This window comes from Tritonibacter sp. SIMBA_163, assembly GCF_046535935.1.
In the GTDB taxonomy this organism is placed as follows: Bacteria; Pseudomonadota; Alphaproteobacteria; order Rhodobacterales; family Rhodobacteraceae; genus Epibacterium; species Epibacterium scottomollicae.
This window is the reverse complement of the sequence record NZ_JAWJBP010000008.1, coordinates 1-107,718: the sequence shown is the minus strand read 5'-3', so window position 1 is coordinate 107,718 and position 107,718 is coordinate 1. Positions and strand designations below refer to the sequence as shown.

Sequence of the window (107,718 nt, the reverse complement as noted above, 5' to 3'; positions counted from 1 at the left end):
GGGCCTACCATGGGACTGCTGGTTGACGGCAAATGGCAAGACGTCTGGTATGACACAAAATCGCATGGGGGCGCTTTCAAACGTTCCGAATCCCAGTTCCGCAACTGGCTGACCGCCGACGGCGGCCCGGGCCCCGATGGCCAGACAGGGTTCAAGGCAGAAAGCGGTCGCTATCACCTCTATGTGTCCTACGCCTGCCCTTGGGCGCATCGCACCCTGATCTTTCGCAAACTGAAAGGGCTGGAGGACCACATCAGCATTTCAGTCGTGCATCCGGACATGTTGGACAAGGGCTGGGAGTTCAAGACAGGCATGGAGGGCGCCACCGGCGATGATCTGTTCGGCTTCGACTACATGCACCAGGTCTATACCAAGGCAGACCCCGCCTACTCTGGCCGCGTCACGGTGCCGGTGCTCTGGGACAAGCAGAACAACACAATCGTGTCGAACGAGAGCGCAGAGATCATCCGCATGCTCAACTCCGCCTTCGACGAGATCACGGGAAATACGCTTGACCTCTGGCCCGAGGCGCTGCGCGAGCCGATCGAGGCGGTGAACGCCCGAGTTTATGACACGGTGAACAATGGTGTGTACAAATCCGGTTTTGCCACGTCTCAAGAAGCCTACGACGCCGCCGTGGTGCCTCTGTTCGACAGTCTCGACTGGCTGGAGGACATCCTGAGCCAGCATCGCTACCTGATGGGCGACAAGCTGACCGAGGCCGACTGGCGCCTGTTCACCACGCTGGTGCGCTTTGACCCGGTCTACCATCTGCATTTCAAATGCAACCGGCGTCGGATCATCGACTACCCTAACCTCTGGGCCTACACCCGCGAGCTGTATCAGATGCCGGGCGTGGCAGAGACGGTGGTGATGCCGCATATCGTGCGCCACTATCACTACAGCCATGACACCATCAATCCGAACCGCATCCTGCCGATCAACCCGGTACTGGACTGGGATGCACCGCACGGGCGCGGATAGGCGCGCAACCGGACCGGAGTGGCCCAGGACGCGGCGGGGTTCCGCCGCGCTTGCTTTATGGGAAGGGCGGGGGCATATCGTCCAAAGACCCTATGCACAAAGGCCGATCCGCCATGGTAGATAGTATCTCAAGCGTCCCTCAAGGCGCACCGGCGACCGCCCTGCCGACCGCCCTGCCCCCGGCGCGCGATCATGGCGGCAACCTCGCCGCAGCCCTCGCGCGCTTTGGCGGCGCGCGTGAGGACTGGATCGACCTGTCGACCGGAATAAACCCGGCCCCCTACCCGCTGCCGCCCATGCTGGCAGAGGACTGGACCGCCCTGCCCGACAGCGACGCGCAACAAGCGCTGATCGACGCAGCCCGCAGTTTCTGGCAGGTGCCGGAGGGCGCGGATATCCTTGCCGCCCCCGGCGCGTCGGCCTTGATCGCCCGCCTCCCTGTGCTGCGTCCTTCCCGCACCGTGCAGATCACCACCCCGACCTATAACGAACACGCGGCCGCCTTCGACCAATGTGGCTGGCAGGTCCTCGACGCGGGTCCGGCAGAGGGGCAGGTTGTGGTGCATCCCAACAATCCCGATGGACGTCTCTGGCTGGCGGAGGAGTTGACAGCGCCCTTCTGCGTGATCGATGAGAGCTTTTGCGATATCTGCCCCGATCAGAGCCTGATCGCGCGCGCCGCCACACCCGGCACGGTGATCCTGAAAAGCTTTGGCAAGTTCTGGGGGCTGGCCGGGCTGCGGCTGGGGTTCGCCATAGGCGATCCGGAACTGATCGCAGGGCTGCGCGCCGTCATGGGGCCATGGGCGGTCTCTGGCCCGGCACTGCGGACCGGGACACAGGCATTGAACAACCCCGACTGGGCGGCCACCACCCGGCTGGAGCTGGCCGATGCCGCCTCGCGCCTTGACCAGCTGATGCAACAGGCCGGGGCGCAGACCGTCGGCGGCACCGATCTGTTCCGGCTCTATGACGTGGAGGACGCGGCTGCCTGGCAGGAGCGCCTTGGCCGTGCCCATATCTGGAGCCGCATCTTCCCCTATTCCACCCGCTTCCTGCGCCTCGGTCTGCCGCCCGCCGACCGCTGGGGCCAACTGGAGACCGCGCTGACATGAGCACCGCCGCGCTGCTGATCCCCGCCCTGATCCTCGATGCCGCTTTGGGAGAACCGAAATGGCTCTGGTCACGGCTGCCGCATCCGGCGGTGCTGATGGGACGGCTGGTACAGGCGCTGGACGACGGATTGAATGAGGGCGACGGCAAACGTGGCAGGGGCGTGGTGGCGGTTGCCGTGCTGGTGCTGACCGGGCTGGTCCTCGGCTGGACGCTGTCTTGGCTCGGCAGCGTGGTCAGTGTGCTGATCGCCGCCATCCTGATCGCGCAACGCTCGCTGATCGACCACGTCAGCGCCGTGGCCACCGGGTTGCGTCAGGGCCTGCCCGAGGGGCGCGCAGCGGTGGCGATGATCGTCAGCCGCGACACCGACAGCATGACCGGCCCGCAGGTGGCGCGCTCCGCCATCGAGAGCGGGGCGGAGAATTTCTCTGACGGGGTGATCGCGCCGGTGTTCTGGTTCCTTGTCGCCGGACTGCCGGGGCTGCTGATCTACAAGCTGATAAACACCGCCGACAGCATGATCGGCTATCGCACCGAAGCCTACGAGGAATTCGGCTGGGCCGCGGCGCGGTTTGATGATGTGCTGAACATCATCCCCGCCCGGTTGAGTGCGCTCCTGCTGGCCGTGGTCACCCGGCGCACCGGCGACTGGGGCGAAATCAGCACCGATGCGCGCAAACACCGCTCCCCCAACGCGGGCTGGCCAGAGGCCGCCATGGCGCGCGCGCTTGGCGTGGCGCTGGCGGGTCCGCGCTCCTACGATGGAGAGATGCGCGACTTTGCTTGGGTGAATGACAGCGGTTCAAAGAGCGCCGATGCCCATGCCATCACGCGTTGCTGTCAAATTCTGTGGAAATCATGGGGTCTGACACTGGTTCTGGTGGTTGCATTGGGTCTGCTCTTCTAGATATCGTTAGCGCGAACCCATCCGACCAAAGGACATATGGCCATGCGCGTGCTGCCCAGCCCCAAAGCGGTCCTGCACCGCACCGCCCTGATCGCCCTGTTAGCCACCCCGACCCTGGCCTCTGCGCAATGTGGCGGAGGTTTCCAGAACTTCGTACGTGGGCTGAAGGACGAGGCCGTTTCCGCGGGCTACTCGATCAAAACGGTGAACGGCTTCTTCAGCGGTGTCGCTAAAGACTCCAAAGTGCTGCGCGCCGACCGCTCGCAAGGCGTGTTCCAGAAACCCTTCATCGAGTTTTCGCGACGGCTCATCTCGCAGAGCCGATTGGATCGGGGCAGCCGCAAGGGCGAGGAATTCGACAAGATTTTTGAGCGGATCGAGACCACCTATGGCATCAACCGCGGCGTACTGCTGGCCTTCTGGGCGTTTGAGACCGACTACGGCGCGGTCCAGGGTGATTTCAACACCCGCAACGCGCTGGTGACGCTGGCCCATGACTGCCGCCGCCCGGAGTTGTTCCGGCCGCAGATCTTCTCGGCTCTGGAACTCTATCGCAAGGGGGATTTCGACCCGGCCCGCACCACCGGCGCCTGGGCCGGCGAAATCGGCATGGTGCAGATGTTGCCCGGCGATATCCTCGAACACGGGGTGGATGCGGATGGCGATGGCCATGTGACGCTGAAAACCTCTGCCGCCGATGCGCTGATGTCAGCGGCGCGGATGCTGTCGCACCTCGGCTGGCGTGCAAACGAGCCCTGGCTGCAGGAAGTCACCATTCCGGCGGGCATGGATGTCTCTGCCTCCGGCCCGGCCTACAAGAAATCCGTGGCAGAGTGGGAGGCCATGGGGGTCACGCCACGGACCTTTGACTTCGCCATGAAGGACGTCGAGGCCTCGTTGATCCTGCCGCAGGGACACAAGGGACCTGCCTTCCTCGCCTACCCCAATTTCGACATTTATTTCGAATGGAACCAGAGCTTTACCTATGTACTGACCGCCGCCTATTTCGCAACCCGGCTTCAGGGCGCGGAGGTCTACAACGCGGGCAACCCGGACACCGGGTTGAGCGACGGGCAGATGAAGGAACTGCAGCGGCGGCTGCAAGACCGAGGGCACGATGTCGGCAGCGTAGATGGTATCCTTGGTGCAAATACACGCCTGGCCGTCCAGCAAGAGCAGATGCGCCTCGGCCTGCCTGCCGATGCCTGGCCAACGCCAGATCTGCTCAACGCGCTCTGAGGGCGCTCAGGGCCGCATCGGGAAACGCGCGCCCTCTTCGGTAATCAGCAGGGTGCGATTGCCATCGCGCACATATAGGTCGCAGCGTTTGTTGCCATTGGTGAAGGTCACGCAGACGCTGCCGTCCTCGGCGACCCTGTAGCTGCCCCAGGCGGTGCCGCCGCCATTTTGTGCCGAGTAGGTATAGGCGTATGCTCCATTGGCCCAGAACCGGCTTTCGCCGTCATCGTAGTAGCGGAACACCTGCCCCGGCAGCGCCGCAAGGTCGTCGGCGTCAAAGGGCTGATCTCCGGGGCGCAACGCCCATTCGGCAGCAGAGAGCGGCGTGGCAAGGCAAAGCAGCAAGGGGATGAGACAGCGCATAACGCTACCCTAGCGGCGCTTTTGATGACAGCGCAGTCACGACTGCGTGTCAGCGCCGCTCACAGTCAGGCGACCAGAGCTTCGGCCTTTTTCAGATCGACGGAGACCAGCTGGCTAACGCCCTTCTCCTGCATGGTGACGCCGAACAAACGATCCATCCGCGCCATGGTCACCGCGTGGTGGGTGATGATCAGGAACCGCGTGTCGGTCTGCCGGCACATCTCGTCCAGCAGGTCGCAGAAGCGGGTGACATTGGCGTCATCCAGCGGCGCGTCGACCTCGTCCAGAACGCAAATCGGCGCCGGATTGGACAGGAATACCGCAAAGATCAGCGCCATCGCCGTCAGCGTCTGCTCACCGCCGGACAGGAGCGACAGGGTCGACAGCTTCTTGCCCGGTGGCTGGCACATGATCTCCAGCCCCGCATCCAGCGGGTCGTCGCTTTCGACCATCAGCAGGTTGGCCTCGCCGCCGCCAAAGAGATGGGTGAACAACATCGCAAAGGAGCTGTTCACCTGCTCGAAGGCGGTCAGCAGCCGTTCCCGCCCCTCGCGGTTGAGGCTGGCGATGCCCGCGCGCAGGGTCTTTACCGCCTCTTCGAGATCCAGCTTTTCAGCCACCAGCGTGTCATGCTCTTCCTGCACTTCGCGGGCGTCTTCCTCGGCGCGCAGGTTGACCGCCCCCAGCGCGTCACGCTGGCGTTTGTGGCGGGCGACCTCCACCTCCAGTTCCTCGGCGTTGGGCATATCCTCGGGCGCCACCTCAAGCTGCTGCAGCAGGTCGCCGGGCTCCATCTGCATCACCTCGTCGATGCGCTCGGCGGCGGCCTCGACAGTCTCACGGGCGGCCTCGGTGCGGGCCTCGGAGCGGGCGCGGGCCTCGCGGGCCTCGGAGGCCAGCCGTTCACATTCACGTTCATTGTGCACCGCCTCGCGCAGCACGCCTTCGGCGGCGACCAGCGCATCGGTGGCCTCCGCCTTGCGGGTCTCGGCCTCGGTGATCTGTTCGTTCAGTTCCTCGCGGGTCTCGGCAATCTCGCCGGGCACCGCCATCGCGTCCTCCAGCTCTTCCTGACTGGCCTCGCGGCGCTCTTCCAGTTCAGCGATCCGCTTGCCGGCCGACTCCAGACGATGGCGCCAGCCAGAGATTTCCTTGGTCACGGTCTGGGCCCGTTTGGTGCGGGCCTCGCCCTCGCGGCGCAGCTCGTCCAGCGCGGAGCGATGGGTCAGCATGGTGATCCGCGCGGCCTCGACCCCGTGCTTGATCTCCTCGACCTTGGCGCGGGCTTCGCCCAGATCCCCCAGCGCGCTTTGCCCGGTTTCCGCCTCTTTCAGCTGCAGCGAGGCGGTCAGCGCATCCTCGTCATGGCGCGCAACGGCGATGCCGAAGTTTTCCAGCTTGCCTTCAGCGAGGTTGCGCTCCGCCTCGGCGCGGCTCAGGGCACGGGCGGCATCGGCGACACGCTGGTCGGCGGCGCGGCGAGCCTGACGGGCGGCCTGATCGGCGCGGGTGACCTCTTCCAGCTTGCGCACCAGCGCCTCATGCGCCGCCTGCGCGCCCTCGGTCCGGGCGGTGGCATGGGCCAGATCCTGTTTCAGCGCTTCCAGCCGGTTCATCTGTTCCAGCCGCATGGCGGCGGCAGAGGGCGCATCCTCGGCCCAGGCGCGAAACCCGTCCCAGCGCCACAGGTCGCCCTCCAATGTCACCAGCCGCTGCCCCGGTTGCAACTGCGGCTGCAGGCGCAGGGCCTCGTCCGGGTCCACCACGCCGATTTGCGCGATTCGGCGCCAGAGCGCATCGGGGCCGTCGACATATTTGCCCAGCGGTTCAACCCCGTCGGGCAGCGGGGCATCACGGTCATAGGACGGCAGGGTGAGCCAGCCGGTGGGCCCGTCGCCATCCGCAAGCGGCGCGCGCAGATCATCGGAGAGCGCCGCGCCCAAGGCCTTCTCGTAGCCCGGGGTCACCCGCAGGTCATCCATCACCTGCCCGCCCTCGGCGGTGTCTCGTTCGACCAGCTTGGCCAGCGCCGTCACCTCGGCCCGCAGCGCGCCAAGCTCGCCCTCGGCCTCGGAGCGTTTGGCGCGTGCCTCGGTCTCATGCGCCTGGGTTTCGGTGCGCAGCTCATCCGCCTCGGCCAGGGCCTCCTCGGCCATTTCAGCCCCCTCGCGGGCCTCTTCCTCGGCCTCGACTGCGGCTTCATAGGTTTCTTCCGACGTCCCCAGCGCCTCGCGGGCCTCTTCCATGGCAGCGCGGGACTTGGCGCCCTCGCCCTCGGCCCGGTCCAGCGCCCGGCGGCAATCCTCAACCAGCCGTTGGGCAGACTGGTGACGGGCAGCAAGACGGGCGACATCCTCAGTCACCTGCGACAGGTGTTCCTCGCCGGTGTGCAAGATCGACGCCGATTCCTCGGCCACTTCCGCCGCTTCAGACATCCGGTCGTCCTGGCCTTCGCCGGCCTTGGCCAGCTCGCGCTTTTCCCATTCAAGCCGCTCAATGGTCTCGCCCGCGTCCTTGTTCAGGCCGGACTCGCGTTCGATGTCATTGCCCAGCTGCTGGATGCGGCTGTTCAGACGTTCGATGTTCTGACGCGCCTGCGCCTCCTGATCCGAGAGCGCATCACGCTGCACCACCAGCCGCTGCAACACGGCCGCGGCGATCGCGTCTTCCTCGCGCAGGGGCGGCAGGCCTTCTTCGGCCTCGGCCCGTTTCTCGCTCGCCACGCGGGCCAGTGCCTCTGCCTTGGCGGCCTGGGTCACGCGGGTGCGCAGTTCCTCCTCGGCGGCAAGGCGGGCGTCATCCGCTTCGCGCCAGCGCCGGTAGAGCAGCATGCCCTCGGCCAGCCGCAGCTTCTCGCCAATCTCGCGGTAGCGCTGCGCCTGTTTCGCCTGCCGCCCCAGCTGCCCCAACTGGCTGGCGAGCTGTTCGATCACGTCATCGACGCGCAACAGGTTCTGTTCGGTGTTCTTCAGCTTCAGCTCCGCCTCGTGGCGCCGTTGATAGAGGCCGGAGATCCCCGCCGCCTCTTCCAGCACCCGGCGGCGGGCCTTGGGCTTAGCATTGATCAGTTCGGAGATCTGCCCCTGCCGCACCAGCGCCGGTGAATGCGCGCCGGTCGAGGCATCGGCAAAGAGCATCTGCACGTCCTTGGCGCGCACATCGCGGGTGTTGGCCTTGTAGGCGGATCCCACGTCGCGGGTGATCCGACGCACGATGTCAAGCTGATCGGCCTCGTTGAACCCCGACGGCGCCAGCCGCTCGGAGTTGTCGATCTGCAGGCTGACCTCGGCAAAGTTGCGGGCGGAGCGGCTGGCGGTGCCGGCGAAGATCACATCTTCCATGCCGCCGCCGCGCATCGCCTTGGCCCGGGTCTCGCCCATCACCCAGCGCAGCGCCTCCAGCAGGTTCGACTTGCCACAGCCGTTTGGCCCCACAACACCGGTCAGACCATCAGCGATGATCAGGTCGGTGGGGTCAACAAAGCTCTTGAAGCCAGTCAGCCTGAGTTTGGAAAAGCGCAAGATCGCCCTTTCTGGTGATTCCGTTGCCGGAAATCACATCAGTCTTGCGGGCCAAGTGTCAACGGCGCATGACGCAAAATCGGCACTTTCGGCCTCGCAACCCCACCATATCTTGTGGATAACCGCCATTTACAGCGCGGAGTTGAGCACCCGCCCCAGACGCGCCATGCCCTCGGCGATCACAGTTTCATTGCTGTTGGAGAAGCTCAGCCGCAGCGTGTTGGCGCCGGCGCCGTCGGCATAGAAGGCCTGACCGGGGACAAAGGCCAGCTGCTCCTGCCCCAAAGCGCGCTCCAGAAGCGTGGCGCTGCTGATCCCCTCGGGCAGGGTCAGCCAGATGAACATGCCGCCCTCGGGCCGAGCCCAGGTGACACCTTCAGGCATATGAGCCTCCAGCGCGGCGAGCATGGCGTCGCGGCGGCGCATGTAGACCGCGCGCAGGGACGCAACGTGGTCGTCGAAAAGCCGCGCGGCCACCTGATGGGTGGCGATCTGGTTGATGGTGGCGGAATGCAGGTCGGCGGCCTGCTTCATCAGCACCAGCTGCTGGATCACCGGCGTCGCCGCCACCACCCAGCCGACGCGCAGCCCCGGAGACAGGGTCTTGGAGAAGGTACCGCAGTAGATCGTGCGGCAGGCGTCGAGATCGCCGCCCTTCTGCTCCTGCTCCAGCGCCAGCATCGGCGGCACCGCCTCGCCATCAAAGCGCAGGGCCTGATAGGCGCCATCCTCGATCACGGCGGCGCCCAGTGCCTCCGCCATCTGCAAGGCTGCCAACCGATCCGCCCGGGTCATGGTGACGCCGGTGGGATTGGCGAAATCGGGGCTCATATAGGCGAACTTGACCCGCCCCCCGGCGGGCTCTGCTGCGGCGGCGTAGGCTTCGGGCGGCTGGTTATCGCCCGGGCGCAGGCAGTCATAGCGCGGCTCATAGGCGTTGAAGGCCGCCAGCGCGCCAAGGTATGTCGGCCAGCCCACCAGCGCAGTGTCGTCGGCGTCGAGGAACAGCTTGCCCAGATAGTCCAGCGCCTGCTGTGAGCCGGAGGTGATCAGCACGTTCTCTGGCGCGCAGGTCACTCCCATCTCTGCCATATGCGCCGCGATCCACTGGCGCAGCGGCAGGTAACCTTCGGAGATCGAGTATTGAAGCGCCTGCGCCTGATGCTCGGGAGTGAGGGCGGATTGGAAGGCCTCGGCAAAGGCCTCAGCGGGAAAAAGTGCCGGATCGGGGATGCCACCGGCAAAGGACAACATCCCCGGCTGATCCAGCAGCTTCAACAGCTCGCGAATTTCCGAAGCCTTCATGCGGCCAATACGTTTCGCAAATTGCGTTGGGAGGGTCATTTGAGTCACTTTCCTTCTCGATCATGCCCGCAATCGATAGAAAGACGAAAACCAAGTCAATAGTGCTGACCTATTATTTCACCCATCGTGATCTTGCAGCTCGGGGCGGTTGGTGGTCATATGATTTGACCAATCGACATTTTCCGAGGCCACTCATGCCGTTCCAGAAAGTTCAGCCGGAAAAGCTCTCTGCCGCCGTGGTGCGCCAGATCGAGAAGCTGATCTTGCGGGGCATCCTGCGACCGGGAGAGCGGCTCCCGCCCGAACGAGAGCTGGCTGAACGGCTCGGTGTCTCGCGTCCCTCGTTGCGCGACGCGCTGGCAGAGCTGCAGGACCGGGGTTTGCTGGCCAGCCGGGCCGGGTCCGGGGTGTTCGTGGCCGATGTTCTGGGCTCGGCCTTCTCGCCGGCGCTCATCCAGCTCTTTGCCAGCGACGATGAGGCGGTGTTCGACTATCTCTCCTTCCGGCGCGATCTGGAGGGCATGGCCGCCGAACGGGCCGCCAAATTCGGCTCTGATGCCGACCTTGCCGTGATTCAGGAAATTTTCGACAGGATGGAGCAGGCCGGGGATCCCAGCATCTCGGAGGCGGCGGCAGAGCTGGACGCGCAGTTCCATTCGGCGATTCTGGAGGCCAGCCACAACGTGGTCCTCTTGCACATGATGCGGTCGATGTTCGACATGCTGCGCAAGGGGGTGTTCTACAACCGGCGCATCATGTTTGGCGCACACACCACCTACGAGGCGCTGCTGGAGCAACACCGCGCCATCAACACCGCGTTGCAGTCGCGCAATGCTGCTGACGCACGGGCGGCGGTGGAGGCACATCTGGACTATGTGAAACAGGCTCTGGACGAACAGATCCGGGCTGAGCGCAACGCCGAAATCGCGGCCCAGCGGCTGGAGCATGAACGCAACCGCTGAAGCGGCACGTCACATGGCGGTGCTGTTGATGAAATCGCGGGTGCCTTGATTGAGCGCGGCGGTAAAGATCATCTCCGCACTGTCGATTTCAACCAGCCGCCCCTCGTCGAGATAGGCCACCCGATCCGCAACATGCGCGGTCTCGGTGAGGGATGCGGTGACCAGAACCACGGTGTGATCCTGCTTCAGATCCGCGATCAGACGGTTCAGCAGAGCCAGCTCCATCCGGTCGATCGAACCAGTGGGCCGGTCCAGCAGCAATACCTTCGGTCGGATAGCGAGGCTGCGGGCAATGCACAGCAACCGCTGGCGTTGAATGGGCAATTTGGTGGCGGGCATCTTGTGCAGCACATCCTTGACGTCGTCCCACAACAGGCAGCGGCGCAGCACGGTTTCCACCACTTCGGCGACCTGCGAAGGCGTGCTGGCGATCCGGTTCAGACGCACGCCATAGGCGATGTTGTCCCAGATCGACATTGGGAAGGGGTTGGCCTGCTGCGAAATGAACGCCAGCTGCCGACGCAGCGTCGGCAGATCGCAAGCGTTATGATAGATATCAGCACCATCCAGCAGAATGTGGCCAGTGTTCCCAAGGCCGCGATGCTCATCCAGCAGACGACACATGGCGCGCAACAGGGCTGTCTTTCCGGCACCCGCCCGACCAATCAGACCCAAGACCTCGCCCTGGTGGAGATCAAAACTAAGATCCCGCAACAAAAGCTGACCGTTGATTGAGGCTGAAAATCCCTGCAGCGACATCAGCGCCGGTCCGGGATCACCTGCAGGACCCTCTCCCGCGGTCTGATGCACATCGTGCTGAGGCTTTGGAAGCGAGTCGAACATTTGTGCCCTGAATGCAGCATGACTTGAAAAACCATGTGGCACGGCGGGACGTCAGAGTCATGTCGCAAAGCCGTCGATCATAAAAACTTCACAAAACCCGTAAATTCGCGAATGCAAAAAGCCCCGGCGTTTCCACCGGGGCTCTTATCGGATCCAACACAAAACCTGCTTAGTGCAGCTTTGCGTTCACGTCCTGAATGGCTGCGTCGATCAGCTTGTTGGCTTCCGCCGCCGTCATCTGCTTTGCGATCACCTGATCGGCAACCTCGACAGCAATGGTGATGGCGCGATCACGCACTTCCTTCACCGCGGAGGCCTGGGCAGACACGATCTGCTCTTCGGCAGCGGCCATGCGGTTCGCGATGGAAGCGGCAAGATCCGCTTTCGCCTGCTCGGCCGCTGCTGCGGCTTCGTCACGGGCGTTGGACACGATGCGGTCAGCCTGAGCCTGAACATCCTGCTGCTTGCGTTCGTAGGACGCCAGAAGGGTCTGGGCCTCTTCACGCAGGGCGCGGGCTTCTTCCAGTTCCGACTTGATGCTGTCCGCACGTCCGTCGAGCTGCTTGCCAATCAAGGACGGCACATTGGCAGCGAGCAGAATGCCAATGAACAGCAGGAAGGCGAGTACGACAACAAAATCGGTGTTGCCGAGGTTCCAGCCACCACCCGCCGCAAACGCGGGGGACGCGGACGCGAGGGTCAGAGCGAGTGCGAGAGTTGCGCGCATGATCTTAGCCCTCCGTCCGTTTGGCGACTGCAGCCGCGATTGTGTCGGTATCGTCCTTGCCACCCAGTGCTGCAACCAGCGCAGAGGCGGTGTCGGACGCAACGATCTTGACGTTATCCAACGCAGTTGCGCGGATCTCGGCAATGGCCTTCTCGGATTCTTCTGCCTTGGCAGCAATTTCCGCGTCGGCCTTGGCGATCGCCTCGTCGACTCCGACCTGAATTTCCGCACGAGTTTCAGCGACGATGCGCTGTGCCTCGGAGCGGGCGTCAGCCAGAGCCTTGTTATAAGCGTTTTCGGCCTCAACTGCCTTGGCTTTGAGATCTTCAGCCGCGGCGAGGTCGTTGGTGATGGTGCCCTGACGTTCGTTCAGGATGCCTGCAATGCGAGGCAGCGCGACGCGCGACAGGATCAGATAGATCACGACAAGCGTGACCAGAAGCCAGAAGATCTGGTTTCCGTAGGTCGAGAAGTCCAGCTGCGGCATGCCGGAAGACCCGTGCGCCGCGTCGGCAGCTCCATGACCTGCGTCATGCGTAGTAGTTGCCATGTCGTCCTCCTATGGAACTTGCCGTTACACCGGGCGGGGCGCGGTTGGCACTCCGCCCGGCCGTAAGGAAAAAGTGTTCCGGAGTCTTAGACGGCGAACATCAGCAGCAGAGCGACCAGGAACGAGAAGATGCCCAGAGCTTCTGCAAATGCGATGCCGATGAAGAGAGTAGCAGTCTGCGAAGCAGCTGCGGAGGGGTTGCGCAGTGCGCCTGCCAGGAAGTTGGCTGCAACGTTGCCAACACCCAGAGCTGCAATGCCAGTACCCATGCCAGCCAGGCCAGCGCCGATGTATGCGAGATCGCCTTCCATGATAGTATCTCCTTACGATTGGAAGTTGCGGTAGTAGTTCAGACCAGCACGCGACCCCTTAGTGGGACGGGTGCAGCGCGTCTTTCAGATAGACACAGGTCAGAATGGTGAACACGTAGGCCTGGATGAAGGCCACGAGAACCTCGAGTGCGTAGAACGCGGTGATGGCAAAGATCGGCAGGAAGGAGGCCGCGCCCAACGCGCCGGCAAATCCTGCGAACACCTTCAGAACCGCGTGTCCCGCCATCACGTTGCCTGCAAGACGAATGCAGAGGCTGACGGGGCGCACGAAGTAGGAAATCACTTCGATCAGGGCGAGGACCGGACGCAGCGCCAGCGGAGCGGAGCTGACCCAGAACAGGCCGAGAAACTTGACACCATGCAGCACAAAGCCGGTGATGGTGATCGCTACGAAGACCACAACCGCCAGCAGGCCGGTGACGGCGAAATGCGACGTTGTGGTAAAGGACATCGGGATCAGGCCAAGGAAGTTGGCGGTCACGATGAACATGAACAATGTGATGATGTAGGGGAAGAACTTCACCGCGTCCTTGCCGGCGACATCTTCGACCATTTTGTAGATGAAGCCGTAAGCCAGTTCAGCAACCGATTGAGCGCGCGACGGCACGATGCCACGGTTGGCAGAGCCGAACACCAGCAGTGCGAAGACTGCAACCACGGCGAAGAACATCCACAGGGTCACGTTGGTCGGCGTGTACCACGCGATGTGGTCGCCGCCAAACAGCGGCGTCACGGTGAACTGATCCATCGGGTGGATGGCCAGGCCCGCGGTTTCAGGTGCAAACAACACACCCGATACGAGCACCAGAGCCAAAGCTACGTAAAAGAACAGTTTGCCCATCGTTCCGCTTCTCCTGTCGCCGGACTGGCGCCCGACATTCATACGTCTTTATCAGCGTCGGCGTGTTTCTCCGCCTCGGCCATTTGCTTGTCCTGGATCTCGCGTGCGCTGCGGAGCATTACCTTCACCCCGGCGGCCAGACCCAACATTATAAACAGCACCATGAAGAGGGGCATGGTTCCAAACAGAACGTCCAACCCGTATCCGATGCCGAGGCCGATCACGAGACCGGCCACCAATTCCGTCACCATCCGCCAGGCCTGATTGGCCATGGAATAGTGTTCATCCGCACGGGGCTCTGGCTCTTCATGCGCCTGTTTGGCAGCGGCCAGTTTTGCCTCCAGCTGCGCCATGCGCTGCTTTTGGTCATCGTCAATCAACAGACGGTTCCTCACGCGAAATCTGATGTGTTGCTAAGCGGTCCCCCGCTCAGAGTCAATTGCACAATGCGCGTCACATTCTCCATATATTTCCATTAATAATCAGACACTTATACAAATCTCACCAAGACCCGCATCGCCTCAGAGACAGTCATTTGGCGTCAAATGGCGCAGAACGCCATATTCAACCAAACGGTTGATCTTGGGGTCAGGCGGGCAACGGACGGCGCCGGAACAATCGCCCGTCGATCAAAAGCAGCCCGAAGAGGATCGCCGCCAGCCCCATCAGATGGCTGAGCGCCAGCGGCTCTCCCAACACCAGGACCCCCAGCGTCAACGCGGAGGTCGGAGCGATCAACGTCGGCAGCGTGATGTTGGTCGGCCCCACGCGTGGCAGCACCCAGTACATCGCGATAAAGGCCGCAGAGGTAAGCGCAAATCCGATGATGGCCAGCGCGCCCCATGCCTGAGCGCTGAGCGCACCTGGCAGGCCTTCGCTCCAGATCGCAAGCGGCAGAATGAAGACTGTCGCCCCGGACAGGGCCCAGGCAACCAACACCACTGCTTCCATGTCGCGAAACTGGCGGGCGACATTGACAGAAAAGGCATAGCACAGCGGTGCACCCAGCGTCACCAGAACCGCCCAGATGGCCGATGGCTCACCGCTTTGCAGGATGGGGAGCGACAGGATCACGATCCCGGCAAGCCCCGCCCCAACGCCGAGGCTCTTGCGCCAGCTGGCGCGCTCGCCGCCCGGCCAGAAATGGGTCACCACCACCGCCAGCGCCGGCGTGCTCGCATTGACGATACCGGCAACGCCGCTGGCGATATGCTGCTGTCCGATGGCATAGAACGAGAACGGGATCGCATAGCTCAGCGCGCCAAACCCCGCGAGCGCCAGCGCCCGCGACATCGGGATGCGCCAGCGGCGGCCGCGCGCCAGAAGGAAGACCCAGCACCCCAGCGCCCCGAGGCCAACCCGCCCGGTCGAGATCCACAGCGGATCCAATTCGCGCAGAAGCACGGCGTTGAACATGAAGGACATGCCCCAGCCGATGCCGAGAATGACAATAATCGCCCAATCGCGCAGCGCCATGGTGGTCTCCCTATGTTTCTGTGCGAGAGTTCTGCGCGCACGCTTCGGGATTGTCGACCCGCATCCTGCACTTTAGGAGGTATCTGCATGAGCGACACCCTTGATACAGTCTTTGCGGCCCTCGCGGATCCGACCCGACGGGCGATCCTGTCGATGCTGCTGGAGGACGACATGGCCGTCACCGATGTAGCGGAACCGTTCGAGATGTCGCTGGCAGCGATTTCCAAGCATCTCACCATCCTCACCCGCGCCGGTCTGATCGCGCAGGAGAAACGCGGGCGGGTGAAATGGTGTAAGCTGCAGCCCGACGCCCTGCGCAACGCCTCCGTATGGATGCAGGGGTTTGGTCAGTTCGAGCCGGTGAACCTTGATGCCTTTGAGCGGTTTCTGGAGAGCGAGCTGGCACCGCCGCAGTCCGACGAGGCCTGACCTCTGCTGGACCTGCGAGCAGATACGGCGCCGCAATGACGCCTAGTGACGCCCCTCATCCTTGAGCAACAGCCAGAGCGCCACGATGGTCAGCGCGATGCCCACGAGGATGAACCCCGAGGGCCAGCCCTTGCCCAGCGCCATTTCCCACAGGATCACCCATGTGGGCACCAGATAGGTATAGGCCATGACCTTGGCCGAGGGCAGCCGCAGAGTGGAGAACTGCAGCAGCACAAACGTCAACGCCGAGGCGCAGAACGACAGGTAGAAGAGACCGATCCAGACGATGGGTTTCAGCCCAGCCCAATCCGTGGCCCGCAGGTCGCGCCAGCCAAAGATGATCAGCACCAGTGCGCCTGCCACCAGCATGCCAAAAGTGAAGACCAGCGCCGGCTCACCCCGGTTCAGCTTGCGTACCAGCGGCGTATAAAGCGCATGCGCCATGCAGCCCCAGAAATAGACCATCTCTCCCTGGCCGATCTCAAACGCCATGAGGGCCGACAGATCCGCGCGAAAGATCACCCAGAGCGCCCCTGCCCCACCAATGGCCAATGCCAGGGCCATCCGTGGCGTCGTGACCTGCCGCAGCAACAGCCAGCCAAAGACGCCGCTCATCGCGGGTGTGAGGGTGAAAACCGCCGCCGCGCTGACCGGTGCTGCGGTCTTCAGCCCGTAGAACATCAGCACGAAGTAGATCGCGAACACCCCACCCAGCAGCAAATAGCGCCAGGGCGCCTCAAAATGCGCACGTCGCAACCCCGGCCCCAACGCTGCAGCCGCACCGATCAGCGCGCCTGCCAGTACAAACCGAACTGCGTTGATTGCTGCCGGGGTGATTTCATTCGCCACCATTGACCCCAGCGAGAAGGACCCCGCCACCAGCGCCGAAAAGGCAAGCATCGCCAGATGGCCCTTGTGCCCGTCGCTCAACGTCGGGCGTTCGGGCAGCGAGTTGCTGTTCGTGCTCATTACTGCGGCCAGCCCTTGGCGTGTTCCTTCAAGAAGCGCACGAAGCTCTGCACCTTGTTGGTGCGGTGCAGATCCACATGGGTCACCAGCCAGATCTTGCCCGACCAGTCATCGCGCGGATCCATCATCATCACCAGGTCGGGGCTGTTGGCCGCTTCCCACAGCGAGATGAACCCGATGCCCGCCCCGGCGCGGATCGCCTTATGCCCCGCCACAGCGTCGGAGCAGCGGAACACGATGTTCTCGGCCGGAATGGTGGCGCGCAGCCAGCGCTCAAACGGCGCGCGGGTGTTTTCATTGTCACTGGCGACAAAGCGGTGGTTCACCATGTCATCCTGCCCCTGCAACATGCCGTGGCGCTCCACGTAGTCGCGTGAGGCATAGAGCGCGAGGCGCTGACCGACAAAGGGCTGCACCACATTGTCTGGCTGCTCCGGCGCGGCACCAGCGCGCAGGGCCACATGGGCCTCGCCATACTCCAGACGGAACAGGCGGTCGCCGGTCAGGTAGCGGATCACCAGATCCGGATGCATCTGCTGGAATTCCGTCAGCGCCGGGGCCAGCATCGGCGCCATCGACGACAGGGAGGTCACCACCAACTCGCCCGAAACCTCGTCACCCTGCCCTTTCAGGCGTCCGACCAACTGGCTGAACTGGTCATCGGTGGTCTGCGCCACCCGCAACAGATCCAACCCCGCTTCGGTCGGCGTGTAACCACGCGCGTGGCGCTGAAACAGCTTCACCCCCAGCCGCGCCTCGATCGCATCGATATGACGGATCACCGTCGCATGATGCACCCCCAGAACCTCGGCCGCGCCACTCACGGTTCCCAGCCGCGCAACCTGATAGGCGGTGCGCACTTCATCCCAATTTTCCAACCTGCTCCCCAGTTCAGAAACATGCCTCTGACAGCCTGCGCAAATGCGCACAGATCATGTTGAATATCTCAAATTGTGTTCGCATTTGTAAATACCCATTCTCCGGTTCAGTAGATTGACATCGCCCCCTACGAGGACTCAAAGACAATGACTCAGACCGTTCTTCATATCGACAGTTCCGCCCGCCTTTCCGGCTCCGTTTCCCGCGACCTGACAGCTCAGGTCGTCGAGCGTCTCGGCGCAAAAGAGGTGATCCGTCGCGACCTGGCCACGCCCCTGCCGCTGCTGGATGAGGCCTGGATCGGTGCCAACTTCACACCCGCAGACCAGCGATCCGACGATCAGAAGGCGACGCTGGCGCTGTCTGACGCGTTGGTCGCCGAACTGGAGCGCGTTGACACCCTGGTGATTGGCGCGCCGGTCTACAATTTCACCGTGCCCACCACGCTAAAGGCCTGGATTGATCTGGTCGCACGTGTGGGCAAGACCTTCCAATACACCGAGGCCGGCCCCGAAGGACTGCTGAAAGGCAAGCGCGCCATCGTCGTGATCGCTTCCGGTGGCACTGAGGCAGGGTCGGACATCGACTACGCGAGCCGCTACCTGCAGCACATGTTGGGGTTCATCGGCATCACCGACATCGAACTCGTGGCGGCCGACCAGCAGGCGCTGGACGCAGAAGGCTCCGTTCAAAAGGCAAAGGACGCCATCGCTCAACTGGCGGCCTGACGTTTGACCTGATTGGTGTCCTGATACCGCTCCGGTCCATTCGGGACGGGCGGGGGCTCTCCCGCCCGGTCATCGGTCAGCCACAAGCTGCCCAAGACCCGTTGGGCCCGGCAGGCCGCGCCAAAGGCGCGGCCTGCCCCCGGCGATCCGCAAAGCGGAGCGCAATCCCTCGACCTGGTTTCAGCTGTATCGCTTGCCACAAGGCTGGGGTGCCACACCGCCAGACCGGGTCCCGATACCTGTCAGATCCAGTTTAGATCCAGTCCGGAGTGACGTTGATCTTTTCGAAAAAGGTCATCATGTCCGCGCGCGGCATCGCCACGGTGCGATCATTGACCAGCGGATGCATATAGATCACCTCCGCATCCCGTGCCTGTGCATCCATGAAAAAGCGCACCTCCTGCTCCGCCCCATTGATCATCGCCAGCGGACTGACGGCGCCGGGACGGATGCCGAGAAACTGCATCAGCCGATCGGCCGAGCCAAAAGACAACCCGCCCACACCAAGCTCAGCGCCAAGCGCCTTGAGGTCGATCTCGCGGTCCTGCTGCAACGATATCAGATAGTTCCGCTTCTTGCGATCACGCAGATAAAGGTTCTTCAGGCGCAGCGCATTCTCCCCCGGCACCATGAGGTCATCCTCAACCGCCTTCGATTCCTCGACGGTGCGCAGCGGCACATGCTCATGCAGGACATAGGAGATCCCCCAGCTGTCCAGTTGCGCCAGCAACATGTCTGAGGAGAGCGGCAAGCTGTCCTGATAAAGGGATGACGCGTCCATGATATAGCCCCACTTGAACCGGAATTGAATCGGCCGCAGTCTGCAGATCGAACCTGCGCCTTTCAACGCAGTTTTGCGCATCCGTCTCGGGCAACTGCGCCATTAATCGACGCACCGCAGCGCACTTGCGTCAAATCCGCAACGTCCGGTCACCTCTCTCCTACGGCATCCTTGCCTGCCTCCTCCACTCTTGTCTGCTTTGCCTTGACTCTCCTGCGCCCCAGCGGTAGGCCCTGCTTCAACCCCGGGAGCACTGTGTCTTCCGGTCCTCGGCGCGTGTCGAGGATCGCCCTCCACCAGCGCGTTGCGCCCGTGGGGGCAAATCTGTTTTGGTTTGCTCGCATTGTGCTGACACGGCGCGGGCAAACTGTTTGAATTGGCCCCGCACCGCAGCCGAAGGTGGGGACGATTGTGTAAAGGTCCACCGCTCCTTACATCAGGGGCACATCTCGTAACCGGCAATGGAGGCCGAAGGCATGTTTGAAAATCTATCCGAACGCCTATCTGGCGTCTTTGACCGGCTGACCAAACAGGGTGCGCTGTCCGAAGACGACGTCAAGACCGCCCTGCGCGAAGTGCGCGTGGCGCTGCTGGAGGCGGATGTCTCGCTGCCCGTGGCCCGCGACTTCGTCAAGAAGGTACAGGATCAGGCCACCGGTCAGGCAGTCACCAAATCCGTCACCCCCGGCCAGCAGGTGGTCAAGATCGTGCATGACGCGCTGGTCGACACCCTGCGCGGCGAAGACGATCCCGGCGCGTTGAAGATCGACAGCCCGCCTGCGCCGATCCTGATGGTTGGTCTGCAAGGCTCCGGTAAGACCACCACCACCGGTAAACTCGCCAAGCGCCTCAAGGAAAAAGAGGGCAAGAAAGTCCTACTTGCCTCGCTCGACGTTTATCGCCCGGCGGCGATGGATCAGCTGGCGGTGCTCGGCACCCAGATCGGCGTCGACACCCTGCCGATCGTCAAAGGCCAGACCCCTGTAGACATCGCGCGCCGTGCCAAACAGCAGGCCGCGCTGGGTGGTTACGACGTCTATATGCTCGATACCGCAGGCCGTCTGCAGATCGACGAAGTCCTGATGAAAGAGGTCGAGGACGTCCGCGATGTGGTCAACCCGCGCGAGACCCTGCTGGTTGTCGATGGCCTGACCGGTCAGGTCGCCGTTGAGGTGGCCGAGGAATTCGACAGCAAGATCGGCATCTCCGGCGTGGTGCTGACCCGGATGGATGGCGACGGTCGCGGCGGTGCGGCGCTCTCGATGCGCGCAGTGACTGGCAAGCCGATCCGCTTCGTCGGTCTTGGCGAGAAGATGGACGCCATCGAGACCTTCGAGCCGGACCGGATCGCGGGCCGTATCCTCGGCATGGGCGACATCGTCGCGCTGGTCGAGAAGGCGCAGGAGACCATCGAGGCCGAACAGGCCGAGCGCATGATGAAGCGCATGATGAAAGGTCAGTTCAACATGAACGACCTGCGCATGCAACTGGAACAGATGCAGCAGATGGGCGGCATGCAGGGCATGATGCAGATGATGCCCGGCATGAACAAGATGGCCAAACAGGTCGAGGATTCGGGCTTTGACGACAAGGCCATCACGCGCCAGATCGCGATGATCCAGTCGATGACCAAGAAAGAGCGCGCCAACCCCGCGCTGCTGCAGGCCAGCCGCAAGAAACGCATCGCGGCGGGCTCCGGCATGGCGGTTTCCGATCTCAACAAGCTTCTGAAAATGCACCGCCAGATGGGCGACATGATGAAGAAGATGGGTAAGATGGGCAAAGGCAAGATGCTGAAAGAGGCCATGAAGGGCATGCTCGGCAAGGGCGGCGGCATGCCGGATATGCAAGGCGGTATGCCCGGTGGCATGGATCCCAGCCAGATGGACCCCAAGGCACTGGAAGCAGCAGCCAAAGCGATGGGCGGCAAGGGCGGATTGCCCGGCGGCCTCGGTGGGCTTGGTGGTGGCATGGGCCTGCCCGGCGGCCTGTCCGGTTTTGGCAAGAAGAAGTAGGCAAGACAGATGACCGCCGCCCCCATCATAGAAACCGACCGCCTGATCCTGCGCCCGCATGAGGCTGGGGATCTGGATAAATTCTGGAGCTTTTTCCAGAGTGACCGGTCGAAGTATATGGACGCGCCGGACAGCCGCTCGCAGCTCTGGACAGGACTGATGGCCGAGGTCGGCTCCTGGGAGGTCTACGGCTGGGGTGGCCTTGCGATCGAAACCAAGGACGGCGAGCTGGCCGGTCAGATCTGCATCAGCCAACCACCGCATTTCCCGGAACTGGAACTGGGCTGGATCGCATTCGAAGGGTTCGAGGGCGCGGGCTTTGCCTTCGAGGCCGCCTCCGCCATGCGGGATTTTGCGTTTGAGATCCTCGAAGTGCCGACGCTGGTGAGCTACATCGACCAGAAGAACCGCCGGTCCATCGCGCTGGCGGACCGCATGGGCGCGGTGCTTGACCCCGATGCGCAGAGCTATGATCCGGCGGATCTGGTCTATCGCCACACGCCGGACAGCTCCGGCCCCGGACTGGAGGCCTACGCATGAACGCCGCATCCATTCCGGTGATCGAAACCAAACGCCTGGTCCTGCGCGGCCCGGAGGCGGAGGACTATCCGAACTTCAAGGCGACATTCACGTCGTATCGCGCACGTTTCATGGGCGGGCCGCTCAACACCTACGAGGCCTGGATGCTCTATGCCGCCGAGATCGGTCACTGGCAGATCCGCGGCTTTGGCATGTGGATGATCCACGACAAGGACACGGACGAGACCTATGGCATGGCCGGAGGCTGGCAACCCGCGGGTTGGCCCGAACCCGAGATCGCCTGGATCATCTGGCCGGAAAAGGCTGGCAAGGGCTATGCGCTGGAAGCGACCCATGCAGCGCGGCAGTATCTCTATACCCAAGGCGGCTGGGACGGCGCGGTCAGCTATATCGACCCCAAGAACCTCGATTCGATCCGCCTTGCGGAGCGGCTCGGGGCCCAAAAGGATCACGACGCGCAGACCATCGACGGCAATGATGCAGTCTACCGTCACCCCTCGCCCGCGGCGCTGTGCGACAGCCAGCTGACGCATGGTATCGAGATGGAAATCGGCCATTACGCCGACCCGCTGTTCACACCAAAAGGATGGGCCATTGACTGACACAACGACCGATCCCATTGCCCGTGCAGCCGCCCTCCTGAAAGGGCACCGCGAGAGCATCGACCGCCTTGACGCGATCCTTGTCTACACCCTGGGAGAGCGGTTCAAGCACACCCAGGCGGTGGGCCAGCTCAAGGCGACACACGACCTTCCCCCGTCCGATCCCACGCGTGAAGCCACGCAGATCGCTCGGCTCGAAGAATTGGCGAAAGAGGCCGATCTGGACCCTGAATTTGCCAAGGCGTTCTTGAACTTCATCATCGATGAGGTCATCCGCCACCACAAGAAGCACAAGGAATAAGCGGGGGTCGACCTGATCTCAGGACACCTCGTTCAACGCCATCAAAGGAGAATGACACCATGGCTATGAAAATTCGTCTCGCCCGCGGCGGTTCTAAAAAGCGCCCCTTCTATCGCATCGTGGCCTCCGACAGCCGCATGCCGCGCGACGGCCGCTTCATCGAGAAGCTGGGCACCTACAACCCGCTGCTGCCGAAAGACAGCGAAGAGCGCGTGAAAATGGACATCGAAAAAATCCAGGCATGGCTCGACAAGGGCGCACAGCCCACCGACCGTGTGGCCCGCATGCTGGAAGCTGCCGGCGTTCGCGACAAAGCAACCCGCAACAACCCCAACAAGGGCACCCCGGGCAAGAAAGCCCAGGATCGCGCTGAAGAGAAAGCCGCCAAAGCTGCTGAAGCGGCCGAAGCTCCCGCAGACGCGGAATAATCACATGACGGGTTCGGCGCAGGATGCGATGGGATGTTTCCCGCAGGCGTTCCGCGCCGAGCTCGATCTGTTGATGAAGCTGCGCCGCGACGTGCGGCGCTTTCGCACCGATCCGGTGGATGAGGCAGTGCTGACGCGCTGCCTCTCTGCCGTTTCACTGGCGCCCTCTGTCGGCCTCAGTGAACCCTGGCGCATTATCCGCGTCGAGAGCGAGGCCGCCCGCGCGGCAGCTCTGAAGAATTTCGAAGCTGCCAATGCAGAGGCCTTGGCGGATTATAGCGATGATCGTGCCGCCAGCTATGCGCGCCTGAAGCTTTCGGGCATGCGCGAGGCGCCGGTGCAGATCGCCTTTTACTGTGATGACGAAACCGACAAGGGCCACGGGCTTGGTGCCCGCACCATGCCGGAAATGCGCCGCTACTCTGTGGTGACCGCGATCACCCTGTTCTGGCTTGCCCTGCGCGCCGAAGGGCTGGGTCTGGGCTGGGTGTCGGTGCTCGACCCAGAACAGATGACCCGCGACCTGACTGTGCCTGCAGGATGGCGCCTGATCGGCTATTTCTGCATCGGCCATCCGGAACATCTGTCGGACACGCCGGAACTGGAGCAGGAAGGCTGGGAACAGCGTTTTGCCGCGCTGCCGGTCGAGATGCGGTAGCCACCCATGGGGCTGATCCGCATGCTGATCTTCACCCTTGTCGCCTTTGGCGCCGGGGTCCTTTATGAACGTAGCGGCGCCCGCGAGCGCTGCGCCGCCACGGGCGGCGACTGGACACGAACTGAAACGGGGACCGGCATGATCTGCCGGATGTGACATGACAGACGCAAATGACGATCTGATCTGTGTGGGCGCGCTTTCCGGCTCCTTCGGGGTGCGCGGCGAAGTGCGACTGAAGAGCTTTTGCGCCGACCCCGCAGAAATCGAGGACTACTCCCCCCTGCTCAGCGGGGATGGCAAGACAAGCTATGCGCTGGCCATCGCCCGCACGGTAAAGAACGGTTTTGCCGTGCGCATCGTGGGCGTCGACACCAAGGAAGAGGCAGACGCACTCAAAGGCGTTCAACTTTTTGCGCCGCGCGACCGCCTGCCCTCTCTGCCCGATGATGAATTCTACCACGCCGACCTCATGGGTCTGGAGGTCTATGACACCGGTGGAACCCTGTTGGGGCGCGTGAAATCCGTTCAGAACCACGGCGCGGCCGACCTGCTGGAAATTCAGGCGCCGGGGCAATCGGCAACGGTGCTGCTGCCCTTTACCATGGCAGCGGTGCCCACGGTCGACCTCGACAAGGGACGCATTATCGCCGACCCGCCAGAGGGTCTGTTCTGAGGTCAGTCACACTGTTCGCGCAGCAGCTGAAACATCATCACCAGACGCGACAGCCGATGCTGTTGTGACGAGGTGCGCTGCTCCCGCGCGTCTGGCATCTGAACCCAGTCATTCAAGAGCTGTAGCCCAAGGAAGACGGTCAGCACCGGATCATCTTCCCAAGGGTGCTCATATCCGGTCGCCAGCGCCTGCCAGTCCGCCCGCGCCAGTCCGGCATGCCCCGCGCCCTCTTCCGCTACGCCAAAGGAATACGCCAGACGTGTCATGTAGCGTGCAATGTCCAACGCAACCGGCCCCGCGCCGCGCGGCGTCGGGTCGACGGCAAACAGCGCCTCTGCCCCGAATATGAAGTTGCGTGAATGGGCATCTCCATGGCGCAGCGCCTGTTGCGTGGGCGTCCCCTCGGCCCCCCGCACGGCCTTATGCATGAAGGCGCAAAGCCCGAGAAACCTCTTGGGATAGGCCACGGGGCGAACACCCTCGCGCACGTCACGGGCAAACTTTCGCACCCGGTGCAACACATCACCTCCCTCAAACGCGGTCACTCCGACGCTGCTGGCCCGATGCAGCTGACCAAGCCAGGCTGCGCAGCTCTCGATCACCTCCGCACGCTGATCCAGCCCGATTTCGGCCGCCTCCAACCGCGCATGCGCAGTGAGGCCGGGCACATGCGCCAGCACGACCAGCCTGTCCTCAGGCCGTGCCAGGATCACAGGCACCATACGAAACGCCCCGTCATCACCCAGCGCCCGGCCCAGCGTGCCGTAGCTTTCGAGCAAGCTGTCGAAACGGCGCGCGGACAGGCCCGGCTCCTGCTTCACCACCAGCTTCGCGTCATCGTCATGCTCCAGCAGAAGCACCTGACGATCCTCGCGCTCCGTCTTGACCGATTTGATCTGCCGCCACTGCACACGCGCGGGCGCCAGCCCCAGATCGTGCGCCAGCGCATCGAGGCTCAGGCCCTGCAACAGGACGGGCGAGGTTTGGGGCATTCGGCCTCCGACGTCTGGGTTTCAGGCCATAGTAGGCGTAAAAACACTATTGCAAACCCTTCTGATCGGCGGCATGCACGCCTGCATGACCCAAACGCCGTCCAAATCCCACGGGCGCCTCTCTATTGGCGCCACCCTGAAGCCGCGTGAGCTGATGAGCGACACGCCGGACCTGGCAGGTGTGTGGAAAGCAAAGATCCTGACATTGTTCCCCGAGGCCTTTCCGGGCGTATTGGGAGAGAGCCTGACCGGCAAGGCCCTGCAACAGGGCCTATGGCAGCTGGAGACTGTGGATCTGCGTCCCTTCGGTATCGGCAAGCACAAGAACGTCGATGATACGCCAGCAGGCGGCGGCGCTGGAATGGTCTTGCGTGCTGACGTTCTGGGAGAGGCCATAGACCATGCCATGGCCGGCACCACTGCGCCCAAGGGTGGCAACTGGCCGCTGATCTATCTCTCGCCACGCGGGCGTCGCATGGATCAGAAGATGATGCAGACCTTCGCTCGCTGCGATGGCCTGACGCTGCTGTGTGGTCGCTTCGAAGGTGTGGATGAACGGGTGCTGGAACACTACGGCATCATGGAGGTCTCACTGGGGGACTTCGTGATGACCGGAGGCGAATTGGCCGCGCAGGCGCTGATTGATGCGACCGTGCGGTTGATCCCGGGCGTTTTGGGCAATCACGCCTCAACGGAGGAGGAGAGCTTCTCTTCCGGTCTGCTGGAGCATCCGCAATACACCCGCCCGGCCGAGTGGAGGGGAAATCAGATCCCGGAGGTTCTGATGTCGGGCCACCATGGCAAGATCGCCGACTGGCGCCAGCAGATGAGCGAGACGATTACCCAAGAGCGCCGCCCCGACCTCTGGGCGGCACATCAAGCGCGCGCGTCTGACGACTGAGGAAACGCTCAGCAGTCGAGATTGATCTGCCAGCGCCTGAAGTTCTCCATACCTTCTTGTGTTCCACGCAGATTGGTTCCCGGCGTGTAACCATCCAGGAGGTCGAGAAACCCGCCTTGGAACAGCGCCTGACACCCGGTTTGCGCAGTCGAGATCCGCTCCAGATCCGACGCCGTATAGGAAAATCCGCCCGCAGCAGGTGCAATTAGGGCAATCTCGCGCGTGGTATCCGCACTAAAAGCATAAGCCTTGCCGCTGTCTGTTACCGTCTGGCGCTGCGACCAGAGCGCATCATTCTGTGCGCGCTTTGCTGCCATCTCGCTTGAATTCGGCCCTGTGACATCGCAACCGGCCGCAACCAGTGTCGCGAAAATCAATGCAGAACAATATCTTATATTCATCAAACCGCCTCCAGAAGGGTGCTCTTATAGTGGCGTCCCCCCGCCCCGCCGTCAATCGAAGTTCGGCACCCTCACCGTGCCGTCTGGCGGCTGTTTGCCCAGTGTAAATACTGCCCGTTCCATGCTGGGCGACGGGTTGGATCAGCACCACTCGGACCGTTGCCGGTTTTCCCACGACATGCTTTAGTCGATCAGTAAGTGTACGGAACAACAAGGAGACACTGCTGATGGCTGGAAAATTCGAACTCTACACCGACAATGCCGGGGAGTACCGGTTCCGCCTCAAGGCTGGCAATGGCGAGAACATTCTGGCCAGCGAGGGCTACAAACAAAAGTCCAGTGCAGAGAACGGTATTGAGTCCGTCAAAAAGAACGCCGGAGACGACGCGCGCTATGAGCGGAAAGAGACCGCGGCGGGGAAACATATGTTCAACCTCAAGGCCACGAACGGTCAGGTGATCGGCACCTCGCAAAGCTACGCCAGCGCGTCTGGACGCGACAATGGCATCGCTTCGGTGCAATCCAATGCACCGGACGCCAGGGTCGAAGACCTGAGCTGATACCGCCAGACGCCGCATCGCCCATCCGCGCGCGGCGTCGCCCTACCCTATCGGGCTATCTGTGCTTTGAACCGCCCCGTTGCTGCGCCCGGACCGCCACGCGGAGCAACTGTTGAAAACGGTCACAGTCCAGATGGTTTGGCGCCGGGCATTCCGCCACATGCAGCATCATCTGCGCCAGAGCTTCCATCTGGCGGGCTTGTCGTCGCATCGCGTCGGCACGGGCCTGCAAATCGTCACGTGGCAGATCCGGTTTTCCGCCGGAGCCGAACATTGCCGCGATCTCGTCCAGCGTGAAGCCACCCTGTTTGCCCAGCGCAACAAGCGAGAGCTGCTGCAGGACCTCATGCCCATACTGTCGCCGCAATCCGTGACGTGACAGCGACTGGATCAGACCCTTCTCCTCGTAATAACGCAGCGCCGACGGTTTCACCCCGCTGCGCTCAGAGACTTCGCCGATATCGAGCAGCTTCATTCTTGACCTCAAGTTGACTTGAATTCGCATTCTGTGCCTCGAATCGAATATTGGCAAGGGAAACAACATGTCATCGTCCTCTTCATTTTCGCCATTCAGGGACCAGCGAGCGGTGGCGCTCCTGCTCGCGGCAACCCTGACCACCATGGCGAACGCCGCCATCAGCCCTGCCCTGCCGGGACTGGAGGCCCGTTTTGCCGATCACCCGCAGGCCGCATTGCTGACCCGGTTTCTGGTTCCTGCACCATCCGTGGCGGTGGTGCTGATCGCGGGCTGGTCCGGCGTGCTCGCCGACCGTGTCGGCAAGCGCATTCTGTTGCTGGGCGGTGTGATCCTGTTTGCGATCGCCGGGAGCCTGGGCATGGTGCTCGACAGTCTGGAAGCCATTCTGGCCAGTCGTCTTGCACTCGGCGTCGCCGTGGCGCTGATCATGACCGCACAAACCGCACTGATCGGAGACTATTTCCAGGATGAGGCCCGCAGTCGTCTCCTTGGCCTGCAGATTTCGGCGCGCAACATCGGGGGGCTGGTGTCCATCACCCTGGCCGGTTTTCTGGCGCTCCTGTCGCCGATGCATGTCTTTGCCATTCACGGGCTGGCGCTCCTGATCCTGCCCATCCTGTGGACCGCCATCCGAGAGCCCAAGCCCGCAGAAAAGCCAACCGCTATACCCGGGGCAACTGTCGACACAGCCCCCTCGCCAGACCGCCTTGGTCTGGGTCTGTGGTCCATGGCAGCGCTGCAAATGCTGACCGTCATTTGTTTCTTCACGATGCCCACCCAAGTGCCATTTTTCGTTGCCAGCCACGGCGTCACAAATACAGCAGTCATAGGAGGCGTCATGGGCGCGCTCACCCTCGCAGGCGCGCTGGCGGCGACACGCTATGCCACGCTCAAGCCGAGGTACGGGCACACCGGCCTGTTCACCATCGGCTTTGGATTGATGGGCAGCGGCATGCTCACACTTGCGCTGGCCCCGAACCTCGGCGTGATCTTCGTTGGCGCGACGCTGGTGGGTCTGGGCTTTGCCACGGTCTCCCCCAACTTCAACGAGATCGCTCTGAAATCCGCCCCCGCCAACCGACGCGGACGCGCAGCCGGGGTCATGACCACATCCGTCTTTCTCGGTCAGATCGTGTCGCCCTTGCTGACTCTGCCTCTGGTGCAGGCGACGGGCTATCGCGGCACCTTCATCACATTGGCAACCGTACTGCTGATCTGTGCCGCTGTCGCCTTGGTTCGGCACAGTCTGCGTAAGCCGATAGCAAACCGGATCTAAAGGCCCGAAGGCCGCGTATCAGGCTTGCAAACAGGGGAGATCTGGCCTAAGAACCGCGCGTCCGGGGCTCTGTTTGAGTCGTCCGGACCCGCTTTGTATTGCCTGTGCCAGTCTTCTTCGGCGGTATCGCAAATCAGCAGCGGCGACGACAAGCAACGAGACCGTATCTCTGGCGGGCGTATGGGGCACTCCCTGCGGACCCGGTGAAGACCAGCAGCTCTGGGGATCATACGAACTTCGTGGATATAACCACGAGCAGCAAAGGAGACGATCATGGATCTGATCGCACAACTCGAAGCGGAGCAAGTTGCTGCGCTGGGGAAAACCATCCCCGACTTCAAGGCCGGTGACACCATCCGCGTCGGCTATAAGGTGACTGAAGGCACGCGCACCCGTGTGCAGGCCTACGAAGGCGTTTGCATCAGCCGCAAGAACGGCGACGGCATTGCCGGGTCTTTCACCGTTCGTAAGATTTCCTTCGGCGAAGGTGTGGAACGTGTATTCCCGCTGTTCTCCACCAACATCGAGTACATCGAAGTCGTGCGCCGCGGTCGCGTGCGTCGCGCCAAGCTGTACTATCTGCGTTCGCGTCGCGGCAAATCTGCCCGTATCGCTGAAGACGCAAACTACAAAGCGAAAGCGTAAGGAGCGGTATCATGAAAAAAGACACCCATCCCGAATACCACACGATCAACGTCAAGTTGACCGACGGTACCGTCATCCAGATGCGCTCCACCTGGGGCAACGAAGGCGACCAGCTGGCGCTGGACATCGACCCCTCCGTGCACCCCGCATGGACCGGCGGCACGTCCCGCCTGATGGACACCGGTGGCCGCGTATCCAAGTTCAAAAAGAAATACGAAGGTCTCGGCTTCTGAGCCATTCCCTCCACGGACTTATCCACATGGATATTCCAGAAAACGCCGTCCTTCGGGGCGGCGTTTTACGTTTGGGACCGTTCGCATTGTCTGCATTTTCCACGAAGCGTCACATTGCGACAATAGGCTCTAAATAGGGTGTTTTGGCCGCTTTCCATTGATTCTCTTGGACTCTATAGTCACCTCAAAGACAAAAGGTGCCGCGCAAAAGCGGCGCAGCTTTGAAGGGATCCGGTAGATGGCGCATATCATTGTCGTCGGAAACGAAAAGGGCGGCGCGGGGAAATCCACCGTCTCCATGCATGTGGCGACCACGCTTGGCCGCATGGGGTACAAGGTGGCGGGCCTGGACCTCGACCTGCGACAGAGGTCGTTGGGTCGGTACCTCGAAAACCGCCTCGCGTTTATCGCGGCCACCGATCTCAATCTGCCAATGGTGGCGCTGCACGAGCTGCCAGAGATCAACCCCGACACGGTGCAACCGGGCGAGAACATCTACGACCTGCGGCTCTCGGAGGCGATCTCCGAGCTGGAGCCCGAGTATGACTTCATCCTGATCGACTGCCCCGGCTCGCACACCCGTTTGAGCCAAGTGGCCCACTCCCTCGCCGACACCCTGATCACCCCCCTGAACGACAGTTTTGTGGACTTCGATCTGCTCGCCCACACGGATGAGCATGGCGAGAAGATCAAAGGCCCGTCGGTCTATTCCGAGATGGTCTGGAACGCCCGACAGCTGCGCGCTCAGGCCGGGCTGCCGCCGATCGACTGGATCGTGATCCGCAACCGTGTCGGCACCCAGCGCATGGTCAACAAGGAAAAGATGGAACGCGCGATCAAGATGCTGTCCAAGCGGATCGGCTTTCGTGTTGCACCGGGCTTCTCCGAGCGGGTGATCTTCCGCGAGTTGTTTCCGCGCGGCCTGACCCTGCTGGATCTGAAGGATGTGGGCGTTAAGCAGCTCAACATTTCAAACATCGCCGCACGGCAGGAGCTGCGCGACATGATGAAGGCGCTGGAGCTGCCAGACGTCGACATCGACATCTAACAGCACGGGGCGGGGAGACCCGCCACGCTCTCAGCGCGACGACCGCTCCACACAAATGAATGCACCGGGCAAACCGCTCGGCGCAGGCGGCCCCAGCTAAGCTTTGCGCCCCTCCGGGGGTTCGATGTCGGTCGCGATCACCGCACCTGCATCCGGGTCGTAGAGAGTGAACAGCTCGATCGGGCTTGCCACCCCGCGCAACATGTAACGTCCCACCGACACCAGACAGTCCCCCTCGGCTCCGGCGGCTTTGCGCACGTCCTCGGACAGGATGATAGACCGCTCCACCGTGCGATGCATGTCGGCAATCCGCGCAGTCAGGTTCACCGCCGGCCCAATCACCGTGAAATCCAGACGATTGGGCGCGCCGATATTGCCGTAGAGGATCTCGCCCGCATGCAGCGCCATGGTATACCCCGCCAACGGCAGGCCCTGCGCGGCGCGCACGGCATTGACCCGCTCCATCCGCGGCCCCAGCTCTCGTATGGCCCGCATCGCTGCCTGCGCATCCTCGCCCAGCGAGCCGACATTGAACATCGCCATGACGCCATCGCCCATGAACTTGAGAATATTGCCGCCATGGGCCTGGATGACCTGCACCACATGTCCGAAATAATCGTTCAGGAGGTCGACCAGATCCTCGCCGGGCAAACGTTCGGACAGTTCGGTAAACCCACGCAGATCAAATAGATAGATGACCGCATCGATCCGCTCGGAAGAGCCGCGTGCGATCTCTCCCGAGAGCACCCGGGCCCCGGCGTCGCGCCCCAGATAGACCTGCAGGAGCGACCGGCCCATCTCTCGGTTGCTGGCGGCAGACAAAACCAGCGCGAGCGTTTCAAACACCTCTCGGATCAGCGCGTGATAGGCCTTCGCTGCCGCAGGCTCTCCGTCAAAGCTCCATGAACCGACGACCCCTTCGGCCTTTTGGCTGGTGGCATCATAGTCCGCATGGGTGACTTCACCGACGGGCTGCCAATGGGCGAAGTAGCTCGTCGCCCCCATGGCGCGCAACCGCTCAAAGATGGGAAAACGCGCCGCATCCGGCCCGGTCAGATCGGCATATATTTCGTCTTCTCCCCCCTCGATCAACGCGAAGAACGGGCTCTGCAACCATTCGACAGGTGCCTCGGTGTGGTCGGTGCGGGCGAAATACTCGGCGTTCATTCCATCCGCGCGGGTCCAGGTGAACCCGATGCCGCCGAATTCCGGGTGCAACGCGCGCTGCGCCAACTGCATCCGAAGCAAAGGCACCCCGTGATTGACCAATTGCTCGCAAAAACTCCGCAGCATCTCTTCGCGACTGCGGGCCTTCAGCCCCTGCCGTGTGAGCCAGGTCTTCAGTTCTTCAATCGCCGCCCGAATTTCCGCGCCCTCCTCATGCCTGACCGCACGCCCTCAATCTGGATCGACCGAGACCTCCATGCTGGCCAACTGTCGCAACATACGGCGCAATAGTGCAACGTCACCAGCGGAAAACTCCTGCGTGAGGCGTCGGTCATAGATCTTGGCCTGTTCGCGCAGATCCTCGTAGACACTGCGTCCGGCAGGTGTCAGCTCCAAATGCTCCGAGCGACGGTCGGCTTCATCGCGATTGCGAATGACCCAGCGCCGCGCCGAAAGCTTCGCCACAGCGCGGCTGATCTTCGTTTTGTGGATCTTGGCGCGGGTGCTGATGTCGCGCGCCGTCATGCGATGATACATCCCAAGGTGAAACAGCACCCGCCATTCCGTCCGGAGCATCCCGTAGCGCCCCTTGTAAAGCGTCTGAAACGCCAGAGAGGAGTCCTCCGCCGCCCGGTTCAGCAGATAGGGCAAGAAATCCTGCACTACAAAATCATCATTTTCGTCCATTCGTGCACTCCGCATCCCTTGTTAGTTACAAAACCAACTATTACCGAGAAAGAAATGCAAGAGGAGGTTGGCCGCAATGACCCGTCACGCACTGCCGGACCAGATGATTCAGGCCCCGTCGAACCAGGGCACCACAGAGGGCTACATGCCCGGATTTGGCAATGATTTTGAAACAGAGGCCCTGCCCGGCGCGCTGCCGCAAGGGATGAACAGCCCGCAGAAATGCGAATATGGTCTTTATGGCGAGCAGCTCTCCGGCACCGCCTTTACCGCCGAGCGCCCGGAGCGCACCTGGTGCTACCGCATTCGTCCCAGCGTCAAGCATTCGCACCGCTACAGCAAGATCGACCTGCCCTACTGGAAGAGCGCGCCGCATATTCCCGAGGATGTGATCTCGCTTGGTCAATACCGCTGGGATCCGGTGCCGCATACGGACGAGGGGCTGACCTGGCTCACCGGCATGCGCAGCATGACCACGGCGGGGGATGTGAACACTCAGGTCGGCATGGCCACCCATGTCTATCTGGTCACCGAATCGATGCAGGACGCCTATTTCTTCTCCGCCGATTCCGAGCTGCTGGTGGTGCCACAAGAGGGCCGGCTGCGCTTTGCCACCGAACTCGGTATCATCGATGTGGAGCCCAAGGAGATCGCCATCATCCCGCGCGGTCTGGTCTATCGGGTCGAGGTGCTGGAGGGGCCGGCGCGCGGGTTCGTCTGCGAAAACTACGGCCAAAAGTTCGACCTGCCGGGCCGTGGCCCGATCGGTGCCAACTGCATGGCCAACCCGCGCGACTTCAAGGCGCCGGTGGCGGCCTATGAGGACCGTGAGGTGCCCTCGACCCTGACTGTGAAATGGTGCGGCCAGTTCCATGAGACCCAGATCGACCAGAGCCCGCTGGATGTGGTGGCCTGGCACGGCAACTATGCGCCTTACAAATACGATCTGCGCACCTACTGCCCGGTCGGCGCCATCCTGTTCGACCATCCGGACCCGTCGATCTTTACCGTGCTGACCGCGCCGTCGGGCCAGCCGGGCACCGCGAATATCGACTTTGTGCTGTTCCGCGAACGCTGGATGGTGGCCGAGAACACCTTCCGCCCGCCGTGGTATCACAAGAACATCATGTCGGAGCTGATGGGCAATATCTACGGCCAGTATGATGCCAAACCACAGGGGTTTGTGCCGGGTGGTGTGAGCCTCCACAACATGATGCTGCCGCATGGGCCGGACAAAGATGCGTTTGAAGGCGCGTCGAATTCCAACCTCGGACCGGAGAAGTTGGAAAACACCATGTCCTTCATGTTCGAGACCCGCTTCCCGCAGCATCTGACGGAGTTTGCCGCCAAGGAAGCACCGTTGCAGGATGAATACATCGACTGCTGGACCTCGCTGGAGAAGAAATTCGACGGCACCCCGGGCAAGAAGTGACGGGGCGCTGCCCCCTCTGCGGCCCTGACGGGCCGCATTCACCCCCGAGATATTTGTGAAAAGATGAAGCAGGGCCGACAGAGCCCTCACCGCCACAAGGAACGCGCATGCCTTTGAAAAAATCCTGGGTCACCTCGGCCAATTCCGCCGATCACCCCTTCCCGCTCAACAACCTGCCTTACGGCGTGTTTTCCACCGCAGGCACCGATCCGCGCTGCGGTGTGGCCATCGGCGACATGATCCTTGATTTGCAAGCGGCCGAGGCTGCAGGGCTGGTGGATCTGGGTGACGAACCGATGTTCGAGATGCCGTTCTGGAACGAGATCATGGAAGAAGGGCCGGCACTCTGGACCGCCCTGCGCAATCGCCTGATCGCTTTGCTGCAGGATGGTGCCGAAGAGCAGAAGAAGGTGGAGCCCTGCCTTGTTCCCATGGCTGATGCAGAGCTGCACATGCCGGTGATCGTGTCGGAGTACACCGATTTCTATGCTGGCCGTCACCACGCCACCAATGTGGGCACCATGTTCCGCGGCGCCGAGAATGCGTTGCCGCCGAACTGGCTGCATATCCCGATCGGTTATAACGGTCGCGCCTCGTCGGTCGTGGTCTCCGGCACCGATGTGCGCCGCCCCTGGGGGCAGCTGAAGGGGCCGAATGATGCAGCCCCTCGCTGGGCACCCTGTGCGCGCTTCGACATCGAACTGGAGATGGGCGCGCTTGTCGGCACCCCCTCCGAGGGTCCGATCACGGTACAGGAAGCCGATGACAACATCTTTGGCTATGTGCTGCTGAACGATTGGTCGGCCCGCGACATCCAGGCTTGGGAATACCAGCCGCTGGGCCCGTTCCAAGCCAAGGCGACCGCCACCTCCATCAGCCCCTGGATCGTCACCAAGGCGGCGCTCGAACCGTTCCGCTGCGACACGCCTGCCCGCGAGGTAGAGCTTCTGGACCATCTGAAAGATTGCGGCCCGATGCTGTATGACATCGACCTGGAGGTCACCCTGCGCCCCGAAGGCGGCGAGGACGCCACCATCGCGCGCACCAACTACAAGGAAATGTACTATTCCGCCGCGCAGCAACTGGCGCATCACACCACCTCCGGCTGCCCGATGACCCCGGGCGACCTCCTCGGCTCCGGCACTATTTCAGGCCCTGAAAAGGACCAACGCGGCTCGCTCTTGGAGCTCAGCTGGGGCGGCAAGGAGCCGTTGACCCTGCCCACGGGCGAGAGCCGCAGCTTCATCGAGGATGGCGATACGCTGACCCTGATGGGCGCGGCGAAGGGCGATGGTTATACCATCGGTTTCGGCGACTGCACCGGCACTGTATTGCCCGCGCTCAGCGATCCTTACGCACGCTAGGATCTTCATCTTTTCTCAAATACCTCCGCCGGAGGCACCCCAACCTGACCTTCGGCGGAACAGACAAAAAGGACACGACCCTATGGCCAAAGCCTTCGCATCCCAGGGCGACATGAGCGAAAAGAACATCTCCTTCACCGAGGTGGGCGAAGGCCTTTATGCCTTCACCGCCGAAGGAGACCCGAACTCCGGCGTCATCATTGGCGACGACAGCGTCATGATCGTCGAGGCGCAGGCGACCCCGCGCCTTGCCAACAAGGTCATCGACTGCGTGCGCTCGGTCACAGACAAGCCGATCTCTCATGTGGTGCTGACCCACTATCACGCAGTGCGCGTACTGGGGGCCTCGGCCTTTGGCGCCGAGAACATCATCATGTCCGACACCGCCCGCGCCATGGTGGTGGAACGCGGACAGGAAGACTGGGACAGCGAATTCCAGCGCTTCCCGCGCCTGTTTGAGGGCCATGAGAGCATTCCAGGCCTCACTTGGCCCACCACCACTTTCTCCGACAGCATGACGGTCTACCTCGGCAATCGCCGCGTCGACATCAAGCATCTGGGTCGCGCCCATACCGCCGGTGATGCGGTGATCCATGTGCCGGATCAAAACGTCATGTTCACCGGCGACATCGTCGAATACCACTCCGCCTGCTATTGCGGTGACGGGCATTTTGGCGATTGGGGCAACACGCTCGACAACATCAAATCCTATGATGTGGACGCCATCGCCCCCGGTCGCGGCGACGCCCTCGTGGGCAAGGAGATGGTCAACGCTGCCATCGAGAACACCCGCGACTTTGTCGACAGCACCTATCGCCCGGCGGCAAAGGTCGCAGCCCGTGGCGGGTCGCTGAAAGAGGCCTGGGACGCGGTGCGTGAGGCCTGTGATCCGAAGTTCAAGGACTACGCGATTTACGAACATTGCCTGCCCTTCAACGTCGCCCGCGCCTATGACGAGGCCCGCGGCATCGACACCCCCCGCATCTGGACCGCACAGCGCGATCTGGAGATGTGGGAAGCCCTGCAGGCCTGAATTCGGCTCTAAACCACCCTTTAGAGCCTATCTTATATGCAACGACGGTTGTCCGTCCTTGCCACCGACCCCGCAACGCGGGGTCGGACCAGAAGCTGTTTGCCGGAGGGAGGAAACCGGATGAACAAGATTTTTGAGGTGCCGCTGTACCCCTATGCACGCCATGCGGATCAGGCGGCGACCCCGCCCGCACGCCACAGGGTCGTCGTGGTCGGCGCAGGGCCGGTCGGCCTCGCCGCGGCCATCGACCTTGCGCAGTCCGGCGTGCCGGTTCTGGTCTTGGATGACAACGACAAGGTCAGCTCCGGCTCCCGCGCCATCTGCTTTGCCAAACGCACATTGGAGATCGCGGATCGGCTTGGCGTCGGGCACGCCATGGCCGACAAGGGTGTCGAATGGAACATGGGCAAAGTCTTCTTCGGGGATCGCAAGGTCTATGACTTCAACCTGCTGCCCGAGGACGGTCACCAGTTCCCCGCCTTCGTGAACCTGCAGCAATACTATATCGAGGACTACCTCGTGGACCGTGTGCGCAGCCTGCAGGCCGCCGGCGCGCCCATCGAGATCCGCGGCAAGAACAGGGTCGCGGGTGTGACGGATCACGGCAGCCACGCCACGCTCACCATCGACACCCCGGATGGAGGCTACACGCTTGAGGCCGAATGGCTGATCGCCTGCGACGGCGCCGGCTCGCCGATCCGCGCACAAATGGGGCTCGATTTTGTCGGCCGGGTGTTTGAGGACAATTTCCTGATCGCCGACGTCACCATGGAGGCTGATTTTCCGACCGAACGCTGGTTCTGGTTCGACCCGCCCTTCAACAAGGGGCAATCGGCACTTCTGCACAAACAGCCCGACGGGGTCTGGCGCATCGACCTGCAGCTCGGCTGGGACATCGACAAGGCGGAGGAGAAGAAGCCCGAGAATGTCATCCCCCGGCTCGAAGCGATGCTGGGCGAGGATGTGCAGTTCGAACTGGAGTGGGTCTCCATCTACACATTCCAATGCCGCCGCATGGAGAGGTTCCGTCACGGCCGGGTGATCTTTGCCGGCGACAGCGCCCATCAGGTCTCACCCTTTGGCGCACGCGGGGCGAACTCCGGCCTGCAGGACACCGACAATCTGATGTGGAAATTGAAACTGGTGCTGGAGGGGCTGGCGGACAACAGCCTGCTGGACAGTTACGACGCGGAACGGATTGCGGCGGCAGAAGAAAACATCCTGAACTCCTCGCGCTCCACCGATTTCATCACGCCGAAATCGGAGATGTCGCGCATCTTCCGCGACGCGGTGCTGGACCTGTCGGAGCATCACGGGTTCGCGCGCCCGCTGGTGAATTCCGGGCGCCTGTCGCTGCCCTCGATCTATGATGGCTCGCCGCTCAACTCCGACGATCATCTGCCCGGCGGGCCAGCCCGCACACGCCCCGGCGCGCCCTGCCCGGATGCCCCGATCAAGGACGGCTTCCTGCTGCCGCAGCTTGGCAACACCTTCACCCTGCTGGCGATCAACGCAGAGGCGCCAGAGACGCTGGAAGAGGCGGGCGTGACGATCTCCAGGCTCTCGATCTCAACCGATGATGCAACAACCACCGCGCTGCGTGATCGCTATCTGGGCACGGGCGCCTCTGCCATCTACCTGATCCGGCCCGACCAACACGTGGCAACCCGCATGCCCGCGTTTGACGATGCCAAGATCCGCGCCGCCATGCGCCGCACCATCGGCAAGGAGTAACCCGATGCCCGAGACACTGACGCTGACCGCAAACCTTGCGACCCCGGATGACACTTACGCAATGCTGCTGACGGCGCATGAGGGGCTGAGCAAGGCTCAAAGCGACGCCCTCAATGCGCGCCTGATCCTGATCCTGGCCAACCACATAGGGGAGGCGGAGATCCTGAAACAGGCTCTAACACAGGCCAAAGCGGGTCTGATCGATGGCTGACACCGTGCTCTGGGACTATTGGCGCTCCTCCGCGAGCTACCGGTTGCGTATCGCGCTCAACCTCGCAGGCATCTCCTATGAGAGCCGCTCCGTCGACCTGGTGGCGGGTGACCATCGCACGGCAGATCATCTGGCGCGCAACCCGCAGGGGCTGGTGCCGGTGCTCGATATCGACGGGCAGCGGTTCACCCAGTCGCTGGCCTGCCTCACCTATCTGGACGCCACGCGGGGGCTTGGGTTGAGGCCGCAGGATCCCGTCGCCCGCGCTCATGTGGAGGCCCTGGCGCAGAGCATTGCGGTGGATCTGCATCCGGTCTGCAACCTCTCGGTCGCCCGCTTCGGCGTCTCGCAAAGTGGCGGCGCCCTCGACATGGCGGGCTGGATGCATCACTTCATCGGCCCCGGGCTGCAGGCCTTCGCAGCACTGCTGGAACGATGGGAGGATGCGCCGTTCTGCACAGGAGCGTCACCAAGCCTTGCCGATATCTGCCTGATGCCGCAGCTCTACAATGCGCGCCGCTGGGAGGTGGATCTCGCGCCCTTCTCGCGTCTGTTGCGTATTGAGCAGAGCTGCGCCGCACACCCGGCCTTTGACGCAGCGCACCCAGATCGGCACAGGCCGGGCTGACATTTAACTGCACATCACGTTTGAGGAGTTTCGCTTCGGGCTTTGCCCGAAGCGATCGGCGCCGCGCGCGCCCCTGCGGAGCGCGCGCGGCGCCGGGCCCAACTGTTTCGACAAGCCAACAGGCGCTGAGAAACAGGCGGGAGCCCCCCCAATTGTCCTGTTCGAAGCCTTTGAGCAGGTATTCTCGCAGAGCAGGCCCAATCGCCCCTAGCCGCGCGCTTTGACCTTTGGCGCAGATTTCTGCTGAAGATCATCGTCACGTTCAGTCCAGCTGACGCGAAAATCGACCTTGCATTGGCCGTCGTTGCGCTCGGCCCGGATGCGCAGGGTCAGCAGCCCTTCGGGGTTCAGCACGATTTCACCCTCGTCATCGCTCAGGCTCAGCTCGCCCTTGGCCAGCCCTTTGCCGATGGCATCCACCAACCCCTTGATCGTCTTGCGATCCTGCAGGGAGTCGTGGCGAAATCGCGCGTCGTCGCCTGTCTTGTCGTCCTTGGCCATCACTGCCCGTCCTGATCTCAGCTGCGTGAGTGCGGCTCTAACGCGGCAGGAATTGCCGCTCCGGCGCAAAATGCTTGGCGCGCGGGTAATCTGTGCTCAAACCGATGACATCCCCGCTGGGAAAGATCAAGGTGGCCCCCGCCCCGATGCCGGAGAGCCCTTCCAACCGACGCGACGCCCGGTCCAGCGTCACATCCCCTTCAAGGTGCAGCAGCCCCTGTTTAGCAAGTAGCCGCTGGCCGCTTTGATTGTTCACATGCCCCTGCACCACCATATGGATGCCAAGCCCATGCAGCACGGCGACGCCCTGCTGTGTCAGTGCCGCATCAGAGGCGCGATATTTTGTCCGCACCAGATTGGCCAATGGTCCGAAATAGAAAGCAAAGGGGTGCGCGCCCTGCTCCGCCCTGTAGCGGGCGTTGATGCCAGCAGCGCCTGCCTCGGACAGCAACTCGCACATGCTGTCGTCGATCCCGGCGTGCACAAACAGCAGCGAACCCAGCTGGCAGACCACATCCATCGACTCGTAAAACCAGGCGTAGTCGCCCCCGGACGTGAAAAACACCTCGCGGCATTTGAGCGCTGCGGCCAGCACCATCCGCGAGGTCAGCCCCGCCCGGGCAACCTCCGCATCAAACTGTGCGGCCTTCTTTGCCAGCTTCTCCACTTCGGACGCAACGGCGGCTGCATTCAAATGACGCGCGGCGGCAACCGAGAACCGTTCGGCCCAGTCGCGACCGGGGTGCAGGCGCGCGCGGCAGCTGGCCTCATCCGGCAGGGCGGCCAGATCCGCATCGCACACGTAGCGGTCATGAACCTCGCGCAGCAGCGGGATGATCTTGCGCCCCATGCGCACCAGAAGATGTTCGGTCAGCGCCGTGGGTGTCTCGTGCAGGGCGGCGACAGCCAGCCGCAGGCGCAGGTCGTGGTTGCCCGCCAGGATGCGCAGATCCGGCCCCTTGGCCATCAGCGTGCCCAGCGCATCCAGCATGTCCAGATCGCTCGGCCCCTTGTCGAGACAATCACCGCCGATCAGGATGGTGGCACTCTGGCCAAATTCGGTCAGGCTGAACCCGCCCGGCTCCGCCCGTCCACGCCGGATCAGACCGGCGGCCACAAGCGAGCGCAGGAACCCCTCGGCATCGGCATGGGTGTCGGAAAGAAACACCACCGGCTTGGCAGGCCAGCGCCAGCCACCATGGGCCTCAGCGCGTTCCAGACAGGCCTGCAGGTGATTGGCGCTTTCGGGACGGGCACAGCCGGAATGCGCCGCGGTCACGCACCAGCGTTCCAGCTCCTTCGGCAGGTCGGACAATTCGCCAACGGGGTCATGAATGGGCGGCAAAAGCGGGGAACGGGCGGTGTGGCAGCTCTGCAAGGCGTCTGTCCCTAGTCCAGATGGGTCTCCTGTCTCTGCCGCTGCTTCCAGGCACCGCCAAAGTGCGACCATCTACCACCCCCCATGTAACAGAGCAGTAACGGCTGCGCGTGATGCATCGAGAGTTGCGGAATATCGCCCAAGGCCAGCAGACCGAGGTGATGTGCTGCATGGCGAAAGGACGCCCCATGCCCAACACAGAGCGTCAGGCTCTCCGCCGCGGCGGCCTCGGCCACATCGGTCAGATGGCTGGTCACACGCGCGCCCGCCTCCAGCAGCGACTCGGCGTCCTGAAATGGCAAACGGTAGTGGCTGTCGGACTTCCATCCCACCGGGGGGGTATCATAGCGGGGGTCCAGCTGCAGCAGGGTCTCGATCTCTGTCGTGGTCAAATTTGCCACCGCACCGACGCTGCGCTCTGCCAAACGGGGGGTCTCGGCGATGTCTGACACGGCGTGCCCCGCCTGGCGCAAGACGCCAGCAATCCCCTCCGCCGTCTGCCACGCGCGGAGCTGATGCGAGGCATGGATCACCGGCGAAAGGCTCCAGCTCTCCCGTATCAGAGCCGCGTTCAGCGCTTCGCCGCAGGCCTTCGCCTGCGCCAACCCGTCTTCGGTCAGGGGAAACGGCTGCAACGCGGAGGGCGCACCGGGTTTCTGGTGATAGGCCCCGTGGCGGATCAATGCGATGTAGCGTGCGCCGTCAGGCATCAAACAGCTCGCGCCCAAGATAGGCGATGGCATCGAAATCCAGCCGTCCTGTCACCTCCTGCACCCGCACATTGCGCAATGCCGCAAGATAGCCCTCGGGATCGGGGGCTGCCGTGTCACGCAGGAAGCTGCCATCGGGGAACTGGTAGAACGGGCCCGCACTCTTCATGATCGCGGCCAGCAAGTCCGGGCGCACCGCAAGATCGATCTCCTCGATCATGGTCACCTGTTCCTCGTCACGCTGCCAGTTCAACACCCAGAAATCCGTCAGCGGCGCGGCATATGTGATACGCCCCGCGCCATATATGTCGGAAATGAACAGGTCGTATTTTTCCTCCAGCTGCCACAGGTCATCCGCTGGCATGGCCCGAAGCTCCGCCTTGCGCTGCGCGCTGAGCATGTCGTGCAGACGATCATTGCCAAGAATGGTGCCCGGGTTGATGCGCGGATGTTTCGGAATACCGAGCCCCTGCGCCCCCAGGCCGTCGGCCTGCACCAAAAGCCGGTCATTGGTCATGAACGACATGCCGGGGATATCCATCATGCGCAGGATCGAGGTGGATTTGCCGCCGCCCGACAGACCGGCAATGGCCAATGTGCGCCCGCCCTTGCTGACGGCGGCAGCGTGGCAAATCTCCCAACCGGCACGCTGACGGTTGTTCAGCACCTGCGTATTGACGAAATTCACCACTTGATTGGCATTTTCCGTTACCGGGCCAAAGGCCACCAGAAGGTCAGTGGACTGCAGGAAGGTCACGCCGGTGCGGCGCTTGTGGATCAGCCGCCCGTCGGTCAGATCATGGATCGCATCCTTGCGCCCGGTCTTGCCCGGCTCGCGCGCCCAATCCTGCCAGGCCGGGGCGGGATCAAGGGTCTGCCCTTCGACCACATGCACGGTGATGTCCGGGTTGGCGACCACATCCGTGGCTTCCTTGAAGTAGTCGGCCAACACGTCGCGCAGCGGGCCTTCGCAGAGAATGCAGACCGAGACCGGCCCGACGCGCAACCTCAGCGGCTCTGCGGCCTGCGCGCCGCGGAGCTCCAGTTGCGCCACGATATCGGAGACCGTTGTCAGGCTCATGCAGATACTCCCGCCACCACGTGATCGGCCACCCGCGCCGCCGCATCAATGCCGCAGCCTTCCTTGACGCCGCGATAGCCGCCAAAAGCGGAGACTTCGAAGACGATTGGGCCGCTGTCGGTCAGGGCCACATCCACGGTGGTGAAGGTCAGGCCAAAGGGCGCCTGCGCCCGTCGACCAAGCTCGATCAGCGCGGCATCAGGCTCAAACGCCTCATATTTGCCGCCCGACAGGATGGTGGTGTTCCAGCTGGCCTCGTCCTGTTTCACCCGCGCATAGGTGCAGACATAGTCGCCGCCCAGAAAAACCATGCCAAGATCCTGGCCCGACAGCTCACGTTTGGCCTGAACATACATCACCGGGTTGTCCGCCTTGAAGGCCGCGATCTGCCCTGCCGCATCCGCATCGCTGGAGGAAATCAGGCACATGCCGCGCGCCTTGGTGGAGAACAGCGGCTTGAACACCGCACTGCCATAGGCCTGAACCGCCTGCAGCGCAGCCGTTTCATCTTCGGTGATGGTGGTCGGCGGCATCGGGATCCCGGCGTTGGCCAGCGTCACCGTGCAGGCCAACCGGTCCATCAGCCGCAGGATCGCCTCGGGACGGCTGTAGATTTTCACGCCCTTGGCCTCGGCCACGCGCAGCATCTCCAGCCGGTCCAGCGCGTGGTAGCTATAGACCTCCGAGATCTTCTTGATCACCAGCCCGTCAAGCTGGCACAGATCCTGCCCGCGATAGACCAGCGCGCCGGTGCCGAGATCCAGCGAGACTTCGGCCATGTCGATCACCAGGCGAAACCCGGTCCGCGCCTCCAGGGCGTCGGCGATGGCCTCCGTCGACCATTTTCCCGGGATGCCAATCACCCCGATTTTCAGTTCAGTCACCAAACAGCTCCTTGATCGGCAATTTCAGTCGGGCTTCGCGCCCCTCGGGCACGGCGAGGGCCAAGTCCAGCAGATAACGTGCACGCAGGAACATGCGCCGGGCGTGCTCCTTGTCGAACACAAACCGGGTGGACGAGGCAAAGCTGCGCGCCAGCCCCAGCGCCAACCGGTATTCAAACGTGGTGTCCTTGCGCGCCCGGGCGAATCTGGCCGCCATCCGATGCAGCCCTAGCGCGGTGTCGCCAATGCGGGCCCGCACCGGGCCGTCCTGCACCTGCAGACGGTAGTTCGATACCATGAAGACAGAGACATCCTGCACGTAGTCCATGTAGCGCGAGCGATGCAGATCAATAAACCGGATCTTTCGCTCTGCAGGATCATAGATCACATTGTCGAGGTTGAAATCCCCGTGGATATAGACCGAAAAAGGTGCCGCGACCTGCGTTTCGCGCTTCTCCGCCGCCTTCAGCAATTCCGCAAAGGCAGGCTGTTTCACCCCCTGAATGCGGGCCGCGCCGGTGTCAAACTCCGGGTGGACACGGTAGACGTCCTTCATCCGGGCCGAGAGCTGCTTCATCGCCTGCATCTCTGCCGGATCATCGGACTGGGTCCGGGTCCAGATATCGGTGAGTGTCTTGTGCAGCGCGCTCTGCGCCGCCGCCAGAGTTGCGTCGCCTTCGTTCAACAGAGCATGTTCAAACGTGTAGCCCGACAGATGCTCGATCAACAACGCCGCCGACTGGCCGCGTTTTTCATAGGACAGGATGCGCGGCGCAAGGCCGGGATAGATCGCGTGCCAGCTTTTGACCCCGGCGCGCTCTTCCTTGACCTTGCTTTTTTCGCCGTCCTTGAAGACCGCGTCGATCAGATCGCCCGCCTTGTCGCGAGTGCTGACCGAGGAGATGGCGCTGCCGGACCGGGTTTCGGCCAGCGGCTTCAACGTCAGGTCGTCATCAGCCACCTTGCTGCCGGACAACACGCTCCGCAGGGTGAAATAGCGTTCGAACTGCACATTCTGCCCGATCGAGATCGACAGCAGCGCCTCCGAGATGCCCTGCAGGCTCTCGCCCATACGGCGCACCTCGTTAAGCACCAAGAGCGCATTGGCCAGATCCTCGGTATGGCGGGTGTCGCGCATGTCGCGGGTATAAGTGCGAAACATCCGGTCGTAGAAGTCATCGACCTCGGCCTTGTTCTGACCAATCGCAATAGCGCTCTTGCCGTCATTGGCCTCCAGCGCCGGCAAGACCTCGTGCAACGCACAGGCCACCTGTCTCAGCACCTTGCGATAGGCCTCGGGGCGCAGGAGCTTCACGCGCTGCACGTCCTCGGCATGCAACAGCGCCATACGGGACAGGCGCGACAGCTGGTCAAGGTTGCGGGCAATGGTGTCGACATTCTGCAGCAGCAAGCGCCTGGACTGCGAAGACTTGCCACGGGTCGTGGCGCTACGACAGGCGGCTTGCACCCGCGACCACAGGTTATGGGCATAGCCCGCCCGCAGCACCACCTTCTGCGCGCCATCGGCCGAAGGCTCCTTGAAGTAAGCCAGCAGGTTGGACATCTGGCCGTCCAGCTCCGCCAGCAGAAACGCCAGGTTTTCCTGTGCTGCCTCAGGCAGTTTCATCTTGCACGACCCCTTGGTACGTCTCTGCGGTCTTGTCCGTTAGCAGCGCACCATAGGGCGGGTCAAACAGCGCGGCTTCGACAACTGGGTCGGCCCACCGCACCGCGATCTGCTTTGAATCCGGATGCTGACCCATCTGGGGGACATATGTGTCATCCACATGACAGACGAACAGATGTTCCACCTGATGGCGCAGCCCCTCGGGGCGTTTCCTGTAGGTTTCCAGCACTTGCAGCAGCGGCCCCACCCGCACCTTGGCGCCGACTTCTTCCAGCGCTTCGCGCCGGGTCGCCTCGGTCAGGGTCTCGCCAGGCTCCATCCGGCCACCGGGCAGGCCGAGGTAGATGCGCCCGTCGGCGGCCTGTTTCACCTGCACCAGAACGCGCCCCTCACGCCAGATCACTGCCCTTGCGGCGATGCGGATAACCTCGAGGAACTCTGGTTGGCGAGTGGGCATGGCAAGCCTGTGGTGTTTTGGCAAAAGGAATGGCATGGTCGCCGCGAGCTGCACGAACGGGTGACCATGTCCGATATCTCGATTCTACGCCACGCCTCGGTTCCCGACAACCTGCGCATCGCGCGCTCCCTTGCCGCCCCCAACCTCGGGCCGCGTCTGCTGTTCTTTTCCGGCGGCAGTGCGCTCAACGAAATTTCCCGCAAGCTTAAGCTCTACACGCATAATTCGGCGCATCTGATCACGCCGTTCGACAGTGGTGGCTCCTCTCAGGTGCTGCGCGAGGCCTTTGGCATGCCCGCCGTCGGCGATCTGCGCAGCCGGCTGATGGCGCTGGCGGATGAGACCGAACTGGGCCAGCCCGACATCTACCGGCTGTTTTCGCACCGGTTGCCCAAGGACGTAAGCGACAAGGAGTTGGCGCGCGAGGTGGCCAGCCTGTTCGATGGCGCGCACCCGCTGCTGAAGGCGCTGTCGAAACCGATGCGACAGCTGATCGTCGGCTATCTGCGCCATTTTGAGGACGCCGCGCCCAAAGGACTGGATTACCGCAATGCCAGCATCGGCAACCTGATCCTGGCGGGGGGCTACCTCGACAATGACCGGGTGTTGGAGCCGGTGCTGTTCCTGATGTCGAAGATGGTCGATGTGCGCGGCATCGTGCGCCCGATTGCCGATGTGAACCTGCAGATCGGCGCCGAGCTTGAGGACGGGCGGCGCGTCATCGGTCAGCGCCAGATGACCGGTAAGGAAAGCGCGCCACTGGGCACCCGGATCACGCGCCTGTTTCTCTCCGATGGGTCTAGCGAACTGCCCGCCGAAACGGCGCGCCTGCCGAAGCGGAACCAGAAGCTGATCGCCGCCAGTGACCTGATCTGCTACCCGCCCGGCAGTCTCTATTCCAGCGTGATCTCAAACCTGCTGCCGGCTGGTGTCGGTCGCGCCATTGCAGCGCGCAATGTGCCTAAGGCTTACATCCCCAGCCTTGGCGATGACCCGGAGTGTCACGGCATGCGCCTGTCGGACCAGATCTCCGCGCTGCTGGCTGCCATGCGCCGGGACGTCGGGGACGATATCCCTACCGCAGCCTTGCTCAGCCATGTCATCTGCGATGCAAAGACCCCTGCCAAAGAATGCGACCGCGTCGTCGCAGATCACGATGTCGCTTGCCACAGACTGCCACTGTCGCGCGGGGACCGCCCCGACCGCTATGACCCGGAAGCGGTTTGCAGCCTGCTGATCTCACTCGCGTGAACCCGCCCCTCCTTCGGGCTATCGACAAATCGTCCTAAACTGAACCGAAGCTCCGCAATTTCGACACAGGACCATCGCGCGGTCTGACGCGCCGCCGGATATCTCCCTCCACAACAGAGTGATGCTTCAGGAGGTTCAGATTGATGGCATACCCAATGGCAATGTCCACCGGCGCAAAGACCAAGGCCCCTTCGCGCGCAAGCTCGGCCGGCATATTCGCAAGCGTATGCGTCGCGGTCACGGCGCTGATCGTGGCGACCTCGCCTGTGCATGCGTCAGACAGACCGATGTCTCACGCCATCACCTCAGCCCCGGCGCAGCCTTTGCTACAGCGATTGCGTGACCTCAGTGCCCCAAACGGCAATGACATGCGCGCGACGCAGGCTGCAGGCTTGCCTGTCTCTCATCCGATACAGACTTCCGCATCGACGGCGGGGTGATGGGGCGGTCGCATCTGCCTCACATCCCGCCTCACGTGTCACCACATACGCCGGACGGCGGCCCTTGGGCAGACGAGCCCTGACCTGGCGCGGGATGTTGCGCGCGCCCCCTATTCTCGTGGGATCACGCAGTCAGAGCCAACGCAGCAGGGCTGCATAGACTGAGCCTCTGCGAAGGGCGCTTAGTTGCCGAAGATATCCCGCAGCACGCCATTCAACGTGCGTTCGATCTCACGTCCCAGACCGCCGCCATTGTTGCGACGCTGTTGCTGGGGCTGCGGCTCGGGCACGGCGATAGGCTCCGGCGCTTTCATCGGCAGCGGCTGCGGTTCAAGCCCTTCATGCACGCGGACCATGGTCTCGCGCCAGATATCCGCAGGAAGACCCCCACCGGTCACGCCGGTCAGGGGCGTATTGTCATCATAGCCCATCCAGACCCCGGCCACGTAATCCGCCGTGAAACCGACAAACCAGGCATCCTTTGCCGCTGAGGTGGTGCCGGATTTACCAGCCGCCTGCCAGCCCGGTATCTGCGCCCGGCGCCCGGTGCCTTCTGCGATGACCTTCTCCATCATCCAGATCAACTCCTGCGCGGCGGCGGGGCGTATCACCCGTTCGCCCATGCCGCCAGAGGCGCCCATCAGCGGTTCGGAATCGCCCACCAACGTCAGCGCATCCACGCCGTAGGGCGTCACGGAAGAGCCGCCGTTCAGGATCCCCGCGTAAGCGCCAGTCATCTCCAGCAGCGTGCTCTCTGACGCACCAAGCGCCAGAGACGGGCCATCGGCCAGGTCGCTCTCGATGCCGAACTCGCCCGCCACATGACGTACATTGTCCCGGCCCACGGCTTCGGACACTTTTACCGCCGGGACGTTCAGGGAATCACGCAACGCCCGGGTCAAAGTGATCTCGCCATAATGCTTGCGGGTGTAGTTCTGCGGGCACCACGGACCGGAGCCGGGGATATCAAGGCAATACTCCGCATCCAGCACCCGGTCATAGGGCGAATATCCAAGCTCCAAAGCCGCCGCATAGACAAACGGCTTGAAGGCGGACCCGGTCTGCCGCTTGGCCTGTGTCGCCCGGTTGAACACGCCCGATGCCCGCACCTTACGCCCGCCGACCATGGCGCGCACGGCGCCATCTGCGCTCATTACCACCACGGCAGCTTGCGCCTTGGACCCTTCGCGGACCTTGTTCTCAAACACATAGTTCACGGCATCTTCCGCCGCCTGCTGCAGACGCTGGTCGAGCGTGGTGCGGATCACCACATCCTCGGTGGTCTGATCGCCAAGGAAGCCTGGCACCGTGTCCATGATCCAATCGGCGAAATAGCCCCCCGCGCGGGCTGCTGCCGCTTCGCTCAGCTCCGCCGGGTTGGCCGCGGCCCGCTGACGTTCCTGTTCGGTCAGATATCCCTGTTCTTCCATCAACCGCAGGACCGTCGCGGCGCGATTGCGCGAGCGTTCGATATTGCTGGTGGGCGCCAGCGTCGAAGGGGCCGTCAGAAGTCCTGCCAGCATCGCCGCTTCGGGCGGGTTGACCTGATTGGCCGACTTGCCAAAGAACCGCTGCGCTGCGGCTTCGGCACCATAGGCACCGCCACCCATATAGGCACGGTTCATATAGATGGAGAGGATCTCGTTCTTGGAGTATTTCGCCTCCATCGCCATTGAGAAGATCGCTTCCTTGGCCTTGCGCCACAGCGACGACTGACGGCAGTCGGACTCATAGGCCGCTTCGCTCTCCCACATGGTCGGATCAAATTGCACGCCCAGACACATCAGCTTGGCGGTCTGCTGGGTAATGGTAGAGCCCCCGTGCCCCGACAGCGGCCCACGTCCCTCGCTCAAATTGATGCGCACCGCGCCGGCGATACCGCGCGGCGAGACGCCGAAGTGGCGATAGAAGCGTTTGTCCTCGGTGGCGACAATGGCGTTCTTCAAATGCGGCGACACCGTATCCGCGGTCACCACACCGCCAAACTGATCCCCGCGCCAGGCAAAGGTCTTGCCCGCGCGATCCAGCAATGTGACTGAGCCCTGGTTCCGACCATCCAGCAGCGCCTGATACTCCGGCAGCTTGGAATAATGATAGGCCACCGCCCCGGCAAGAAAGAGCCCGACCAGAACCCCCATGCGCCAGCTCACGGCCCAGACGGCCCGGAGCACGATTTGGAACGGCATTAACAACCACCCCAACACGCCGCGCTTGCGCGGGGCACGTGCCTTGCGACGCCCAAACAGGCTCCAGCCCTTCTTGGCGCGTGTCGCGGGTTTGCGACGCGGCGCCTTGGCCGGTTTGCGTTTGGGTCCGCCCGCTTGACGCTTCTCCGCGACCAGCGGACCACGTCCTCGCCCAGATGTACCGCGCCCGGAATTGCGCCCCTGCGTCATGCTGAAAATCCTGTTCTGACTGCTCGTATTTTGGGTCTCGTGGGGCTTACGCCCAGCCTCTTTGGCACAGAATAGCGGCTCCTTCTCAGAATGTAGAGAGGCGGTTTTTCGCCAAATGCCATCCAAATTACGCCCAATAAACGAGCAAAGCCCCTTTTTTAAGCGAAATTATTCAGCCGACGCCCGGAAAGCAGGCGCATCAGCCCCCCTAAAACGTTCCCCCGACTCGAGCGGGGCGATCTTCTGCAACTGCAAACAGCGGGCGCAGGGCCCGGGAAAGGGTGTCGAGATGAAATTGATCATTGCTGCCATCAAACCCTTCAAACTGGAGGAGGTCCGCGAGGCGCTGACCACCCTCGGTGTCTCAGGTTTGATGGTAACCGAAATCAAGGGCTTTGGCGCGCAGGCGGGTCACACGGAGATCTACCGCGGCGCTGAGTACGAAGTGAACTTCGTACCGAAAGTGAAGCTGGAAATCGTGGTGCCGTCTGATCTGGCAGATCAGGTGGTTGAGACCATCACCCAGACCGCCCGTACCGGCAAGATCGGCGATGGCAAGATTTTCGTGCTGGACGTGGCCCAGGCCGTGCGCGTGCGCACCGGCGAAACCAATCAGGAAGCGCTCTAACGCGCCCTTCGCAAAGGAAAGCCAAAGACAATGAAGAAACTGACAGTGACACTTGCCGCCACCACGGCGCTGGCGGCCCTGCCGGGTCTGGCCTTCGCCCAGGAGACAGCGGCCGAGACACCGGACATCACCCCCTACATCTTTACGACACTCCTGTTCCTGATCGGCGGGTTCCTGGTGTTCTGGATGGCCGCCGGCTTTGCCATGCTCGAAGCAGGCCTGGTGCGCTCCAAGAACGTGACCATGCAGCTGACCAAGAACGTGGCCTTGTTCTCCATCGCCGCGATCATGTACTGGCTGATCGGCTTCAACCTGATGTACCCAGGCGACGGCTGGCTGATTTCCGGCGTCATGGGCCCGCTGTTCGCGGTCACCTCGCTGGAGCCGGTTGGCCTCGGCGCGGATGCGGCAGCGCTTGATTATGCCTCCGCAGGCTCGGATTTCTTCTTCCAGCTGATGTTCTGCGCCACCACCGCATCCATCGTGTCGGGCACATTGGCGGAGCGCATCAAGCTCTGGCCCTTCCTGATCTTTGTCGCGATCCTGACCGGCGTGATCTATCCGATCGAGGCGTCTTGGCAGTGGGGCGGCGGCTTCCTGTCCGAGATGGGGTTCTCTGACTTTGCCGGCTCCACCCTGGTGCACGCCGCCGGTGGCTTTGCGGCCCTTGCCGGGGCGCTGATCCTCGGCCCGCGTATTGGCAAGTACAAAGAGGGCCGCGTCATCCCGATGCCCGGCTCCAACCTGGCACTGGCGACCCTGGGTACATTCATCCTGTGGCTCGGTTGGTTCGGCTTCAACGGTGGCTCGCAGCTGGCGGCAGGCACCGTGGGCGACGTGACCGATGTGTCTCGCATCTTTGCCAACACCAACATGGCCGCTGCCGCCGGTGCCGTCACCGCGCTGATCCTGACCCAGCTTCTGTTCAAGAAGCCGGACCTCACCATGGTGCTGAACGGCGCGCTGGCCGGTCTGGTGTCGATCACCGCAGGCCCGCTTGACCCGACCCTGTTCGGCGCGCTCTGGATTGGTGCTGTCGGTGGCGTGATCGTGGTCTTCACCGTGCCGATGCTCGACAAGATGAAGATCGACGACGTGGTCGGCGCAATCCCGGTGCACCTGCTGGCGGGTCTCTGGGGCACCTTTGCGGTTCCCTTCTACACCGCAGATACGTCCTTTGTGACCCAGATCATCGGCTTTGCGATCATCGGCGCATTCACCTTCATCGTGTCCGGCATCGTCTGGCTGATCCTGAAGGCCACCATGGGCATCCGCGTCACCGAAGAGGATGAGATCAACGGCCTCGACATGGCGGAACTGGGCATGGAAGCCTACCCGGAGTTCAAGGCCGGCTAACCCACGCCCCCTGCTCTTCTGGAACACTGAAACGCGGCTCTTTCGGGGCCGCGTTTTGCATCTGGACGGGGTGAGGCTCCCGCCCCCCTGCGCAGGCCCTGTCTGACGACAGCCCCCTTCAGGCGTTGGGCCGCGCACCGCTCACGCGGTGCACCCCAGGTGCAGCCGCGGGTCAAGGGCGGCCCCGCCGCCGCGCGGCACGCGCGGTTTACCCTTGAGGCGCGGATGGACCGCGCCCCAGACTCGACAAGGCGCGTTCAGGGCAGACCTGCCCCTGAACCGCTTCTCAGCAGATCCTTTTCTTTCCTTTGCGCCGCGCAGCGGCGCCCGGCCCAACGGGCGCGCCTGCATTTTCAATGCAGGCGGGACGGGCGGGAGGTCCCCCGTCGCAAAAAGAAAACGCGCCCCAATCGGGACGCGCTCTCCATACACAGTCGTAAGGGTCAGGTTCAGACGCCTGCGTCAATGATTGCCTTGGCCAGCACCGGAACCGATTGCGCGTTCAAACCAGCGATGTTCAACCGGCTGTCGCCCACCATGTAAATACCCGCATCCACGCGCATCTTTTCCACCAACTCGGGCGTGGTGCCCAGCAGCGAGAACATGCCACGGTGCTCGGCGATAAAGCCAAACCGGTCGGATCCGGACAGGCGCTGCAGCTCATCCGCCAATTGCTGACGCAGGGCCAGCATGCCCAGACGGGTTTCCTCCAGCTCCTGTTTCCAGTCCGCGCGCAGCTCTGGATCATTCAGGATCGTGGTCACCACACGAGCGCCGTGATCGGGCGGGAAGGAGTAGTTCTGGCGGTTCAGATAGGCCAGTGTCTTCTGGTTCAGACCTTCCGCATCCCCCTGCTGGCTAATCGCCATCAACAGGCCCGTGCGTTCGCGATAGATGCCGAAGTTCTTCGAACAGCTCGCCGCAATCAGGCACTCCGGCACAGAGGACGCCACTAGACGCACGCCCGCGGCGTCTTCTTCCAGACCATCGCCAAAGCCCTGATAGGCGATGTCGACCATTGGGATCAGGCCACGTTCGTTGAGCAATTCGACCACAGCCTGCCACTGCGTGCTGTTCAGATTGGCGCCCGTTGGGTTGTGGCAGCAACCGTGCAGCAGCACCACATCGCCTTCCTTGGCACCCTTCAGATCTTCCAACATGCCATCGAAGTTCACCGCGCCAGTGCTGGCATCAAAATAGCGGTAAACCACGGCCTCGATGCCAACGTATTTCAGGATCGACACGTGGTTCGGCCAGGTCGGATCAGACACGAAGACTCGCGCACCGGGGTTGGCCATCTTGATCAGCTCAAACGCCTGACGGACGGCGCCGGTCCCGCCGGGGGTGGCAGCGGCGGCAATCTTGTCGCGCTCCACTGCGTTGCCGAGGATCAGATCGATCATCGCATCTGCATAGGCAGGATCTCCGGCCAGACCCGTGTAGGCCTTGGTGGCCTGCTCGTCGATGATCCGTTGTTCGGCGACTTTGACCGAGCGCATCACCGGGGTCACGCCCTCGGCGTTCTTGTAGACCCCCACACCCAGATCGACCTTCTGTTCCCGCGGGTCATCACGGTACATCTGCATCAGCGCCAGAATTTTGTCGGCAGGCTGGGGTTTCAGGTTCTCGAACATGTCTTAGTTGTCTCCGGTTGCAACGGGAAGGGTCGGAAAGGCGCCCCATTCGGACCAGGATCCGTCATAGAGCGCGTGGTCGTGCTTGCCCATGCGCTCCATGGCGAGGCTCAGCACGGCAGCCGTGACCCCCGATCCGCAAGAGGTGATGGCAGGTTTGCCAAGGTCGACACCGGCGCCCTCAAAGATCGCGCGCAGCGCGTCCGGGGCTTTCATGGTGCCATTGTCGTTCAAAAGCGTGGTGAAGGGCACGTTCTTCGAGCCGGGAATATGACCCGCTCGCATGCCCGGACGGGGCTCTGGTGCGTCGCCGCGGAACCGCTCGGCTGCACGGGCGTCGATGATCTCGTGATCGCCAAGCTTGGCGGCAGAGGACACCTGCGTCACGTCACGCACGAGCTGGTTCTGCACCCGCACCGTCATGTGGCGGTCGCGGATCACCGGCGGCAGGTCTTCCAACGGACGCTCTTCGGCCTTCCATTTCGGCAGACCGCCATCCAGCACCGCAACATTAAGCTGCCCCATAAGGCGGAACAGCCACCAGACGCGCGCCGCCGAAAACAGGCCCGCGCCGTCATAAATCACCACCTGATGCCCGTCGCCGACACCCAAGGCGCGCAGGCGCGACATGAATTTCTCCACGGGCGGAGCCATATGCGGCAGGTCCGACCGATGGTCGGAAATGTCATCTATGTCGAAGAAGCGTGCGCCAGGAATATGTCCGGCCTCATACTCGGCCTTTGCATCACGTTCCATCTGCGGCAGGTACCAGGATGCATCCAGAATCCGAAGATCGGGATCCTTCAGATGCGCGGCCAGCCAGTCGGTGGAAACCAGGGTTTTTGGATCGTCCATTCTCAACGCCTCCCGGGACTTGCGTTGGCGAAATGCCTACTACCCGCGCCCCGGTCGTGCAAGGCTGCTGAGGCCGCTTTCATGCCCGCCCGCCGCAAATCCACCAATGTCATGCGCTATCAGCGAGCAGACGTCTCTATTGCACCACACGCAGGCTTGGCGTTCCGCGCAAACGATGCCGCGCGCCGGAGGGGAACCGATCGGCAAAGGACAGCCCGGCGCGGATCAGCTCCGGGTCCATCTGCCCTCGCGTCAGCGCATCAACCGCATCACGTGCCTTGCCGGTCTCATCGCGGCGCATATGATGCAGCATCGCAATGAACTGCGCCTCATCCGCAGTCAGCAAATCCCGCGTATCGAGGTCCAGCGGATCGTTGAAGGCAAAATCCCCCTGCCGCAGCACCAGCACCTCGCGCACCACGGGCCAGAGCGCATGCGCCACCGCCAGCCCATGTGTCTCGCCCCAGTTTTCCGCCGCGATGACAAAGCCGCGATGCCACGCCTGGCTGCCGGGTGCATTTGCGGCGGTCACGAAGTGGCGCATCACCGACACCAGCCGCACCTCAAAGCTGTCAAAACCAAATGTTACCAAAGGCGCTTGCGCCAGCTCGGGGGTGATCGAAACCTGCAGTGTCATAGCTGTGCCCTCTGTCTACCTTCCCCGCCCGCAATGCGTATCCGGCACGGGCAGCGTGTTCACATCAAAACCGGGCAGATCCGTCGCTGCATGGCGCCGGGGAGGCTGGGTGCCTTTTCCTACTTATTCAGTCAGGAATTGACAAGAGCCAAAAAAACGCCGCAGGCCCGGAGGCTCTGCGGCGCTTCACATCAAGTTTTGTCTGGCCCGGCCCCACGCGGGGCGAGGCCTGACGCGCGCGGTCTTTAGTAGCGCGGATCGTCGCTATCGTCGTCCTCGTCATCCTCATCCCCACCGGAGGGCAGGTTGAAGAAGCTGTCCGCATCCGGGATCGGCTCTTCCTTCTTCTCCTCGGACGAGCCGAGGGTAAAGGTCTCCAGACCTTCGATCGCGGTGGGCATCTTCGGCTCTGCGTCCATCTCCAGCGACTGCTCGGTAGACACCAGCTTGCGACGTTCGTCGTCGCTCATCACGCCACCTTCGGCCGCGCGTTTCTGGGCGGCCTTCTGCACGGCGGCATCCAGCTCGGACTGCTTGCACAGGCCCAGCGCGACCGGATCGATCGGCTCCATGTTGGAGATGTTCCAGTGGGTGCGCTCACGAATCGACTGGATCGTCGGCTTGGTGGTGCCCACCAGCTTTGCAATCTGGGCATCGGCCAGTTCCGGGTGGAACTTCACCAGCCAAAGGATCGAGTTCGGGCGGTCTTGGCGCTTGGACAGCGGCGTATAGCGCGGTCCGCGGCGCTTTTCCTCGCCTGCGGCGGCGGCGTTGAACTTCAGCTTCAGCTTGTGCAGCGGATTGTTCTCGGCGGTCGCGATCTCGTCCTGCGTCAGCTGGCTGTTGGCAACCGGGTCAAACCCCTTCACACCAGAGGCCACATCGCCATCCGCGATGCCCTGAATTTCCAGCTCATGCATGCCAACAAAATCGGCGATCTGCTTGAAGCTGATCGTGGTATTGTCCACCAGCCACACGGCGGTCGCCTTGGCCATCAACGGTTTTGCCATGTGCTCTACTCCTTTAAACACGTCTGTCCCCAAACCGGACATCTCGCGGATAAACCTCTCCCGTCGCCTTAAATCGGCTTCCCCGGATCTTCGGGGCGGGTTTCCGTTGTCGGGGAACTTCAGGTCTATATAGTCGCCTTGAAACCATAAGGAAAGAGGCGAATGCGCGGGCATTTCTTCACTATTTTGGCAGCTTTTGCCCTGTTGACCACGCCTGCGCGGGCCGATGGCGAGCGAGCGGGCGTGTTCGACTACTATGTCATGGCACTCAGCTGGTCGCCCAACTGGTGTGCAACCGAGGGCGATGCAAAGGGCTCCGAGCAATGCGATTCACGGCATGACTACGGCTGGACCCTGCACGGGCTCTGGCCCCAGTTTCACCAGGGCTGGCCCAGCTACTGCCGCACCACCGAAACGCCGCCGACCCGTCGCCAGACAAGCAAGATGGGCGATATCATGGGCACCTCCGGCCTGGCCTGGCATCAGTGGAAAAAGCACGGCACCTGTTCCGGCCTGTCGGCCCGTAGCTACTATGACCTCTCGCGCACCGCCTATCAAAGCATCACCCGGCCAGAGATTTTCCGCCGTCTGGACAAGCCGGTGAAACTCCCGGCATCCGTTGTGGAAGAGGCCTTCCTGAAAGCCAACCCGCAGCTCTCTCGCGACAGCCTGACCATCACCTGCCGTGACGGTTTCATTCAGGAGGCGCGTGTCTGCCTGTCCCGCGACCTGACCCCGGTGCCCTGTGGTCGCGATACCATCCGCGATTGCACGCTCAAGGATGCGGTCTTCGAGCCGGTGCGCTAGGCCCCCCGCTCACCTGCGCTCCCGCAACTGTGACAGACAAACACGTCCGGGCGTGTTACGCTGATCGCACGACATGCCGCGCGAAGGCCCAATCGTGGGGAACCCCACCGGGACCGACCGAGACCCGATGCGCCATGTCCGCAAGCTCTTGGCCACCGGTCCCGGCTTTGACCCTGCTGTTCCGCGCGGCACGCCCCGGCGAGCCACAGGAGGAGCCAAGCCATGTCAGAAGTCGCCCCTAAGACCATCGGAAACCCGGCAAGCTGGGTGTTTCAGTCGCTGCGATCCGCCAGCCACGGCACAGCCGATGCCATTGACGAGATACGCAGCGAGGACAGTGCAACGCCACAGGTCCGCACACTTGACCTCAGCGACATTTCCGCAGCCCTGCGCGATGGCTGGCAGGATTTCAAGGCGGCGCGGTCGGATGCGATGTTCCTTGTCTTTATCTACCCGCTGATTGGCATCGCCATGATCATGAGCGGCTTTCACCTTGCGGTGCTGCCACTACTGCTGCCCATGGTGATGGGCTTTGCGATCGTCGGCCCTGCCGCCGCCATCGGCCTTTATGAAATGTCCCGCCGCCGCGAAGCGGGCGAGAGCGCGAGCTGGATGTCGGCCTTTGCCGTCCTGCGCTCTCCCGCCTTTGCATCCATCCTGATGCTGGCCTTCTACCTCGCGGCGCTCTTCGTCATCTGGATCATGGTGGCACAGGCCATCTTTGCCGCCACGCTGGGCCCCGACGCCCCATCATCCCTCAGTAGCTTTGTGACCGACGTGTTCACCACCGGGCCGGGCTGGACGATGATGATCATCGGCACCACAACCGGCGCGATCCTGGCCTATGCAGCGCTTGCGATCAGCATCGTGTCTTTTCCGCTGCTGCTGGATCGTCACGTTGGCCTGCCGGTTGCCGTGGCCACCTCGCTCGAAGTGATGCGCAAGAACCGCTTTGTCTGCCTGTGCTGGGGGCTGCTGGTCGGGGCGGCGCTGCTCATCGGCTCGCTACCCCTATTCGCCGGGCTGATCTTTGTGGTGCCCGTGCTCGGCCACGCCACTTGGCATTTCTATCGCCGCGCGGTGACATAAACCCGCAAGACAGCCCCGACGCCAGAATGCGGCGCTGGGACTGCCCCCGGGCGGGTGGGTCAGCTCTCGCCGCCCACTTCCAGCACGATCTTCCCGATATGGGTGGAGCCTTCCATCCGCGCATGCGCCGCCGCCGCCTCCGACAGCGGGAAGGTCGAATCCATCACGGGCCGCAGCTTGCCCGCCTCGATCAGCGGCCAGACCGCCTCCGCCAGATCCCGCGCAATCCGCGCCTTGGCCAGATCGCTCTGCGGTCGCAGGGTAGAGCCCGTCACCGTCAGTCGGCGCGCCATGATCTGGGCAAAGTTCAGCTCCGCCTTCGGACCTTGCAAGAAGGCGATGTGCACCAATCGCCCATCATCCGCCAATGCCCTGATGTTGCGGGGAATATAGTCTCCACCCACCATGTCGAGGATCAGATTGGCACCGCCATCCGCCTTCAGGATTTCAACGAAATCCTCGTCACGATAATTGATCGCGACCTCCGCGCCGAGCCCCACGCAGGCGGCGCATTTGTCGTCCGAGCCTGCGGTTGCATAGACCCGCGCGCCAAGCGCCGAGGCCAGCTGGATCGCGGTGGTGCCAATCCCGGAGGAGCCGCCATGCACCAGGAACCGCTCTCCCGCCGTCAGCCCGCCGCGTGTCACCACATTGGACCAGACGGTGAAGCAGGTCTCCGGCAGGCAGGCGGCCTGTTTCAGGCCGAGCCCTTGGGGGATCGGCAGGCAGTGGGCGGCAGGCGTGGCGACATAGTCGGCGTAGCCACCACCGGGCAGCAGGGCACAGACGAGGTCGCCAGGGCTCCAGCCGGTAACGCCCGCGCCGATGGCGACGATCTCGCCAGAGGCTTCCAGCCCCGGCAGATCACTTGCCCCCTTGGGCGGCGCATAGGCCCCCGCGCGCTGCAGCGCATCGGGGCGGTTGACGCCGGCATAAGCCACCCGGATCACCACCTCGCCATGCCGGGCCTCGGGCACCGGGCGCTCCACCGGTTTCAGAACATCCGGCGCGCCATGTTCGGAAATCTCGACGGCGCGCATGGTCTCGGGAAGGGCTGTGGGCATCGGGTCTATCCTTTCGTCGCAGTTGTCACGACAGCTAACACCCGGGCGTCCATTGGCCAAGCAGCACCACATCCGCAACGCCCCGCGAATGCGACGTCCGCCGGGCTGCTCAACGGTCGGCGCGGGGCGACCAGCGACCGGGAAGATCCTCACGGCTCTTGGGGGCGCGAATGTGGCTCATCAGCCAGTTCGGCCCCGCCAGCAGCGGTTTCAGCAGCGGGTTCTTGTTGACGCTGGCCTTCAAGGTCTCAACCTGCATCACATTGTCGATGCGCCGGTCGAGGAAGTCCCAGGTTGCCTGATGCTCCGGGCTGTCATCGCCAAGCCAGAACAGCACGGTGGAGGAATAGACGCCCGACAAGGTTGCCCGCTTGGTGTACCAGTTCACATCCTCGGAGGTATCGCCCAGCGCGGTCCAGATCGCATCCGCCGTGCCCCATATCAGCCGGGTGCCCTCGGCAGCATGCTGCGGCATGGCAAACAGCGTCGCGCCGCGGCGCACCGCCTCCTTGTCGCCAACCACCTCCAGCCGGTAGCGCACTGCGGCGGCCACCTTGTCGCGAAAGCGAAAACTGCCAAGGTCCGCCTCTGCAAGCCGCTGCAACATCTGCGCGTCACCGCGCTTGTGATAGGCCACCGCAAGATCCAACGCCCGGCGCGGGAACAGCGCCTCCGCCAGCGTCTGGTCGACACCCGAATCAGCCAGGGCTGCCCCCCAAGTCGCCGCGCTCCAGCCGTCAAACACCACATGCATCAAGGCTGCATCCAGCAGGCTATCCTGTAATTCGGCCCCCTGATCCGTAGATTCCCTTGGGTTTTCCGCCATGTCGCCCATGCTCCTCTGTCTTGTTGGCTCCAGTACTAGACAATTTAGTTCCGCCTTGCTATACGGCCACCTCCTGCAAATCCTTGCAACTCAACTTAGAAAGGTGGTGAAAACCACATGCAGGTTAGTGTTCGCGACAACAACGTCGACCAGGCGCTCCGTGCCCTGAAGAAGAAGCTGCAGCGCGAAGGCGTCTTCCGCGAAATGAAGCTCAAGCAACATTTCGAGAAGCCCTCCGAGAAAAAAGCGCGCGAGAAAGCTGAAGCTATCCGCCGTGCCCGCAAGCTGGCACGCAAGAAAGCACAGCGCGAAGGTCTCCTCTAAGACCCCTCGCCCGTCTCCAGTCGCTTCTGGATACTGTTTAAGAATAAAACCCCCGTGGCTTCCGCTCCGGGGGTTTCATTTTGTCCGGACCTGTCATGTCTGCCAGAACATGATGTTTGCCGCTGGAGGCCTTGCGAGGGGCCCTGCCCCTCGCGCTCCCCGAGGTATTTGGAAAAAGATGAAAGCGACTGCGGTTGCTCCGGTCAGTAGATCTTCGGCACGTAAAGCTCGTCCGGCAGCACCCGGCGTTCGTAGCTTGGGTTATATTCCCGGTCCGGCAAGGTGACCTTCTCGCTCGGTACGTCGTGATAGGGGATCCGTGTCAGCAAATGCTCGATACAGTTCAGGCGTTCGCGCTTTTTGTCGTTGCCCTCGACGATATACCAGGGTGCTTCATCGATATTGGTGCGGAAGAACATGTCTTCCTTGGCCTTGGTATATTGCTCCCAGCGGATGCGGCTTTCGAGATCCATCGGCGACAGTTTCCACTGTTTCATCGGATCGTGGATGCGCATGAGGAATCGCAACTGCTGCTCTTCGTCGGTGATCGAGAACCAGTATTTCAGCAGGATGACGCCGGAACGGACCAGCATGCGTTCAAATTCCGGAACGTCCTGAAAGAACTGTTCGACCTGATCGTCATCGGCAAAGCCCATCACCCGCTCGACTCCGGCACGGTTGTACCAAGAGCGATCAAACAACACGATCTCGCCCGCCGCCGGCAGATGCGGCACGTAGCGCTGGAAATACCACTGGCTCTGCTCGCGGCGGCTTGGTGCAGGCAGCGCCACGACCCGGGCCACCCGCGGGTTCAGCCGCTGGGTGATGCGTTTGATGACACCGCCCTTGCCGGCACTGTCGCGGCCCTCGAACAGGATGCAGACCTTGGCACCGGTGTGCTGCACCCAGTCCTGCACCTTGATCAACTCTGCCTGCAACCGCAGCAGGTTGCGGAAGTAGACCTTGCGGTCGAGCATCTCCGGATGTTGGGCGCGGTAGATCTTGCGCAGCTCCATGGACAGCATGGGCTCGGCAAATTCGATTTCGAAATCCTCGTCCAGCGTGTCCTGCAGCTCGGCTTCCAGCCATTCGAAGGATGTATTTTCCTGATCGCTGCTCACACTGTATCTCCTTATTCATGCAACAGGGTTATGTCACCGCATAATGGCGGCATGTAATCCTTTGGTGTCAGATGGCGTCGTGATGGTCGAAAAACGCCGATCAGGGCCGAGGAATTTCTCTCCTCCCTGACAATTCGACGCCAAAACGAGCATCGGACAGAAAATAGGCGGGCTCAGCCGCAGTCTCTTAGCCAAAAATTGTAGCCAATCACCGCTCCACCGGCAAGGTCAGGTGACCGGCAGTGCGGTGGTCTTGAACACGGTGCGCAGGGCGAAGCTCGACTGCATCTGAGCAACACCCGGCAGGCGGGTCAGGTGCTGACGATGGATGCGGGCAAAGTCATCGGTATTCTCTGCCACCACCTTCAGGATGTAATCCGCAGTGCCCGCCATCAGGTGGCATTCCAGCACATCCGGGATGCGCGCGACCGCCTTTTCAAACGCGTCCAGCACCTCATCGGCCTGGGTCTGCAGGGTGATCTCCACAAAAACCGTGGTTGGCACGCCCAGCTTGCGCGCATCCAGCAACGCCACGTAGTTGCGAATATAGCCGTCACTCTCCAGACGCTGAACACGCCGGTGGCAGGCAGAGGCCGAGAGGTTCACGGTCTCGCTCAGCTCGGCGTTGGACATCCTGCCCTGCTTCTGCAGGACCGCCATGATTCGACGATCCAATTGATCTAGCGCCAAATGACCTACCTTTTCTTGCGTAAGCGTCACTCATATTCGAAGATACTTCGAATGTCACCTTTTCAAAGCGCTCAAAAAAGCAGCACCTTTGAACCGCACACTGCGACACTTTGCCCCAAAGGGAACGGAGGAGACCCCATGAAAATCGGATGCCCCACGGAGATCAAACCCCAGGAATTTCGCGTCGGCATGACGCCCGATGCCGCGCGGGAAGCCTGCGCCCACGGCCATCAGGTGTTGATCCAGAAGGGAGCAGGCCTTGGCGCCGGTTTCCCGGACGACGATTACACCGCTGCCGGTGCCGTCATCATCGACACCGCCGAGGAGATCTTCGCCAGCGCCGACATGATCGTGAAGGTAAAGGAGCCGCAGTCCGGTGAACGCAAGATGCTGCGCGAGGGGCAGCTTCTGTTCACCTATCTGCACCTCGCGCCCGACCCGGATCAGACCCACGACCTGCTGGCGTCGAGATGCACAGCGATTGCCTATGAAACCGTGACCGATGATCGCGGCGGCCTGCCGCTGCTGTCGCCGATGTCCGAAGTCGCGGGCCGTCTGGCCCCGCAGGTCGGTGCCTGGACGCTGCAAAAGGCCAATGGGGGCCGCGGGGTGCTGATGGGCGGCGTGCCCGGCGTAGCCCCGGCCAAAGTCGTCGTTGTGGGCGGTGGCGTCGTTGGCACCCATGCTGCCAAGATTGCCGCCGGAATGGGTGCGGATGTGACCGTTCTCGACCGCTCCCTCCCCCGGCTCAAGTATCTTGATGACGTTTTTGGCGGCACGTTCAAGAATCGCTACTCCACTGCCGGTGCCACGGCAGAGCTGATCCAGGAAGCCGACATGGTGATCGGGGCGGTGCTGATCCCCGGCGCGGCCGCGCCCAAGCTGATTTCCCGCGCAGATCTTGCCGCGATGAAACCGGGCGCGGCGCTGGTGGATGTGGCCATCGACCAGGGCGGCTGTTTCGAGACCTCCCGCGCGACCACCCATGCCGACCCGATCTACGAGGTCGACGGCATCATGCACTATTGCGTGGCGAATATGCCGGGTGCGGTGGCGCGCACGTCGACGCAGGCGCTTGGCAATGCGACGCTGCCATTCCTGCTCGCCTTGGCGGACAAGGGATGGAAACAGGCCTGCGCAGATGATCCGCACCTGCTCAACGGGCTCAACGTGCACGCGGGCAAGCTGACCTACTACGCCGTTGGCAAGGCACTGGGCCTCGATGTGTTGTCGCCGACACTTGCCCTTCGCGACGCCGCCTAAGGTCCGATCTTTCAGCGCGGCCCTCGACATGGGGGCCGCGTTTTGCGCCCTACACCGCTGTTTGGCGGTCACGTTCGATAAATTCCCCTATGTTTTCGTTAAAAACCTCTCGATTCCGCGCGGCAGACTGACGCACTAAGGAGAGGCAAAACGGGCAGAGCCTCTGCCCACCAAGACGAACACTCCCCGTGCCTTGCCGGAGCATTCCCCGGCCTGCACGGCGATCTACGAGAAACGTGGGGACTGACATGGAAAATGTAATCGAACAGGCTGGCGCATATTGGCCACTGGTCGTCAGCGGCACAAAGGCGCTGATCGTTCTGGTGCTCGGCTGGATCGCCGCAGGCCTGATTTCAAGCGCGGTGCGCACCCGCATCAACAAGACACCGCAGATCGACGAAACACTGGGCAACTTTGTCGCAAGCCTGGTGCGCTGGGTTCTGCTGGCAATCGTTCTGGTCGCCGTACTTGGCATCTTTGGCATCGAGGCCACAAGCCTCGTCGCAATGCTCGGCGCTGCGACCCTCGCTATTGGCCTGGCGTTGCAGGGCACTCTCAGCGACATCGCTGCCGGTTTCATGCTGATCCTGTTCCGCCCCTACAAGCTCGGCCAGTTTGTCGACATCGGTGGCACCTCCGGAACGGTCAAGGACCTGAACCTCTTCGTCACCGAACTGGTGACCCCGGACAATGTGCAGATCATTGTTCCCAACGGTCAGGCCTGGGGCACCATCATCACCAACTACTCGGCGCATGATACCCGGCGGCTCGATATCACCTATGGCATCGACTATGGCGACGACATTGAGAAGGCCAAGGCGATCATCCTGCGGCTGGCCGAGGCCGATGGCCGCGTGCTGTCGAACCCCGAACCCTGGGTGCGGGTGACCAACCTCGGCGACAGTTCGGTCGATATTTCGACCCGCCTGTGGTGCACTGCCGGTGACTACTGGGAGCTGAAATGGGCGATGATCCAGGGCGTAAAAGAAGCGTTCGACGCCGAAGGTATCTCCATCCCCTATCCGCATAGCGTGGAAATCCAGAAAGAAGGCTGAGCCGACCGGGTCTCAGCGTCCAAACACGGTCCCCTGCCTGCCGGCGGGGGACACATCGGAATAGGACAATGGCCTGTCGCGTTTCGCCTCGGTCGTGCCCTGCGGCTTGCTGCTCAACAACGGAGCGGTGCCGAATTTCAGCGTCTGGCCATCATGCGCCTGGAAGGCCCAGCGGGCTACCATGAAATGCAGACTGCGCTGCTCTTGCCCCTGCTCGTCCTGCTCCCGTTGCGCACGCCATGATCCCTCGCATTGCACCGGCAGCTGGATCGAATTGATATCGCGCATTTTCACCCCCAGGAGCGCATCCTTGTGCTGGGCCTGCGCGTACATGTAGCGCAGCTGTGTATAGAGCGCCTGGAAGTGGGGCCGACGACGACCGGCAAAGACGACCGTCACCTCCGTACCGTCCGCGTTGAACCCGCGCGCGGAGCAATCCCCACGTGAGGTGGTCCCAAACACCGGCACAAGCGCCAACTGCACCTGAATCACACCGCCCTTGAAAAGGCCGCTGTCCTCATATTCCGGGGCAACTGCACCGCGCGCGCGGCGATCTATTCTAGGGATATCTGGCGGCATTGGCATACGTTAATGTTCAGGAAAAAGACATCACACTCAAGGTGCGATCCAAGCATCAACTATCCGTTTGATTTATTAAGAAAGCGTGGCTGCAGACCTCGGCACCCCCGCTTTCTGCGCCGGAATAGATGTGCGGGAAACTGTCGAAACCGTCCCCCGCCATCCCTTCGTTCAGCGCTTTATATCGCGATACATGATCCGGGTCGGCATGTCGTTATAGAGACCAAGCGCCTCTTCTGGACGATACCCCAACCGCAGCGCCACCTTCTGTGACACGTGATGTTCAGGATCAAAGATACAACATGTGCGGTGCCACGTCGGATGCTCATCCGCCCAGGCATGTATGCGGGCAACCGCCTCGGTGGCGACACCGCGTCCATGCACCTCAGGTGACAACACCCAGCCGGCCTCGGGAACGCCATCGAGGCTGGGCTTTAACGCACGTTTGTAGTCGGCAAACCCGACATCGCCGGCATATGCGCCAGTGTCGCGCAGGATCACCGCCCAATAGCCAAAGCCGAGCATCTGCCAATGACCGATATATTTCATCAGGCGTGCCCAGCTGGCCTCCTCGGTCGATGGGGTGCCCGTAATGTAGCGCACCACCTCCGGTTCCGCCCACATGCGCGCGAGATCGTCGAAATCCTGCACCTCATGCGGGCGCAGGATCAGACGGTCGCTCTCCAGCACAACCGGCGTCATGCAGGCAGCTTGCCCGTCAGCACATAGGTCAGGATTTCCACCACCTGACGCGGCTCTTCAGCCACCGCCAGTGCCGCCGCGTGCACCTCTTTCAGCGCGTGCTGGTGCTCTGGCGGGTTCAGCACGATGATCGACTTGCCCAGCGCAGCGGCATAGCCCGCATCAAAGGCCGCGTTCCACTGTTTGTATTTCTCACCAAAACGCACCACCACCACATCGGCGTCCTCGATGCCCTTGCGGGTGCGGATGGCGTTCAGCTTGGCGCCCTTGTGGTCGTGCCAGAACTTGTTGTCCTCGGCCCCGAGGATCGTCACGCCGCAATCGTCAGAGGCATCGTGATCGGTCACCGGGCTATCAAAGCGCAGATTGAGATCGCGCGCGCCTTCGATGATCTGCTCGCGCCAGTCTGTGTGGATCTCGCCGGAAAGATAAACGGATAGGGTCATGCTTGGTCCTCCTGCCTTGCCCCCTGCGGGAGCCATGGGTTCGGGCCAAGACCTAGCCGCTTGCGCACCCGGGGCCAACCCCGTCAGCGCTTGCGCGCCACAACAAAACGATTGGGCAGATCAACCGGATAGCTGCCTGTTTCGATGATCTCAAAGCCCGCGGCCTCGATCCGGGCCTGCCAATCGGCCACCGACATGAAATGCACCACGTCCGGTGCTTTGCCCACAAGACGCATCAATGGGATCATACCGCGGATCAGCAGGCGCTTCAGGGGGCTGCGGATATCTTGCATGCAGACCGTCTTGGAAATGAACAGCCCACCGGGACGCAGCCGCATTGCAGCCGCATGCAGGTTGGCGTCCAGGTCTCCCAGCAGGTGAAACAGATTGAACGCCAGCACCACGTCAAACGGCCCCTCCGGCGCCGTCATCGGCTCTGCCTGCACCAGCTCTAGATTGGTGACCCCGGCCTCCTGCGCCCGCCGGGCGCCGAAGTCGAGCATCTTCTGCGACAGATCGGTTGCCACCAACCGACCCAGATGTGGCGCTAATTTCACTGCCGTGTTGCCGGTGCCACAGCCCAGCTCCAGCGCCTCCTGATCCGGTTGCAGATAGCTGGCCGTGCGCTCCAGCGTGATCTGATAGGCTGCCTCATCCTTGATCGGGCTGGCGGCATATTTGGCGGCGATCTTGTCCCAGAACTGGGCCTCATTGGTCATGGCATCTCTCCTGCGGCTGCCGCCAAAATACACATGCGGGAATGCCATAAGAATTGCGGAAATACGCAAGGCTTATATACATATTTGCATGGACAGCCCGCCCTCACCCGATTGGAATCACATCCGCGCCTTCCTCGCCACCGCCGAAGAGGGGTCTCTTTCCGCCGCCGCCCGCAGTCTCGGCCTCACCCAACCCACCCTGTCACGGCAGGTCGCGGCGCTGGAGACAGAGCTGGGCGTGATGCTGTTCGAACGTGTGGGCCGCGCGCTGGTGCTTACCCAGGCGGGACAGCAGTTGCTGGATCAGGGCCGCCAGATGGGCAAGGCTGCCACCGCGTTGACCCTGTCCGCCAGCGGTCAGGCCAACGCCATCGAGGGCACGGTGCGGATCACCGCCAGCGACATTCTCTCCGCCCATGTGCTGCCGCCGGTGCTGCACCACCTGCGCCGGATTGCGCCCAATCTGAAGGTCGACATGGTGGCCACCAATGACATCCGCGACCTGATGAAACGCGAGGCCGATATCGCCATTCGCCATGTCCGCCCCGACCAGCCCGACCTGATCGCCCGGCTGGTGCATGAGGGTAACGCGCATTTCTATGCCGCCAGCAGCTATCTCGACCGGCGCGGCCGCCCGCAGGCACCGGCGGACCTGCCCGGTCATGACTTTGTCGGATTTGGCGACAACGCCGAGATGATCGCCTATGCACAAGGCCTGAACCTGGAGATCACCCCCGAACAGTTCCACATCGGCTCCCGCAATGGTCTGGTCGCCTGGGAGCTGGTCCGCAGTGGCTTTGGCATCGCGCCGATGTACACAAAGGTCGCCGAACAGACTGCAGGCATCGAGCGGGTCCTGCCCTGGGTCGATATACTGCGGTTTCCGTTCTGGCTCACCACCCACCGCGAAGTGCATACCAGCCGCAAGATCCGTCTGGTGTTCGATCACCTGGCCGAAGCGCTGAGCAATCAAAGCTGACAGGCTTTCTCTTGCCCCAAAATGGCGCAGCGCGCGAAGGGCTGGCCCCGCGCACCCGCAAAACGAAAAACGCGCCCCATAACAGGGCGCGTTCCTTCAATATATTTAGACGTGCAAGCGCGCGATCAACCGCGCAGGGTGCCGCCGGTGGCCTTGGTCACCTTGGTGACGATCTTCTCGCTCACCGCCTCGATGTCCTTTTCGGTCAGGGTCTTGTCCGTGGGCTGCAGCCGCACCGCGATGGCCAGAGATTTCTTGCCCTCGCCCAGCGCGCCGCCGATGAACTCGTCAAAGACCCGCACATCGTTGATCAGCACCTTGTCGGCACCGGCAGCGGCATTGACCAGCGTCAGTGCCTCCACATCCGCATCCACCACAAAGGCAAAGTCCCGCTCCACCGCCTGCAGATCGCTGATCGCCAGCGCGCTGCGGCTGGCGCTGGATTTGCGCGGCAGCGGGATCTCGTCCGGATAGATGGTGAAGGCCACGGCAGTGCCCTTGATGCCCAGTTCGGCCAGTACCTTGGGGTGCAGTTCGCCAAAGACGCCCAGCGTTTTCTTCGGCCCCAGACAGATGCGACCATGACGGCCCGGATGCCACCAGGCCTCGCCCTTGCGCAGGACCTGCACCTTGGCCGGTGCGCCGATCGCGGCCAGCACCGCCTCGGCATCGGCCTTGGCATCATAGACGTCCCAGTTGCGCGACTCGCCATGCACGTCCTTGGGCCCGTTGCGGTTCACCAGCAGGCCCGCGATCTGGATGCGCTCTTCGCCCGGCTCGCCACCGGTGAAGGCAGGTCCGACCTCGAACAGCGATACATCGGCAAACCCGCGCGCCTGATTGCGCGCTGCCGCCTGCAACAGACCGGGCAGCAGGTCCGGGCGCAGATGCGACATCTCCGAGGAGATCGGGTTGGCCAGCATGGTGGCGTCGGTGCCGCCGCCAAACAGACCCGCTGCGGCCTTGTCTATGAAGGTATAGCTCACCACCTCGTTGTAGCCGAGCGAGGCCGCCGTGCGGCGCGCCATCTGCAGGCGGCGCTGCTGCGGTGTCATCACCGGCGCCGGAATGCCTGCGGTCAGACGCGGCAGCGGCTTGCCCTCCAGCTTGGTCAGCGAAGCAATGCGGGCGACTTCCTCGACCAGATCCGCCTCGCCCTGCACATCGGGGCGCCAGCTCGGCACATGTGCCATATTGCCCTCAAGGCGAAAACCAAGTCGGGTCAGGGTCTGGCGCTGCTCGCTTTCGGGAATGTCCATGCCCACCAGCGACTGCACGCGTTCGGCGTTCAGCCGGTAGCTGCGAGAATGATCCGGTACATCGCCTGCAGCGACCACATTCGACGGCTCACCACCGCAGAGATCGAGGATCATCTGCGTTGCGCGCTCCAGCCCCTCGTAGGTGTACTCCGGGTCGACGCCACGCTCGAAGCGGTAGCGCGCATCGGAATTGACCTTCAGCGCACGGCCAGTGGTGGCGATCTGAACGTGATCCCAGAACGCGCTTTCGAGGAAGACATCCACGGTCTCCTCGGTGCAGCCGGTTTCTTCGCCGCCCATGATACCTGCGATGCTCTCGGCACCATTGTCATCAGAGATGACCATCTGGCCCGGCTGCATCGTGTAGGTTTTCTCGTCCAGTGCCAGCAGCTCCTCGCCGCCCTCGGCCCGATGGATGCGCAGGTTGCCGGTGACCTTTGCCGCATCAAAGACGTGCAGGGGCCGGTTCTGGTCGAAGGTGAAGAAGTTGGTGATATCCACCAGCGCCGAGATCGGACGCAGGCCGATGGCATTCAGCCGATCCTGCAGCCATTTCGGCGAGGGGCCGTTCTGAACGCCACGGATCATGCGGCCCGTGAACAGCGGGCAACCATCCAGGGTATCGTCATCGATGGAGACCTTGATCGGGCTGTCGTACTGCCCCTCAACAGGCATGTAATCGCGGGTCTTCAGCGTGCCCAGACCGCGCGCCGCAAGGTCACGGGCAATGCCGAACACACCCAGCGCGTCGGGACGGTTCGGGGTGATCGCGATCTCGATCATCGGGTCGACCTTGGCGGCGTCATTCTCCGCCAGCCAGTCTACCAGCCGCTCGCCGACCTCGCCCGAAGGCAGCTCGACGATGCCGTCGTGATCCTCGCCCAGCATCAGCTCTTTCCACGATGCCATCATGCCATGGCTCTCAACACCGCGGATTTTGCCCACGGAGAGGGTGAAATCCAGCCCCGGCACATAATCGCCCGGCTTGCACAGCACCACGGTGATGCCTTCTCGCGCGTTGGGCGCGCCGCAGACGATCTGCTTTTCGCCCTCGTCGGTCATCACCCGGCAGACGCGCAGACGGTCCGCGTCGGGATGCTGCTCGGCGCCCACCACCTTGGCCAGGGTAAAGGCCTTGAGGGCGTCGGCGGGGTTCACGACCTCCTCGACCTCCAGCCCGAGGTCGGTCAGGGTCTCGGTGATCTCCTCAACGCTTGCGTCGGTGTCGAGGTGGTCCTTGAGCCAGGAGAGAGTGAATTTCATCGGTCAGCGCCCTTTGGCAAAGTCATCAGGTTTGCCCATGGCAATGACAAAGATTGCCCCCGGGTTCAAGCCTTGGCGCACCGGAGCGGGACCATGACCGGCAACTGCGGCGCGATTGCCGCCGCGCGCAAGCGGATCCCCTGCCGACAGGCGGCTCCTGCCCGCCATCGCGACAGCCCTCAGGGGTAGGACGGGGCACGCCCCATCAGCTCGTCCAGCTGCCGACCGATCCAGCCGTGCGGCACAAAATGCCCGCCCGGATGCAGGTCCAGCGTCACCGCCCCCTTGGCGCAGTCCCAACTGGTACGCGTAAAGGTGAGGAAGCTGCGCAGCTGCCAATTGCCCTGCCCGAGCCCGGCAGCACAGCCCAGCCGCGCCCGCCACAGCGCCACCGGATAGGTGGTGTCACCGCCCGACCCCATTGGGAACTCCATCACCGTGTCGGACAGCCCATGCACATGGCGCACCACCGGTGGCGCTTCGGCGCAGGTCTCGCGCTGGTCGATACTGCCGGCGACCGCCAGCAGCGCCGCAAGGTCATTGCCGCTCTCGCAGGCATAGCGCCAAGCCATCGCCGCCCCATAGGAATACCCAGAGACATAGATCTGCTGCGCATCCACCGGATAGCGCGCCAGGACATCCGCCAGTACCTGATCGCCAAAGCCCACATCTTCGCTGCCCGCGCGCCAGAAATCCCAGGTTTTGCGCCGCCCGTTCGGGGTGACCAGCAACACGCCCCGCCGCCGGGTGGAGGCACCGATCCGGTCGCTGTTTTGCGCATGCACCCCGGTGCGCGCCCAGCCGTGAAAATGCATCAGCACCACCAGCGGCGTCTCGCCATCCCAACCGTCGGGCTCCATGACGTGATAAGAGCGCTGCCCCAGCGTGCAGGGCACATCAAGACGACAGCGCTCGGCCGCCATCTCGGCGTGCAGCGGCAGCGCAAGGAACAGGAGGGCGAGACCACAGAGAACAAGACGCAGCATAATCCGGAGCCTAGCCATCGCAGCGCGCCTGTCATCTCACATGTTTGTGGGAGGCTTATCGCTCATAGCGCTCCGCGAGTTCCTCATCCTCGCCCATGGCCGCGAGCTTTATCTCCCGGATCAGGCGGATGCTGGGTTTGGCGGCAAAGAGGATCGAGCCGATGAGGAACAGCCAGGTGCCTGCGGTCATCAGTCGCTCGGAGAAAAAGAAGATGGAGCCGATCACAAAGCTGAAGGCGGCACCGAAATCCGCCAGCGTATAGGCGATCTCGAACCGGGCATAGCGGCGGCGTTTGGCAAGGCCGCCATGTTGGTGGTCGCGGTCAAAGAGCATGTGTGTTCTCCGGCTTTTGGGGTCCGGTGCGGAAGCTAGCGACGCAGGAGATGATTGCAAGCGGTCTGACATTGGGCCACGGCAACAATAGCCCCTCGCGAATGCGCCAAGTCACCCGATCAGCCCAAATAGAAAACCCGCCTGTAAGAGGCGGGTTGTTCAGAAATGCAATGTAAACCGGATGCAGCCTTTAGCGGCTCAGGCCCCCGTGCAGCGTCGGCACGTCAAGGCAGCTGAAGCCGTAGTGGCGCAGCCAGCGCAGATCGCTGTCGAAGAAGGCACGCAGGTCGGGGATGCCGTATTTCAGCATCGCCAGACGGTCGATACCGATGCCAAAGGCAAAGCCCTGGTACTTTTCGGGGTCGATGCCACCGGCGGCAATCACCTTCGGGTGCACCATGCCGGAGCCGAGGATCTCCATCCAGTCGTCGCCCTCGCCGATCTTCAGCTGGCCATTGTCCCAGCTGCAGCGAATGTCGACTTCGGCCGACGGCTCGGTGAAGGGGAAATGCGAGGCGCGGAAGCGCAGATCGACGCTCTCCACCTCGAAGAAGCTTTTGACGAACTCCTCCAGCACCCACTTGAGGTTGGCCATCGAGATGTTCTCATCCAGCGCAAGCCCCTCAACCTGATGGAACATCGGCGTGTGGGTCTGGTCGTAGTCGGCGCGATAGACGCCGCCCGGACAGATGATGCGCAGCGGCGCGCCCATCTTCTCCATCGAACGGATCTGCACCGGGCTGGTGTGGGTGCGCAGCACATGCGGCGGGCGATCATCGCCCTCGGCGCGGTGCATGTAGAAGGTGTCCATCTCAGCGCGGGCGGGGTGGTGGCCGGGGATGTTCAGCGCGTCGAAGTTGTACCAGTCGGTGTCCACCCGCGGCCCTTCGGCAACGGAAAAGCCCATTTCGGCAAAGATCGCAGTCAGCTCTTCGGAGGCCTGCGATATCGGGTGGATCGAGCCCTGGCCGCGCGGGCGCGTCGGCAGCGTCACATCGAGCCATTCTGAGCGCAGACGCTCATCCAGCGCCGCATCGCCCAAGGCGGCCTTCTTGGCGGCCAGCGCCGAGTTGATCTCGTCTTTCAGCGCGTTCAGCGCCGGGCCCGCCACCTGGCGTTCCTCCGGCGTCATCTTGCCCAGCTCGCGCATCTTCAGGGCCACTTCGCCCTTCTTGCCGACAGCCGCAAGGCGCACGGCCTCCAGCGCGTTTTCATCTGTGGCTTCGGCGATCTGGCCGAGGTATTTTTCTTTAAGATCGTCCATGACGGCCCCTCACGTCTCGCTTTGATGTCCTGCTACCATACGAGGCGTCGAAAGCAAGCACCTGCGCCGCCCGTAGCCTCCACAAGGCCCCTGCCCTGTCCTCCCGGTCACAGGGACGCGCCTGTATCGACCGGTAGATCGCTGTGGCCTGATGTCACCCTGCGTCAACAAGAGCAATTCATGCCTCTTGCAAGCCAGCCCTCAAAGGCCCACTTTAAGGCGACTCCTTATCCTAGGCCCAACCTGATGCGTGACCGGATCACCCGAAAGCTGACGACGATTCTCGCTGCGGACGCAGAACAGTTCAGCACGGCCATGACAGCGGATGAGGTTGGTACCTTTACCGAGCTGCAAGCCGCAAGGGATGTGTTCTTCAAACTGATCGAGCGTCACGGCGGCCGGGTGGCCAATACCGCCGGCGACGGGCTGATCGCGGATTTTCCCTCGGTGGTCGAGGCGGTGCAATGCGCCATCGAGGTGCAGCAGGAACTGGCTGCCAAGGACAGCGCCCTGTCGTTCCGTATCGGCGTCAACCTCGGTGATGTGATCTGCGACGGTGACGACCTGATTGGCGAAGGCGTCAACCTCGCCGCCCGCCTGCAAACCATGGCAGAGCCCGGCGGCGTTTTGATCACGCAGCAGGTCTACGACCACGTCAAAAACAAACTCACCATCGGCTTTGAGTATCTCGGCGACCGCCGTCCGCGCAATCTGACCGAAGACATTCCCGTCTATCGCATCTCGCTCGGCGCGCCACGCCACAGCCGCACCGCGCAGGTCTGGCAGGAACCGGATCCCTTTTCCGGTGCGCCCAAACGTGATTTCGCAGAGCCCGACAGCCCAGACCAAAGCTCAGCGCAGGCCGCCCCCCTGCGCGGCCTCGACAAACTGTGCGGACGACGCCTGCCGCTGGATGGCACAAGCCGTGGCCTGGGCATGGTGGCCGCGGGGCTGTTTGTGCTCGACCTGATCACCGGTCGCGGCATCTGGGCACATTGGCCAATGCTGGCCCTGTTTGCGGTGATTGCCCTGCGCGAGGGGCACAGGATTGTGGGCCGGTCAGAGTTTCTGGGCGCGCCTCTGAAAATGTGGACCATCGCTGCATTTCTGTTCTGTGTGAACCTGTTCAGCTGGCAAGGGGCGCTCTGGTCCCTCTGGCCGATTGGCGGCCTCGCCCTGATCGGCCTGTTCAAGCGCCGTGGCGCCTCCCAACCCGAATAGGCCTGCGGAGACAAGCCACGAACGGCTCACCGCTGCTCCTCCGATCACATCCGCACCGCGCATAGAAAAACCCGCCGGATCGCTCCGGCGGGTCTAAATCAGCTCAGCTCAACCTGAAATCAGGCGGCCAGCGCGTCCTGTGCCTGACGCACGATTGCACCGAATGCTTCGGGCTCGTGCACGGCGAGGTCTGCGAGAACCTTCCGGTCCACTTCGATACCGGCCAGGGTCAGGCCGTTGATGAAGCGGGAGTAGGTCAGTGCCTCGTCGTGGCTGCGCACAGCCGCGTTGATCCGCTGGATCCACAGTGCGCGGAAATTGCGCTTGCGGTTCTTACGGTCGCGGGTTGCGTATTGATTTGCCTTGTCGACGGCCTGACGGGCGACCTTGAAGGTATTCTTGCGGCGGCCATAATAACCTTTGGCTGCCTTGATAACCTTCTTGTGACGGGCGTGAGTGACGGTACCACCTTTAACGCGGGACATATCTCAGAACTCCTCTTAGCGGTCGTAGGGCATGTAGCCCTTGACGGTCTTTGCGTCCGGTGCGGACAGAGTGGAGGTTCCACGCGCGTCGCGAATGAACTTGTTGCTGCGCTTGATCATGCCGTGCTGCTTGCCGGCCTGCGCGGCCAGGACCTTGCCGGTCGCGGTCACTTTGAAGCGCTTCTTGGCGCTCGACTTTGTCTTCATCTTGGGCATTTCCGTCTCCTTTTAAGTAGGTTCGCTACACACGCGACTCGGCATGCCACTTTGGCCGGTCGCGCGAACAGGGGTGCCTGTTACGGCAGCTCGCCCGAAAGGGCAAGCAGATTCGGTTAGAGAAGTTGGCCGATGACCCGGAAAAACACATCCGGCACATCCGTAAGCCTATATCCATCGGGGTGGGTCAATGCCGCCCAGGCGATACACCCGCCCCCCGAAAGCAACAACGCCACAGCCATCACAGGGCTGCGGCGATGCGCATATGCGGAAAAGACCGCGGGCACTCCAAGCCAGGCAAGAACCAGCCCAATCACCAGAAATGCATCCGCATCCATATCTACCAGCACCCTTCACTACACGAAGGGTAGCCTATTATTCCGGGTCGGTGTTGTAAATCAGGCGTTCATCACAGGGCGCGATCCGCAGGATGTTGGTGGTGCCCGGCACGTTGAAAGGCACACCGGCGGTCACAACCACCTGATCGGTCTCACCCGCGAACCCGCCCGACCGCGCCGCCCGCGCGGCGGACACCACAGCCCCCTTGAACCGGTCGACCTTGGCGGTGATGACGCAGTTGCACCCCCAGCTGAGGCAAAGACGGCGGGCAGTGTTGGCCAGCGGCGTCAGCGCAAGAATCGGCACATAGGGCCGCTCCCGCGCAGTCAGCAGTGCAGTGGTCCCGGACTGGGTGAAACAGCAGATCGCCTTGATCTCGGTTTTTTCCGCGATCTCGCGAGCTGCGGCCACGATGCCATCCGCGATGGTGTCGCCCTTCGATGTGCGAGAGGCAGCAATGATCTCGCGATAGGTCGGATCCTGCTCCACCTCGGTGGCCACCTTGTCCATCGTCTGCACCGCCTCGATCGGATACTGACCGGCCGCGGATTCCGCACTCAGCATGATGGCATCGGTGCCTTCGTAGATCGCGGTGGCCACGTCAGAGACCTCGGCGCGGGTCGGCATCGGGCTCTCGATCATACTTTCCAGCATCTGTGTTGCCACGATCACCGGCTTTGCGGCGGCACGGCTCTTGCGCACCAGGCGCTTCTGGATCGGCGGCACATGCGACACCGGCAGTTCGACACCCAGATCGCCACGAGCAACCATGATCCCGTCAGACGCGTCCAGAATCTCGGCAAAATTGTCGACCGCAGCCGGTTTTTCGATCTTCGACAGAATCGCCGCGCGGCCATCTGCCAGGGTGCGGGCCTCGAAGACATCCTTTGCGCGTTGCACGAAGGACAGCGCCAGCCAGTCGACGCCCAGCGCACAGACGAATTCCAGATCCGCCCGATCCTTCTCCGACAAGGCAGCCAGCGGCAGGATCACATCCGGTACGTTCACGCCCTTGCGGTTGGAGATCGTGCCACCCGTGGTGACCACGCAGTTGGCGAAATCCTCACCGCAGTCTTCGACCTTGAGGCGAATTTTGCCGTCGTTCACCAGCAGCGAAGCCCCGGCTTCCAGCGCCTGGAAAATCTCCGGATGCGGCAGGCACACGCGGTTGATATCCCCCTCGGCCGGATCCAGGTCGAGACGGAATTTCGCCCCTTCTTCCAGTTCTTCCGAGCCGCTGGCAAACACGCCAACGCGCAGTTTCGGCCCCTGCAGGTCAGCCAGAATCGCGATGGTCGAGTCCAGATCGGCCTCCACCTGGCGGATAATCTTGTGCTTGGAGGCGATTTCTTCGTGGCTGCCGTGAGACATATTGAGGCGGAAAACATCCGCGCCCGCTTCATGCAGCGCACGAATGGTCTCGTAGGTCTCGGACGCAGGGCCGAGTGTGGCCACGATCTTGACGTTGCGCGTGCGTTTCATGGGATCTCTATCCTCCGGCTATCCGTGTTCAAAACGGCGGTGTCTCATATCAGTTCGCGCGGCAGGGCCACTGGCGGACAGACCAGCGCAGCGGCTCATGTTATCGCAAACATATTTATTGGTCTTATGGCTCAGATCACGCTGTGCCGCAACTGTTCTCCAGCTTCGCCACCAAATGATGACAGGGCGGTTAAGGACCTGTGACAGGCACACCTTATTTCACCCTGCATCGCTCCGGCAACAGGGCTTCGGGCCAGATCGGCGCCCCATGCCACCCCATGACAGCAAAAAAGCCCCCACCATTCGGCGAGGGCTTCGGGATCTTTTTCCGGAGGTCGCTGCCTAGGCCGCCAGCCCCTTGGATCCGATATCGAGGAATTTCTGGCGGCGATCCGAGATCAGCGCCTTGGCATCCATGTCTTTCATCTCCGCCAGCATCTCGGTGATGGCTGCCCCGACGGCGCGGTAGCTGGCCTCGGGATCGCGGTGCGCGCCGCCCAGCGGCTCCGGGATCACGCGGTCCACCACTTCGAGCGTCTTCAGGTGCTGCGCAGTGAGGCGCAGCGCTTCCGCGGCCTCGCGCATTTTCTCCGCATCCTTCCACAGGATCGAGGCACAGCCCTCCGGCGAGATCACGGAATAGACCGAATGCTCCAGCATCGCGACGCGGTTGGCAGTGGCAAAGGCCACGGCGCCACCAGAGCCACCCTCACCGATGATCACCGAAATCACCGGCACGCCAATCTTGAGGCTCATCTGCGTCGAGCGTGCAATCGCCTCGGACTGGCCGCGCTCTTCCGCGCCCTTGCCCGGATAGGCCCCGGTGGTATCCACCAAAGTGATCACCGGCAGGCCAAACCGGCCAGCCATCTCCATCAGCCGCACCGCCTTGCGATAGCCTTCGGGGCGCGCCATGCCAAAGTTATGGGTGATGCGCGATTTGGTGTCAGAGCCCTTCTCGTGCCCAATCACCACAACCGGCTGGTCGTTAAAGCGCGCAAGCCCGCCCATGACCGCAAGGTCATCGGCAAAATTCCGGTCGCCGGCCAGCGGCGTGTACTCGGTAAAGAGCTTTTCCACATAATCCTTGCAGTGCGGGCGCTCCGGGTGACGTGCCACCTGGCATTTGCGCCATGCGGTCAGATCCGAGTAGAGATCCGTCAGCAGCTGCGCGGCTTTCTTGTCCAGCGCGGCGGCTTCGTCGTCCACATCCATTTCTTCGTTGGTGCGCGCCATCGCACGCAGCTCTTCCGCCTTGCCTTCGATTTCGGCCAGGGGTTTTTCGAATTCAAGATACTGGGTCATACTGTCTCTACTGTCACGGTTTATCCGTTATATGGACTTACCCTGCGTCCGATGCAACTCTCCGTGTCACATCCAGCACTTTGCGCGACGGAGGAGGCAGACCACCGCCGCCCGTCTGGCTGCTGAAATGCGTGCCGCTACGGCCGCAGGGGCAAACTCAGCAAGATTTGTCACGCGGCTCTCTGGCATCACGGTGATGGCACCACAGAGAAGGACAGGCGCATGGCCACAGACTACGAGGATCGCATCCGGCGGGTGCTGGACTACATCCACAACAATCCGGCGGGCGACCTCAGCCTTGATCAGCTGGCCGATGTGGCGGCCATGTCTCGGTTTCACTGGCACCGGGTGTTTCGCGCCCTCACCGGCGAGACCTGCGGCCAATCTGTGCGCCGCATCCGGCTGCACCGCGCCGCCGTGGCGCTGGTGACGTCGCAGACTTCAATCGAGGACATCGCCGCCACCGTGGGCTATCCCAACCGCTATTCCTTCTCGCGGGCCTTCACCGCAGCCTACGGCCAGGCGCCGGGGGCCTTTCGCACGGCCGGGCGGCACCTGCCCCCTGCCGCGCTTCGCGATCCAAAGGAGCTTTTTATGTATGATGTTACCCTGCGCAGCGAACCTGCGCGCCACCTCGTCACGATCCCCCATCGCGGGCCCTACCCCGAAATTGGCCGGGCGTTCGAACAGTTCTCGGCCCTGGCCACCGCCCGCAATCTCTGGCCCGATCTTGGCCCCGTCATCGGCGTCTATCTCGACATGCCCGGCGCGGTGCCGGATGCCGAACTGCGCAGCTACGCCGGGGCTGAGTATCGCGCCGACACCACCCCCGAGGGGCTGAAGCCGCTTGACTTACCCGGTGGCAAGTCGGCCATCCTCACCTTCAAGGGGCCATATGTCGGGCTTTCTGCGGCCTATGACTGCCTGTTTGGCGGCTGGCTTCCGCAATCCGGCGAAACCCCGGCGGATGAACCCTGCTACGAGATTTATCTAAACGATCCGCGCAGCACCGCCCCCGAAGACCTCCTCACCGAAATCGTGCTGCCGCTGAAATAGAGCACCAGCCTTTTTCGGCCCCGCCGAAAAAGGGCGCGCAAAGGCCCCTCGATGGGGGTTTCGCGCGCCACAACCCGATGTGCGTTTCTGGGTCCGCAGGGGATCAGTGCGGCCAGATCACCGGATAGAGCGAGCCCACCAGCAGGACGGCCATGGTCCAGTTGAAGGCCATCAACCGTCGCGGGCTGGTCAGAAACCGCGCCATTTGCTGGCCCAGCACCGTCCAGGACCCCACCGAAGGCAAGTTGATCGCTCCAAAGATCACGCCAACAAGCAGGATCGCCCAGAGCGTATGATCCGGCGTGTAGGCGCTGATCGCCGTCAGGGCCATCGCCCAGGCCTTTGGGTTGACCCACTGGAAGGCCGCCGCCTGCAGGAAGGTCATCGGGGTGCCCACATCACCGTCCGTCCCGGTCTTGGCCGCCCCTGCGTTGGCGATCTTCCACGCCAGATAGAGCAGATAGATAACGGAGCCGACCTTCAGCACCGTGTAGCTCACCGGATAGGCGTCAAAGACCTGCACCAGCCCTGCCCCCACCAACAGCACCATGAACACGAACCCCAGCGCCACGCCCAGCATATGCGGGATGGTGCGGCGAAAGCCGAAATTGGCACCGGACGCCATCAGCATCAGGTTGTTCGGCCCCGGTGTGATCGAGGAGACAAAGGCGAAGAGCGCAAGTGCGGCAACAAGGTCATAGGTCATCATGCGCAATACTTTGCCGCGAGACCGTGCAAATGAAATTGCAAACTTGCACCGTTATCGCGTATTTACACAACAAATGGCGAAATCAGACCGAATAAACCAGCATATATTGCGTGAACTCACCAGCGACGGACGCCTCTCGAACCTGGAGCTGGCGGAGCGTGTGGGCCTGTCGCCCTCCGCCTGCCTGCGCCGCGTGCAGGAGCTGGAACGCGATGGGGTCATCACGGGCTACCGCGCAGTGCTGGACCCGCAGGCCATGGGCGTGGGGTTTGTCACCTATATTGGTGTGGGCCTGGGCGAGCACACCAAGGAGGCACAGGAGGCCTTTGAACGCGCAATGCGCAATGCGCCGGAGGTGGTCGAATGCCACAATATCACCGGCACCATCGAGTATCTGCTGCGCGTCGAATGCGCCGACCTCAAGAGCTACAAACAGTTCCACACCGAAATCCTCGGCACCTCGCCCTTTGTGACCGCGATCACGACCTACGTTGTGATGGGATCGCCCAAGGACCAGCGCGCCTGATCCGGTCGCAGCGAGCACCATGGGTGTTGCATACCCTGCGCACGCCGTCTCAGCGAAATCTTCTTGATCTCTCGCTAGGATCTCAGGTGATCGCGATCATCGTCCGGGCCTAACATCCCGGTCACATAGGAACCGGCTCTCCCTCATGGGAGGCGTGCAGAGACAACGTTTAGCGCGCGGGTGAATACACCCGCCCATCTCCGATCTGGCGGCGCCGCCCCTTATCGTCCTGACATATCAGATCCCCAGCCGATCCGAGGATCTTACACACAGCAACACTGACACGGCGCTCCTTCACTGGGACCGCCGGTTGTTCTGCTGCCGACAAGGCCGGTCTGGAGGGCTTGCGCCGCGCTGCGCGCGACGCCGCAGAGCCGGGGCCGCGCGCAGCGCGGCCCCGGCTTGGCCCAACGCTTTTGGGTCAGGTTTACCCTGATCCGCAAAGGGGCTGGAGCGCTCCCCTCCCACCCATCTCGAAACCTCACAGTCGCGCATTGTCTGGGCTGCAATGAACGCTTGAACTCAACCCCACTTGAGGCCGCAAGATCCCCGCAACGCCCTCATGCAGGAGAACGATCGACATGGACTTCACACAAGCGGGTATCATTCTGTTCACCCCCCACTATGAGGCCTGCATCGTTTTCTACGGTGAAGTCTTGGGGCTGACATTGCTCCACAGCATAGACCGCCCGGGAGAGACCCTGAGCACCTTTGACCTGGGGGGAACCTACCTGATGATCGAACCGGAAGAGGCCGTAGGTCCGCGTGAGAGCGGGCTGCCGCTCAAACTACGCTTTAACGTGGCTGACGTGGTCGCACGCTGTGAAGAGCTGAGGCGGCGTGGTGTGAAGGTCACGCTGCACCACCACAGCTGGGGCACCACTGCAGAGTTCCAAGACCCGGCAGGCACACGTTGCGCGCTGCGGTCAGATGCGGGGTTCGGACTGTGAGATGTGGACAATCACGTCCGGTGCGGGAAGAGCGCGCGAGGAAGAAAGGCTCTGCCTCGCGCGCCGGGACGTTGTCCGCTCGACGTGGGAGCGACAGCGCAGTCGCCGCGCTTCAGCCGCTTTTGGCGATAAGTTCGGACTGCGCCACGATGACCTCGGCCTGTTTGATCGAGGCGATGTCGACCAAACGACCCTTGTAGACGGTTGCGCCCGCGCCGCTGGCTTTGGCCTCTTCCATGGCGGCGAGAATGTCGCGCGCCTCGGCGACGGCCTCATCGGAGGGGGTGAAAACCTGATTGGCCAGGGCGATCTGTTTGGGGTGGATCGCCCATTTGCCGACCATGCCCAGCGTCGCGGAGCGTTTGGCCTGCGCGATATAGCCCTCGTCATCGGAGAAATCGCCAAAGGGGCCATCCACCGGCAGCACACCATGGGTGCGACAGGCGGCGACAATGGCGGCTTGCGCCCAGTGCCACGGATCGGACCAATGTTTGGTGCCTTCGCGGAGCATATAATAGTTTTCCTGCGTGCCACCGATGCCAGTGGTCTGCATCCCCATGGAGGCGGCAAAATCCGCAGCGCCAAGGCTCATGGCCTGCAGGCGCGGGCTGCTGGCGGCGATGGCCTCGACATGGGCGATACCTGCCGCAGATTCGATAATGACCTCAAAGCTGATCGGCTTTTGACGGCCCTTGGCACGCTCGATCGCCGTCACCAGCGCGTCCACCGCATAGACATCCTCGGCGCAACCCACCTTGGGGATCATGATCTGATCAAGCCGCGCGCCCGCCTGCTCCATCAGCTCCACGACGTCGCGGTACCAATAGGGCGTATCGAGCCCGTTGATGCGCACGCTCAGGGTCTTAGTGCCCCAGTTGATCGTATTGATCGCCTCGATCACATTGGCGCGGGCCTGATCCTTGTCTGAAGGGGCCACGGAATCTTCAAGATCGAGGTTGATCACATCCGCCGCAGAGGCGGCCATTTTGGCAAAGAGTTTCGTGTTGGAGCCGGGGCCGAACAGCTGGCAGCGGTTGGGGCGGGCCGGGGGCGTGGGCTGAAGGCGAAAGCTCATCTCTGGTCTCTCCGGGTTCATAAATTCCAAAATCGGTTCACGTTTTGGTATTTCGTTACTCACGTAATGGCAAGTCTTATTTGCAGCTGCAGCATCTCAATGATGCCGCGCTTGCATAGTCTTTCTTCGCGATCCGCGTCATCTCACGCGTATTCTGGCGCAAGCTGGGAATATCTTCGAAGAATTCAGCTATTGCTCGAAGAATTCTCCTCGAAGGCCTGCTGCACTGGCAAATTAGACAGGAAGTTGCAGCGCGATTGCCGCAAGCTACCTTGAACTCTGACGAATTCCAAAAAAGGACGCTGGATATGATCGAGACCCCTTATCTCCTGTTCCTCGGCGATGCGCCCGACATGCTGGCCGCCAAAGTTGCCATCGGCATCCGCGACTGGCGCCCTGACCATGCGGTTGGCCAGATCAGCCTGCCCGGCTGTGGTGCGAACCTCGGCCTCACCGAGATGACCCTTGAAGAAGCCAAAGCCGCTGGTGCCAAAACGCTGGTGATCGGTGTCGCCAACCGGGGCGGCAAGATCAGTCAGGAATGGAAAAAAGTGCTGGTGCAGGCGCTGGAAGAGGGCTTTGACCTTGCCTCCGGGCTGCACAACCTCTTGCGCGACGAGCCGGATTTGGCCGCCGTGGCCGAAGCGACGGGGCGCACCCTGCATGATGTGCGGGTGCCTTCAGTGCAGTATCCGATCGCCGATGGCGTCAAGCGTCGCGGCAAGCGGTGCCTCGCGGTGGGCACCGATTGTTCCGTGGGCAAGATGTACACCGCACTGGCGATGGACGCAGAGATGCAGGCGCGCGGTATCAAATCCACCTTCCGCGCCACCGGACAGACCGGCATTCTGATCACCGGTGACGGTGTGCCTTTGGATGCGGTGATCGCTGACTTCATGGCGGGCTCCATCGAGTATCTGACACCCGACAATGATGACGACCACTGGGATCTCATCGAGGGTCAGGGATCGTTGTTCCACGTGTCCTATTCCGGTGTGACCATGGCGCTGGTGCATGGCGGCCAGCCGGATGCGCTGATCCTGTGTCATGAGCCCACCCGCACCCATATGCGCGGTCTGCCCGATTATGATGTGCCCTCGCTGGAGGAACTGCGCGATGTGGCCCTGCCGCTGGCGCAACGGGCCAACAAGGACTGCAAGATTGTCGGCATTTCCGTGAACACCCAGCATCTGGGTGAGGAGGAAGCGGTGGCCTATCTGAAGGAAGTTGAGGGCCGCATGGGCCTGCCTGCGGTGGATCCCTATCGCCACGGTGCCGGTCGTCTGGTGGACGCGCTGGCTGCGGTCTGATTGAACATCTTTGCCGGGGGCGTCTGCGGATCTCGCAGGAGCCTCCGGCGGAGGTATTTTTGAAAAGATGAAGAAGGGGTGGCGGCGCTGCCCGAAGGGAGAGCCATGAAAATCACTGTCACCCCCGATGTGTTCAAACTGGCGCAAGTGTTCACCATCTCGCGCGGATCGCGCACCGAGGCCAAGGTGCTGACGGTTCGGGTTGAGGATGGAGATCATGTGGGCTGGGGCGAATGTGTGCCCTACGCGCGCTATGATGAGACGCTGGAGTCGGTAACGGCAGAGATCGAAGCGCTGCCTGACGTGTTTACGCGCGAGGAACTGCAGAGGCTGCTGCCCGCCGGGGCCGCGCGCAATGCGGTGGATTGTGCCCTGTGGGATCTGGAGGCCAAGAAGGCCGGCAAGCCGGTCTGGGAATTGGCTGGGCTGGATCAGCCGGGGCCGGAGATCACTGCTTATACGCTGTCGCTGGCCTCTCCTGAAGAGATGCAGACACAGGCCGCAGAGAACGCCCATCGTCCGCTGTTGAAGATCAAGCTTGGCACGCCCGAGGATATGCCCCGCCTTGAGGCGGTGCGCGCGGGCGCGCCCGAGGCGCGGATCATCATTGACGCCAATGAGGGCTGGTCGGCCGAGGTTTATGCCGAGCTTGCACCGCATCTGCTGCGCCTTGGGGTGGAGCTGGTGGAACAACCCCTGCCCGCAGGTGAAGATGAGGCCCTGATCGGGATGGAACGTCCGGTGCCGGTCTGCGCCGATGAGAGCGCGCATGACTGCGCCAGCCTGCCAAAACTCAAGGGCAAATATGATGTTGTGAACATCAAACTGGACAAGACTGGCGGTCTGACCGAAGCCTTGAAATTGCGCGATGCAGCGCTGGCCGAGGGCTATCAGGTGATGGTCGGCTGCATGGTCGGATCGTCGCTTGCGATGGCGCCCGCGACACTGGTGGCACAAGGTGCGTTGGTGACGGATCTTGACGGGCCGCTGCTTCTGGCCGAAGACCGTCCCGAACCGCTGACTTTTGACGCCGACGGGGTGCACCCCCCGCGGCCCGCGCTCTGGGGCTAAGGAGACGACCATGACCCGTACCGTATATGTAAACGGCGACTACCTGCCGGAAACCGAGGCCAAGGTCTCTATCTTTGATCGCGGCTTTCTGATGGCGGATGCGGTCTATGAGGTGACCTCTGTGCTGGGCGGCAAGCTCATTGATTTTGAGGGCCACGCGGTGCGCCTGAAGCGGTCGCTGGATGAGCTGGAGATGGCCGAACCCTGCACCAAGGACGAGCTGCTGGAGATCCACCGCAAGCTGGTGGAGCTGAATGGTATCGACGAGGGGCTGGTCTATCTGCAGGTCACGCGCGGCTCGGACGGCGACCGGGATTTTGTGTTCCCCTCCGCCGACACCAAGCCGACCATCGTGTTGTTTACGCAAAACAAACCCGGTCTGGCCGATAGCCCGGCGGCCAAGAAGGGCGCCAAGATCATCTCGATCGAGGACATCCGCTGGGGCCGTCGCGACATCAAGACCGTGCAGCTGTTGTACCCCTCAATGGGCAAGATGATGGCGAAGAAAGCCGGCGCCGATGATGCCTGGATGATCGAGGATGGCCATGTGACCGAGGGCACCTCGAACAACGCCTATTTCGTCAAGGATGGCGTAATCGTCACGCGCCCGCTGTCCAATGACATCCTGCACGGCATCACCCGCAAGGCGGTGCTGCGCATGGCCGAAGAGGCGCAGTTGAAGGTCGAAGAACGCCTATTCACCATCGACGAGGCAAAAGAAGCCGACGAGGCGTTTACCACCTCGGCCTCTGCCTTTGTGATGCCGGTCGTGGAGATCGACGGTGTCGCGCTGGGGGACGGCACGCCGGGCCCGATCGCCAAGCGCCTGCGCGAGATTTACATTGAAGAAAGCGTCAAGGTGGCGGTCTGAACACCGCGAGACGTGACGCAATTATTCAAAAGGCCGCTCCCTTCGGGGCGGCCTTTTTTGCTGTCACTGATCCGACATTCTCAAAGTTGACGCCGCGCAAGATAGCTGTTTGAGGGCAGCCTTTTGGCGCGCTGTCCCTTGGCCGCGCCGGGCGCAGCAGGGATCGGGCTATGCTGTGACTCCCGGTCCGGGACAAGGGTGACCTGCGTCCCTGCCTGCGCCAGCGCAGGAACGCGGGCCCGCTCAGCCCTTATCGGTGCCGACGTTTTCCGCAAAAGCCTGCTTGAACGCATCCTGCGTCTGCGCACTGGCATCGGTCTGATAGTTGGCTTTCCACTCCGCCATGGTCATGCCGTAGAAGATCTCGCGCGCATCCTCCTTACCCATCTCGATGTCCCTCTCGTTTGCCGCTTCCTGATACCAGCGGCTGAGGCAATTGCGGCAGAACCCCGCAAGGTTCATCATGTCGATATTCTGCACATCGGTCCGATCTTCCATCAGATGCTTGCGCAGCCGACGGAAGGCAGCGGCTTCCAGTTCCAATTGCGTCTGGGCGTCGATATCCGGCTGGGTCATGTCTCGCTCCTGTAGGTGGGTTACGTCAGAGGTAGCAACGACAACGACCTGCGGCAAGGCGGGACGCTCGCCCGCCCGAGACCGCTACGGGGCAGAATTGGACGGATTGATGCCGTGACCCACAGCGCGATCACAAGCTGCGAACGACGGCGATTCTGGCCGCGAGCACCGCACGACAAGTGGCGCACCAAACACCAATGCGACAAGTGACGACGCTCAAGGCAGAGGAGCAAGTCATTGATTTTATTTGGGGGATTTCCATGGTGCTGCTGGAGAGAATCGAACTCTCGACCTCTCCCTTACCAAGGGAGTGCTCTACCTCTGAGCTACAGCAGCGCCGTGAGGGGGCTTCTATGCATATTCGCTGAGGGATGCAAGTCCATCTGGACGGTTTTTTTTGACTAAGTTAGACAGGCTATATGGCAGAGAAAAACAAACCTTCCGGCAACCGGTCCCAGGCCTCTCGCGAGGACCGCCTGAAAGCGGCCCTAAAGGCAAACATGGCCCGGCGAAAGGCGCAAGCCAAGGCCCGGACCACACAAAAAGACGACGCTTCGCGCGACGCTAAAGGATAGAGCAGATGGATTCGATTTTGGTTACAGGCAACGGCCCGCTGCACGGAGAGATTCCGATCGCCGGGGCGAAAAATGCCTGCCTGACACTGATGCCCGCGACCTTGTTGAGCGAAGAACCGCTGACGCTGACCAACGCGCCGCGGCTCAGCGACATCCGCACCATGACCGCGCTGCTGCAATCGCTGGGGGCCGAGGTCTCGGCACTGCAGGACGGTCAGGTTCTTGCGATGTCGAGCCATGGTCTCGACAATCACACCGCCCATTATGACATCGTGCGCAAGATGCGCGCCTCGATCCTCGTGCTGGGGCCGATGCTGGCGCGCGACGGCCACGCCGTGGTGTCGCTGCCCGGCGGCTGCGCGATCGGCGCGCGCCCGGTCGACCTGCACCTGAAGGCGCTCGAAGCGCTGGGGGCGGAAATGGAGCTGCGCGACGGCTACGTGCACGCCAAGGCTCCCGGCGGGCGTCTGACCGGCGGCACCTTCGAGTTCCCCATCGTTTCCGTTGGTGCAACCGAAAACGCCTTGCTGGCGGCCACCCTGGCCAAGGGCACCACGGTGCTGAAAAACGCCGCGCGCGAGCCGGAAATCATCGATCTCGCCGACTGCCTGCGGGCGATGGGCGCGCAAATCGACGGCGACGGCACCGAGACGATCACCATCCAGGGCGTCGACCGGCTGCATGGCGCGACACACCCGGTGGTCACCGACCGGATCGAACTGGGCACCTATATGCTGGCGCCTGCGATCTGCGGCGGCGAGGTCGAGCTGCTCGGCGGACGCCGCAACCTGCTGGAGGCCTTTTGCCAGACGCTGGAAGCCGCCGGTGTTGAGGTCAGTGAAACAGACAAGGGTTTGAAGGTGGTGCATAAATCCGGCCGCGTGAAGGCGGTGGATGTGGTCACCGAGCCCTTCCCGGGCTTCCCCACCGACCTGCAGGCACAGATGATGGCGCTGATGTGCACCGCCGAGGGCGTGGCGACGCTGGAAGAGAAGATCTTCGAGAACCGCTTCATGCATGCCCCCGAGCTGATGCGCATGGGGGCGCAGATCGACGTGCAAGGCGGCACGGCCAAGGTGACCGGCGTCGAACGCCTGAAGGGCGCGCCGGTGATGGCCACCGATCTGCGGGCCTCGGTTTCGCTGATCCTCGCCGGGCTTGCGGCCGAAGGTGAAACCCGCGTCAGCCGGGTCTACCACCTTGATCGTGGCTATGAACATGTGGTGCGCAAACTCTCCGCCGTTGGGGCGAAGGTCGAACGCATCAAGGAAAACTGATGTCGGATGCAAGCTTTGAAGATGGCCGCGAACGCCCGCTGAACCTCGGTGCCTATGAGGCGGCGGACTTGGAGGTGATCTCCTCGCTGGTGCAGGACGCGGTGTTCCCGGTGACCGAGATGAGCTGGCGCGCTTCGGCGCGCCGCTTTGCCATCCTGATGAACCGCTTTCGCTGGGAAGACCGCCCCGCCGCCGAACGACGTGGTCGCGCCTATGAGCGGGTGCAATCGCTGATGGTGGTGGACAATGTGCTTGGCATCGCTTCGCAGGGGATCGACCGGAGCGACAAGAACGTGATCCTGTCGCTGCTGTCAGTCACTTTCGAGCCGGGCGAGGATGGCGCTGGCCATCTGCTGCTGACGCTCGCTGGCGATGGGGCAATCCGGCTTTCGGTCGAGGCGCTGGACGTCACGCTGAAGGACGTCACCCGCCCCTATCGCGCCCCCTCGGGCCATGTGCCGCAGCACGGTGATTGACAGAGTGGCTTGAGGCCTGACGGGCTGCGGTTTAAGCAGGGCCAAACCTTGAAGGAGGCCGCAATGCCTGTATTCCTTGATACAACGGACAGCACATTCGAACAGTCCTTTGCCGCATTGCTCGGTGCGAAACGCGAGGATAGCCCGGATGTGGATGCAACCGTCGCCGGGATTATCGCCGATGTGCGCGACCGTGGCGATGCCGCGCTGCTGGAGCTGACGGCGAAATTCGACCGGCTGCCCCTGACCGAGGCCTCGGCCCTGCGCATCAGCGCCGAGGAGGTCGATGCGGCCATCGCTGGTGTCAGTGATGAAGACCGCGCGGCGCTGGAACTCGCAGCCGAGCGCATCCGCGCCTATCACGCCGAACAGATGCCCGAGAACAAGACCTGGACCGATGCCAGCGGTGCCACGCTGGGCTGGCGTTGGTCGGCGGTCTCTGCGGCTGGGCTATATGTGCCCGGTGGTCTTGCCAGCTACCCGTCCTCGGTGCTGATGAACGCGGTGCCGGCCAAGGTTGCGGGGGTCGAGCGCCTCGCGGTGACGGTGCCGACCCCGGACGGGCAGATCAATCCGCTGGTGCTGCTGGCCTGCCGCATTTCCGGCGTCGACGAGATCTACCGCCTCGGCGGCGCGCAGGCGATCGCCGCGCTGGCCTATGGCACCGCAACCGTCGCGCCGGTGGACAAGATCACCGGCCCCGGCAACGCCTTTGTCGCAGCGGCCAAGCGGCGGGTGTTCGGCAAGGTCGGCATCGACATGATCGCGGGCCCGTCGGAAATCCTGGTGATCGCCGACAAGGACAACAACCCCGACTGGATCGCCCTCGACCTGCTGAGCCAGGCGGAGCATGACGAAAGCGCCCAGTCAATCCTGATCACCGATGATGCGGAGTTTGGCAAGGCGGTGGCCGCAGCGGTCGACGCGCGGCTGGAAACGCTGGAGCGACGCGCCATCGCGGGCATCAGCTGGCGCGACTTTGGCGCAGTCATCGTGGTGAAGGATCTGGACGAGGCCGCGGCCCTGTCGAACCGGATCGCCCCGGAGCACCTGGAACTCTGCGTCGCCGACCCGGTGGCGTTGAGCGAACAGACCATCCACGCAGGCGCCATCTTCATGGGGCAATATACGCCCGAGGCGATCGGCGATTATGTCGGCGGCCCCAACCACGTGCTGCCCACGGCGCGCTCGGCCCGATTCTCCTCCGGCCTGTCGGTGATGGATTTCATCAAGCGCACCACCCTGAGCCAGATGACACCGGAGGCCCTGCGCGCCATCGGCCCCGCCGCTGCCACCCTGGCAAAAAGCGAAAGCCTCGAGGCGCACGGCCTGTCGGTTCTGGCGCGTCTGGATGCGCTGAATACCTGATACAAAACAGCTAAAGCTCAGCTTGGCGGGCTGCCCTCCGCGAAGCTGAGCTTCTTGCTGGCCCGGACGCCGAAGCTTCGGACACAGGTTCATTAAAGTCTACACAGGGTTAACAGAGGATTGACGCACGTCTGCACCAGTCTGATTTTGCGCCCCTGCCACCCCATTTAACGACACCATAACGCTACACTGCCGCAGTGATTGCGCAGGGTCAGGTGCAGCGGCTGATTGTGCGCACGCAAAGGATCAGCTACGTCTTTGAGAGAGACAGAACTGGGACCAGAGCGATGAGCCGGATCAGCCATATTGAACTTGACGACCGCAACCTGCCACCTCCGACACCGGAGATCGAGCAGGAGCGCAAGGTGGCCGTGTTCGACCTGATCGAGGACAACAGCTTTGAGTTGCCGCAAACCGGCGCTCCGGATGGGCCCTACCGCCTGTCTCTTTCGATCCGCGAAAAACGTCTGGTATTCGACATCCAGACCGAGGACGGCGACAAGGCGGCGGAGTTTCACCTGTCGCTTTCGCCCTTCCGGCAGGTGGTCAAGGACTACTACCAGATCTGCGAAAGCTACTTCAACGCGGTGAAGACCCTGCCCCCGAGCCAGATCGAGACCATCGACATGGCCCGCCGCGGCATCCACAACGAAGGCAGCCGCGTCCTGCAGGAGCGGCTGGAGGGCAAGGCCGGGGTGGACACCGACACCGCCCGCCGGCTCTTCACGCTGATCTGCGTCCTGCATTTCGGAGGCTGATGCGTGACGGAGCTACCGCAGTCCATCTTGTTCTGCTGTGACCACAATGCGGTGCGATCCCCGATGGCCGAAGGGATCATGAAGAAACTTTATGGCACCGGCACCTATGTGCAGTCGGCGGGCGTGAAGAACGATCTGGAGATCGACGGTTTCTGCATCAGCGTCTGCAAGGAGATCGACGTGGAGCTGTCGCGCCACCGCTCCCGCTCCTTCGACGAGATGGTGCAATGGGGCGACGACATCTCCTCCTATGATCTGGTGATCGCGCTGTCGCCCGCCAGCCAGCGCCGGGCGCTGGAACTGACCCGATTTTATCACCTCGATGTCGATTATTGGCCAATTATGGACCCAACTGGGCTCGGCGAGTCGCGGCAGGCCAAGTTAGAAAGCTACAGGCAAACCCGAGACCAGATCCTCGAGCGACTGATAGCACGCTGGGGACACCCAACGGAGACTTGAATGACCGACACCATCGCCCGCTACTTCGCCGCGTTTAACGCAGACGACACCGATGGCATGCTCGCCTGCCTCGCCGATGATGTAGCGCATCACGTGAACGAGGGCGGCATCCGGATCGGCAAGGAAAAATTCGCCGAGTTCTGCGCCCATATGAGCCGCTGCTACAAGGAAGAGCTGACCGATATGGTGATCTTCGCGACAGCTGACGAAGGGCGCGCGGCGGCGGAATACACCGTGAACGGCACCTATCTGGCCACGGACGACGGCCTGCCGGAGGCGCATCAGCAGCGCTACAAGCTGCCTGCTGGGTCGTTCTTCGAGCTGCGCGACGGGCTGATTACCCGGGTGACCACCTATTACAGCCTCTCTGACTGGATCAAACAGGTCTCGGCCTGATGCCCCTGCGGATCACGGCCCTGACCGGCGCGGCACTGGCGGCGGCGCTGGAGGATGTGGCGCGTCTGCGGATCGAGGTGTTTCGCGCCTGGCCCTACCTCTACGACGGCGATCTGGCGTATGAGCGGGACTACCTGCAAAGCTACCGCGACAGCAAAGGCGCGATCGTCGTTGGGGCCTATGACGGTGATCGACTGGTAGGCGCGGCCACTGGTACGCCGCTTGCGGATCACGCGGAGGATTTCGCCGATGCCTTTGCGGGCAGCGGGCTGGATCTGGCGGAGGTGTTCTACTGCGCAGAATCAGTTCTGCTGCCCGCCTATCGCGGTCAGGGTGCGGGGCACGGGTTCTTTGACACCCGCGAGGCGCACGCCCGCGCATTGGGGTTCGCAAAATCGGCATTCTGCGCAGTGCAGCGACCGCAGGATCACCCGCTGCGCCCCGTTGACTATGCCCCGCTGGACCCGTTCTGGCGCAAACGTGGCTATACCCCCCTGCCCGGCGTGGTGGCGGAATTTGCCTGGAAAGACGTGGATCAGCCCGCCGAAACGCGCAAACCGCTGCAATTCTGGTGCCGAGACCTCCTCCACCCCTAGTGGCTGCGCATGGCAGCTGAGACTTTTCCACCACGCCGCAATCGGTTAGCCCTATGGGCAGACCTGCATCGGAGACCGCCATGAAGATTGCAACCGCCGCCTACCCCCTCGACTGGCTCGACAGCTGGTCCCAGTACGAGGATAAACTGTCGCGCTGGGTGTCAGAGGCCGCCGGGACCGGTGCCGACCTGCTGGTCTTTCCCGAATATGGCGCGATGGAGCTGGCGACCCTGGACGGCGCCGACGTGGCTGGCGACCTCGAAGGCTCGATCCAATCGGTGTCCGACAAGATGGAGGCCGCCGCCACCCTGCACCAGAAGCTCGCAGCCGAACACAAGGTGCATATCCTCGGCGCATCGGCTCCGGTGCATGCCGGGTTTGCGCGCCCGGTGAACCGGGCCGAGTTCTACACGCCCACCGGCCAGCGCGACCATCAGGACAAGCAGATCATGACCATGTTCGAGCGCGACCCCTGGGATATCGCGCCGGGTGGCCCACTCAAGCTGTTTGACACGGCGCTCGGCAAGATCGGCGTGCTGATCTGCTATGACAGTGAGTATCCATTGCTGGGTCGCGCGCTGGCGGAGGCGGATGTGATCCTCGTCCCCTCCTGCACCGAAGCGCTGGCCGGATACTGGCGCGTGCGCATCGGTGCCATGTCCCGCGCGCTGGAACAACAATGCGTCACCGCCATGTCCTCGGTGGTCGGCAGCGCCAGCTGGTCCGAGGCCGTCGATGAGGGCTGTGGCATGGGCGGCATCTTCGGCCCGCCCGACACGGGCTTTCCCGGCACCGGCGTGATCGCCGAGGGCACGCTGAACCAGCCCGGCTGGACCTATGCCGATGTGGACTGCGCGTCGATCGCCCATGTCCGCCGCGAGGGGGTCGTACGCAACCGCAGCCACTGGAACGAGCAGGAATCACGTGCCCAACATGTCGTTAAGCAGGACTTGCGATAAAAGCGCCCTTGAAAATCGGGAGAAATACGCTCATTTAAGCGCACGTCCCGGCTTCGTTCGGGAAATTACAACTATGGAGACAACATGGCCAAGGAAGATACGCTCGAATTTCCCGGTGTCGTGAAGGAACTCCTGCCAAACGCGACGTTTCGGGTCGAGCTGGAAAACGGCCATGAAATCATAGCACATACGGCAGGCAAGATGCGCAAGAACCGCATCCGTGTCCTCGCAGGCGACAAGGTTCAGGTGGAAATGACACCCTATGACCTGACCAAGGGACGAATCAACTACCGCTTCAAGTAAGCGCGATTCGCTCAAGACGGTAAGAGCCCGGCCCGGTGCCGGGCTTTTGTTTTGCCCCTACTTGTCTTTTGATGGGGTTTTCCGGCGCCATCAATGGGCATAGAACCAAGCGGCGCAACAGCAGGAGTTCAGGCATGGGTTTCATTCTTGGATCAGGCAGCCCTCGTCGGCTGGAGCTGCTGGCGCAGCTCGGCGTAACGCCCGATGACGTGCGCCCACCGGATATCGACGAAACCCCGCTGAAGGCGGAGCTGCCGCGCGACTACTGCACCCGCGTCACCCGCAAAAAGGTTCAGGCAGTCCCCGCGGCGCCGGATGATCTGGTGCTTTGCGCTGACACGACAGTCGCACTTGGCCGCCGCATCATGGGCAAACCCCGCGACGCCGGCGAGGCCGCCGAATTTCTGCTCGCCCTCTCCGGCCGCCGGCATCGGGTCATCACCGCCGTGGCGTTGCGCCGGGGCGACCAGCTGTGGCAGCGTGATGTGGTCAGTCAGGTGAAGATGAAACGCCTCTCGGACGAGGAGCTGAACGGCTATCTCGCAACCGGCGACTGGGACGGCAAGGCCGGGGGCTATGCCATCCAGGGACCCGCCGGAGCGCTCATCCCGTGGATCAGCGGCTCCTTCACGGCCATCGTCGGCCTGCCGCTGGCAGAAACCGCAACCCTACTGCAGACTGCAGGATACCCTCTCTACAAGGACAGCACGCCATGAAGGGCACGCAGATCATTCTCGACCACATCGACGGCCACGAGGCCGCCGCACGGATGGTCGACGGCACGCTTGAGGATTTCCTGATTGCAGGCGACGCGCCGGTGCCGGGCACCATCTACCGCGCCCGTGCCGACCGCCCGGTGAAGGGTCAGGGCGGCATGTTCCTGACCACGCCGGACGGCCCTGCCTTCCTGCGTCAGGTCAAGGGGCTGGCCCCCGGTCAGCTGCTGCTGGTCCAGGTCACCGGCCATGCCGAGCCCGGCAAGGCGCTGCCCGTCACCCAGAAGCTGTTGTTCAAGAGCCGCTATGCCATTGTCACCCCGGATGCGCCGGGGCTGAACATCTCCCGGTCGATCCGCGACGAAGACGAACGCGACCGCCTGCTGGAGATCGCGCATGAGGAAATGGACGGCGCTGAGTATGGGCTGATCCTGCGCTCCGCATGCGCCGGTGCCGACCCGGATGAGATCGGCGAGGACATCGCCAGCATGGTCACCGCCGCCCGTCAGGTGCTGGAAGATACCGGCACCGAACCAGAGACGCTGCACGAGGGGGACAGCCCGCATCTGCAGGCCTGGCGCGAATGGGCCGAGCCTGCGCAGATCGAACAGGAGCCCGGCGGATTTGAGCGCTGCGGCGTGCTGGAGGCGCTGGACGGGCTGCGAACGGGGCGCATTCCCCTTGGTGGCGGTGGCTTTCTCTACGTGGAGCCCACACGCGCCCTGGTGGCGGTGGATGTGAACACCGGCAGTGACACCTCGCTTGCCGCCGGGGTCAAGGCCAACATGGCCTGCGCGCGCACCCTGCCCCGCGCCTTGCGCTGTCTGGGGCTGGGCGGCCAGGTGGTGATCGACGCCGCCCCGATGCCCAAGAAGGACCGCCGCGCCTTTGAAAGCGCCCTGCGCGCCGCCTTCAAGGTGGATCCGGAGGAGACAACATTGGCGGGCTGGACCACGCTTGGTCACTTTGAGCTGCAACGCAAACGCGGCCGCCTTCCTCTGATGGAGATCCTGAAATGAGCTGCCCTCTCTGCGGCGAGACCACCGACCAGGCGTATCGCCCTTTCTGCTCCAAACGCTGCGCCGATCTGGACCTGTCCAAATGGCTGAACGGCGGCTATTCGGTGCCCAGCGAGGATCAGGAAGACCTTGAAAACGCACTGGAAGACCTGGGAAATCAAGGTCAGACGGAACATTAGCGATTTTCTTTGAAAAAGCCTCTGGACACCATCGCGCCCAGAGCATAGAAGGCCTGCACCCAAGGCGATAAGCCTTCCCGTGCCCGGGTAGCTCAGGGGTAGAGCAGTGGATTGAAAATCCTCGTGTCGGTGGTTCGATTCCGCCCCCGGGCACCATTCAAAACCCTGATTTTGTTGGCTAATCATCTTTGAGCCTTTCATGGTTTGACGTTTTTCGTGAGTGGTTTGACAGCTTTTGATCGCCGTTCGTTTTCTTGCTCCAGCGTTTCCATCGTGATCCGGTTACGATCTGCGAGGTTCGCGGATCTTGAGTAGTGCCTAGCCATGGACGGGGTTTTCTGCCCCAGAAGGTCGGCAATCTGGCGCTCTTCCAGCCCAGCTTCGCGCAGCGTAGTCGCCACGGTATGCCGCAGCCCCTTGAGGGTCAGGCCGGGCTGCACAACGCCTTCGGCTTCCAGCTTCTTCTTGAAGCGGTGCCAAACGGTCGAAAAGCCATTATAGGTCCAAGGTGTGCCAGTGGACGTTGCCAGAATCGTTACTGCATCATGTGCGGGCGCTGCATCCAGAGCCGCTTTCAGAGTCGGGCCGATTGGAATTGCAACTTCATGCGCTGTCTTTCCACGAACACCCCAAATCGTATCGCCCTCGATCTGGTTCCGGGTCAGCTTGAGAGCATCAGACGGGTCCAAGCCCGTGTTCATGATGAGAGCAACAGCCACCCGGACATGAGGCGCAGCACGATCCAGCACAACGGCCCGTTCTGCGACAGACCAGGGGCGGTTGGCATAAGGGCGATCCTTAGGACGCGGCTTCGGAATGACCCCCGCAGCAAAATCCTTGTCAATCAACCCTTTCGGCACAGCATACCGGAACACTTGGCTCAGAAATGTGCGCACCATATTGGCACGACGCCACCCGATCTTGCCCGCTGCCTTGTCGTGAATACCGGCAACAAGAGGGGTTGTGATTGAGGGAACAGGCGTATCGCGGATCGGGTGCAGGAAGTCTGCACACTTGCGATAATCCCGTTTCGTGGCATCCGCGAGATTGCCAAAATGCTCGGTCTGAAAATAGGCACTGACCAGCCCGCCAAGCGTTCCCGGCTTAGGGGCTTGAGCCTTCATAGCCTCGGAAAGAGCGGTGATACGGGTACACTCCGCAAAGAACTCTGCCGAACCAAGCGGGGCTTTTTCCAAATCAATCTTGTGGCCAGTCTTGCGGTGGTAGCAGCGCGGTTTCCCGTGCCGATCCTCGAAGATTTTGAAGCCTTTTACACGAACCCGCATTCTTACAACCTGTCCAGAATGGCATCATGCGTTGCCAGTTCTGTCCCTTCCTTCATTGCATCAATCCACTTGTCCAAATCGCGCTTGTCCCAGAGATTGGTGCCGGGGCGAATTTCCAATGGCTGGACCGGGCACGTGGTCTTGAAGTGTTTAATAGGCAGTCCGGTGTAATCCGCCGCCTCAGACTGCTTCAGCATCCGCTTGTCGATGACGCTGATATTGAGGTTTGCATTACCCATCTTCACGGTCCTCACGTTTGCCTAAGACGGTCATATTCAGCGGCGACAGGTATTCTTGACCGCCCTCGATGTCCTTGAGGTTTTCCCATGCGCGAATGTCGTTCGGGCTGAGCCAACCCCATTCCCGGCCGATACGGTACGCCTCATAACGGGCTTTCATATCGCCGCGCATAAGCCCTGCCAGATCATGCTCCACAAAGTAGCGTTTGCGCCCCTCTGTGGTCAGGAGAGCCACGTTCATGGCTTGCTCAACCCGGCGGGCCATGGGGGCAAGACAGCGCACAACAAGCGCACGGCTCTCCCCATCCACGTTCGAATAAGTGGCGTTGTCGGTAATGCCGACGACAGTCGGCGGCACACTGAAGGTCCGCGCCACGTCCATGTTGGACAGTTTGCGGCTGTCCAAAAACTCGGCATCTTTGGCGGTGATAGAGAGGCTTTTCCAATCCACACCACCGTCCAGAACCAAAATCCCAGAGGTGTCTACTTGGCCTTCGACGCGATCGCGCAGGGCTTCCAAAGCCCCGGCTTTCTTTTCGCCCCCGATAGACTGAGGGAATACCAGTGCCCCCTCAGCACGAAACGCCCGACTCGCCTGCCGTGTGGCCTGCTCTTGCTGTGTCAGCGCCAGAGAGAATGTCTCACGCGCCAACTGAATAGGAGAGACACCCATCACCCCATCGGAGCCGAGACGATAACGCAGGTGCAGGATCTCATCTTGCAGATGGGCGCGGGACAAGCCTTTGGCATCGCTCACACGGTAGCGCAGGCGACCATTTTGCAGGCGTTCAACCGTTACCAGCGACGGGTGCAGCGGGTGAAGGGCAATCACTTGGCCGCGTGCGTTTGTCTCAATCCGGGCATAGGCGTTGCCATTGGTGAGCAAAGAGACCAGCAAAAACTCGCGGCCTTCGAATGCGGTCATCTGAGCGTTGAACTGGTCGTGCAAGACACCATAGAGCGGGTGGCTTGCCGCCCGCTCGCGACCACCGTTGTCGCTGCGCGCGTAGACGTTCATCGGCATGGCGGCGAGGTTCTGGCTAATAACCGAAATACAGGCTTGCGCCACGGCCAAGCCAGAGGCGCGCGCCGGATCTACAAAACCTGCCCCATTCACACGCTGGCCCAGAAACTCGGCAAGGCTTGGGTCAGAGGTGGCTACGGTTTCGCGCTGTTCACGCCCCAGAATGCGGGAAAGAATGCTCATTTCAGCAACTCCAGAATGCGCAGGCGGCGGGCAGCGGCGTCCCGCACCGGATACCCAGCGGGTTGAGAACGGGCATTGATCACCGTGCCCTCATAAGCGGGGAAGGCTGCGACAACGCTGATTTCGAACAGATCCACGGCGCGCAGCTCACGCCGCGCCCCGTCTACATGCTCATCAATGGCTTCAAAGCCGAAAGACATCCCGCCCAGATCTCCACGCTCGGCAAGGGTCAGCACATCCCGGCCCGCCTGCGTGTCCGGCACATCCAAGTCAAAGGTGAGGCCGCGCGTGTCCTCAGACAGACGCAGCGAGCCGGAGCGGGTGCGGGCAAGCACGCGGGTAGGGTCGTGATCCACCAGCGCCAGAATGTCCGCACGCTGTGTCAGGGTGCGCGCAAACGCACCGGGGGCGATGGTTTCAACAACGCCGCCCCCGATACGCGCCTCAGAGCCGAAAAGGGCCGCGTACCCTTCGAGGCGGCGTCCCTTGGCTCTGAGTTCTGTGGTTTGAAAGCGCTTCTCAATCACAGCGAAAAGCTCCGATAAGGTGCAATCAGGCGATCTACCGTGGCCGGCAAATAGGGAGCTTCGGAAAACGAAGAATCGCCTTTGCTGCGCCAGAGGTGTGCTGCAAGCATCAACACCGCTTGGTCCAATGCCGGAGGGATCGGGTCTGTGGTCAGATCTACGCCAATTGACGCGATATGGTCTTTCGCTGCGTCCAATGCGATCTGAAGCTCACCATCAAAGTCGGTTTCCTCGAGGCGGCAATGGGCTTTGAGTTGCTCAAACGTCACCATCAGTCGATCTCCGCATAGCGGAAGCCCTCGGCGTGGCGCACCACCACATCCGCATCGAGGAAGGCATGCAGGATAGCACCGCCCTTACTGGCAACGTCGCTGTGGAACGGGTTCATCATCAGATCCACGCCAGACCAGTAGCCGACGTAGAGGCTGGCCCATTCGCCATAAATCAAAGCGTTCTTGTCATTGGTGGCCCCGATGTTGTCAGGCACCTGCGTCGAGCTTTCCACGCGCTCATTGTGGAACAGTTCAGACAGCGGGATATTACGCCCGTCAGCGTCTTTGATTTTGCGCGCGGTGTTCATCACCGTCTTGTTGGTCAGAAAGCCAGTGGAGCCTGTCACGTTGTCGGTCTCCAGCGCTGCGATCAGGTCGGCGGCAATGTCAGAGCTAAACGCCCCGCCATCGACTTTCTGGACATTGGCGTCTGCAAGGATGCCAGTCGGCTCATCTGCACCACCGCCTTTGATGCCTGCGCCATCCAATGCCTGTGCCAGCAGATAGGACAGATCGGCACGCAGGATCGGCTCAAGCGCTTGATTGGACTGCAACAACATCCGGCGGGAAAGTTCATATTCTGCCGTGACAGTCTTCGGCCCCATGCCCTTCTTGGCAAAATTGGCATCGCTGCGGTTGCCGTTGGTATGCTCCGACACCCAACCAGCCGCGCCAGAGCCAACAAGGCGGGGCAGTTCAAGATTGCCAGTCAGGCCACGCAGGACAGTCGCGCCCATGCCTTCGACCTTGAGCGCGGCGCGGCGACGGTCGGTCATGGTGGCCAGATCGGTCTGGATCAGGTTGCCAGCAGTCCCAGCGGAGGTCAGGGCGCGGGCCTCACCGCCCAAAAGGATCTCGGTCGGGACCATCACGCCCCGGACCTCGCCCCGGTCTTTCGCCAACTCCTGATGCCATTCAGCCTCGACGCCGGACAGATGCCCGGAGCGAACCTCCATCAGGGCCTTACGCACGGAGTAGCCTTCCAGAGAGCGGCGGGCCTCGGCGTCCTGGTGCAAGGTTTCGCCGCGGGCTTCCATACGCTCGAACTCTGCGAGCTTCTGCGCATCGGTCAAACGGCTGTTGAGGCTGCGCACCTCGGCGTCCAGATCATCAAAGCGCTTACGCTCTTCGCCCGACAGGTCGCGGTTCTCCTTCGCGGCCTTGTCGTGGATGGTGTTCATTTCGGCAATTTTATTGCCGCGTGACTCTTGCAGTTCACGCAGGTTAAGAGAGGGCATCTTAGTTCCTTCCTTAGGAATTGAGGTGGAAGGTCAGCGCGGCCCGGTCGCCAAACTAGTGCCGCGCTGGCCGGTATTATTTTGTGCAGTTCGGATAGATCTGATCGAGAACTTCAATCGGGTGCAGGTTCATCCGTGCGCAAACCCGGTTGAAAACATCCGATGCATCAATGACGACAAACCCTTTGCCGACACGAGAACGGAGTTTGCCGTATGTGTCGCGGTTCCCATCATACGTCCACAGTTCGACCGCAGTGTCTTCGGGACCAACAGCAAAGAGCGTATCTCCGTGGCTGTAATGAAAAGGAAAAGACGGGTTGCGTTCCGGTAGGCCATCCACACCTTCGCCTTCACTCGAATGCGCAAACTCAATAGCATGTTTCGCAGCTTCGCTTGCGCTCCCCATGCCTGCATCAAGAAGCTCTTTCGTGATGGCGAACTGCATGATTGAGAAGAATGAGAAAAGGCGATGCCTGCCCTGAGATCCCCCCCCAGCGTCGGACCTGTGCCCAACCACAACATTGCGTTTCAGCCAGTTTTGCAGTGTCGCGGCGGGAATTTCGGTAAATTGACTGACATAAGAGAGGGTATATTTCGCTGACAGGTCCATGTCGGTTTCCTTTAAATGGTCAAGTGTCCTTATATAGGTTCATATGACCTTATTCGCCCGCCGTCAAGCGTAAGGGTCTCGTGACCCTTTTGGAGTTTCTTGAGGTTAGCCTGACAGGCTTCCCAATTGCTCGCCACCAGCTGCACGCCAGATCCCGGCGATGAGCAAGGCATCGGGCATGGCGCATTCCTTTTCAAACGCCGGGTTATCCTCTGCTGAACCGGGGCCAGCTAAGGTCCAGAGGACATGGGCAAAGGCGGCGATCCCCGGGGTCGAACAGGGTGTGAGCTTGATCAATTCCCAGAAGGCGGCTTCCTCTCTGCTTTCGGCGTCTTTGCTCTCGGCGTTGTCCCAATCTTCATTGCCGGGTTCCTCTGAGACTGCGAGCCAGTCTCGGCGGGCGCGACACCAGGCGCGGTAGAGCGGGACAACGGGGTCTATGGCGGCGGACACAGTTTCACTGGTCGCGCAAACGCGTTTTTTGGGCATTGTTCGGTTCTCCGAATTGGGGTATGTTCCAAAGGGAACATATTGCAATGTTCCCTTTGGAACAAGAGGAAAGTATGCCAACACCGGAACAACTCAGAGCGGCCCGCGCTTTGAAAGGGTTGTCACAAGCGTATGTCGCTGAAAAAGCTGGCGTTTCGAGTATGACTGTTAAGAGGGCGGAAGGTGCAGGTAAGCCCTATCCTTCAACCGATGCAATCAATAGGCTCCAAAGCGTCTTGGAAGGTGAGGGTATTGAGTTCATACCTGAGAATGGTGGTGGAGTAGGTGTTAGATTAATGAAGCAAGAAATTTAGAAAGGCCTGTTTTGACAGCGGTTAGAAATGAGCTGGCTACCAAAATCGCCACTGTTCGAGAAAAAAGGCATACGTACCTTTCAACGACTTGCGGAGCTGCGATTGGCTTCGCAATGACCAGAATAACTGATTTTTCGGCTAATCTGGAGAACGTTGCGCTTCTCATTGCTCTGATAGTATGGGGCAGAGGTTTTTATGCGGGCATCCAAATCAGCCACACTCAGGAAAGCCATCTGGAAAGAAACCTGCAATATAACGCATTGTACTTAAAGACGAAGGGTCTCATTGAGAGCCAAGACTCTGGGGCGCAATCATCTTTTGAAGAGTTTAGCGCCAAAAGCGATGAAATTGATGCAGGAATAGAGCAGTGGGAAGAATTTGAGAGCAGGCAGTTGAAATGCATACTGTGGGGCGCAGTTTTGTTTTTCATTTGGTATGTTGTGAAAGGGATGCCTTTTGAGTGGTTGAGCATGGATCTCTGGGAAACATTTAAAGTAGCTCAGCCAAGCACAGGGGAAGATCTTCCTCACCTTCGCGATCCACAACCGCTAAGGCCATAGCGAGCGCAACAATCCCATCAATGCGCCCGCTTGATTTGCCCTTGTCTAGCTTCCGGTTCCCTGCCGGGTCCATCTCCACCACCGCATTGGCCGCGCAATAGGTCAGCACCGGATTGGACGCATGGCGCAGGCGGGCCTCGGCCACCGCACGCTCCAGCCGGTCAACGGCGGGGGCCATATCGCGGAAGCCCTGCCCGAAGGGTTCCAGCGGCGGTTCTGCCCCCATCTTGCCCAGCTCGCGTTTCAGATCCTCGATGCGCCAGCGGTCATAAGCGATCATCTGCACATCATAGGTCAGGCAAGCATCGGCAATCGCCTCGGCCACAAAGGACGGATCGACCACCGGGCCGGGAATGAGGGTCAGAAAGCCCTGACGCGCCCAGAGGTCATAAGGCACTCGGTCTTGTTCTGATTTCTCGCGTATGCCCTGCTCAGGCAGGAAGAACCGGGGCAGCAGATCAAAGCCACCAGCCCCATCGGGAAAGACCAGGACAAAGGCGGTCAGGTCGCGGGACTGCGACAGATCCAGCCCGCCCCAACATTGCCGCCCCTCCAGCGCCTTGAACTCCACCTCGCCCGCGTTGGCGTCCCATTCCGCTTTGGCGAGGAAACGCACGTGCGCGTCCACACGTTGGTTCAGGATCAGGTTGCGAAAGGCTTGCTCCTTTGAGGGCATCCGCTGCGCTTGGCCTGCCTGCCGCCTCACATCCTCCAGAGAGCGGAAGTCACCAAGGGCCGGGTTGGCCTTATGCCAAGTCTCCTCAATCCACGGGTCATCATTGGCGTCGGCCCCGTAGAACGTCATATGAAAGCTGGGATCATCGACCTCGCCAGAGTTCACCTTGTGGCCGTAGTCCACCAGTTCGGACATAACAGCATGGTCATCGGCGGCTTGGGTGCTGATGACGCACAGGAGCGGGTTGACACGCGCGCCCATGGCCGTGTCGAGTGCCTCATAGAGATCTCGCTTGGGAGCGGTGCCGAGCTCGTCGTAGATGGTGAAGCTGGGGGAGAGGCCCTGTTTAGTGCTGGCGTCGGCAGAGAGGGCTTGGAAGATCGACCCTTTGCCCTGACCGGACAGAACCTCGATGCGCTTGCTGAACTTCACCACGTTGACGCGGGCGTCCAGTTCCGGGTGTTCATCGAGGATAGCGACCATTTCCGAGAAGGTCTTGCCCGCCTGCGCCTTGTCGTTCGCTGCGGCGTAGACCTCGCCCCGGCTCTCCGCCTCTGGCCCCAGTAGGTGGCACAGTCCCAGACCGGCCACCAGCTGGGTTTTGCCGTTCTTGCGCGCCATGGACAGAACCGCCGTGCGTACCGGGCGCAGACCGTCTGCATCCTCTGCATAGATGGCTTCGAGGAATTCGCGCTGCCAGTCGCGCACCTTGAGCTTGCTTCCGGCGAGGCTCCCTTGCGTGATCGGCAAATCCTCCAGAAAGGCGATGACACGCTCCACGCGGCTCAAACCGGGGTGTTCCCATGGCAGGACGGTGCGGAGCGGGGAAACCTCGCTAGCGGCAAAGCCAAAGCTGCCTTGCGGGTTGTCCGCGATCACCGCGAGTTTTGGTTTTGCGCCTTTGCCTCGTTGTCCCATTTTGTATAACCTAATTAAGTATTTACGCGTCTCCCCCCTCGGTTTCGGAGGCGGGATGTTTCTCGTGATTAAGAGTGCCCCCACCACCCATCGGCAGGATCTATCGGGTTGCCGTTCGCGTCACAGCCTTTGAAACGGCGTCCGGTTGCGTTGCCTTTGGTGCGATCAAAGCCGGAGGTTTTCTCATTGTGGCAGCGTTCGCACAGAGACATGAGACCACACAGTTCGGGGAATGGATCACCGCCTTGGCTGATGGGCTTGATGTGATCGACGGTTGTGGCTTCGACCACTTGGCCACGTTGCTTGCAGGCAAAGCACAGCGGGCATTCATCCAGCTTGGCGAGGCGCAATCGCTTCCATGCGCTGGTGCAGTAGGGCCAGTTACTCATCACGCGGCCCGTCCTTCATAGCCTTGATGATGTCGCTCAGTTTTTTCCAGTTATCGTTCATTGCTGCTCTCTCTCTATATTCTCTAACGTTGCACCAAGTCCCTACTGCTCAATGGTGAGACCCGGAGCAGAAGGCATAGGGCGACCAGCCCCGGCCAAGCTGGCCGAGCTGGTCCCTAGCCTTCAGCGTGAAGATCCTGCTCAACGGAGCCGACCCATCGCTTTCAGGCGCCTCCAGTCCCGACGATCCATGCCGGAGGCTCAGTCGCTACTTGCGGCGCTTGGATTGACGCCGGGGGACGCGCTTCGACCTTTCGGGCTGCGCTTTGGCCTGTGTCCCCACCCCGTGGTGTGCCAATAGTTTCGGTGCGTGCCACCGTCTGAACCGTCCACGCATCGACAGCGCCAATCAGGCGGCGCTGGAGCCTTCTTTCTCGATCTCGATTACGTCTTGGGGGTCTTCATCAAAGAGGCGGGAAACCATGCCCTGCATGGCCTCCAGTTGCTTCTGTGTGGGGTTCCAGTTTTTCCACCGGGCGCGGCGGGCCATATTGGCGGCAAACTGGCGTTCCCATGCGCTCCCGGCGGTGCGGGACAAACGCGGCATGTAAAACAGCAGGTGATCAAGGCAGCGCTGCGTCACTGGCCCCCTCCCCGGCTCGTGCCGAACAGGGCCAGAGAGGCGACGTCATGCGCGTCGTCCGCATCCATGCTGATGAGGGCGGCATAGGCCAACCCGGCGCGCTCGGCTTTGGTGAGACGCAAGGTGAGAATAACTGACAGATCCACCCAAGCTTTGGGCGTCGCGAGCGTCAGCGCATAGCCAAGGCTACGGCAAACACGCTTGTGCCCATTCTTGGCAAAACGCGACATTGCGGAACGGGTGTTTTTGGCTTTGTCAGCGCCGGTATTAGGTTTGACAAATGCCTTGTAAGCATTTGATTTGCCGTAGTGGGTTTGACACTGCGGTTTGCCACAACCATTTAATTTTGCAGCATTGGTGCCGGATTGAAAATCCTCGTGTCGGTGGTTCGATTCCGCCCCCGGGCACCATTTAAATCAATTAATATCAACCCCTTACTGCGCTATGGCGAATCTCTCAGGTTTGAAGATTTTGTTGCGGGTATCGTTCGGGTAGCATTTTGAGCCACCAAGGTGAAACGCATCCAGTTTTTTAGTCGCCAATAGAAAGATCACTGTGGTCACCGATTGTCCGTGACTAAGGCCTTCATCCGGTTAGTGAGTTCGGTCGTGCAAGTCGCAAATGCGACACCTCCAAGCAAACATTTACGTCATCTACAGGTTGCGCTGACACCCTCTTTTTCCCATTCTGACAAAAAAAGCGTTGTGTCTATGAGATTAATCGAAAAACCACATGATCTAGTTAGGCATCTGGACAGCCTGGTTGCCATCGCCGACAATTACAAAACTGAAATTGGATTCTGGCCTCCTAGTAGCCTTGAAGACGCAATCTGGCGTGGTCGTTTGATCGGCGCGATTGCCAGCAAAGACGGCTCCGAAACAATGGTTGGATTTGTTGTATTTGGAGGAGTGTTTCCAAATGGACGGATTCAAGCAGTTGCGGTTAGTCCGGCATTCCTACGGCAGGGCGTTGCCCAGTTTCTAATCGACCACGTGATAGCAAAGCTCGAATCCGAAGGCTATTTGGCTGTATTGGCAAAACCGGCATTGGACCTGCACGTTGCCCAGAAGTTCTATGAAAAGAACTGTTTTCTTAAGGTTCGGACACAGTCGGGCGGTACGGCTCGAAAACGGGAAATCGTAGTTCGTGAAAGAACCCTAAAAGGTCCAAATCTTCTGACCGCCATGTCACCCAAGCAAAGTGTGCTGCTGTTGCCACGAACAGACGCACATTCCAATCTTTGGGTTATCGACATCAATGTTCTCTTCGACCTGCTAAAACAGCGACGGTCGCATTACGAAATTGCGTCAGGGGTCTTTACTGCTGCGCTAGACGGTAGAGTGAGGATAGCTGTTACATCGGAATTTTCCAACGAGCTTAGTCGCTCAAGCACCGACGTGCGGGAAGATCCACTCTTAAAACTGGCGAATGCACTTCCGAGATTGCGCGTTGTCGCTGACGCCAAGCATAAAGAATTGGCCACAAGCATTCATACGTCTGTATTCGAAACAAAGAAGCCTTCGCAGGCAGGGTCGCCCCAAGCGCTGAGTGACTGCCAACATCTTGCTGAGTGTATTGCTGGAAACGCAGCAGCCTTCGTAAGCAGCGATGGCGTGTTGTTAAGAAATCGTCGCATGATCCGCGAGACATGGGGGCTCGAAGTGGTTGCGCTTGACGATTTCCACGATGCAATCGCAGCGACTGAGTTGATGGATGACTTCAAGCCAACAAGAGGGGAGGGTTTCCACGTCTGTGCAGTGAGCGCGGAAGTCGCATACGACATTGCGAAGAAGCTGCTCCCCAAGGGCCTTGAGCAAAGCTATTTCGACCCTCACGCGACAAGAGCTTCGGGGCACTTTTTGGCTACTTATGACGACAGGCAAAACGCAATAGGATTGCTTGCTTCGCGTACTCCGACAACACTTGGTGACGCACATCGGGTTCTGCTGCTCGTGGATCAGGAACGTGTGAATGCCGATCTCATAGCCGACATGTTGCTGGGCCACAAAGTCGATGCAATCGGGCGGGCCGGATTGAATCTGATCAACCTAGACGACGTCCCCGGCCAAATAGCAGTACGAAAAATAGCTCTTCAGTCTGGCTTTCTGCCCGGCGACTCCGAACAGGTTTTAGGTAAAGCTGCCTTGGGCGCGCCCATCACTCCCACTAGCTTTTCCGCACTCGCGGATCGTACCAGATTGGCCTACGGTTGAGGGCAGTCGCACTTGCTTCCTTCTGAGTTTGAGGATTTTGATGAGCTTTTAGAGGCTGACGAACAAAAGTTTCAAAGTATCGAGGGCTTTATGAGTCCGACGCTGATTGTCGCCAACAATCGGCGGGTCAGCATCCAACCCATCGGCCGGGCTTACGCTGACGAGCTTCTTGGAACGTCCCCGCAAATCAGCTTGCTGGATCAGTACGAAGGTGCCTTCCGCTCTAAGAAGATTTATGTGAGCAGCGGTCGTAGCAAGAACTTATTCAAGACAAATCAAATCATTATGTTCTATGAGTCGTCCCGAACTGGTGGGCGAGGAGCTGTGGTCGCTGCGGCACGAGTCGACAACGTAGTGGTACAACGAAAAAACGAAACAGGTCGATCCGACATGAAGAAAACAGTAGTCGAAAGTGTCGACCGTTTTTCCGCCAGTGGGGAGGTCACTATGACGAGTTTCAGTTCACTGTTGCGTTTCCCTCATCCGGTTAGCCTCGACGTGCTTCAGGAGTTAGGTGCAGCCGGGACTCAAAATTTACAGACTGCGACAGTCATTGCGACTGCCGCTGCGCAGAAAATCTTTGATCGGGGTTGGGCCAGTGGACGCTGAATCTCACGCGATGATTTCAATTCATTCCGATCATGCGGCGAACATCGTCAGTGGTGTAAAGACAGTTGAGCTGCGTCGGCGGTTCATGTCTTTGCCGCTAGGTTCGCGGCTTTGGATTTACTCAACATTACCTGTGGGTGCGCTCGTCGCTACAGCAACTATTGTTGCCATCGACTATGATGCACCACATCAGCTTTGGGCGCGCTATCAAACTGAAGCGGCGGTCTCAAAGAACTTGTTTTTCCAATATTTTGGTGACTGCGAGTTAGGATGCGCAATCCAATTGGATGGCATCGAACCAATCTCTCCGGTACCTCTTGAAAGCATTAGGCGGATTCGTGGTGTCGACCACATTCCGCAAGTTGCCGCGAAAATAACTACGCTTGAAGCCAGCCAATTTGAAGAATTCAGGCGGTTTCGTTGAATATGAGCGGTGTCGAAACGGTGTGTCTTGGGTGTCCAAGAAAAGGTTGGTTCTGTTGATGTATAGTCGATTGCCCCTTGTATCATGGATTAAATCCACGCTACCAAAAAGCTGCGCTAGCGGCCTGCAATCAACCAAGTGTTGTGTTACCTGCGACACCTTCGAGAAGGTTACTTTCAATGATGTGCCCCCATCGAGTGGTCCAATTTGAATGTTAATGCATCGTCGGTCTTTGGTCTATCGGGACGATGCTTTTG

Annotated in this window: 123 protein-coding genes and 2 tRNA genes; 61 read left to right on the top strand and 64 right to left on the bottom strand. The window is 61.9% G+C overall.

Translation table 11 applies throughout. From position 1 onward, the window contains the following. Window positions 1-9: 9 nt before the first annotated feature. From R0J92_RS13595 to R0J92_RS13580, 4 genes are all read left to right on the top strand, one after another. Window positions 10-984 (top strand): glutathione S-transferase family protein, encoded by a 975-nt coding sequence (locus tag R0J92_RS13595; protein ID WP_411052047.1) that lies wholly within the window; start codon window positions 10-12, stop codon window positions 982-984. 113 nt (window positions 985-1,097) lie between these two features. Then, window positions 1,098-2,099: a threonine-phosphate decarboxylase gene (locus tag R0J92_RS13590; RefSeq protein ID WP_411052046.1), complete on the top strand. Its 1,002-nt coding sequence runs from the start codon at window positions 1,098-1,100 to the stop codon at window positions 2,097-2,099. After that, entirely contained in the window at window positions 2,096-3,007 is a 912-nt protein-coding gene (gene cbiB, locus R0J92_RS13585) for an adenosylcobinamide-phosphate synthase CbiB (RefSeq protein WP_106164241.1), read from the top strand. Before R0J92_RS13590 ends, cbiB begins: the two co-directional genes overlap by 4 nt. 42 nt (window positions 3,008-3,049) lie before the next feature. Then, window positions 3,050-4,246, top strand: coding sequence for a lytic murein transglycosylase (locus R0J92_RS13580; RefSeq protein WP_106164307.1), 1,197 nt, complete (start codon window positions 3,050-3,052; stop codon window positions 4,244-4,246). A 6-nt stretch (window positions 4,247-4,252) separates the two neighbouring features. Here the strand turns inward: R0J92_RS13580 and R0J92_RS13575 are convergent, their stop codons facing one another. The 3 genes from R0J92_RS13575 to R0J92_RS13565 form a co-directional block, all read right to left on the bottom strand. Beyond that, window positions 4,253-4,609 (bottom strand): hypothetical protein, encoded by a 357-nt coding sequence (locus tag R0J92_RS13575; RefSeq protein ID WP_317385231.1) that lies wholly within the window; start codon window positions 4,607-4,609, stop codon window positions 4,253-4,255. A gap of 65 nt (window positions 4,610-4,674) precedes the next feature. Further along, entirely contained in the window at window positions 4,675-8,130 is a 3,456-nt protein-coding gene (locus R0J92_RS13570; protein WP_411052044.1) for a chromosome segregation SMC family protein, read from the bottom strand. A gap of 129 nt (window positions 8,131-8,259) precedes the next feature. Then, window positions 8,260-9,474 carry a PLP-dependent aminotransferase family protein gene (locus R0J92_RS13565; RefSeq protein ID WP_411052043.1) on the bottom strand — a complete coding sequence of 405 codons (1,215 nt, stop codon included), beginning with the start codon at window positions 9,472-9,474 and terminating at the stop codon, window positions 8,260-8,262. Between the two features lie 155 nt (window positions 9,475-9,629). On the opposite strand from R0J92_RS13565, the gene R0J92_RS13560 reads away from it, so the two are divergent. Beyond that, window positions 9,630-10,397, top strand: a complete 768-nt coding sequence (locus tag R0J92_RS13560; RefSeq protein WP_106164237.1) for a FadR/GntR family transcriptional regulator — start codon at window positions 9,630-9,632, stop codon at window positions 10,395-10,397. Between the two features lie 9 nt (window positions 10,398-10,406). On the opposite strand, the gene R0J92_RS13555 is transcribed toward R0J92_RS13560, so the two are convergent. The 7 genes from R0J92_RS13555 to R0J92_RS13525 form a co-directional block, all read right to left on the bottom strand. Further along, window positions 10,407-11,240, bottom strand: coding sequence for a phosphate ABC transporter ATP-binding protein (locus R0J92_RS13555; protein WP_411052042.1), 834 nt, complete (start codon window positions 11,238-11,240; stop codon window positions 10,407-10,409). A 169-nt stretch (window positions 11,241-11,409) separates the two neighbouring features. Then, on the bottom strand, window positions 11,410-11,967 hold the full coding sequence (locus R0J92_RS13550) for a F0F1 ATP synthase subunit B (protein WP_106164235.1): 558 nt from the start codon (window positions 11,965-11,967) through the stop codon (window positions 11,410-11,412). Window positions 11,968-11,971: 4 nt separating this feature from the next. Continuing rightward, on the bottom strand, window positions 11,972-12,517 hold the full coding sequence (locus tag R0J92_RS13545; RefSeq protein WP_317385227.1) for a F0F1 ATP synthase subunit B': 546 nt from the start codon (window positions 12,515-12,517) through the stop codon (window positions 11,972-11,974). 86 nt (window positions 12,518-12,603) lie between these two features. Further along, window positions 12,604-12,828, bottom strand: a complete 225-nt coding sequence (locus tag R0J92_RS13540) for a F0F1 ATP synthase subunit C (RefSeq protein ID WP_005636439.1) — start codon at window positions 12,826-12,828, stop codon at window positions 12,604-12,606. Between the two features lie 58 nt (window positions 12,829-12,886). Then, window positions 12,887-13,690 (bottom strand): F0F1 ATP synthase subunit A, encoded by an 804-nt coding sequence (locus tag R0J92_RS13535; protein WP_106164233.1) that lies wholly within the window; start codon window positions 13,688-13,690, stop codon window positions 12,887-12,889. 38 nt (window positions 13,691-13,728) lie between these two features. Further along, a complete protein-coding gene (locus R0J92_RS13530; protein ID WP_106164232.1) occupies window positions 13,729-14,070 on the bottom strand; it encodes an AtpZ/AtpI family protein in 342 nt (113 codons plus the stop codon). Window positions 14,071-14,278: 208 nt separating this feature from the next. Beyond that, window positions 14,279-15,166, bottom strand: coding sequence for a DMT family transporter (locus R0J92_RS13525; protein WP_411052041.1), 888 nt, complete (start codon window positions 15,164-15,166; stop codon window positions 14,279-14,281). Between the two features lie 87 nt (window positions 15,167-15,253). On the opposite strand from R0J92_RS13525, the gene R0J92_RS13520 reads away from it, so the two are divergent. Continuing rightward, window positions 15,254-15,595 (top strand): ArsR/SmtB family transcription factor, encoded by a 342-nt coding sequence (locus R0J92_RS13520; protein ID WP_411052040.1) that lies wholly within the window; start codon window positions 15,254-15,256, stop codon window positions 15,593-15,595. A gap of 42 nt (window positions 15,596-15,637) precedes the next feature. On the opposite strand, the gene R0J92_RS13515 is transcribed toward R0J92_RS13520, so the two are convergent. Next, window positions 15,638-16,564 carry a DMT family transporter gene (locus tag R0J92_RS13515; RefSeq protein ID WP_411052039.1) on the bottom strand — a complete coding sequence of 309 codons (927 nt, stop codon included), beginning with the start codon at window positions 16,562-16,564 and terminating at the stop codon, window positions 15,638-15,640. Further along, window positions 16,564-17,442: a LysR family transcriptional regulator gene (locus R0J92_RS13510; RefSeq protein WP_317385224.1), complete on the bottom strand. Its 879-nt coding sequence runs from the start codon at window positions 17,440-17,442 to the stop codon at window positions 16,564-16,566. The genes R0J92_RS13515 and R0J92_RS13510 overlap by 1 nt, the downstream gene beginning before the upstream one ends. A 147-nt stretch (window positions 17,443-17,589) precedes the next feature. Here R0J92_RS13510 and R0J92_RS13505 point away from each other — a divergent pair, with 147 nt between their 5' ends. After that, the gene (locus R0J92_RS13505; protein WP_411052038.1) at window positions 17,590-18,171 is read left to right on the top strand and encodes an FMN-dependent NADH-azoreductase; all 582 of its coding nucleotides are present in this window, start codon (window positions 17,590-17,592) and stop codon (window positions 18,169-18,171) included. Between the two features lie 253 nt (window positions 18,172-18,424). Here R0J92_RS13505 and R0J92_RS13500 read toward each other — a convergent pair whose 3' ends face one another. Further along, complete coding sequence (locus R0J92_RS13500; RefSeq protein WP_411052037.1) at window positions 18,425-18,952, bottom strand: prolyl-tRNA synthetase associated domain-containing protein; 528 nt, start codon at window positions 18,950-18,952, stop codon at window positions 18,425-18,427. 476 nt (window positions 18,953-19,428) lie between these two features. Here R0J92_RS13500 and ffh point away from each other — a divergent pair, with 476 nt between their 5' ends. Genes ffh through rimM form a run of 8 tightly spaced genes read left to right on the top strand, consistent with a single transcriptional unit; the run spans window position 19,429 to window position 24,169 of the window. Beyond that, the gene (gene ffh / locus R0J92_RS13495; RefSeq protein WP_411052036.1) at window positions 19,429-20,967 is read left to right on the top strand and encodes a signal recognition particle protein; all 1,539 of its coding nucleotides are present in this window, start codon (window positions 19,429-19,431) and stop codon (window positions 20,965-20,967) included. Window positions 20,968-20,976: 9 nt separating this feature from the next. Next, a complete protein-coding gene (locus R0J92_RS13490) occupies window positions 20,977-21,507 on the top strand; it encodes a GNAT family N-acetyltransferase (RefSeq protein WP_106164227.1) in 531 nt (176 codons plus the stop codon). Beyond that, window positions 21,504-22,109 (top strand): GNAT family N-acetyltransferase, encoded by a 606-nt coding sequence (locus tag R0J92_RS13485; protein WP_106164226.1) that lies wholly within the window; start codon window positions 21,504-21,506, stop codon window positions 22,107-22,109. The genes R0J92_RS13490 and R0J92_RS13485 overlap by 4 nt, the downstream gene beginning before the upstream one ends. Then, on the top strand, window positions 22,102-22,410 hold the full coding sequence (locus tag R0J92_RS13480; protein WP_411052035.1) for a chorismate mutase: 309 nt from the start codon (window positions 22,102-22,104) through the stop codon (window positions 22,408-22,410). The genes R0J92_RS13485 and R0J92_RS13480 overlap by 8 nt, the downstream gene beginning before the upstream one ends. Before the next feature lie 59 nt (window positions 22,411-22,469). Beyond that, on the top strand, window positions 22,470-22,838 hold the full coding sequence (gene rpsP / locus R0J92_RS13475; protein WP_106164224.1) for a 30S ribosomal protein S16: 369 nt from the start codon (window positions 22,470-22,472) through the stop codon (window positions 22,836-22,838). Window positions 22,839-22,842: 4 nt separating this feature from the next. Further along, a complete protein-coding gene (gene bluB / locus R0J92_RS13470) occupies window positions 22,843-23,496 on the top strand; it encodes a 5,6-dimethylbenzimidazole synthase (RefSeq protein ID WP_411052034.1) in 654 nt (217 codons plus the stop codon). Between the two features lie 6 nt (window positions 23,497-23,502). After that, complete coding sequence (locus R0J92_RS13465; RefSeq protein WP_411052033.1) at window positions 23,503-23,652, top strand: hypothetical protein; 150 nt, start codon at window positions 23,503-23,505, stop codon at window positions 23,650-23,652. Window position 23,653: 1 nt separating this feature from the next. Next, window positions 23,654-24,169 (top strand): ribosome maturation factor RimM, encoded by a 516-nt coding sequence (rimM, locus tag R0J92_RS13460; protein ID WP_411052032.1) that lies wholly within the window; start codon window positions 23,654-23,656, stop codon window positions 24,167-24,169. A 2-nt stretch (window positions 24,170-24,171) separates the two neighbouring features. Here the strand turns inward: rimM and R0J92_RS13455 are convergent, their stop codons facing one another. Next, window positions 24,172-25,161 carry a phosphotransferase gene (locus tag R0J92_RS13455; RefSeq protein ID WP_411052031.1) on the bottom strand — a complete coding sequence of 330 codons (990 nt, stop codon included), beginning with the start codon at window positions 25,159-25,161 and terminating at the stop codon, window positions 24,172-24,174. 85 nt (window positions 25,162-25,246) lie between these two features. Here R0J92_RS13455 and trmD point away from each other — a divergent pair, with 85 nt between their 5' ends. Beyond that, complete coding sequence (gene trmD / locus R0J92_RS13450; RefSeq protein ID WP_411052030.1) at window positions 25,247-26,062, top strand: tRNA (guanosine(37)-N1)-methyltransferase TrmD; 816 nt, start codon at window positions 25,247-25,249, stop codon at window positions 26,060-26,062. Between the two features lie 8 nt (window positions 26,063-26,070). Here the strand turns inward: trmD and R0J92_RS13445 are convergent, their stop codons facing one another. Then, entirely contained in the window at window positions 26,071-26,439 is a 369-nt protein-coding gene (locus tag R0J92_RS13445; RefSeq protein ID WP_411052029.1) for a hypothetical protein, read from the bottom strand. A gap of 251 nt (window positions 26,440-26,690) precedes the next feature. Between R0J92_RS13445 and R0J92_RS13440 the strand changes: the two genes are divergently transcribed. Next, complete coding sequence (locus R0J92_RS13440; RefSeq protein WP_106164219.1) at window positions 26,691-27,023, top strand: YegP family protein; 333 nt, start codon at window positions 26,691-26,693, stop codon at window positions 27,021-27,023. A 55-nt stretch (window positions 27,024-27,078) separates the two neighbouring features. Here the strand turns inward: R0J92_RS13440 and R0J92_RS13435 are convergent, their stop codons facing one another. After that, entirely contained in the window at window positions 27,079-27,498 is a 420-nt protein-coding gene (locus R0J92_RS13435; RefSeq protein ID WP_106164218.1) for a helix-turn-helix domain-containing protein, read from the bottom strand. A 112-nt stretch (window positions 27,499-27,610) separates the two neighbouring features. On the opposite strand from R0J92_RS13435, the gene R0J92_RS13430 reads away from it, so the two are divergent. The 4 genes from R0J92_RS13430 to R0J92_RS13415 all read left to right on the top strand — a co-directional run bounded on the left by R0J92_RS13430 (window position 27,611) and on the right by R0J92_RS13415 (window position 30,703). Beyond that, the gene (locus R0J92_RS13430) at window positions 27,611-28,777 is read left to right on the top strand and encodes an MFS transporter (protein ID WP_411052028.1); all 1,167 of its coding nucleotides are present in this window, start codon (window positions 27,611-27,613) and stop codon (window positions 28,775-28,777) included. A gap of 273 nt (window positions 28,778-29,050) precedes the next feature. Beyond that, window positions 29,051-29,422, top strand: coding sequence for a 50S ribosomal protein L19 (rplS, locus tag R0J92_RS13425; protein WP_106164216.1), 372 nt, complete (start codon window positions 29,051-29,053; stop codon window positions 29,420-29,422). An 11-nt stretch (window positions 29,423-29,433) separates the two neighbouring features. Further along, window positions 29,434-29,655, top strand: a complete 222-nt coding sequence (rpmE, locus tag R0J92_RS13420) for a 50S ribosomal protein L31 (protein ID WP_106164215.1) — start codon at window positions 29,434-29,436, stop codon at window positions 29,653-29,655. Window positions 29,656-29,893: 238 nt separating this feature from the next. Then, window positions 29,894-30,703: a division plane positioning ATPase MipZ gene (locus R0J92_RS13415; RefSeq protein ID WP_106164214.1), complete on the top strand. Its 810-nt coding sequence runs from the start codon at window positions 29,894-29,896 to the stop codon at window positions 30,701-30,703. 96 nt (window positions 30,704-30,799) lie between these two features. On the opposite strand, the gene R0J92_RS13410 is transcribed toward R0J92_RS13415, so the two are convergent. Beyond that, a complete protein-coding gene (locus tag R0J92_RS13410; protein WP_411052027.1) occupies window positions 30,800-31,942 on the bottom strand; it encodes an adenylate/guanylate cyclase domain-containing protein in 1,143 nt (380 codons plus the stop codon). Between the two features lie 159 nt (window positions 31,943-32,101). Next, a complete protein-coding gene (locus R0J92_RS13405) occupies window positions 32,102-32,557 on the bottom strand; it encodes a MarR family winged helix-turn-helix transcriptional regulator (protein WP_411052026.1) in 456 nt (151 codons plus the stop codon). A 76-nt stretch (window positions 32,558-32,633) separates the two neighbouring features. Here R0J92_RS13405 and hmgA point away from each other — a divergent pair, with 76 nt between their 5' ends. The 6 genes from hmgA to maiA all read left to right on the top strand — a co-directional run bounded on the left by hmgA (window position 32,634) and on the right by maiA (window position 38,959). After that, window positions 32,634-33,989, top strand: a complete 1,356-nt coding sequence (hmgA, locus tag R0J92_RS13400; RefSeq protein WP_317385210.1) for a homogentisate 1,2-dioxygenase — start codon at window positions 32,634-32,636, stop codon at window positions 33,987-33,989. A 107-nt stretch (window positions 33,990-34,096) separates the two neighbouring features. Further along, entirely contained in the window at window positions 34,097-35,353 is a 1,257-nt protein-coding gene (gene fahA, locus R0J92_RS13395; RefSeq protein ID WP_411052025.1) for a fumarylacetoacetase, read from the top strand. An 82-nt stretch (window positions 35,354-35,435) separates the two neighbouring features. Beyond that, window positions 35,436-36,386: an MBL fold metallo-hydrolase gene (locus R0J92_RS13390; RefSeq protein WP_106164210.1), complete on the top strand. Its 951-nt coding sequence runs from the start codon at window positions 35,436-35,438 to the stop codon at window positions 36,384-36,386. A 120-nt stretch (window positions 36,387-36,506) separates the two neighbouring features. Continuing rightward, window positions 36,507-38,120, top strand: a complete 1,614-nt coding sequence (locus tag R0J92_RS13385) for an FAD-dependent oxidoreductase (RefSeq protein WP_411052024.1) — start codon at window positions 36,507-36,509, stop codon at window positions 38,118-38,120. A 4-nt stretch (window positions 38,121-38,124) separates the two neighbouring features. Further along, window positions 38,125-38,331 (top strand): DUF2783 domain-containing protein, encoded by a 207-nt coding sequence (locus tag R0J92_RS13380; RefSeq protein WP_411052023.1) that lies wholly within the window; start codon window positions 38,125-38,127, stop codon window positions 38,329-38,331. Then, window positions 38,324-38,959, top strand: a complete 636-nt coding sequence (maiA, locus tag R0J92_RS13375; RefSeq protein ID WP_411052022.1) for a maleylacetoacetate isomerase — start codon at window positions 38,324-38,326, stop codon at window positions 38,957-38,959. The genes R0J92_RS13380 and maiA overlap by 8 nt, the downstream gene beginning before the upstream one ends. 207 nt (window positions 38,960-39,166) lie before the next feature. Here maiA and R0J92_RS13370 read toward each other — a convergent pair whose 3' ends face one another. From R0J92_RS13370 to R0J92_RS13340, 7 genes are read right to left on the bottom strand one after another with little or no spacing between them, the layout of a single operon-like run. Next, window positions 39,167-39,460 carry an amphi-Trp domain-containing protein gene (locus tag R0J92_RS13370; protein WP_411052021.1) on the bottom strand — a complete coding sequence of 98 codons (294 nt, stop codon included), beginning with the start codon at window positions 39,458-39,460 and terminating at the stop codon, window positions 39,167-39,169. Between the two features lie 37 nt (window positions 39,461-39,497). Beyond that, window positions 39,498-40,838 (bottom strand): metallophosphoesterase, encoded by a 1,341-nt coding sequence (locus tag R0J92_RS13365; protein WP_411052020.1) that lies wholly within the window; start codon window positions 40,836-40,838, stop codon window positions 39,498-39,500. A gap of 11 nt (window positions 40,839-40,849) precedes the next feature. Further along, complete coding sequence (locus R0J92_RS13360) at window positions 40,850-41,548, bottom strand: histidine phosphatase family protein (RefSeq protein ID WP_411052019.1); 699 nt, start codon at window positions 41,546-41,548, stop codon at window positions 40,850-40,852. Then, entirely contained in the window at window positions 41,541-42,629 is a 1,089-nt protein-coding gene (locus tag R0J92_RS13355; protein ID WP_411052018.1) for an HprK-related kinase B, read from the bottom strand. The genes R0J92_RS13360 and R0J92_RS13355 overlap by 8 nt, the downstream gene beginning before the upstream one ends. Next, a complete protein-coding gene (locus tag R0J92_RS13350; protein ID WP_411052017.1) occupies window positions 42,626-43,513 on the bottom strand; it encodes a GAK system ATP-grasp enzyme in 888 nt (295 codons plus the stop codon). Before R0J92_RS13350 ends, R0J92_RS13355 begins: the two co-directional genes overlap by 4 nt. Then, entirely contained in the window at window positions 43,506-45,140 is a 1,635-nt protein-coding gene (locus tag R0J92_RS13345; protein WP_411052016.1) for a phosphotransferase, read from the bottom strand. Before R0J92_RS13345 ends, R0J92_RS13350 begins: the two co-directional genes overlap by 8 nt. Then, window positions 45,127-45,597 (bottom strand): NUDIX domain-containing protein, encoded by a 471-nt coding sequence (locus R0J92_RS13340; protein WP_411052015.1) that lies wholly within the window; start codon window positions 45,595-45,597, stop codon window positions 45,127-45,129. The genes R0J92_RS13345 and R0J92_RS13340 overlap by 14 nt, the downstream gene beginning before the upstream one ends. Here R0J92_RS13340 and R0J92_RS13335 point away from each other — a divergent pair. Further along, complete coding sequence (locus R0J92_RS13335; RefSeq protein WP_411052014.1) at window positions 45,583-46,848, top strand: GAK system CofD-like protein; 1,266 nt, start codon at window positions 45,583-45,585, stop codon at window positions 46,846-46,848. The two genes, R0J92_RS13340 and R0J92_RS13335, sit on opposite strands and share 15 nt — an antisense overlap. Window positions 46,849-47,470: 622 nt before the next feature. On the opposite strand, the gene R0J92_RS13330 is transcribed toward R0J92_RS13335, so the two are convergent. Further along, window positions 47,471-49,684, bottom strand: coding sequence for a transglycosylase domain-containing protein (locus R0J92_RS13330; RefSeq protein ID WP_411052013.1), 2,214 nt, complete (start codon window positions 49,682-49,684; stop codon window positions 47,471-47,473). Window positions 49,685-49,973: 289 nt separating this feature from the next. Here R0J92_RS13330 and R0J92_RS13325 point away from each other — a divergent pair, with 289 nt between their 5' ends. After that, window positions 49,974-50,312: a P-II family nitrogen regulator gene (locus R0J92_RS13325; RefSeq protein WP_106164198.1), complete on the top strand. Its 339-nt coding sequence runs from the start codon at window positions 49,974-49,976 to the stop codon at window positions 50,310-50,312. Between the two features lie 30 nt (window positions 50,313-50,342). Beyond that, complete coding sequence (locus R0J92_RS13320) at window positions 50,343-51,668, top strand: ammonium transporter (protein ID WP_106164197.1); 1,326 nt, start codon at window positions 50,343-50,345, stop codon at window positions 51,666-51,668. 449 nt (window positions 51,669-52,117) lie between these two features. On the opposite strand, the gene R0J92_RS13315 is transcribed toward R0J92_RS13320, so the two are convergent. The 4 genes from R0J92_RS13315 to R0J92_RS13300 all read right to left on the bottom strand — a co-directional run bounded on the left by R0J92_RS13315 (window position 52,118) and on the right by R0J92_RS13300 (window position 55,804). Further along, complete coding sequence (locus R0J92_RS13315; RefSeq protein WP_411052012.1) at window positions 52,118-53,302, bottom strand: aromatic amino acid transaminase; 1,185 nt, start codon at window positions 53,300-53,302, stop codon at window positions 52,118-52,120. Between the two features lie 3 nt (window positions 53,303-53,305). Then, entirely contained in the window at window positions 53,306-54,157 is an 852-nt protein-coding gene (gene sseA / locus R0J92_RS13310; protein ID WP_411052011.1) for a 3-mercaptopyruvate sulfurtransferase, read from the bottom strand. Between the two features lie 136 nt (window positions 54,158-54,293). Then, a complete protein-coding gene (locus R0J92_RS13305) occupies window positions 54,294-54,794 on the bottom strand; it encodes a hypothetical protein (protein ID WP_411052010.1) in 501 nt (166 codons plus the stop codon). A 245-nt stretch (window positions 54,795-55,039) separates the two neighbouring features. Further along, window positions 55,040-55,804, bottom strand: a complete 765-nt coding sequence (locus R0J92_RS13300; protein ID WP_106164193.1) for a DUF1013 domain-containing protein — start codon at window positions 55,802-55,804, stop codon at window positions 55,040-55,042. 162 nt (window positions 55,805-55,966) lie between these two features. Between R0J92_RS13300 and R0J92_RS13295 the strand changes: the two genes are divergently transcribed. Both R0J92_RS13295 and R0J92_RS13290 read left to right on the top strand, forming a co-directional pair. Next, a complete protein-coding gene (locus R0J92_RS13295; RefSeq protein ID WP_411052009.1) occupies window positions 55,967-56,611 on the top strand; it encodes a ribonuclease T2 family protein in 645 nt (214 codons plus the stop codon). A 222-nt stretch (window positions 56,612-56,833) separates the two neighbouring features. Next, window positions 56,834-57,700: a DUF2189 domain-containing protein gene (locus R0J92_RS13290; RefSeq protein ID WP_411052008.1), complete on the top strand. Its 867-nt coding sequence runs from the start codon at window positions 56,834-56,836 to the stop codon at window positions 57,698-57,700. 59 nt (window positions 57,701-57,759) lie between these two features. On the opposite strand, the gene R0J92_RS13285 is transcribed toward R0J92_RS13290, so the two are convergent. Next, complete coding sequence (locus R0J92_RS13285; RefSeq protein WP_411052007.1) at window positions 57,760-58,764, bottom strand: NAD(P)H-quinone oxidoreductase; 1,005 nt, start codon at window positions 58,762-58,764, stop codon at window positions 57,760-57,762. A 109-nt stretch (window positions 58,765-58,873) separates the two neighbouring features. Then, window positions 58,874-59,590: a COQ9 family protein gene (locus R0J92_RS13280; protein ID WP_411052006.1), complete on the bottom strand. Its 717-nt coding sequence runs from the start codon at window positions 59,588-59,590 to the stop codon at window positions 58,874-58,876. A 117-nt stretch (window positions 59,591-59,707) separates the two neighbouring features. Between R0J92_RS13280 and rpsU the strand changes: the two genes are divergently transcribed. Next, window positions 59,708-59,914 carry a 30S ribosomal protein S21 gene (gene rpsU, locus R0J92_RS13275; protein WP_005614280.1) on the top strand — a complete coding sequence of 69 codons (207 nt, stop codon included), beginning with the start codon at window positions 59,708-59,710 and terminating at the stop codon, window positions 59,912-59,914. A gap of 203 nt (window positions 59,915-60,117) precedes the next feature. Here the strand turns inward: rpsU and ppk2 are convergent, their stop codons facing one another. Both ppk2 and R0J92_RS13265 read right to left on the bottom strand, forming a co-directional pair. Beyond that, window positions 60,118-61,035 (bottom strand): polyphosphate kinase 2, encoded by a 918-nt coding sequence (ppk2, locus tag R0J92_RS13270; protein ID WP_106164189.1) that lies wholly within the window; start codon window positions 61,033-61,035, stop codon window positions 60,118-60,120. Between the two features lie 228 nt (window positions 61,036-61,263). Then, window positions 61,264-61,725, bottom strand: a complete 462-nt coding sequence (locus tag R0J92_RS13265; protein WP_106164188.1) for an Lrp/AsnC family transcriptional regulator — start codon at window positions 61,723-61,725, stop codon at window positions 61,264-61,266. Between the two features lie 138 nt (window positions 61,726-61,863). On the opposite strand from R0J92_RS13265, the gene ald reads away from it, so the two are divergent. Beyond that, a complete protein-coding gene (ald, locus tag R0J92_RS13260) occupies window positions 61,864-62,988 on the top strand; it encodes an alanine dehydrogenase (protein WP_411052005.1) in 1,125 nt (374 codons plus the stop codon). Window positions 62,989-63,236: 248 nt separating this feature from the next. Then, window positions 63,237-64,043 (top strand): mechanosensitive ion channel family protein, encoded by an 807-nt coding sequence (locus R0J92_RS13255; RefSeq protein ID WP_317385190.1) that lies wholly within the window; start codon window positions 63,237-63,239, stop codon window positions 64,041-64,043. 12 nt (window positions 64,044-64,055) lie between these two features. On the opposite strand, the gene R0J92_RS13250 is transcribed toward R0J92_RS13255, so the two are convergent. The 4 genes from R0J92_RS13250 to R0J92_RS13235 all read right to left on the bottom strand — a co-directional run bounded on the left by R0J92_RS13250 (window position 64,056) and on the right by R0J92_RS13235 (window position 66,489). Further along, window positions 64,056-64,622 (bottom strand): hypothetical protein, encoded by a 567-nt coding sequence (locus R0J92_RS13250; RefSeq protein ID WP_411052004.1) that lies wholly within the window; start codon window positions 64,620-64,622, stop codon window positions 64,056-64,058. A 171-nt stretch (window positions 64,623-64,793) separates the two neighbouring features. Continuing rightward, window positions 64,794-65,324, bottom strand: a complete 531-nt coding sequence (locus R0J92_RS13245) for a GNAT family N-acetyltransferase (RefSeq protein ID WP_106164185.1) — start codon at window positions 65,322-65,324, stop codon at window positions 64,794-64,796. Then, on the bottom strand, window positions 65,321-65,770 hold the full coding sequence (locus R0J92_RS13240) for a YtoQ family protein (protein WP_106164184.1): 450 nt from the start codon (window positions 65,768-65,770) through the stop codon (window positions 65,321-65,323). Before R0J92_RS13240 ends, R0J92_RS13245 begins: the two co-directional genes overlap by 4 nt. Window positions 65,771-65,853: 83 nt before the next feature. Continuing rightward, the gene (locus R0J92_RS13235) at window positions 65,854-66,489 is read right to left on the bottom strand and encodes a class I SAM-dependent methyltransferase (protein ID WP_411052003.1); all 636 of its coding nucleotides are present in this window, start codon (window positions 66,487-66,489) and stop codon (window positions 65,854-65,856) included. A gap of 88 nt (window positions 66,490-66,577) precedes the next feature. Here R0J92_RS13235 and R0J92_RS13230 point away from each other — a divergent pair, with 88 nt between their 5' ends. Continuing rightward, a complete protein-coding gene (locus R0J92_RS13230) occupies window positions 66,578-67,468 on the top strand; it encodes a LysR family transcriptional regulator (RefSeq protein WP_106164182.1) in 891 nt (296 codons plus the stop codon). A gap of 125 nt (window positions 67,469-67,593) precedes the next feature. On the opposite strand, the gene pheT is transcribed toward R0J92_RS13230, so the two are convergent. From pheT to pheS, 5 genes are all read right to left on the bottom strand, one after another. Beyond that, on the bottom strand, window positions 67,594-69,990 hold the full coding sequence (gene pheT, locus R0J92_RS13225; protein WP_411052002.1) for a phenylalanine--tRNA ligase subunit beta: 2,397 nt from the start codon (window positions 69,988-69,990) through the stop codon (window positions 67,594-67,596). 3 nt (window positions 69,991-69,993) lie between these two features. Then, window positions 69,994-70,158, bottom strand: a complete 165-nt coding sequence (locus tag R0J92_RS13220) for a hypothetical protein (RefSeq protein ID WP_411052001.1) — start codon at window positions 70,156-70,158, stop codon at window positions 69,994-69,996. Window positions 70,159-70,169: 11 nt separating this feature from the next. Then, on the bottom strand, window positions 70,170-70,976 hold the full coding sequence (locus tag R0J92_RS13215; protein WP_411052000.1) for an alpha/beta hydrolase family esterase: 807 nt from the start codon (window positions 70,974-70,976) through the stop codon (window positions 70,170-70,172). A gap of 55 nt (window positions 70,977-71,031) precedes the next feature. Then, a complete protein-coding gene (locus R0J92_RS13210; RefSeq protein ID WP_106164180.1) occupies window positions 71,032-71,310 on the bottom strand; it encodes a YrhK family protein in 279 nt (92 codons plus the stop codon). A gap of 190 nt (window positions 71,311-71,500) precedes the next feature. Next, entirely contained in the window at window positions 71,501-72,574 is a 1,074-nt protein-coding gene (gene pheS / locus R0J92_RS13205; protein WP_411051999.1) for a phenylalanine--tRNA ligase subunit alpha, read from the bottom strand. A 246-nt stretch (window positions 72,575-72,820) separates the two neighbouring features. Between pheS and R0J92_RS13200 the strand changes: the two genes are divergently transcribed. Beyond that, window positions 72,821-73,795 carry an adenylate/guanylate cyclase domain-containing protein gene (locus tag R0J92_RS13200; protein ID WP_411051998.1) on the top strand — a complete coding sequence of 325 codons (975 nt, stop codon included), beginning with the start codon at window positions 72,821-72,823 and terminating at the stop codon, window positions 73,793-73,795. Window positions 73,796-73,914: 119 nt separating this feature from the next. Here the strand turns inward: R0J92_RS13200 and rplT are convergent, their stop codons facing one another. The 5 genes from rplT to R0J92_RS13175 all read right to left on the bottom strand — a co-directional run bounded on the left by rplT (window position 73,915) and on the right by R0J92_RS13175 (window position 77,622). Continuing rightward, complete coding sequence (rplT, locus tag R0J92_RS13195) at window positions 73,915-74,280, bottom strand: 50S ribosomal protein L20 (RefSeq protein ID WP_024088794.1); 366 nt, start codon at window positions 74,278-74,280, stop codon at window positions 73,915-73,917. Between the two features lie 15 nt (window positions 74,281-74,295). Then, the gene (gene rpmI / locus R0J92_RS13190) at window positions 74,296-74,496 is read right to left on the bottom strand and encodes a 50S ribosomal protein L35 (protein WP_106164177.1); all 201 of its coding nucleotides are present in this window, start codon (window positions 74,494-74,496) and stop codon (window positions 74,296-74,298) included. Window positions 74,497-74,612: 116 nt separating this feature from the next. Further along, window positions 74,613-74,834: a hypothetical protein gene (locus R0J92_RS13185; protein ID WP_411051997.1), complete on the bottom strand. Its 222-nt coding sequence runs from the start codon at window positions 74,832-74,834 to the stop codon at window positions 74,613-74,615. A gap of 37 nt (window positions 74,835-74,871) precedes the next feature. Continuing rightward, a complete protein-coding gene (gene pyk, locus R0J92_RS13180; RefSeq protein WP_411051996.1) occupies window positions 74,872-76,317 on the bottom strand; it encodes a pyruvate kinase in 1,446 nt (481 codons plus the stop codon). Window positions 76,318-76,659: 342 nt separating this feature from the next. Continuing rightward, window positions 76,660-77,622, bottom strand: coding sequence for an acetyl-CoA carboxylase carboxyltransferase subunit alpha (locus R0J92_RS13175; RefSeq protein WP_106164174.1), 963 nt, complete (start codon window positions 77,620-77,622; stop codon window positions 76,660-76,662). 222 nt (window positions 77,623-77,844) lie between these two features. Between R0J92_RS13175 and R0J92_RS13170 the strand changes: the two genes are divergently transcribed. Next, window positions 77,845-78,678 carry a GyrI-like domain-containing protein gene (locus R0J92_RS13170; protein WP_411051995.1) on the top strand — a complete coding sequence of 278 codons (834 nt, stop codon included), beginning with the start codon at window positions 77,845-77,847 and terminating at the stop codon, window positions 78,676-78,678. Between the two features lie 103 nt (window positions 78,679-78,781). Here R0J92_RS13170 and R0J92_RS13165 read toward each other — a convergent pair whose 3' ends face one another. Further along, on the bottom strand, window positions 78,782-79,384 hold the full coding sequence (locus R0J92_RS13165; RefSeq protein ID WP_317387002.1) for a LysE family translocator: 603 nt from the start codon (window positions 79,382-79,384) through the stop codon (window positions 78,782-78,784). Between the two features lie 76 nt (window positions 79,385-79,460). Between R0J92_RS13165 and R0J92_RS13160 the strand changes: the two genes are divergently transcribed. Together R0J92_RS13160 and R0J92_RS13155 are read left to right on the top strand one after the other, a co-directional pair. After that, window positions 79,461-79,913 carry an Lrp/AsnC family transcriptional regulator gene (locus tag R0J92_RS13160; protein ID WP_106164172.1) on the top strand — a complete coding sequence of 151 codons (453 nt, stop codon included), beginning with the start codon at window positions 79,461-79,463 and terminating at the stop codon, window positions 79,911-79,913. Between the two features lie 581 nt (window positions 79,914-80,494). Further along, window positions 80,495-80,863, top strand: coding sequence for a VOC family protein (locus R0J92_RS13155; protein ID WP_411051994.1), 369 nt, complete (start codon window positions 80,495-80,497; stop codon window positions 80,861-80,863). A gap of 112 nt (window positions 80,864-80,975) precedes the next feature. On the opposite strand, the gene R0J92_RS13150 is transcribed toward R0J92_RS13155, so the two are convergent. Further along, entirely contained in the window at window positions 80,976-81,938 is a 963-nt protein-coding gene (locus R0J92_RS13150; protein ID WP_411051993.1) for an L-malyl-CoA/beta-methylmalyl-CoA lyase, read from the bottom strand. 308 nt (window positions 81,939-82,246) lie between these two features. On the opposite strand from R0J92_RS13150, the gene dgcN reads away from it, so the two are divergent. The 3 genes from dgcN to R0J92_RS13135 all read left to right on the top strand — a co-directional run bounded on the left by dgcN (window position 82,247) and on the right by R0J92_RS13135 (window position 85,190). After that, entirely contained in the window at window positions 82,247-83,248 is a 1,002-nt protein-coding gene (gene dgcN / locus R0J92_RS13145) for an N-acetyltransferase DgcN (protein WP_106164169.1), read from the top strand. 105 nt (window positions 83,249-83,353) lie between these two features. Beyond that, complete coding sequence (dgcA, locus tag R0J92_RS13140; RefSeq protein WP_411051992.1) at window positions 83,354-84,319, top strand: N-acetyl-D-Glu racemase DgcA; 966 nt, start codon at window positions 83,354-83,356, stop codon at window positions 84,317-84,319. A 10-nt stretch (window positions 84,320-84,329) separates the two neighbouring features. After that, a complete protein-coding gene (locus R0J92_RS13135; RefSeq protein ID WP_106164167.1) occupies window positions 84,330-85,190 on the top strand; it encodes a D-amino-acid transaminase in 861 nt (286 codons plus the stop codon). 243 nt (window positions 85,191-85,433) lie between these two features. On the opposite strand, the gene R0J92_RS13130 is transcribed toward R0J92_RS13135, so the two are convergent. Then, window positions 85,434-85,766, bottom strand: a complete 333-nt coding sequence (locus R0J92_RS13130) for a DUF1244 domain-containing protein (RefSeq protein WP_411051991.1) — start codon at window positions 85,764-85,766, stop codon at window positions 85,434-85,436. Between the two features lie 261 nt (window positions 85,767-86,027). After that, window positions 86,028-86,102: transfer RNA gene (locus R0J92_RS13125), tRNA-Thr, on the bottom strand. Window positions 86,103-86,346: 244 nt separating this feature from the next. Between R0J92_RS13125 and murA the strand changes: the two genes are divergently transcribed. The 13 genes from murA (at window position 86,347) to R0J92_RS13060 (ending at window position 95,003) form a co-directional block, all read left to right on the top strand. After that, entirely contained in the window at window positions 86,347-87,618 is a 1,272-nt protein-coding gene (murA, locus tag R0J92_RS13120; protein ID WP_106164166.1) for a UDP-N-acetylglucosamine 1-carboxyvinyltransferase, read from the top strand. Next, window positions 87,618-88,094 (top strand): DUF2948 family protein, encoded by a 477-nt coding sequence (locus R0J92_RS13115; protein WP_411051990.1) that lies wholly within the window; start codon window positions 87,618-87,620, stop codon window positions 88,092-88,094. Before murA ends, R0J92_RS13115 begins: the two co-directional genes overlap by 1 nt. A gap of 63 nt (window positions 88,095-88,157) precedes the next feature. Continuing rightward, complete coding sequence (gene hisD / locus R0J92_RS13110; protein WP_411051989.1) at window positions 88,158-89,462, top strand: histidinol dehydrogenase; 1,305 nt, start codon at window positions 88,158-88,160, stop codon at window positions 89,460-89,462. Window positions 89,463-89,749: 287 nt separating this feature from the next. Next, on the top strand, window positions 89,750-90,220 hold the full coding sequence (locus R0J92_RS13105) for a UPF0262 family protein (protein WP_317385129.1): 471 nt from the start codon (window positions 89,750-89,752) through the stop codon (window positions 90,218-90,220). A 3-nt stretch (window positions 90,221-90,223) separates the two neighbouring features. Beyond that, complete coding sequence (locus R0J92_RS13100; protein WP_106164162.1) at window positions 90,224-90,679, top strand: low molecular weight phosphatase family protein; 456 nt, start codon at window positions 90,224-90,226, stop codon at window positions 90,677-90,679. Beyond that, window positions 90,680-91,075: a ketosteroid isomerase-related protein gene (locus tag R0J92_RS13095; RefSeq protein WP_411051988.1), complete on the top strand. Its 396-nt coding sequence runs from the start codon at window positions 90,680-90,682 to the stop codon at window positions 91,073-91,075. It begins immediately after the preceding gene. Next, window positions 91,075-91,671: a GNAT family N-acetyltransferase gene (locus R0J92_RS13090; protein WP_411051987.1), complete on the top strand. Its 597-nt coding sequence runs from the start codon at window positions 91,075-91,077 to the stop codon at window positions 91,669-91,671. Before R0J92_RS13095 ends, R0J92_RS13090 begins: the two co-directional genes overlap by 1 nt. 80 nt (window positions 91,672-91,751) lie before the next feature. Beyond that, on the top strand, window positions 91,752-92,630 hold the full coding sequence (locus R0J92_RS13085) for a carbon-nitrogen hydrolase family protein (RefSeq protein ID WP_411051986.1): 879 nt from the start codon (window positions 91,752-91,754) through the stop codon (window positions 92,628-92,630). 84 nt (window positions 92,631-92,714) lie between these two features. After that, a complete protein-coding gene (gene infA / locus R0J92_RS13080) occupies window positions 92,715-92,933 on the top strand; it encodes a translation initiation factor IF-1 (protein ID WP_005978431.1) in 219 nt (72 codons plus the stop codon). A gap of 134 nt (window positions 92,934-93,067) precedes the next feature. Then, window positions 93,068-93,649: a Maf family protein gene (locus R0J92_RS13075; RefSeq protein ID WP_411051985.1), complete on the top strand. Its 582-nt coding sequence runs from the start codon at window positions 93,068-93,070 to the stop codon at window positions 93,647-93,649. Next, window positions 93,646-94,668, top strand: a complete 1,023-nt coding sequence (locus R0J92_RS13070) for a ribonuclease E/G (protein ID WP_411051984.1) — start codon at window positions 93,646-93,648, stop codon at window positions 94,666-94,668. Before R0J92_RS13075 ends, R0J92_RS13070 begins: the two co-directional genes overlap by 4 nt. Beyond that, window positions 94,665-94,847, top strand: a complete 183-nt coding sequence (locus R0J92_RS13065; RefSeq protein ID WP_317385124.1) for a DNA gyrase inhibitor YacG — start codon at window positions 94,665-94,667, stop codon at window positions 94,845-94,847. The genes R0J92_RS13070 and R0J92_RS13065 overlap by 4 nt, the downstream gene beginning before the upstream one ends. A gap of 81 nt (window positions 94,848-94,928) precedes the next feature. Then, window positions 94,929-95,003: transfer RNA gene (locus R0J92_RS13060), tRNA-Phe, on the top strand. Between the two features lie 41 nt (window positions 95,004-95,044). On the opposite strand, the gene R0J92_RS13055 is transcribed toward R0J92_RS13060, so the two are convergent. The 8 genes from R0J92_RS13055 to R0J92_RS13020 form a co-directional block, all read right to left on the bottom strand. Beyond that, on the bottom strand, window positions 95,045-96,133 hold the full coding sequence (locus R0J92_RS13055; RefSeq protein ID WP_411051983.1) for a tyrosine-type recombinase/integrase: 1,089 nt from the start codon (window positions 96,131-96,133) through the stop codon (window positions 95,045-95,047). Between the two features lie 2 nt (window positions 96,134-96,135). Next, window positions 96,136-96,372, bottom strand: coding sequence for a hypothetical protein (locus R0J92_RS13050; protein ID WP_065324584.1), 237 nt, complete (start codon window positions 96,370-96,372; stop codon window positions 96,136-96,138). Then, window positions 96,365-97,579 (bottom strand): phage portal protein, encoded by a 1,215-nt coding sequence (locus R0J92_RS13045; protein ID WP_411051982.1) that lies wholly within the window; start codon window positions 97,577-97,579, stop codon window positions 96,365-96,367. Before R0J92_RS13045 ends, R0J92_RS13050 begins: the two co-directional genes overlap by 8 nt. After that, the gene (locus tag R0J92_RS13040) at window positions 97,576-98,106 is read right to left on the bottom strand and encodes an HK97 family phage prohead protease (RefSeq protein WP_081286754.1); all 531 of its coding nucleotides are present in this window, start codon (window positions 98,104-98,106) and stop codon (window positions 97,576-97,578) included. Before R0J92_RS13040 ends, R0J92_RS13045 begins: the two co-directional genes overlap by 4 nt. Next, window positions 98,103-98,378: a head-tail connector protein gene (locus R0J92_RS13035; RefSeq protein ID WP_411051981.1), complete on the bottom strand. Its 276-nt coding sequence runs from the start codon at window positions 98,376-98,378 to the stop codon at window positions 98,103-98,105. Before R0J92_RS13035 ends, R0J92_RS13040 begins: the two co-directional genes overlap by 4 nt. After that, window positions 98,378-99,616 (bottom strand): phage major capsid protein, encoded by a 1,239-nt coding sequence (locus tag R0J92_RS13030; RefSeq protein ID WP_411051980.1) that lies wholly within the window; start codon window positions 99,614-99,616, stop codon window positions 98,378-98,380. The genes R0J92_RS13035 and R0J92_RS13030 overlap by 1 nt, the downstream gene beginning before the upstream one ends. Window positions 99,617-99,692: 76 nt before the next feature. Continuing rightward, window positions 99,693-100,226: a hypothetical protein gene (locus R0J92_RS13025; protein WP_411051979.1), complete on the bottom strand. Its 534-nt coding sequence runs from the start codon at window positions 100,224-100,226 to the stop codon at window positions 99,693-99,695. Window positions 100,227-100,331: 105 nt separating this feature from the next. Next, window positions 100,332-100,679 (bottom strand): hypothetical protein, encoded by a 348-nt coding sequence (locus R0J92_RS13020; RefSeq protein WP_411051978.1) that lies wholly within the window; start codon window positions 100,677-100,679, stop codon window positions 100,332-100,334. A 59-nt stretch (window positions 100,680-100,738) separates the two neighbouring features. Between R0J92_RS13020 and R0J92_RS13015 the strand changes: the two genes are divergently transcribed. After that, window positions 100,739-101,029, top strand: coding sequence for a helix-turn-helix domain-containing protein (locus R0J92_RS13015; RefSeq protein ID WP_411051977.1), 291 nt, complete (start codon window positions 100,739-100,741; stop codon window positions 101,027-101,029). 113 nt (window positions 101,030-101,142) lie between these two features. Next, on the top strand, window positions 101,143-101,589 hold the full coding sequence (locus R0J92_RS13010; RefSeq protein ID WP_411051976.1) for a hypothetical protein: 447 nt from the start codon (window positions 101,143-101,145) through the stop codon (window positions 101,587-101,589). On the opposite strand, the gene R0J92_RS13005 is transcribed toward R0J92_RS13010, so the two are convergent. From R0J92_RS13005 to R0J92_RS12990, 4 genes are all read right to left on the bottom strand, one after another. Then, window positions 101,519-103,183 carry a terminase large subunit gene (locus tag R0J92_RS13005; protein ID WP_411051975.1) on the bottom strand — a complete coding sequence of 555 codons (1,665 nt, stop codon included), beginning with the start codon at window positions 103,181-103,183 and terminating at the stop codon, window positions 101,519-101,521. The genes R0J92_RS13010 and R0J92_RS13005 overlap by 71 nt on opposite strands. Window positions 103,184-103,251: 68 nt before the next feature. After that, entirely contained in the window at window positions 103,252-103,572 is a 321-nt protein-coding gene (locus R0J92_RS13000; protein WP_411051974.1) for an HNH endonuclease, read from the bottom strand. Between the two features lie 409 nt (window positions 103,573-103,981). Then, complete coding sequence (locus R0J92_RS12995) at window positions 103,982-104,215, bottom strand: hypothetical protein (protein WP_411051973.1); 234 nt, start codon at window positions 104,213-104,215, stop codon at window positions 103,982-103,984. Next, the gene (locus tag R0J92_RS12990) at window positions 104,212-104,445 is read right to left on the bottom strand and encodes a hypothetical protein (protein ID WP_411051972.1); all 234 of its coding nucleotides are present in this window, start codon (window positions 104,443-104,445) and stop codon (window positions 104,212-104,214) included. The genes R0J92_RS12995 and R0J92_RS12990 overlap by 4 nt, the downstream gene beginning before the upstream one ends. 342 nt (window positions 104,446-104,787) lie before the next feature. On the opposite strand from R0J92_RS12990, the gene R0J92_RS12985 reads away from it, so the two are divergent. Genes R0J92_RS12985 through R0J92_RS12975 form a run of 3 tightly spaced genes read left to right on the top strand, consistent with a single transcriptional unit; the run spans window position 104,788 to window position 107,461 of the window. Next, window positions 104,788-106,428, top strand: coding sequence for a GNAT family N-acetyltransferase (locus R0J92_RS12985; RefSeq protein WP_411051971.1), 1,641 nt, complete (start codon window positions 104,788-104,790; stop codon window positions 106,426-106,428). 12 nt (window positions 106,429-106,440) lie between these two features. Beyond that, window positions 106,441-107,037 (top strand): hypothetical protein, encoded by a 597-nt coding sequence (locus tag R0J92_RS12980; RefSeq protein ID WP_411051970.1) that lies wholly within the window; start codon window positions 106,441-106,443, stop codon window positions 107,035-107,037. After that, on the top strand, window positions 107,027-107,461 hold the full coding sequence (locus R0J92_RS12975) for an ASCH domain-containing protein (RefSeq protein WP_411051969.1): 435 nt from the start codon (window positions 107,027-107,029) through the stop codon (window positions 107,459-107,461). The genes R0J92_RS12980 and R0J92_RS12975 overlap by 11 nt, the downstream gene beginning before the upstream one ends. Window positions 107,462-107,718 lie beyond the last annotated feature (257 nt).

What these genes read in the sequence shown, in the direction of transcription:
- R0J92_RS13035 (WP_411051981.1), bottom strand. Translation starts at nt 98,378, where the DNA reads ATGGTGACGTTTGAGCAACTCAAAGCCCATTGCCGCCTCGAGGAAACC.
- cbiB (WP_106164241.1), top strand. Translation starts at nt 2,096, where the DNA reads ATGAGCACCGCCGCGCTGCTGATCCCCGCCCTGATCCTCGATGCCGCT.
- R0J92_RS13405 (WP_411052026.1), bottom strand. Translation starts at nt 32,557, where the DNA reads ATGGACGAAAATGATGATTTTGTAGTGCAGGATTTCTTGCCCTATCTG.
- R0J92_RS13500 (WP_411052037.1), bottom strand. Translation starts at nt 18,952, where the DNA reads ATGGACGCGTCATCCCTTTATCAGGACAGCTTGCCGCTCTCCTCAGAC.
- R0J92_RS13150 (WP_411051993.1), bottom strand. Translation starts at nt 81,938, where the DNA reads ATGAGCTTTCGCCTTCAGCCCACGCCCCCGGCCCGCCCCAACCGCTGC.
- R0J92_RS13590 (WP_411052046.1), top strand. Translation starts at nt 1,098, where the DNA reads ATGGTAGATAGTATCTCAAGCGTCCCTCAAGGCGCACCGGCGACCGCC.
- R0J92_RS13410 (WP_411052027.1), bottom strand. Translation starts at nt 31,942, where the DNA reads ATGCAGTTGGCGCAGCGCGCGTTGCACCCGGAATTCGGCGGCATCGGG.
- rpmE (WP_106164215.1), top strand. Translation starts at nt 29,434, where the DNA reads ATGAAAAAAGACACCCATCCCGAATACCACACGATCAACGTCAAGTTG.
- R0J92_RS13070 (WP_411051984.1), top strand. Translation starts at nt 93,646, where the DNA reads ATGAAGGGCACGCAGATCATTCTCGACCACATCGACGGCCACGAGGCC.
- R0J92_RS13160 (WP_106164172.1), top strand. Translation starts at nt 79,461, where the DNA reads ATGGCGAAATCAGACCGAATAAACCAGCATATATTGCGTGAACTCACC.
- R0J92_RS13090 (WP_411051987.1), top strand. Translation starts at nt 91,075, where the DNA reads ATGCCCCTGCGGATCACGGCCCTGACCGGCGCGGCACTGGCGGCGGCG.
- R0J92_RS13415 (WP_106164214.1), top strand. Translation starts at nt 29,894, where the DNA reads ATGGCGCATATCATTGTCGTCGGAAACGAAAAGGGCGGCGCGGGGAAA.
- R0J92_RS13360 (WP_411052019.1), bottom strand. Translation starts at nt 41,548, where the DNA reads ATGCCTGACGGCGCACGCTACATCGCATTGATCCGCCACGGGGCCTAT.
- R0J92_RS13340 (WP_411052015.1), bottom strand. Translation starts at nt 45,597, where the DNA reads ATGCCCACTCGCCAACCAGAGTTCCTCGAGGTTATCCGCATCGCCGCA.
- bluB (WP_411052034.1), top strand. Translation starts at nt 22,843, where the DNA reads ATGACGGGTTCGGCGCAGGATGCGATGGGATGTTTCCCGCAGGCGTTC.
- R0J92_RS13050 (WP_065324584.1), bottom strand. Translation starts at nt 96,372, where the DNA reads ATGGGTAATGCAAACCTCAATATCAGCGTCATCGACAAGCGGATGCTG.
- R0J92_RS13285 (WP_411052007.1), bottom strand. Translation starts at nt 58,764, where the DNA reads ATGCCCACAGCCCTTCCCGAGACCATGCGCGCCGTCGAGATTTCCGAA.
- R0J92_RS13255 (WP_317385190.1), top strand. Translation starts at nt 63,237, where the DNA reads ATGGAAAATGTAATCGAACAGGCTGGCGCATATTGGCCACTGGTCGTC.
- R0J92_RS13055 (WP_411051983.1), bottom strand. Translation starts at nt 96,133, where the DNA reads ATGCGGGTTCGTGTAAAAGGCTTCAAAATCTTCGAGGATCGGCACGGG.
- R0J92_RS13075 (WP_411051985.1), top strand. Translation starts at nt 93,068, where the DNA reads ATGGGTTTCATTCTTGGATCAGGCAGCCCTCGTCGGCTGGAGCTGCTG.
- R0J92_RS13085 (WP_411051986.1), top strand. Translation starts at nt 91,752, where the DNA reads ATGAAGATTGCAACCGCCGCCTACCCCCTCGACTGGCTCGACAGCTGG.
- R0J92_RS13200 (WP_411051998.1), top strand. Translation starts at nt 72,821, where the DNA reads ATGCGTGACCGGATCACCCGAAAGCTGACGACGATTCTCGCTGCGGAC.
- R0J92_RS13330 (WP_411052013.1), bottom strand. Translation starts at nt 49,684, where the DNA reads ATGACGCAGGGGCGCAATTCCGGGCGCGGTACATCTGGGCGAGGACGT.
- ffh (WP_411052036.1), top strand. Translation starts at nt 19,429, where the DNA reads ATGTTTGAAAATCTATCCGAACGCCTATCTGGCGTCTTTGACCGGCTG.
- R0J92_RS13005 (WP_411051975.1), bottom strand. Translation starts at nt 103,183, where the DNA reads ATGGGACAACGAGGCAAAGGCGCAAAACCAAAACTCGCGGTGATCGCG.
- maiA (WP_411052022.1), top strand. Translation starts at nt 38,324, where the DNA reads ATGGCTGACACCGTGCTCTGGGACTATTGGCGCTCCTCCGCGAGCTAC.
- dgcN (WP_106164169.1), top strand. Translation starts at nt 82,247, where the DNA reads ATGATCGAGACCCCTTATCTCCTGTTCCTCGGCGATGCGCCCGACATG.
- R0J92_RS12990 (WP_411051972.1), bottom strand. Translation starts at nt 104,445, where the DNA reads ATGTCGCGTTTTGCCAAGAATGGGCACAAGCGTGTTTGCCGTAGCCTT.
- R0J92_RS13305 (WP_411052010.1), bottom strand. Translation starts at nt 54,794, where the DNA reads ATGACACTGCAGGTTTCGATCACCCCCGAGCTGGCGCAAGCGCCTTTG.
- R0J92_RS13535 (WP_106164233.1), bottom strand. Translation starts at nt 13,690, where the DNA reads ATGGGCAAACTGTTCTTTTACGTAGCTTTGGCTCTGGTGCTCGTATCG.
- R0J92_RS13170 (WP_411051995.1), top strand. Translation starts at nt 77,845, where the DNA reads ATGGCCACAGACTACGAGGATCGCATCCGGCGGGTGCTGGACTACATC.
- rpsP (WP_106164224.1), top strand. Translation starts at nt 22,470, where the DNA reads ATGGCTATGAAAATTCGTCTCGCCCGCGGCGGTTCTAAAAAGCGCCCC.
- R0J92_RS13130 (WP_411051991.1), bottom strand. Translation starts at nt 85,766, where the DNA reads ATGACCCAGCCGGATATCGACGCCCAGACGCAATTGGAACTGGAAGCC.
- R0J92_RS13390 (WP_106164210.1), top strand. Translation starts at nt 35,436, where the DNA reads ATGGCCAAAGCCTTCGCATCCCAGGGCGACATGAGCGAAAAGAACATC.
- infA (WP_005978431.1), top strand. Translation starts at nt 92,715, where the DNA reads ATGGCCAAGGAAGATACGCTCGAATTTCCCGGTGTCGTGAAGGAACTC.
- R0J92_RS13520 (WP_411052040.1), top strand. Translation starts at nt 15,254, where the DNA reads ATGAGCGACACCCTTGATACAGTCTTTGCGGCCCTCGCGGATCCGACC.
- rplS (WP_106164216.1), top strand. Translation starts at nt 29,051, where the DNA reads ATGGATCTGATCGCACAACTCGAAGCGGAGCAAGTTGCTGCGCTGGGG.
- R0J92_RS13555 (WP_411052042.1), bottom strand. Translation starts at nt 11,240, where the DNA reads ATGTTCGACTCGCTTCCAAAGCCTCAGCACGATGTGCATCAGACCGCG.
- pheT (WP_411052002.1), bottom strand. Translation starts at nt 69,990, where the DNA reads ATGAAATTCACTCTCTCCTGGCTCAAGGACCACCTCGACACCGACGCA.
- R0J92_RS13280 (WP_411052006.1), bottom strand. Translation starts at nt 59,590, where the DNA reads ATGGCGGAAAACCCAAGGGAATCTACGGATCAGGGGGCCGAATTACAG.
- R0J92_RS13230 (WP_106164182.1), top strand. Translation starts at nt 66,578, where the DNA reads ATGGACAGCCCGCCCTCACCCGATTGGAATCACATCCGCGCCTTCCTC.
- R0J92_RS13105 (WP_317385129.1), top strand. Translation starts at nt 89,750, where the DNA reads ATGAGCCGGATCAGCCATATTGAACTTGACGACCGCAACCTGCCACCT.
- R0J92_RS13000 (WP_411051974.1), bottom strand. Translation starts at nt 103,572, where the DNA reads ATGAGTAACTGGCCCTACTGCACCAGCGCATGGAAGCGATTGCGCCTC.
- R0J92_RS13245 (WP_106164185.1), bottom strand. Translation starts at nt 65,324, where the DNA reads ATGACGCCGGTTGTGCTGGAGAGCGACCGTCTGATCCTGCGCCCGCAT.
- R0J92_RS13525 (WP_411052041.1), bottom strand. Translation starts at nt 15,166, where the DNA reads ATGGCGCTGCGCGATTGGGCGATTATTGTCATTCTCGGCATCGGCTGG.
- fahA (WP_411052025.1), top strand. Translation starts at nt 34,097, where the DNA reads ATGCCTTTGAAAAAATCCTGGGTCACCTCGGCCAATTCCGCCGATCAC.
- R0J92_RS13355 (WP_411052018.1), bottom strand. Translation starts at nt 42,629, where the DNA reads ATGAGCCTGACAACGGTCTCCGATATCGTGGCGCAACTGGAGCTCCGC.
- R0J92_RS13030 (WP_411051980.1), bottom strand. Translation starts at nt 99,616, where the DNA reads ATGCCCTCTCTTAACCTGCGTGAACTGCAAGAGTCACGCGGCAATAAA.
- R0J92_RS13465 (WP_411052033.1), top strand. Translation starts at nt 23,503, where the DNA reads ATGGGGCTGATCCGCATGCTGATCTTCACCCTTGTCGCCTTTGGCGCC.
- R0J92_RS13455 (WP_411052031.1), bottom strand. Translation starts at nt 25,161, where the DNA reads ATGCCCCAAACCTCGCCCGTCCTGTTGCAGGGCCTGAGCCTCGATGCG.
- hmgA (WP_317385210.1), top strand. Translation starts at nt 32,634, where the DNA reads ATGACCCGTCACGCACTGCCGGACCAGATGATTCAGGCCCCGTCGAAC.
- R0J92_RS13175 (WP_106164174.1), bottom strand. Translation starts at nt 77,622, where the DNA reads ATGACCCAGTATCTTGAATTCGAAAAACCCCTGGCCGAAATCGAAGGC.
- R0J92_RS13010 (WP_411051976.1), top strand. Translation starts at nt 101,143, where the DNA reads ATGACCAGAATAACTGATTTTTCGGCTAATCTGGAGAACGTTGCGCTT.
- R0J92_RS13115 (WP_411051990.1), top strand. Translation starts at nt 87,618, where the DNA reads ATGTCGGATGCAAGCTTTGAAGATGGCCGCGAACGCCCGCTGAACCTC.
- R0J92_RS13295 (WP_411052009.1), top strand. Translation starts at nt 55,967, where the DNA reads ATGCGCGGGCATTTCTTCACTATTTTGGCAGCTTTTGCCCTGTTGACC.
- R0J92_RS13045 (WP_411051982.1), bottom strand. Translation starts at nt 97,579, where the DNA reads ATGAGCATTCTTTCCCGCATTCTGGGGCGTGAACAGCGCGAAACCGTA.
- rplT (WP_024088794.1), bottom strand. Translation starts at nt 74,280, where the DNA reads ATGTCCCGCGTTAAAGGTGGTACCGTCACTCACGCCCGTCACAAGAAG.
- ald (WP_411052005.1), top strand. Translation starts at nt 61,864, where the DNA reads ATGAAAATCGGATGCCCCACGGAGATCAAACCCCAGGAATTTCGCGTC.
- pyk (WP_411051996.1), bottom strand. Translation starts at nt 76,317, where the DNA reads ATGAAACGCACGCGCAACGTCAAGATCGTGGCCACACTCGGCCCTGCG.
- R0J92_RS13370 (WP_411052021.1), bottom strand. Translation starts at nt 39,460, where the DNA reads ATGGCCAAGGACGACAAGACAGGCGACGACGCGCGATTTCGCCACGAC.
- R0J92_RS13155 (WP_411051994.1), top strand. Translation starts at nt 80,495, where the DNA reads ATGGACTTCACACAAGCGGGTATCATTCTGTTCACCCCCCACTATGAG.
- R0J92_RS13505 (WP_411052038.1), top strand. Translation starts at nt 17,590, where the DNA reads ATGACTCAGACCGTTCTTCATATCGACAGTTCCGCCCGCCTTTCCGGC.
- R0J92_RS13540 (WP_005636439.1), bottom strand. Translation starts at nt 12,828, where the DNA reads ATGGAAGGCGATCTCGCATACATCGGCGCTGGCCTGGCTGGCATGGGT.
- R0J92_RS13515 (WP_411052039.1), bottom strand. Translation starts at nt 16,564, where the DNA reads ATGAGCACGAACAGCAACTCGCTGCCCGAACGCCCGACGTTGAGCGAC.
- R0J92_RS13575 (WP_317385231.1), bottom strand. Translation starts at nt 4,609, where the DNA reads ATGCGCTGTCTCATCCCCTTGCTGCTTTGCCTTGCCACGCCGCTCTCT.
- R0J92_RS13015 (WP_411051977.1), top strand. Translation starts at nt 100,739, where the DNA reads ATGTTCCAAAGGGAACATATTGCAATGTTCCCTTTGGAACAAGAGGAA.
- R0J92_RS13440 (WP_106164219.1), top strand. Translation starts at nt 26,691, where the DNA reads ATGGCTGGAAAATTCGAACTCTACACCGACAATGCCGGGGAGTACCGG.
- R0J92_RS13485 (WP_106164226.1), top strand. Translation starts at nt 21,504, where the DNA reads ATGAACGCCGCATCCATTCCGGTGATCGAAACCAAACGCCTGGTCCTG.
- rpmI (WP_106164177.1), bottom strand. Translation starts at nt 74,496, where the DNA reads ATGCCCAAGATGAAGACAAAGTCGAGCGCCAAGAAGCGCTTCAAAGTG.
- R0J92_RS13490 (WP_106164227.1), top strand. Translation starts at nt 20,977, where the DNA reads ATGACCGCCGCCCCCATCATAGAAACCGACCGCCTGATCCTGCGCCCG.
- R0J92_RS13215 (WP_411052000.1), bottom strand. Translation starts at nt 70,976, where the DNA reads ATGCTGCGTCTTGTTCTCTGTGGTCTCGCCCTCCTGTTCCTTGCGCTG.
- rimM (WP_411052032.1), top strand. Translation starts at nt 23,654, where the DNA reads ATGACAGACGCAAATGACGATCTGATCTGTGTGGGCGCGCTTTCCGGC.
- R0J92_RS13290 (WP_411052008.1), top strand. Translation starts at nt 56,834, where the DNA reads ATGTCAGAAGTCGCCCCTAAGACCATCGGAAACCCGGCAAGCTGGGTG.
- rpsU (WP_005614280.1), top strand. Translation starts at nt 59,708, where the DNA reads ATGCAGGTTAGTGTTCGCGACAACAACGTCGACCAGGCGCTCCGTGCC.
- R0J92_RS13595 (WP_411052047.1), top strand. Translation starts at nt 10, where the DNA reads ATGGGACTGCTGGTTGACGGCAAATGGCAAGACGTCTGGTATGACACA.
- R0J92_RS13240 (WP_106164184.1), bottom strand. Translation starts at nt 65,770, where the DNA reads ATGACCCTATCCGTTTATCTTTCCGGCGAGATCCACACAGACTGGCGC.
- R0J92_RS13380 (WP_411052023.1), top strand. Translation starts at nt 38,125, where the DNA reads ATGCCCGAGACACTGACGCTGACCGCAAACCTTGCGACCCCGGATGAC.
- sseA (WP_411052011.1), bottom strand. Translation starts at nt 54,157, where the DNA reads ATGGACGATCCAAAAACCCTGGTTTCCACCGACTGGCTGGCCGCGCAT.
- pheS (WP_411051999.1), bottom strand. Translation starts at nt 72,574, where the DNA reads ATGGACGATCTTAAAGAAAAATACCTCGGCCAGATCGCCGAAGCCACA.
- R0J92_RS13210 (WP_106164180.1), bottom strand. Translation starts at nt 71,310, where the DNA reads ATGCTCTTTGACCGCGACCACCAACATGGCGGCCTTGCCAAACGCCGC.
- R0J92_RS13320 (WP_106164197.1), top strand. Translation starts at nt 50,343, where the DNA reads ATGAAGAAACTGACAGTGACACTTGCCGCCACCACGGCGCTGGCGGCC.
- R0J92_RS13095 (WP_411051988.1), top strand. Translation starts at nt 90,680, where the DNA reads ATGACCGACACCATCGCCCGCTACTTCGCCGCGTTTAACGCAGACGAC.
- R0J92_RS13235 (WP_411052003.1), bottom strand. Translation starts at nt 66,489, where the DNA reads ATGACCAATGAGGCCCAGTTCTGGGACAAGATCGCCGCCAAATATGCC.
- R0J92_RS13250 (WP_411052004.1), bottom strand. Translation starts at nt 64,622, where the DNA reads ATGCCGCCAGATATCCCTAGAATAGATCGCCGCGCGCGCGGTGCAGTT.
- R0J92_RS13545 (WP_317385227.1), bottom strand. Translation starts at nt 12,517, where the DNA reads ATGGCAACTACTACGCATGACGCAGGTCATGGAGCTGCCGACGCGGCG.
- R0J92_RS13315 (WP_411052012.1), bottom strand. Translation starts at nt 53,302, where the DNA reads ATGTTCGAGAACCTGAAACCCCAGCCTGCCGACAAAATTCTGGCGCTG.
- R0J92_RS13580 (WP_106164307.1), top strand. Translation starts at nt 3,050, where the DNA reads ATGCGCGTGCTGCCCAGCCCCAAAGCGGTCCTGCACCGCACCGCCCTG.
- dgcA (WP_411051992.1), top strand. Translation starts at nt 83,354, where the DNA reads ATGAAAATCACTGTCACCCCCGATGTGTTCAAACTGGCGCAAGTGTTC.
- R0J92_RS13550 (WP_106164235.1), bottom strand. Translation starts at nt 11,967, where the DNA reads ATGCGCGCAACTCTCGCACTCGCTCTGACCCTCGCGTCCGCGTCCCCC.
- R0J92_RS13300 (WP_106164193.1), bottom strand. Translation starts at nt 55,804, where the DNA reads ATGGCAAAACCGTTGATGGCCAAGGCGACCGCCGTGTGGCTGGTGGAC.
- R0J92_RS13025 (WP_411051979.1), bottom strand. Translation starts at nt 100,226, where the DNA reads ATGGACCTGTCAGCGAAATATACCCTCTCTTATGTCAGTCAATTTACC.
- R0J92_RS13565 (WP_411052043.1), bottom strand. Translation starts at nt 9,474, where the DNA reads ATGACCCTCCCAACGCAATTTGCGAAACGTATTGGCCGCATGAAGGCT.
- hisD (WP_411051989.1), top strand. Translation starts at nt 88,158, where the DNA reads ATGCCTGTATTCCTTGATACAACGGACAGCACATTCGAACAGTCCTTT.
- R0J92_RS13165 (WP_317387002.1), bottom strand. Translation starts at nt 79,384, where the DNA reads ATGACCTATGACCTTGTTGCCGCACTTGCGCTCTTCGCCTTTGTCTCC.
- trmD (WP_411052030.1), top strand. Translation starts at nt 25,247, where the DNA reads ATGACCCAAACGCCGTCCAAATCCCACGGGCGCCTCTCTATTGGCGCC.
- R0J92_RS13185 (WP_411051997.1), bottom strand. Translation starts at nt 74,834, where the DNA reads ATGGATGCGGATGCATTTCTGGTGATTGGGCTGGTTCTTGCCTGGCTT.
- R0J92_RS13220 (WP_411052001.1), bottom strand. Translation starts at nt 70,158, where the DNA reads ATGGCGGGCAGGAGCCGCCTGTCGGCAGGGGATCCGCTTGCGCGCGGC.
- R0J92_RS13325 (WP_106164198.1), top strand. Translation starts at nt 49,974, where the DNA reads ATGAAATTGATCATTGCTGCCATCAAACCCTTCAAACTGGAGGAGGTC.
- R0J92_RS13435 (WP_106164218.1), bottom strand. Translation starts at nt 27,498, where the DNA reads ATGAAGCTGCTCGATATCGGCGAAGTCTCTGAGCGCAGCGGGGTGAAA.
- R0J92_RS13065 (WP_317385124.1), top strand. Translation starts at nt 94,665, where the DNA reads ATGAGCTGCCCTCTCTGCGGCGAGACCACCGACCAGGCGTATCGCCCT.
- R0J92_RS13385 (WP_411052024.1), top strand. Translation starts at nt 36,507, where the DNA reads ATGAACAAGATTTTTGAGGTGCCGCTGTACCCCTATGCACGCCATGCG.
- murA (WP_106164166.1), top strand. Translation starts at nt 86,347, where the DNA reads ATGGATTCGATTTTGGTTACAGGCAACGGCCCGCTGCACGGAGAGATT.
- R0J92_RS13560 (WP_106164237.1), top strand. Translation starts at nt 9,630, where the DNA reads ATGCCGTTCCAGAAAGTTCAGCCGGAAAAGCTCTCTGCCGCCGTGGTG.
- R0J92_RS13345 (WP_411052016.1), bottom strand. Translation starts at nt 45,140, where the DNA reads ATGAAACTGCCTGAGGCAGCACAGGAAAACCTGGCGTTTCTGCTGGCG.
- R0J92_RS13135 (WP_106164167.1), top strand. Translation starts at nt 84,330, where the DNA reads ATGACCCGTACCGTATATGTAAACGGCGACTACCTGCCGGAAACCGAG.